At 40.5% G+C, this 115,343-nt stretch carries 109 protein-coding genes and 4 pseudogenes (1 of these 113 running past the window's edge); 26 read left to right on the forward strand and 87 right to left on the reverse strand.

Annotation, left to right across the window (positions count from 1 at the left end; all coding sequences use genetic code 11):
- On the forward strand, positions 1-114 hold a 114-nt coding region (locus tag ES017_RS07695; protein WP_171334972.1), incomplete at its 5' end, for a transposase.
- Here the strand turns inward: ES017_RS07695 and ES017_RS07700 are convergent.
- The 13 genes from ES017_RS07700 to gabT all read right to left on the reverse strand — a co-directional run bounded on the left by ES017_RS07700 (position 91) and on the right by gabT (position 13,134).
- Positions 91-558, reverse strand: coding sequence for a hypothetical protein (locus ES017_RS07700; RefSeq protein ID WP_042536425.1), 468 nt, complete (start codon positions 556-558; stop codon positions 91-93). The two genes, ES017_RS07695 and ES017_RS07700, sit on opposite strands and share 24 nt — an antisense overlap.
- 13 nt (positions 559-571) lie before the next feature.
- Complete coding sequence (locus ES017_RS07705) at positions 572-1,405, reverse strand: 5'-3' exonuclease (RefSeq protein ID WP_171334973.1); 834 nt, start codon at positions 1,403-1,405, stop codon at positions 572-574.
- Between the two features lie 79 nt (positions 1,406-1,484).
- Positions 1,485-1,787, reverse strand: coding sequence for a hypothetical protein (locus ES017_RS07710; protein ID WP_019417792.1), 303 nt, complete (start codon positions 1,785-1,787; stop codon positions 1,485-1,487).
- Between the two features lie 523 nt (positions 1,788-2,310).
- Positions 2,311-2,511 carry a hypothetical protein gene (locus tag ES017_RS07715; protein ID WP_035067565.1) on the reverse strand — a complete coding sequence of 67 codons (201 nt, stop codon included), beginning with the start codon at positions 2,509-2,511 and terminating at the stop codon, positions 2,311-2,313.
- A 5-nt stretch (positions 2,512-2,516) separates the two neighbouring features.
- Positions 2,517-2,819, reverse strand: a complete 303-nt coding sequence (locus ES017_RS07720) for a ferredoxin family protein (RefSeq protein WP_006319754.1) — start codon at positions 2,817-2,819, stop codon at positions 2,517-2,519.
- Positions 2,801-4,096, reverse strand: a complete 1,296-nt coding sequence (locus tag ES017_RS07725) for an FAD-dependent oxidoreductase (protein ID WP_042536178.1) — start codon at positions 4,094-4,096, stop codon at positions 2,801-2,803. Before ES017_RS07725 ends, ES017_RS07720 begins: the two co-directional genes overlap by 19 nt.
- Positions 4,089-5,138, reverse strand: a complete 1,050-nt coding sequence (locus ES017_RS07730) for an electron transfer flavoprotein subunit alpha/FixB family protein (protein WP_042536180.1) — start codon at positions 5,136-5,138, stop codon at positions 4,089-4,091. Before ES017_RS07730 ends, ES017_RS07725 begins: the two co-directional genes overlap by 8 nt.
- 12 nt (positions 5,139-5,150) lie before the next feature.
- Positions 5,151-5,963 (reverse strand): electron transfer flavoprotein subunit beta/FixA family protein, encoded by an 813-nt coding sequence (locus tag ES017_RS07735; protein WP_021095276.1) that lies wholly within the window; start codon positions 5,961-5,963, stop codon positions 5,151-5,153.
- 94 nt (positions 5,964-6,057) lie between these two features.
- Entirely contained in the window at positions 6,058-7,206 is a 1,149-nt protein-coding gene (locus ES017_RS07740; protein ID WP_042895498.1) for a saccharopine dehydrogenase family protein, read from the reverse strand.
- Positions 7,207-7,219: 13 nt separating this feature from the next.
- The gene (locus ES017_RS07745; RefSeq protein ID WP_042536182.1) at positions 7,220-8,695 is read right to left on the reverse strand and encodes an aldehyde dehydrogenase family protein; all 1,476 of its coding nucleotides are present in this window, start codon (positions 8,693-8,695) and stop codon (positions 7,220-7,222) included.
- Entirely contained in the window at positions 8,692-10,317 is a 1,626-nt protein-coding gene (locus ES017_RS07750; RefSeq protein WP_171334974.1) for a thiamine pyrophosphate-binding protein, read from the reverse strand. Before ES017_RS07750 ends, ES017_RS07745 begins: the two co-directional genes overlap by 4 nt.
- A 73-nt stretch (positions 10,318-10,390) precedes the next feature.
- A complete protein-coding gene (locus tag ES017_RS07755) occupies positions 10,391-11,833 on the reverse strand; it encodes an aldehyde dehydrogenase family protein (protein WP_084220377.1) in 1,443 nt (480 codons plus the stop codon).
- Positions 11,833-13,134, reverse strand: coding sequence for a 4-aminobutyrate--2-oxoglutarate transaminase (gabT, locus tag ES017_RS07760; protein ID WP_021095281.1), 1,302 nt, complete (start codon positions 13,132-13,134; stop codon positions 11,833-11,835). Before gabT ends, ES017_RS07755 begins: the two co-directional genes overlap by 1 nt.
- Positions 13,135-13,542: 408 nt before the next feature.
- On the opposite strand from gabT, the gene ES017_RS07765 reads away from it, so the two are divergent.
- A complete protein-coding gene (locus tag ES017_RS07765) occupies positions 13,543-14,700 on the forward strand; it encodes a CaiB/BaiF CoA transferase family protein (protein WP_171334975.1) in 1,158 nt (385 codons plus the stop codon).
- Positions 14,690-15,880: an acyl-CoA dehydrogenase family protein gene (locus ES017_RS07770; protein WP_021095283.1), complete on the forward strand. Its 1,191-nt coding sequence runs from the start codon at positions 14,690-14,692 to the stop codon at positions 15,878-15,880. Before ES017_RS07765 ends, ES017_RS07770 begins: the two co-directional genes overlap by 11 nt.
- Before the next feature lie 20 nt (positions 15,881-15,900).
- Here the strand turns inward: ES017_RS07770 and ES017_RS07775 are convergent, their stop codons facing one another.
- The 4 genes from ES017_RS07775 to gltB all read right to left on the reverse strand — a co-directional run bounded on the left by ES017_RS07775 (position 15,901) and on the right by gltB (position 24,158).
- Positions 15,901-16,227 (reverse strand): DUF3870 domain-containing protein, encoded by a 327-nt coding sequence (locus ES017_RS07775; RefSeq protein ID WP_042536192.1) that lies wholly within the window; start codon positions 16,225-16,227, stop codon positions 15,901-15,903.
- 82 nt (positions 16,228-16,309) lie between these two features.
- Complete coding sequence (ilvD, locus tag ES017_RS07780; RefSeq protein WP_171334976.1) at positions 16,310-17,992, reverse strand: dihydroxy-acid dehydratase; 1,683 nt, start codon at positions 17,990-17,992, stop codon at positions 16,310-16,312.
- A gap of 130 nt (positions 17,993-18,122) precedes the next feature.
- Positions 18,123-19,577, reverse strand: a complete 1,455-nt coding sequence (locus ES017_RS07785) for a glutamate synthase subunit beta (protein WP_019417804.1) — start codon at positions 19,575-19,577, stop codon at positions 18,123-18,125.
- Positions 19,578-19,613: 36 nt separating this feature from the next.
- Complete coding sequence (gene gltB / locus ES017_RS07790; RefSeq protein WP_216367491.1) at positions 19,614-24,158, reverse strand: glutamate synthase large subunit; 4,545 nt, start codon at positions 24,156-24,158, stop codon at positions 19,614-19,616.
- A gap of 119 nt (positions 24,159-24,277) precedes the next feature.
- Here gltB and gltC point away from each other — a divergent pair, with 119 nt between their 5' ends.
- Positions 24,278-25,177 carry a glutamate biosynthesis transcriptional regulator GltC gene (gene gltC, locus ES017_RS07795; protein WP_163152166.1) on the forward strand — a complete coding sequence of 300 codons (900 nt, stop codon included), beginning with the start codon at positions 24,278-24,280 and terminating at the stop codon, positions 25,175-25,177.
- A gap of 34 nt (positions 25,178-25,211) precedes the next feature.
- On the opposite strand, the gene ES017_RS07800 is transcribed toward gltC, so the two are convergent.
- Together ES017_RS07800 and ES017_RS07805 are read right to left on the reverse strand one after the other, a co-directional pair.
- A complete protein-coding gene (locus ES017_RS07800; protein ID WP_171334977.1) occupies positions 25,212-26,573 on the reverse strand; it encodes a methyl-accepting chemotaxis protein in 1,362 nt (453 codons plus the stop codon).
- Between the two features lie 92 nt (positions 26,574-26,665).
- Positions 26,666-27,061: a GtrA family protein gene (locus tag ES017_RS07805; protein ID WP_042536199.1), complete on the reverse strand. Its 396-nt coding sequence runs from the start codon at positions 27,059-27,061 to the stop codon at positions 26,666-26,668.
- A 116-nt stretch (positions 27,062-27,177) separates the two neighbouring features.
- Here ES017_RS07805 and ES017_RS07810 point away from each other — a divergent pair, with 116 nt between their 5' ends.
- Positions 27,178-27,642, forward strand: a complete 465-nt coding sequence (locus tag ES017_RS07810; protein ID WP_021095970.1) for a GyrI-like domain-containing protein — start codon at positions 27,178-27,180, stop codon at positions 27,640-27,642.
- A gap of 52 nt (positions 27,643-27,694) precedes the next feature.
- Here the strand turns inward: ES017_RS07810 and ES017_RS07815 are convergent, their stop codons facing one another.
- From ES017_RS07815 to ES017_RS07840, 6 genes are read right to left on the reverse strand one after another with little or no spacing between them, the layout of a single operon-like run.
- Complete coding sequence (locus tag ES017_RS07815; RefSeq protein ID WP_021095971.1) at positions 27,695-28,618, reverse strand: AEC family transporter; 924 nt, start codon at positions 28,616-28,618, stop codon at positions 27,695-27,697.
- Positions 28,619-28,626: 8 nt separating this feature from the next.
- Positions 28,627-29,328 carry a response regulator gene (locus ES017_RS07820; RefSeq protein ID WP_021095972.1) on the reverse strand — a complete coding sequence of 234 codons (702 nt, stop codon included), beginning with the start codon at positions 29,326-29,328 and terminating at the stop codon, positions 28,627-28,629.
- A gap of 3 nt (positions 29,329-29,331) precedes the next feature.
- Entirely contained in the window at positions 29,332-30,915 is a 1,584-nt protein-coding gene (locus ES017_RS07825; RefSeq protein WP_021095973.1) for an ATP-binding protein, read from the reverse strand.
- A 60-nt stretch (positions 30,916-30,975) separates the two neighbouring features.
- Complete coding sequence (locus ES017_RS07830) at positions 30,976-32,493, reverse strand: tripartite tricarboxylate transporter permease (RefSeq protein ID WP_368737190.1); 1,518 nt, start codon at positions 32,491-32,493, stop codon at positions 30,976-30,978.
- 11 nt (positions 32,494-32,504) lie between these two features.
- Entirely contained in the window at positions 32,505-32,960 is a 456-nt protein-coding gene (locus ES017_RS07835; RefSeq protein ID WP_021095975.1) for a tripartite tricarboxylate transporter TctB family protein, read from the reverse strand.
- Between the two features lie 49 nt (positions 32,961-33,009).
- Complete coding sequence (locus tag ES017_RS07840; RefSeq protein ID WP_021095976.1) at positions 33,010-34,044, reverse strand: tripartite tricarboxylate transporter substrate binding protein; 1,035 nt, start codon at positions 34,042-34,044, stop codon at positions 33,010-33,012.
- Positions 34,045-34,310: 266 nt separating this feature from the next.
- Here ES017_RS07840 and ES017_RS07845 point away from each other — a divergent pair, with 266 nt between their 5' ends.
- A complete protein-coding gene (locus ES017_RS07845) occupies positions 34,311-34,880 on the forward strand; it encodes a Uma2 family endonuclease (RefSeq protein ID WP_021095977.1) in 570 nt (189 codons plus the stop codon).
- A 52-nt stretch (positions 34,881-34,932) separates the two neighbouring features.
- On the opposite strand, the gene ES017_RS07850 is transcribed toward ES017_RS07845, so the two are convergent.
- From ES017_RS07850 to ES017_RS07860, 4 genes and pseudogenes are all read right to left on the reverse strand, one after another.
- Complete coding sequence (locus tag ES017_RS07850) at positions 34,933-36,363, reverse strand: aldehyde dehydrogenase family protein (RefSeq protein ID WP_042536201.1); 1,431 nt, start codon at positions 36,361-36,363, stop codon at positions 34,933-34,935.
- A 156-nt stretch (positions 36,364-36,519) separates the two neighbouring features.
- Entirely contained in the window at positions 36,520-37,659 is a 1,140-nt protein-coding gene (locus tag ES017_RS07855) for an RNA-guided endonuclease InsQ/TnpB family protein (protein WP_021095979.1), read from the reverse strand.
- Positions 37,556-37,780 (reverse strand): annotated as a pseudogene (locus tag ES017_RS16265) (hypothetical protein); the annotation flags it as partial. The pseudogene ES017_RS16265 and the gene ES017_RS07855, both read right to left, overlap by 104 nt.
- Positions 37,781-38,085: 305 nt before the next feature.
- The gene (locus ES017_RS07860; protein ID WP_052481263.1) at positions 38,086-39,495 is read right to left on the reverse strand and encodes a cryptochrome/photolyase family protein; all 1,410 of its coding nucleotides are present in this window, start codon (positions 39,493-39,495) and stop codon (positions 38,086-38,088) included.
- A gap of 70 nt (positions 39,496-39,565) precedes the next feature.
- Here ES017_RS07860 and ES017_RS07865 point away from each other — a divergent pair, with 70 nt between their 5' ends.
- Positions 39,566-41,035, forward strand: coding sequence for a phytoene desaturase family protein (locus ES017_RS07865; protein ID WP_235045466.1), 1,470 nt, complete (start codon positions 39,566-39,568; stop codon positions 41,033-41,035).
- Positions 41,036-41,056: 21 nt separating this feature from the next.
- Here the strand turns inward: ES017_RS07865 and ES017_RS07870 are convergent, their stop codons facing one another.
- Both ES017_RS07870 and asnB read right to left on the reverse strand, forming a co-directional pair.
- Entirely contained in the window at positions 41,057-41,467 is a 411-nt protein-coding gene (locus ES017_RS07870) for a protease complex subunit PrcB family protein (protein WP_021095982.1), read from the reverse strand.
- A gap of 109 nt (positions 41,468-41,576) precedes the next feature.
- Positions 41,577-43,469 carry an asparagine synthase (glutamine-hydrolyzing) gene (gene asnB, locus ES017_RS07875; RefSeq protein ID WP_042536208.1) on the reverse strand — a complete coding sequence of 631 codons (1,893 nt, stop codon included), beginning with the start codon at positions 43,467-43,469 and terminating at the stop codon, positions 41,577-41,579.
- A gap of 231 nt (positions 43,470-43,700) precedes the next feature.
- Between asnB and ES017_RS07880 the strand changes: the two genes are divergently transcribed.
- A complete protein-coding gene (locus ES017_RS07880) occupies positions 43,701-45,230 on the forward strand; it encodes a multicopper oxidase family protein (protein ID WP_021095629.1) in 1,530 nt (509 codons plus the stop codon).
- Positions 45,231-45,294: 64 nt separating this feature from the next.
- Here the strand turns inward: ES017_RS07880 and ES017_RS07885 are convergent, their stop codons facing one another.
- The 18 genes from ES017_RS07885 to ES017_RS07975 all read right to left on the reverse strand — a co-directional run bounded on the left by ES017_RS07885 (position 45,295) and on the right by ES017_RS07975 (position 59,751).
- The gene (locus ES017_RS07885) at positions 45,295-45,633 is read right to left on the reverse strand and encodes a HepT-like ribonuclease domain-containing protein (RefSeq protein WP_021095628.1); all 339 of its coding nucleotides are present in this window, start codon (positions 45,631-45,633) and stop codon (positions 45,295-45,297) included.
- Positions 45,617-45,937 carry a nucleotidyltransferase family protein gene (locus ES017_RS07890; protein ID WP_035063457.1) on the reverse strand — a complete coding sequence of 107 codons (321 nt, stop codon included), beginning with the start codon at positions 45,935-45,937 and terminating at the stop codon, positions 45,617-45,619. Before ES017_RS07890 ends, ES017_RS07885 begins: the two co-directional genes overlap by 17 nt.
- A 122-nt stretch (positions 45,938-46,059) precedes the next feature.
- On the reverse strand, positions 46,060-46,263 hold the full coding sequence (gene copZ / locus ES017_RS07895; RefSeq protein ID WP_035019187.1) for a copper chaperone CopZ: 204 nt from the start codon (positions 46,261-46,263) through the stop codon (positions 46,060-46,062).
- A gap of 18 nt (positions 46,264-46,281) precedes the next feature.
- A complete protein-coding gene (locus ES017_RS07900) occupies positions 46,282-48,669 on the reverse strand; it encodes a heavy metal translocating P-type ATPase (protein ID WP_171334978.1) in 2,388 nt (795 codons plus the stop codon).
- A gap of 13 nt (positions 48,670-48,682) precedes the next feature.
- Positions 48,683-48,994, reverse strand: a complete 312-nt coding sequence (locus ES017_RS07905) for a metal-sensing transcriptional repressor (RefSeq protein ID WP_042535375.1) — start codon at positions 48,992-48,994, stop codon at positions 48,683-48,685.
- A gap of 375 nt (positions 48,995-49,369) precedes the next feature.
- A complete protein-coding gene (locus ES017_RS07910) occupies positions 49,370-49,642 on the reverse strand; it encodes a hypothetical protein (RefSeq protein WP_021095624.1) in 273 nt (90 codons plus the stop codon).
- A 59-nt stretch (positions 49,643-49,701) separates the two neighbouring features.
- Positions 49,702-50,436 (reverse strand): nucleotidyltransferase family protein, encoded by a 735-nt coding sequence (locus ES017_RS07915; protein ID WP_042535377.1) that lies wholly within the window; start codon positions 50,434-50,436, stop codon positions 49,702-49,704.
- 74 nt (positions 50,437-50,510) lie between these two features.
- Complete coding sequence (locus tag ES017_RS07920) at positions 50,511-50,930, reverse strand: hypothetical protein (RefSeq protein WP_035063652.1); 420 nt, start codon at positions 50,928-50,930, stop codon at positions 50,511-50,513.
- An 82-nt stretch (positions 50,931-51,012) separates the two neighbouring features.
- Entirely contained in the window at positions 51,013-51,567 is a 555-nt protein-coding gene (locus ES017_RS07925) for a TVP38/TMEM64 family protein (protein WP_021096079.1), read from the reverse strand.
- Between the two features lie 11 nt (positions 51,568-51,578).
- A complete protein-coding gene (locus ES017_RS07930) occupies positions 51,579-52,250 on the reverse strand; it encodes a response regulator transcription factor (protein WP_042535379.1) in 672 nt (223 codons plus the stop codon).
- 2 nt (positions 52,251-52,252) lie between these two features.
- Positions 52,253-53,629, reverse strand: a complete 1,377-nt coding sequence (locus tag ES017_RS07935) for a sensor histidine kinase (protein WP_171334979.1) — start codon at positions 53,627-53,629, stop codon at positions 52,253-52,255.
- Positions 53,630-54,098: 469 nt separating this feature from the next.
- Complete coding sequence (locus ES017_RS07940) at positions 54,099-54,377, reverse strand: hypothetical protein (RefSeq protein WP_019417827.1); 279 nt, start codon at positions 54,375-54,377, stop codon at positions 54,099-54,101.
- Positions 54,378-54,388: 11 nt separating this feature from the next.
- On the reverse strand, positions 54,389-54,736 hold the full coding sequence (locus ES017_RS07945) for a hypothetical protein (RefSeq protein WP_019417828.1): 348 nt from the start codon (positions 54,734-54,736) through the stop codon (positions 54,389-54,391).
- Between the two features lie 137 nt (positions 54,737-54,873).
- Positions 54,874-55,524 (reverse strand): hypothetical protein, encoded by a 651-nt coding sequence (locus tag ES017_RS07950; protein ID WP_256689398.1) that lies wholly within the window; start codon positions 55,522-55,524, stop codon positions 54,874-54,876.
- A 443-nt stretch (positions 55,525-55,967) separates the two neighbouring features.
- Positions 55,968-56,690 (reverse strand): TspO/MBR family protein, encoded by a 723-nt coding sequence (locus tag ES017_RS07960; protein WP_042535409.1) that lies wholly within the window; start codon positions 56,688-56,690, stop codon positions 55,968-55,970.
- Between the two features lie 100 nt (positions 56,691-56,790).
- Complete coding sequence (locus tag ES017_RS07965; protein ID WP_042535411.1) at positions 56,791-58,284, reverse strand: glycoside hydrolase family 32 protein; 1,494 nt, start codon at positions 58,282-58,284, stop codon at positions 56,791-56,793.
- Positions 58,285-58,306: 22 nt separating this feature from the next.
- Complete coding sequence (locus tag ES017_RS07970) at positions 58,307-58,888, reverse strand: Uma2 family endonuclease (RefSeq protein WP_042535413.1); 582 nt, start codon at positions 58,886-58,888, stop codon at positions 58,307-58,309.
- Positions 58,889-58,899: 11 nt separating this feature from the next.
- Positions 58,900-59,751 carry a hypothetical protein gene (locus ES017_RS07975; RefSeq protein WP_042535415.1) on the reverse strand — a complete coding sequence of 284 codons (852 nt, stop codon included), beginning with the start codon at positions 59,749-59,751 and terminating at the stop codon, positions 58,900-58,902.
- A 110-nt stretch (positions 59,752-59,861) separates the two neighbouring features.
- On the opposite strand from ES017_RS07975, the gene ES017_RS07980 reads away from it, so the two are divergent.
- A complete protein-coding gene (locus ES017_RS07980; protein WP_042535416.1) occupies positions 59,862-60,566 on the forward strand; it encodes a polysaccharide deacetylase family protein in 705 nt (234 codons plus the stop codon).
- 84 nt (positions 60,567-60,650) lie between these two features.
- Complete coding sequence (locus ES017_RS07985) at positions 60,651-61,481, forward strand: aldo/keto reductase (RefSeq protein ID WP_042535418.1); 831 nt, start codon at positions 60,651-60,653, stop codon at positions 61,479-61,481.
- Between the two features lie 11 nt (positions 61,482-61,492).
- Here ES017_RS07985 and ES017_RS07990 read toward each other — a convergent pair whose 3' ends face one another.
- From ES017_RS07990 to ES017_RS08000, 3 genes are read right to left on the reverse strand one after another with little or no spacing between them, the layout of a single operon-like run.
- Positions 61,493-62,605, reverse strand: coding sequence for a GerAB/ArcD/ProY family transporter (locus tag ES017_RS07990; protein ID WP_042535420.1), 1,113 nt, complete (start codon positions 62,603-62,605; stop codon positions 61,493-61,495).
- Positions 62,606-62,622: 17 nt separating this feature from the next.
- Entirely contained in the window at positions 62,623-63,870 is a 1,248-nt protein-coding gene (locus tag ES017_RS07995) for a Ger(x)C family spore germination protein (RefSeq protein WP_216367494.1), read from the reverse strand.
- Positions 63,815-65,455, reverse strand: a complete 1,641-nt coding sequence (locus ES017_RS08000; RefSeq protein WP_042535422.1) for a spore germination protein — start codon at positions 65,453-65,455, stop codon at positions 63,815-63,817. Before ES017_RS08000 ends, ES017_RS07995 begins: the two co-directional genes overlap by 56 nt.
- A gap of 73 nt (positions 65,456-65,528) precedes the next feature.
- Here ES017_RS08000 and ES017_RS08005 point away from each other — a divergent pair, with 73 nt between their 5' ends.
- Positions 65,529-65,774 carry a YczF family membrane protein gene (locus ES017_RS08005; protein ID WP_035063225.1) on the forward strand — a complete coding sequence of 82 codons (246 nt, stop codon included), beginning with the start codon at positions 65,529-65,531 and terminating at the stop codon, positions 65,772-65,774.
- Here ES017_RS08005 and ES017_RS08010 read toward each other — a convergent pair.
- Together ES017_RS08010 and ES017_RS08015 are read right to left on the reverse strand one after the other, a co-directional pair.
- Positions 65,771-66,913 (reverse strand): TIGR04053 family radical SAM/SPASM domain-containing protein, encoded by a 1,143-nt coding sequence (locus tag ES017_RS08010; protein ID WP_171334980.1) that lies wholly within the window; start codon positions 66,911-66,913, stop codon positions 65,771-65,773. The two genes, ES017_RS08005 and ES017_RS08010, sit on opposite strands and share 4 nt — an antisense overlap.
- A 120-nt stretch (positions 66,914-67,033) precedes the next feature.
- Positions 67,034-67,858 (reverse strand): undecaprenyl-diphosphate phosphatase, encoded by an 825-nt coding sequence (locus ES017_RS08015; RefSeq protein ID WP_042535424.1) that lies wholly within the window; start codon positions 67,856-67,858, stop codon positions 67,034-67,036.
- A gap of 204 nt (positions 67,859-68,062) precedes the next feature.
- Here ES017_RS08015 and ES017_RS16120 point away from each other — a divergent pair, with 204 nt between their 5' ends.
- Both ES017_RS16120 and katG read left to right on the forward strand, forming a co-directional pair.
- Positions 68,063-68,194, forward strand: a complete 132-nt coding sequence (locus ES017_RS16120; protein WP_003395753.1) for a hypothetical protein — start codon at positions 68,063-68,065, stop codon at positions 68,192-68,194.
- Between the two features lie 229 nt (positions 68,195-68,423).
- Positions 68,424-70,610 carry a catalase/peroxidase HPI gene (gene katG, locus ES017_RS08020; RefSeq protein WP_042535426.1) on the forward strand — a complete coding sequence of 729 codons (2,187 nt, stop codon included), beginning with the start codon at positions 68,424-68,426 and terminating at the stop codon, positions 70,608-70,610.
- Positions 70,611-70,649: 39 nt separating this feature from the next.
- Here katG and ES017_RS08025 read toward each other — a convergent pair whose 3' ends face one another.
- From ES017_RS08025 to ES017_RS08070, 10 genes are all read right to left on the reverse strand, one after another.
- On the reverse strand, positions 70,650-71,639 hold the full coding sequence (locus ES017_RS08025) for a PD-(D/E)XK nuclease family protein (RefSeq protein WP_042535428.1): 990 nt from the start codon (positions 71,637-71,639) through the stop codon (positions 70,650-70,652).
- A gap of 135 nt (positions 71,640-71,774) precedes the next feature.
- A complete protein-coding gene (locus ES017_RS08030; RefSeq protein ID WP_042535430.1) occupies positions 71,775-72,932 on the reverse strand; it encodes an ImmA/IrrE family metallo-endopeptidase in 1,158 nt (385 codons plus the stop codon).
- 235 nt (positions 72,933-73,167) lie between these two features.
- Positions 73,168-74,616: a M20/M25/M40 family metallo-hydrolase gene (locus tag ES017_RS08035; RefSeq protein ID WP_042535432.1), complete on the reverse strand. Its 1,449-nt coding sequence runs from the start codon at positions 74,614-74,616 to the stop codon at positions 73,168-73,170.
- Between the two features lie 66 nt (positions 74,617-74,682).
- A complete protein-coding gene (locus ES017_RS08040) occupies positions 74,683-75,738 on the reverse strand; it encodes a tetratricopeptide repeat protein (RefSeq protein WP_171334981.1) in 1,056 nt (351 codons plus the stop codon).
- Positions 75,739-75,764: 26 nt separating this feature from the next.
- Positions 75,765-76,421, reverse strand: coding sequence for a 3'-5' exonuclease (locus tag ES017_RS08045; RefSeq protein WP_253263380.1), 657 nt, complete (start codon positions 76,419-76,421; stop codon positions 75,765-75,767).
- A gap of 103 nt (positions 76,422-76,524) precedes the next feature.
- Positions 76,525-76,908 (reverse strand): hypothetical protein, encoded by a 384-nt coding sequence (locus tag ES017_RS08050; RefSeq protein WP_171334982.1) that lies wholly within the window; start codon positions 76,906-76,908, stop codon positions 76,525-76,527.
- Positions 76,909-77,153: 245 nt separating this feature from the next.
- A complete protein-coding gene (locus ES017_RS08055) occupies positions 77,154-77,360 on the reverse strand; it encodes a hypothetical protein (RefSeq protein ID WP_171334983.1) in 207 nt (68 codons plus the stop codon).
- A gap of 109 nt (positions 77,361-77,469) precedes the next feature.
- Positions 77,470-77,991 carry an HNH endonuclease domain-containing protein gene (locus ES017_RS08060; protein WP_253263381.1) on the reverse strand — a complete coding sequence of 174 codons (522 nt, stop codon included), beginning with the start codon at positions 77,989-77,991 and terminating at the stop codon, positions 77,470-77,472.
- Positions 77,992-78,244: 253 nt separating this feature from the next.
- The gene (locus ES017_RS08065; protein ID WP_171334984.1) at positions 78,245-79,360 is read right to left on the reverse strand and encodes an IS4 family transposase; all 1,116 of its coding nucleotides are present in this window, start codon (positions 79,358-79,360) and stop codon (positions 78,245-78,247) included.
- Positions 79,361-79,493: 133 nt separating this feature from the next.
- A complete protein-coding gene (locus ES017_RS08070) occupies positions 79,494-79,877 on the reverse strand; it encodes a hypothetical protein (protein ID WP_216367495.1) in 384 nt (127 codons plus the stop codon).
- Between the two features lie 198 nt (positions 79,878-80,075).
- On the opposite strand from ES017_RS08070, the pseudogene ES017_RS15965 reads away from it, so the two are divergent.
- Positions 80,076-80,460: pseudogene (locus ES017_RS15965) on the forward strand (transposase family protein); the annotation flags it as partial.
- A 91-nt stretch (positions 80,461-80,551) separates the two neighbouring features.
- Here ES017_RS15965 and ES017_RS08075 read toward each other — a convergent pair.
- Positions 80,552-80,836, reverse strand: coding sequence for a hypothetical protein (locus ES017_RS08075; protein ID WP_129000383.1), 285 nt, complete (start codon positions 80,834-80,836; stop codon positions 80,552-80,554).
- Between the two features lie 107 nt (positions 80,837-80,943).
- Here ES017_RS08075 and dndB point away from each other — a divergent pair, with 107 nt between their 5' ends.
- Genes dndB through ES017_RS08100 form a run of 5 tightly spaced genes read left to right on the forward strand, consistent with a single transcriptional unit; the run spans position 80,944 to position 86,967 of the window.
- Complete coding sequence (gene dndB, locus ES017_RS08080) at positions 80,944-82,038, forward strand: DNA sulfur modification protein DndB (protein ID WP_171334985.1); 1,095 nt, start codon at positions 80,944-80,946, stop codon at positions 82,036-82,038.
- 3 nt (positions 82,039-82,041) lie between these two features.
- Positions 82,042-83,424: a DNA phosphorothioation system sulfurtransferase DndC gene (dndC, locus tag ES017_RS08085; RefSeq protein ID WP_171334986.1), complete on the forward strand. Its 1,383-nt coding sequence runs from the start codon at positions 82,042-82,044 to the stop codon at positions 83,422-83,424.
- Entirely contained in the window at positions 83,411-85,432 is a 2,022-nt protein-coding gene (gene dndD, locus ES017_RS08090; RefSeq protein ID WP_171334987.1) for a DNA sulfur modification protein DndD, read from the forward strand. The genes dndC and dndD (ES017_RS08090) overlap by 14 nt, the downstream gene beginning before the upstream one ends.
- Positions 85,433-85,435: 3 nt before the next feature.
- On the forward strand, positions 85,436-85,822 hold the full coding sequence (locus ES017_RS08095; RefSeq protein ID WP_171334988.1) for a DndE family protein: 387 nt from the start codon (positions 85,436-85,438) through the stop codon (positions 85,820-85,822).
- The gene (locus ES017_RS08100) at positions 85,819-86,967 is read left to right on the forward strand and encodes a cysteine desulfurase family protein (RefSeq protein WP_171334989.1); all 1,149 of its coding nucleotides are present in this window, start codon (positions 85,819-85,821) and stop codon (positions 86,965-86,967) included. The genes ES017_RS08095 and ES017_RS08100 overlap by 4 nt, the downstream gene beginning before the upstream one ends.
- Before the next feature lie 126 nt (positions 86,968-87,093).
- Here ES017_RS08100 and ES017_RS08105 read toward each other — a convergent pair whose 3' ends face one another.
- From ES017_RS08105 to ES017_RS08115, 3 genes are read right to left on the reverse strand one after another with little or no spacing between them, the layout of a single operon-like run.
- Positions 87,094-87,468 (reverse strand): hypothetical protein, encoded by a 375-nt coding sequence (locus ES017_RS08105; protein ID WP_171334990.1) that lies wholly within the window; start codon positions 87,466-87,468, stop codon positions 87,094-87,096.
- Positions 87,456-89,477, reverse strand: coding sequence for a DNA sulfur modification protein DndD (gene dndD / locus ES017_RS08110; RefSeq protein WP_171334991.1), 2,022 nt, complete (start codon positions 89,475-89,477; stop codon positions 87,456-87,458). The genes ES017_RS08105 and dndD (ES017_RS08110) overlap by 13 nt, the downstream gene beginning before the upstream one ends.
- 11 nt (positions 89,478-89,488) lie before the next feature.
- The gene (locus ES017_RS08115; RefSeq protein WP_164970116.1) at positions 89,489-89,662 is read right to left on the reverse strand and encodes a DNA modification system-associated small protein; all 174 of its coding nucleotides are present in this window, start codon (positions 89,660-89,662) and stop codon (positions 89,489-89,491) included.
- 90 nt (positions 89,663-89,752) lie between these two features.
- On the opposite strand from ES017_RS08115, the gene ES017_RS08120 reads away from it, so the two are divergent.
- Both ES017_RS08120 and ES017_RS08125 read left to right on the forward strand, forming a co-directional pair.
- The gene (locus ES017_RS08120; protein ID WP_171334992.1) at positions 89,753-92,584 is read left to right on the forward strand and encodes a PD-(D/E)XK nuclease family protein; all 2,832 of its coding nucleotides are present in this window, start codon (positions 89,753-89,755) and stop codon (positions 92,582-92,584) included.
- The gene (locus ES017_RS08125; RefSeq protein WP_171334993.1) at positions 92,571-94,622 is read left to right on the forward strand and encodes a UvrD-helicase domain-containing protein; all 2,052 of its coding nucleotides are present in this window, start codon (positions 92,571-92,573) and stop codon (positions 94,620-94,622) included. The genes ES017_RS08120 and ES017_RS08125 overlap by 14 nt, the downstream gene beginning before the upstream one ends.
- 6 nt (positions 94,623-94,628) lie before the next feature.
- Here ES017_RS08125 and ES017_RS08130 read toward each other — a convergent pair whose 3' ends face one another.
- The 9 genes and pseudogenes from ES017_RS08130 to ES017_RS08170 form a co-directional block, all read right to left on the reverse strand.
- Positions 94,629-95,711 (reverse strand): nuclease-related domain-containing protein, encoded by a 1,083-nt coding sequence (locus tag ES017_RS08130; RefSeq protein ID WP_171334994.1) that lies wholly within the window; start codon positions 95,709-95,711, stop codon positions 94,629-94,631.
- 55 nt (positions 95,712-95,766) lie between these two features.
- A complete protein-coding gene (locus ES017_RS08135) occupies positions 95,767-95,970 on the reverse strand; it encodes a hypothetical protein (protein WP_171334995.1) in 204 nt (67 codons plus the stop codon).
- A gap of 171 nt (positions 95,971-96,141) precedes the next feature.
- The gene (locus tag ES017_RS08140; protein WP_171334996.1) at positions 96,142-96,468 is read right to left on the reverse strand and encodes a nucleoside triphosphate pyrophosphohydrolase; all 327 of its coding nucleotides are present in this window, start codon (positions 96,466-96,468) and stop codon (positions 96,142-96,144) included.
- 320 nt (positions 96,469-96,788) lie between these two features.
- A complete protein-coding gene (locus tag ES017_RS08145) occupies positions 96,789-97,172 on the reverse strand; it encodes a retropepsin-like aspartic protease (RefSeq protein WP_171334997.1) in 384 nt (127 codons plus the stop codon).
- A complete protein-coding gene (locus ES017_RS08150; RefSeq protein WP_042535454.1) occupies positions 97,169-97,429 on the reverse strand; it encodes a hypothetical protein in 261 nt (86 codons plus the stop codon). The genes ES017_RS08145 and ES017_RS08150 overlap by 4 nt, the downstream gene beginning before the upstream one ends.
- 117 nt (positions 97,430-97,546) lie before the next feature.
- The gene (locus tag ES017_RS08155) at positions 97,547-97,816 is read right to left on the reverse strand and encodes a hypothetical protein (protein WP_042535456.1); all 270 of its coding nucleotides are present in this window, start codon (positions 97,814-97,816) and stop codon (positions 97,547-97,549) included.
- Positions 97,817-97,996: 180 nt separating this feature from the next.
- Positions 97,997-99,142, reverse strand: coding sequence for a YecA family protein (locus ES017_RS15770; protein ID WP_042535458.1), 1,146 nt, complete (start codon positions 99,140-99,142; stop codon positions 97,997-97,999).
- A 451-nt stretch (positions 99,143-99,593) separates the two neighbouring features.
- Positions 99,594-99,692: pseudogene (locus ES017_RS08165) on the reverse strand (SDR family NAD(P)-dependent oxidoreductase); the annotation flags it as partial.
- A gap of 105 nt (positions 99,693-99,797) precedes the next feature.
- Positions 99,798-100,234: pseudogene (locus ES017_RS08170) on the reverse strand (cation:proton antiporter domain-containing protein); the annotation flags it as partial.
- Positions 100,235-100,344: 110 nt separating this feature from the next.
- Between ES017_RS08170 and speD the strand changes: the two are divergent.
- Positions 100,345-101,118, forward strand: a complete 774-nt coding sequence (speD, locus tag ES017_RS08175; RefSeq protein WP_042535462.1) for an adenosylmethionine decarboxylase — start codon at positions 100,345-100,347, stop codon at positions 101,116-101,118.
- Here the strand turns inward: speD and bioC are convergent.
- From bioC to ES017_RS08225, 10 genes are all read right to left on the reverse strand, one after another.
- The gene (bioC, locus tag ES017_RS08180; RefSeq protein WP_171334998.1) at positions 101,111-101,878 is read right to left on the reverse strand and encodes a malonyl-ACP O-methyltransferase BioC; all 768 of its coding nucleotides are present in this window, start codon (positions 101,876-101,878) and stop codon (positions 101,111-101,113) included. The genes speD and bioC overlap by 8 nt on opposite strands.
- A complete protein-coding gene (locus ES017_RS08185) occupies positions 101,871-102,551 on the reverse strand; it encodes an alpha/beta fold hydrolase (protein WP_171334999.1) in 681 nt (226 codons plus the stop codon). The genes bioC and ES017_RS08185 overlap by 8 nt, the downstream gene beginning before the upstream one ends.
- On the reverse strand, positions 102,548-103,717 hold the full coding sequence (gene bioF / locus ES017_RS08190) for an 8-amino-7-oxononanoate synthase (RefSeq protein WP_171335000.1): 1,170 nt from the start codon (positions 103,715-103,717) through the stop codon (positions 102,548-102,550). The genes ES017_RS08185 and bioF overlap by 4 nt, the downstream gene beginning before the upstream one ends.
- A gap of 64 nt (positions 103,718-103,781) precedes the next feature.
- Positions 103,782-104,789 carry a FecCD family ABC transporter permease gene (locus ES017_RS08195; protein WP_021094957.1) on the reverse strand — a complete coding sequence of 336 codons (1,008 nt, stop codon included), beginning with the start codon at positions 104,787-104,789 and terminating at the stop codon, positions 103,782-103,784.
- Entirely contained in the window at positions 104,786-105,760 is a 975-nt protein-coding gene (locus ES017_RS08200; RefSeq protein ID WP_035063227.1) for a FecCD family ABC transporter permease, read from the reverse strand. The genes ES017_RS08195 and ES017_RS08200 overlap by 4 nt, the downstream gene beginning before the upstream one ends.
- Before the next feature lie 60 nt (positions 105,761-105,820).
- Complete coding sequence (locus ES017_RS08205) at positions 105,821-106,753, reverse strand: iron-hydroxamate ABC transporter substrate-binding protein (protein WP_412093545.1); 933 nt, start codon at positions 106,751-106,753, stop codon at positions 105,821-105,823.
- A complete protein-coding gene (locus ES017_RS08210; RefSeq protein ID WP_021094960.1) occupies positions 106,689-107,549 on the reverse strand; it encodes an ABC transporter ATP-binding protein in 861 nt (286 codons plus the stop codon). Before ES017_RS08210 ends, ES017_RS08205 begins: the two co-directional genes overlap by 65 nt.
- A gap of 121 nt (positions 107,550-107,670) precedes the next feature.
- Positions 107,671-109,968 (reverse strand): putative bifunctional diguanylate cyclase/phosphodiesterase, encoded by a 2,298-nt coding sequence (locus ES017_RS08215; RefSeq protein WP_021094961.1) that lies wholly within the window; start codon positions 109,966-109,968, stop codon positions 107,671-107,673.
- A 163-nt stretch (positions 109,969-110,131) separates the two neighbouring features.
- Positions 110,132-111,253 (reverse strand): glycerate kinase, encoded by a 1,122-nt coding sequence (locus ES017_RS08220; RefSeq protein ID WP_021094962.1) that lies wholly within the window; start codon positions 111,251-111,253, stop codon positions 110,132-110,134.
- On the reverse strand, positions 111,253-111,681 hold the full coding sequence (locus ES017_RS08225; RefSeq protein ID WP_021094963.1) for a hypothetical protein: 429 nt from the start codon (positions 111,679-111,681) through the stop codon (positions 111,253-111,255). The genes ES017_RS08220 and ES017_RS08225 overlap by 1 nt, the downstream gene beginning before the upstream one ends.
- Positions 111,682-111,799: 118 nt before the next feature.
- Here ES017_RS08225 and ES017_RS08230 point away from each other — a divergent pair, with 118 nt between their 5' ends.
- From ES017_RS08230 to ES017_RS08245, 4 genes are all read left to right on the forward strand, one after another.
- Complete coding sequence (locus ES017_RS08230; RefSeq protein WP_021094964.1) at positions 111,800-113,020, forward strand: aminopeptidase; 1,221 nt, start codon at positions 111,800-111,802, stop codon at positions 113,018-113,020.
- Between the two features lie 71 nt (positions 113,021-113,091).
- Positions 113,092-114,183 carry a diguanylate cyclase gene (locus ES017_RS08235; protein WP_021094965.1) on the forward strand — a complete coding sequence of 364 codons (1,092 nt, stop codon included), beginning with the start codon at positions 113,092-113,094 and terminating at the stop codon, positions 114,181-114,183.
- A 45-nt stretch (positions 114,184-114,228) separates the two neighbouring features.
- Positions 114,229-115,194 (forward strand): hypothetical protein, encoded by a 966-nt coding sequence (locus ES017_RS08240; protein WP_021094966.1) that lies wholly within the window; start codon positions 114,229-114,231, stop codon positions 115,192-115,194.
- 13 nt (positions 115,195-115,207) lie between these two features.
- On the forward strand, positions 115,208-115,343 hold the 5' portion of the coding sequence (locus tag ES017_RS08245; protein WP_021094967.1) for a hypothetical protein. The gene runs 125 nt beyond the window's last position; 136 of the gene's 261 nt are visible here — the first part of the coding sequence; the start codon lies at positions 115,208-115,210; its stop codon lies off the right edge, out of view.

Here is a 115,343-nt window from a genome sequence, read left to right on the forward strand (position 1 = left end):
AAAATGGAAGGAACGAATAACAAGATCAAGCTGATCAAACGTCGGGGATATGGATACAGAAATATCCAGCGTTTTGCATTACGGGTTCGGTTAGAAACGACTAACATACTTTAATGGCAGGTGCAAGTACATCTTTTGGTGATGAACCATTTTATTGTATTCACAATGATACTCGTTACCTTCTAAAATATACATATAGTCACGTTTTTCGAAAATGATAATATGCCATCCTTGTTCAAGGTCAAAGAAAGGTCGATCCATTGTACCGTTTGGAATATCATGTTCATCCCAACCGACTAATAATTGATCTACAAAATCCCACCATGGAAATGAAGTGAGAATTTCATTCTGCTTCGCACTATAGAAAAAAAGATGTTTTCCCCATGTCTTGTTACTTTTAACTGTCACTATGATTTCAAAGTCATCAATGATCGGAAACAACTTCAAATCTAGTGTTTTTAGGGAATTTTCACATACATTTAGCACCTTTTTATTGTTTAACGTCCGACTTTTTCGTCTACAATGGAACAACCCACTTCTTGTTCCTTCTACTAACATGATTTACCCCACCTTACCGAATCGCTTCTAACACTTCCCTAAACCGCTTCCGCTCATCATGCCATTTCGCCTCTTCCAACTCTAATTGAATCGGAATATCACAATGAATGGCTGCAAGTTTGCGCGATAAATGAAGCAAGTCAAGATGTTCTGTTATTTTTTGTTGTTGCGCTTTTGTTAAGTTCGCTAAATTTGCGATGATTCCTTCAATTGATCCATATTGTTGAATGAGTTTAACCGCTTGTTTTTCTCCGATCCCGCGCACACCTGGATAATTGTCGCTTGCATCGCCCATGAGTGCTTTGACATCAATAAGCTGCTGTGGCTGAATCCCTTTTTCTTCAATAAAACGGTCGAGCGTATACGCTTCGTAGTTGCCGATTCCTTTAGCCAATAAGTAAACCGTGACACGCTCGGAAAGAAGCTGAAATAAATCACGATCTCCGGTCATAATCGAAATGCGCATCTCCTCACGATATTGCTTCACAAGCGAGCCGATGCAATCGTCCGCTTCGGCATTCAGTACACCGATATTTGGAATGCCTAGCATCGCGACGACTTCTTTCGCCAAATCAAACTGCGGAATTAATTCATGCGGCGGCTCGCCACGATTCGCCTTATAGTCCGGAAACCATTCGGTGCGAAACGTCGTACTTCCCATATCCCAACAACAGACGACATGCGTCGGTTGAAGCGCATTTGTCGCCGCTTCAATATACTTTACTACCCCATATACCGCATTCGTCGGCACTCCACGGCTATTCATCATCCATCTCGGCGCTGTCGCATAAAACGACCGAAACAATAACGCCATTCCGTCAATCAACAACAAATGTTCTCGTTCCATCACTCGTTATCCTTTCTATGTATCGATGAAACAAGTATAACAAAAAACCACCCCAGATGGGATGGTAGAAATAATGAAGCTAGCCTTCTGCAAATAATCTTCTTCCGATATCATATCCAACTGCTCCGATGTAAATCGGTACGACAAAAGCAACAGACGGATAAAACGGAATGGATACAAGCGTTGCAATGATAAAAACGACTGCCGAATGAAATTTCTTATCGAAAAACAAAAGAACACCTTCTGTCACTATACAAACAAGCAAAATGAGCAACAACGCAAATGGAAAAACAGCCCACGTAAACGACCATGAACTGAATAGTGAAAGCGCTAAGGAAAACAACACAATCGACAGGAAAACTTTTTTGAAAAATAGTTTCATAACTCACTTCCTTTATTATCTGGATAAAAGAAAAAGAGTGGCAAACTCCTACGCTGTTTTGACTGTCCCCTTTTCTTCCAATCTGTGACCGAACGGACAATTTTTCTATCGATTAAGCAATATAATCTCCCTAGCCTCAATGTCTCTGCTTTCTTTACTTTGACTCATAGTCTGAGGAGTGGCAAGAATGACTTTCACAGTTACTTCTTCCGTAAAGTCGTCAACACTTCATTTGTTGCCATCTTCATCACTGAATTTTGTTTGATCTGTGATTCGGACTGTACAAGGATAGCTTATATCCTCTACGTTATTTTTCCTTTTCTTTACTTCATGGGAACAGTCCACGACAAAATAATTTTCTCCAATACTATAAAGCGTCCCTTCAAAAGACTTTGTTCCCGTGCAACCAATCAAGAGTAAACGAAAACAGCAGTTTTAATCATTCGAATGATACTCCTTTGTTTTTATATATACCAATCCCCTTTTTTATAACAAATTGTATATAAAGAAGCAAAAAACCACCCTACGATAAAGGGTGGCTTACATGAGAAGAACCGCGAATCGTTTGTTTTTTTGTTAGTTCTTCATCGACTGTTAATAACGTTTTGTTTTCCCAGCTGACGAAGTAATCTTCCCATAAGACGTGGCAACGATCATCGGTTACTTCTAGCACAATGCCTCTCGTTCCATCCAGATAGACGACGCAGTCTCCGATGTGAAACATAGCGATCACCCTAGACGGAAGACGATGCCATGACCACCGCGTGGATATTCCCACCGAATGTTTTCGTGCGGACAGCCAATGCGACAGCTGCCGCACTCATGACAGCCTTCATAGCCAACATGCATGCGAATATCTTCCCATTTATAAACAGCTGCTGGACAAAAAATGGTACAAATTTTATCGGGACATTTCGTTAAACAAATGTTGTCATCAAGCACGTGAAGATGCGATTTCGTATCCGCATTAAAGCGAACTAAATATTGCTTTTCTTCAATCGTTTGCGCCTTCATCATTTCATCACCTTCCATGCTTTCATCATATCGCGTGCCAGCTTAAACTTTTGTTTCGTTGAGCCAAGATCACGCCAAATTTTTTTCTGTTTTTCCCATTTCGATGCCCCATCCACCGTAAACATTTGGCTTGTTGCGCGGTTGAGCATCGGGATGTATTGCTCAAAATATTGTGGGAACGATTCAAAATGATGGGTCGCATCTTTATATTTTTTCAAGTCTTGCCCGATAAAGCTTTCCATCAGTTTCATTCGGTATTGATCAAGCATGCTTTCCGAAAAGTCTTTTTGCTCTTTTGCCATAATGATTGTTTCTGCCGCTAACCGACCGGACGTCATCGCCATATTGGAACCTTCGCGATGAATCGCATTGACAAGCTGTGCCGCATCCCCAACAACAAGCACCCCGTTGCCTGCCACTTTCGGAATGGAATGATAACCACCTTCTGGAATTAAGTGCGCTAAATATTCGACAGGTTCACTCCCTTGAATGTATGGACGAATCATCGGGTGGTTTTTCACATACTCAAGTAGCTCATACGGCTTGATTTTATGTTTAATTAATCCGGATAAAAGCGTACCGACACCGATGCTAAGCGTATCTTTATTCGTATATAAAAATCCTGTTCCTAAAATCCCCTTTGTCGCATCACCAAAAATCTCAATTGTACAGCCTTGATTGGCTTCAAGATTAAAGCGGTCTTCAATCACGTTTTTATCTAGTTTTAAAATTTCCATCGTCGCTAAAGCGACTTCATCTGGTCGCCATTCGCGATGAAACCCAAGCTGTTTCGCTAAAAGGGAGTTGACACCGTCTGCTAACACGACTACATCGGCATAAATGTCGCCATCTGGTCGGTCTGTGCGGACACCGACGACGCGACCGTTTTCAACGATGCATTCGACCGCTACCGTTTCACAAACGAGCAGTGCTCCTTGTTCGACCGCTTTTTCGGCAAACCATTGGTCAAATTTGGCACGCAATACGGTAAAATTGTTATACGGCTCCCGTCCCCATTCTAATCCTTTGTAACTAAACGTCACCGCCGATTCTTTATCCATCATCATAAATCGCTGCTCGACGATCGGGCGTTCTAGCGGTGCTTCTTTATAAAACTCTGGGATAATGTCTTCCATCATTTTTCGGTACAATACACCGCCCATGACGTTTTTCGCTCCTGGGTATTCGCCGCGCTCTAAAAGTAGCACGTTAACCCCTGCTTTTGCTAGTTCATAGGCACAAGCCGTTCCAGCTGGGCCTGCACCAACAACGATACAATCAAATTTTTCAGGCATGGCGGATCTCCTCCTTTACATCGGCAGCTGCTTTTATCTTCGGAATTTCTTCTTTCAATCGTTCAATTAAAAGCGGGACGATTTCAAACGCATCGCCGACAATACCGTAATGGCATGATTGGAAAATCGGAGCGTTCGGGTCTTTATTAATAGCGATAATGAGATCCGAGTTTTGCATGCCGACGACGTGCTGAATTGCACCAGAAATACCGATCGCAAAATAAATTTTTGGCGTGACGGTTACGCCGGTTTGTCCGACTTGGTGATGATGGTCAATCCATCCTGCCTCCACGACGTCACGGCTCGCCCCAACTGCACCGCCAAGCACTTCTGCCAGCTGATGAATGAGCTGAAACCCTTCTTTGCTCCCCATCCCTTTTCCGCCAGCCACAACAATGTCCGCTTCGTCAATACGCACTTTTTTCGCTGTCTCTCTCACAATCTGTAACACTTTCGTCCGCATTTCTTCTTCGTGTAACTCAATATGCTCCTCAACCACTCGACCTGTACGCGACGGATCTGGCGGTAGCGCTTTCATCACTTTTGGACGAACAGTAGCCATTTGTGGACGATATTTTTTACATAAAATCGTCGCCATAATATTTCCGCCAAACGCTGGGCGGCTCGCTAACAGTAACCCTGTATCTTCTTCAATATCAAGTATTGTCGTATCCGCTGTTAATCCTGTCGGTAAATCAGTTGCGATGGCACTCGCCAAATCTTTTCCAGATGGCGTCGCCCCGTATAAAATGACTTCTGGTTTATGCTTATGGCAACAATCAAGCAAAGCGCGCATGTATGGTTCTGTTCGGTAATGTTCAAAAATTGGATCATCATATACATATACAACGTCTGCACCATATTGAAAAAGTGTTGGGGCAAGTGCTTTTACACCACTACCAATGAAAACTCCTGCGAGCTCTGTTTTACGTTTATCTGCTAGCACCCGTCCTGCTCCTAATAATTCTAACGATACAGGAGCAATTTGCCCGTCTTTCACTTCAATGTATATCCATATCCCCCGATAATCATCGAAATTCATGCGCTACTCCCCCTATGAAAAAAGCTCTTTTTTCTCAAGTATAATAGACAACAGTTCGTTCACTTGCTCTTCTTTTGTTCCTGTTAATATTTTTCCACCTTCTGGCTTCGGTGGTGCCCATACTTTTGATACAATCGTTGGAGATCCTTTCAATCCTAGTTGTTTGCGGTCAACATCTTCTAAGTCGTCTGCAGTCCAAATCGTTGGTTGATATCGTGCGGCTTTAATCATGTTTGGCAATGGTGCGAAGGAGATGTCATTGATGTCTTTTTCGACAGTAAACAAACAAGGTAATTGCGATTTCACCACTTCATAACCATCTTCTAATTTGCGATGAACGATCGCATACCCTTTTTCTTTATTCACTTCAACAACTTTGTTTACACCAGTTAGAGGAGGAATGTTTAAACGACGTGCAATGCCAGGTCCGACTTGCCCCGTATCCCCATCGATCGTCATTTTTCCACAAATGATGAGGTCAATCGGACGATGTTTGGCGATTTTTTCGAGCGCCTTTGTAAGCGCATAGCTTGTAGCGAGCGTATCCGCTCCAGCAAATGCTCGGTCTGAAATCATATACCCTTCATCAGCCCCGAGCTCGATACATTTTTTTATGGCTTTGACTGCTGGTGGAGGACCCATCGTTAAAACAGATACGATTCCACCGTACTTCTTTTTTAAACGAACAGCCTCTTCTACCGCATGCGCATCATACGGGTTTAAAATAGCAGGGGCGCTCGCACGGTCCATCGTATTCGTTTTCGGGTTCATTTTAATAATTTTCGTATCTGGCACTTGCTTAATACAAGCTACAATATGTAGCATATGTTCACCTCCAAACCTAATATATACATATTTTAGCATAATGAATAAATCCTTCGTCATAACAATCAGAAAATTTACTATTTTGTTCACAATTTCAACGAATAGTCGCTCGAATGACGACACCACGACGAACCATTTCTTCAATATAGCGATCTCCTGGAACGATTTGTTCAGGTGGATATGCCCCACGCTTTTGAATCGTTCCGTCGCCAATCATTTGTGCAACGACAGAAACCGTATATGCCGTTGAACGTGCCATCGCTGTAACTTGTTTTTGTCGGTCTTTTTCTGTCACCATTTCGTACTCGTACGTTCTTTCTTTCCCATCTTTTTCACCCGAAACAATTACGCGCAACAAGACGACATCGTCTTTTTCTTTTAAATCTAAAAGCGGCGTAAGCACTTTTAACAATACGTCACGCGGACGTACGATCACTCCGTTGACTTCTACTTCGTAGTCTCGACGCGTGAATTGTAAATCGACAAGAAGCTGAAATTTTTCTGCATGACCAGGATAGCGAATCGTTTTATATTCCAAACATTTTACATGCGGGTAAGAGCGCGGCAACGTCGATGTTCCTCCTGATGTATGGAACGCTTCAAGCGGTCCAAAACGCTCAAAATAAATCGTTTCAACTTCTGATAAAGACGGTACTTGTTGCTTTTGTCCATCACGAATAATTAAGGATGGATCGGTGTAATGATCGAGTAAACCTTCAAGCGAAAAGACGTGATTATATCCAAGTGGCGGTTCTGGCCGAAGAGGAATACCGCCAACATATAATTTAATGGTATGAACGCGATCCAGTTGACTCGCTCCATATCCTGTTAAAATATTAATCATTCCTGGGGCAACACCTAAATCTGGAATTAATGTAACTCCTGCTCGTTTTGCTTGTTCGTGTAAAGCGAGGACACGATCTGTCATATGTCCGATATGCCCACCTAAGTCTACTGCGTGTACACCCGTTTCAATGGCCGCTTTGGCGACAGTTTCGTTAAACGTATAAAAAAGTGCATTGATGGCTACATCATGTCCCCGCATCGCAGCCTGCAGTTCTTGATCATTCGCTGCATCCACTCGCTTCACTTTCACTTTTTCTGATGCCAACGAACGTTGGACGGCTTTTGCTTTTTCCTCATCGACATCCGCAAGTGTTACCGATGATACTGCTTGCTGTTCAACTAAATCACGCACCGCTTCTTTTCCCATTAAACCTGCTCCAAGAACAATGACATTCATCGTCTAACCTCCTTCACACATCAATTTGGGCGCGTTGTAATTTGCCACTATAGTCAACGTAAATACTTTTCCATTCCGTAAATACATCGAGTGCTGCGACACCTGAATCACGATGTCCGTTGCCTGTTCCTTTTGTTCCACCAAAAGGCAAATGAATTTCTGCCCCTGTTGTTCCTGCATTCACATATACAATTCCTGTATCGAAATCACGCATCGCCGTAAACGCTCGATGAATATCTCGTGTAAAAATAGCACTAGAAAGCCCATAATCAACGCTGTTATTCACTTCAATCGCTTCTTCTAAACTGCGAACGGATATAATTGATGTGACCGGACCGAAAATTTCTTCCCGCGCAATCCGCATCATCGGTGTAACGTTTGTGAACAACGTTGGAGCGTAATAAAATCCACCTTTGTATGGCTCATCTTGCAGCATATACCCACCTGCAAGTAACGTTGCCCCTTCATTTTTTCCGATTTGAACGTAATGGTGAATTTTTTGTAACGCATCTTGATTAATGACTGGTCCGACTTTCACTCCTTCCTCTAGTCCGTTTCCAACCGTTAATGTGCTTATCGCTGCGAGTAACCGTTCTTCCACTTGTTTTTTTACATGTTCATGAACGATAACTCGACTGCACGCAGTACAACGCTGGCCTGATGTACCAAAAGCACTCCATATGATGGCTTCTACAGCAAGCGCTATATCTGCATCATCCATGACGATAATGGCATTTTTCCCACCCATTTCAAGCGATACTTTTTTCAAATGACGCCCGCACATTTCCGCAATGCGCCGGCCAACTTCATTGGATCCTGTAAACGAAATGACTTTTACATCACGATGCTCGACAAGCGCTTCACCAACAACAGAACCTCGTCCATGTACAACATTAAATACACCGTTTGGTAAGCCTGCCTCCTCAAATATTTGCGCAAGTTGCTGTGCCATGATCGGTGTTTCTAGCGCTGGTTTCCAAACAACTGCATTGCCGGTAACGATCGCAGGAAATGCCTTCCACGTTGCGATGGCGATTGGAAAGTTCCAAGGGGTGATTAATCCGACGACACCAATCGGCGCACGGACGCTCATTGCGAACTTATTCGGCAACTCCGACGGGGTCGTATCGCCAAATAATCGTCTCCCTTCCCCTGCCATGTAAAACGCCATATCAATTCCTTCTTGTACTTCTCCACGTGCTTCTTCAATCACTTTTCCCATCTCCATCGTTAATAGGCGAGCCATTTGTTCTTTTCGCTCTTGTAGTAACATGCCCACCTTATAAAGCACTTCAGCTCGTTTTGGGGCTGGAACGAGCGCCCATGCTTTTTGGGCTCGTTTTGCCGCCAACACCGCCTGTTCGACATCTTGTTCGTTTGATATCGTCACTTCTCCAATACACTCACCATTCGCAGGATTCACAATCGGCACAAACTGATTGCTGACCGATGACACCCATCGCCCGTCTATATAGTTTAATACTTTCATTGTTTTCCTCCCCTCGCCTGTTCCATTGTTAAAAATGGAGATAATACGTTCGGATCTGTCATGACTTCAATCACGGTTGGCTTATTGTTTTGGAGTGCTGTAGTAAACGCGGATGAAAATTGTTCTCCTGTTTCTACACGCATACTATCAGCTCCGAAGCAACGCGCTATACTTGCAAACGATATATCGCTTAAATCTGTCCCGATAACGCGCTTTGGATAACGAAGCTCTTGATACATGCGAATCGTTCCATACATTTGATTGTTAAACACCACACTAATGACAGGAATGTTGTATCGAACGGCTGTTTCTAGCTCCTGGATCGTCATCATAAACCCGCCATCTCCACTTAATGAAACGACGGGACGATGTGGATTTGCTAATTTTGCACCAATGGCTGCTGGTAATCCGTATCCCATCGCTCCTGATGTTGGCCCAATATATGTATGTTGCTGAAATTGAAAAAATGAATGGAGCCAACTTGCGAAATTGCCCGCATCATTTGTAATGATCGCTTCGGATGGGAGAAGATGTTGAAGGGTGTGGATCATTTCTTCGTTTACATTCCGTTTTATGGACGGAAGTGATGAAACTCGTTCGTATGTTTCCCGCCGTTCTTGTACCCAATCTGTCCATGATGGCTGAAGTTGAATATTTAACAACCGACTTAACGCTTCTTTCGCATCAGAAACAACGCCAATATGTGGAGAATACGTGACACCGATGACATCGTAATCGATGTCGATATGAATAAGTTTTTGCGTCGATAATAACTTATAATCTTGTGTCGTCACTTCTGACAAGCGCGTACCGATGGCTAAAACAACATCTGCTTGTTCCACCGTTTCAATGATCGCTCGTTGTGTCCCTAAACCAAGATGACCAACATAAAGAGGATGATTGTTTGGAAATACATCGTGCCGACGAAAAGAAGACATGACGGGAAGTGACCATTTTTCCGCAAATAAACGAAGGGCATCGATTGCTTTTGACCATATAATTCCTCCGCCCGCAATGACAATCGGTCGCCTCGCTGACTGCAACAACTGCTCAATGCGTTGAATATCCTCCTCGTTCGGTGCTGGTTTTGGAACAATCGTTTTTGAAAACGTCACATGATCGACTTGTTCATGAAGAACATCTTCAGGAAGCGCAACGACAACGGGCCCAGGCCTTCCTGTTTGAGCAATTCGAAACGCCCGTGTCAACAACTCAGGCAATCTTTGTGCATCGTCAATTTCTACTGCCCATTTGGCTATCGGACGAAAACATGCTTCAACATCTATTTCTTGAAAGCCTTCGCGTCCTCGAAACGCCCGTGCAACTTGTCCTAACAATACAACCATTGGCGTCGAATCTTGTCTTGCTGTATGAATACCGATGGCGGCATTTGTTGCTCCTACCCCTCTTGTCGCCATCACCACACCGACTTTTTTGCTCGCTTTCGCATATCCTTCTGCCATAAATGCGGCGCCGCCTTCATGACGAGCAGAAATGAGTTGGATCGTTTTCTCAGAAAAAAGGGCATCAAGAATCGGTAAATAACTTTCCCCTGGTACACAAAAGACATGGGAAACGTCTTCGCTTTTTAAACATTGAACGATCGCCTCCGCTGCATTCACTACAAGCCCTCCTTTCTTTTTGTATCATGTATACACAAATGAAATCGTTTTATGACCCATTCAGTTGCCCCTTTCACATATTTGGATGTGGCCGAATAGAAATCGTTTGATACGCGGTAAAAAATTCGATGGCCGCTTGCCCTTGTTCGCGCGTACCTGAGCTTGATTGCTTCATCCCGCCAAACGGTGCTTGCGGTTCCGCACCGCCTGTCTCGCCGTTCACTTGCACCATTCCCACCTCGATATGTTCAATAAAGTAAAGCGCTTTCGATACATCGTTTGTAAATAGCGACGCGCTTAAGCCATAAATGCTGTCGTTTGCCATTTCAATCGCTTCATCAATGGATGCCGCTTCTACAATCGATAAGACAGGGCCAAATATTTCTTCCGTCGCAATAATGGCGCGATGAGAAACAGAATCAAATACAGTTGGCTCAATATACCAGCCCACATCATCGCTCGCTCCCCCTCCAATAAGCAGCCGTCCTTCTTGTTTTCCAATATGGATATAGCGCTGAACCGTTTCAAATTGTCCTTTCGAGACAACCGGCCCCATCGTCACTTGTTCGTCCATTCCATTTCCAACTCGAATACGTCTCACCTGTTCCATTACATGCGTTCGAAATACATCGATAATCTCTTTCTCAACAAATACGCGACTCGTTGCCGTACAACGTTGCCCCGTTTGTTTCATCGCTCCTTCTACAACGAGTCGTGCCGCAAATTCGATATTTGCATCTTTTAAAACGATAGCTGGATTTTTTCCACCGAGTTCAAGTTGATATTTCGCCCCACGAGCTGCTGCTTTTTTTGCAATTTCACTACCAATCGCATTCGAGCCTGTAAACGTAATCGCATCGACATCTTTATGTTCGACAATGGCATCACCAATCGTGCTTCCACGGCCGACAACAAAGTTTAAAACTCCTGGAGGTAAGCCTGCTTCTGCAAACAATTCAACGATGCGAGCTCCTGTAGCGCTTGCTTCTAGTGCAGGCTTAAATACAACCGTATTTCCATAAACGAGGGCAGGGGCAATTTTCCATATCGGGATAGCTAGCGGAAAATTCCACGGAGCAATGACAGCTACAACCCCGACAGGCACACGTTTTGTAAAAAATAAATTTTTTGCGTCAAATGACGGTAACACTTCCCCTACTTTTCGCAACCCTTCTCCCGCATAATAACGTAAAATAGCTGCGCTACGATATACTTCTCCTTTCGTTTCAACAAAACGCTTCCCCATTTCTTTCGTAGCCAATTCCGCCAATTCATCCGCATATTGCTCAAATAAATGAGCGACTTTTTGCAAATACGCGCCACGCTCTGGGGCAGCCGTTTGCGCCCATTTTTTCTTTGCTTTCACCGCAGCAAACACCGCCTCATTCACATCATGAACAGATGAACCGGCCACGGTCGCAACAAGCTCTTTTTGATCAGCTGGATTGTATCGCTCAATCGTTTCACTTTTCCCTTCAGTCCATTCACCATCAATGTAGTTTTTCACTTCACGCATCATTTCACCACCTTTTGTTGTACTTCTGCTAATAGTTGACGCAAAACGGAAAAACCACGCTCTAGCTGTTCATCGGTCATCACAAGCGGCGGTAAAAAGCGTACAACGTTGCTGTATAATCCAGCGCTTAAAAAGATCGCTCCGCGCTTCCATGCATGGGAAACGATGTATGCTGTTTGTTCTTTCGCTGGCGTTTTTTGCTCGCGATCTGTCACAAGCTCGATCGCGCACATCGCCCCCAGCCCGCGCACATCGCCAACGATGTCAAACTGTTGCTTCATTTCTTGTAAAAGCGTCATCATTTTTTCACCAAGATGACGGGCACGCACAATAAGCTGTTCTTCTTCAATGACATCTAAAACAGCGAGTGCGGCTACACATGCCAATGGACTTCCAGAAAACGTACCACCAAGCTGACCAACTTCAGGGGCATCCATTATTTCACTTCGGCCAACGACTGCACTGATCGGCACACCCGCTCCCATCGACTTCGACAATGTCATTAAATCAGGTGCTACACCGAAGTGTTCCATCGCAAACATACGCCCGGTTCGAGCAAAACCAGTTTGAATTTCATCAGCAATCATCACGATGCCATGCTCGTCGCAAATGCGACGAATCGCCTGCATAAATTTCGCCGATGGAACGACAAATCCACCTTCTCCTTGTACAGGTTCAATAATGATCGCGGCCACATGATCAGGTGCCACTTCCGCAGTAAAAAACTGTTGCAGTGCTGCGATTAACTGTTCATCCACCTCATCTGCCGTTTGCCCGTTTGCCCGATAATAGTATGGATATGGAAATTTATACACCTCTGGAGCGAATGGACCAAATCCTTTTTTATATGGCATCACTTTGCTTGTTAGCGACATCGTTAATAGCGTCCGACCATGATATCCACCTGTAAATGACACAATCGCCGGGCGACCTGTATACTTTCTTGCAATTTTCACGGCGTTTTCCACTGCTTCCGCACCACTATTTAAAAAAATCGTTTTTTTCGGAAAATCACCCGGAGTTAGCTCATTTAATTTTTCTGCTAACAACACGTACGATTCGTAAGGCGTCACGTGAAAACATGGATGAATAAACGCTGCCGCCTGCTGCTGAATGGCAGCGACTACTTTTGGGTGACAATGTCCAACGTTTTGTACACCAATTCCCCCCGCAAAGTCGATATATTCGCGATCATCTATGTCGCGAATGATCGCTCCTTTTGCTTCTTTAATAAAAATTTCCGTCACGTTGTATGGCGCTCTTGCAACCGCTTCTCTTCTTCGTTCCATCCAATTCGACATGATCTCTCCTCCTTCGACAAATAAAAAGCCAGTTTAATCATCGTGATGACACAATGACTAAACTGGCTGGTGCTTATGCGTTGCTCGCCGATCAGACGAGTAAAATAAGCTCCACAGCTTTTACTTATTTGCTTTTATTTTAAGACAATCTTTTTGATTTTGTCAAACTATTTTTAAAATAAAAAATATTTACAAAATAAATGCGTTGTTTTATACTGAAAATAGCTAGCCCCACCAAACAACTGACCGTTTGGCTTCGGGTAGCAACGTAACTTTTTTTGTTAAAGAACTGTTCCGATTCGACCGACTTTCTTTTCGAAAGGCACGCTCGAATCGTTTATGCCAGTTCCTTTCCTGTACGTTGTAGGAGGGGACTGGTTTTTTTATTACGAAAATGGAGGTGAACGAATGGCCGGAGCTTTAGATGGGATTCGAGTAATTGACTTGACGCGCGTTCTCGCTGGCCCATACGCCACAATGATTTTAGGTGATCTCGGGGCAGATGTCATAAAAATCGAAGTACCGGGAGGGTCAGATGATACACGTTTTTGGGGACCACCATTTCAAAACGGGATGAGCGCCTACTATGCAGCGGTCAATCGAAACAAGCGAAGCATAACTGTCAATTTAAAAGATGAAAGCGGAAAAGAAACGATTCGTCAACTTTCGAAAACAGCCGACATTATCATTCACAATTTTAAAACTGGAACGATGGAACGACTTGGGCTTGGGTATGATGATTTGTCCGCCATCAATCCGAAACTCATCTACTGTTCAATTACTGGATTTGGTGAAACAGGGCCGTATCATCATTTAGCTGGCTACGATTATATTATTCAAGCGATGAGCGGCTGGATGAGCATTAACGGGACAGAACAATCCGGACCATTAAAAGTCGGCGTGGCGGTCACAGATATCTTCACAGGTTTGTATGCAGCGATCGCCGTACAAGCAGCACTCATCGCTCGGCAAAAAACAGGAAGCGGACAAAAAATTGATTTAAGTTTATTTGATTGTGCCATTAGTGCGCTTGTAAACGTCGCTTCGAATTATCTCATGTCCGGTGAAGTGCCAAAACCGTTAGGAAACGATCATCCAAACATCGTTCCGTATTCGACATATGAAGCAAGCGATGGTTTGTTTGTTGTTGCCGTCGGAAACGATCGGCAATTTCAAGCACTATGCGAACTGCTAGAAGATCAATCGATTGGTGCAGATGAGCGATTTCGAACAAATGCCGGTAGAGTCGCTCATCGTCATGAACTAAATCGTCGGCTAAACGATGAATTAAAAAAGAAAACGCGCGCGCAATGGCAGAAATTGTTTGAACAAAAAGGCATTCCTTGCGGCCCTGTTCATACGCTCGATCAAGTGTTTCAACATGCACAAACGCACGCACGAAACATGCTCATCCACATGGATCACCCAGATGTTGGAACGTTAAAACTTGTCGGCACACCGTTAAAGTTTTCACACACACCGGTCACATATCGATTTGCTCCACCCCTTGCAGGGGAACATAACGATTTATTTATTAAAGGAGGAAAAAAACTTGATGAACTTTGATTTTACTCCAGAACAAGAAATGTTGCGACAAACGGTAAGAAAATTTGTTGATAAAGAAATTTTACCTCACATAAAAGAATGGGATGAACGAGGCTATTTCGATCCAAACATTTTAAAACGTCTTGCACAATTAAACTTAATGGGCGTATGCATTCCAGAGCAATACGGCGGAATGGGAATGGATTACAATTCACTAGCCATCGTATGTGAAGAGCTTGAGCGTGGAGATACTGCGTTTCGCACAGCCGTTTCTGTCCATATCGGACTTAATAGTTTAACACTACTTCAATGGGGAACAGAAGAACAAAAGCAAAAATATCTCGTGCCACAAGCAAAAGGGGAGAAAATTGGGGCATTCGGACTAACGGAGCCAAACGCTGGTTCAGATGTCGCAGCCATTTCCACAACCGCTGTACGCGATGGAGATGACTACATTTTAAACGGGCAAAAAACGTGGATTTCTCTTTGTGACATTGCCGACCATTTCATCGTTTTTGCTTACACAGATAAATCAAAAAAACATCGCGGTATTTCTGCTTTTATCGTTGAACGGACGATGCCTGGTTTTTCATCACGTGCCATCAAAGGAAAACTTGGCATTCGTGCAGGTAATACAGGTGAGCTGTTTTTCGACAATGTCCGCGTCCCAAAAGAAAATTTACTCGGGGAAGAAGGAGAAGGATTTAAAATTGCGATGTCCGCGCTCGATAACGGACGATTTACCGTTGCTGCTGGGGCGTGCGGCTTAATTATGGCTTGTTTAGAAGCAAGTGTGAAATATTGCCACGAACGAAAAACGTTTGGAAAAGAAATCGGCCGCCATCAACTCGTGCAACAAATGATTGCGAACATGGAAGCAGGGTTGCAAATGAGCCGTTTGCTCGTATATAAAGCAGGATTTTTGAAAAATAAAGGAAGACGAAATACGCGCGAAACGTCATTAGCGAAATGGATGGCATGCGACTTTGCAAATAAGGCGGCTGACGACGCAGTACAAATTCACGGGGCTTACGGCTATTCCAATGAATATCCTGTAGAGCGATATTTACGCAACTCAAAAGCGCCAGTCATTTACGAAGGAACGCGCGAAATTCATACAATTATGCAAGCGGAATACGTGCTTGGCTATCGTCAAGATAAACCGCTCCGAAAAATGCTTCCAGCTTGGGAAGAAAAATAGAAGGTGGCTCGTGTCACCTTCTATTTTTCTGAATGCATCTTTTCTTCTAGTTTACAATATTGTTTATACAAATCTTTTAATGCTGCGCATAACGCTTGATTTGCTTTTCCTAAATACCCTTCATGTAATTGAGCAAGCGGCTCGTCAATCCCATCTTTCAATGAATGTCCTTTTAACAATCGCGCTACATAATCACGGCCGTGTTCTGTTGCTAACGTACAAGAAGCATCCACGATGACACCGTACTTTTTATCTACTTCTGCTGTAATCGTCAACGTATCAAACACGCTTTTTGCCGCCATTCCTGAAGGCAATCGTGCATGACCGGCAATGAATTGCGTATTCATTCCTCTCCCCCCATCACCATGTTACTTCCTATTATAACGGTGGGCTGTGTCAATGCTATGAACAATCTTTCGACAAAATCAATTAAATCTTCATAATTCCACCTGTACTGGCGGACGTGACGAGCTTCGAGTAGCGAGCTAAATATCCTGTTTTCACTTTCGGTTCAAATCCTTTCCAATTTACTTTTCGCTTTTCCCATTCTTCTTCTGGAACATGTACATCAATTGTTCGTTTCACAATATCAATGACAATGTGATCCCCATTTTCCACAAATGCAATCGGGCCTCCTTCAGCTGCTTCCGGTGATACGTGCCCAATCGATAGCCCACGGGAAGCACCGGAGAAACGACCGTCCGTAATGAGCGCTACTTTCGTCCCTAATCCCATCCCGACAATTTGTGATGTAGGTGCCAACATTTCTGGCATACCTGGTCCACCTTTTGGTCCTTCGTAACGAATAATGACGACATGCCCCGGCTGTACTTTCCCTGCCGCAATTCCTTCAAGCGCTTCTTCTTGAGAGTCAAATACGATCGCTGGTCCTTCGTGGCGTGTAATTCCCCCTTGAATGCCACCTGTTTTAATAATTGCACCATCTGGAGCTAAATTGCCGAACAATACAGCCAGTCCGCCTGTTTCTGAATACGGATTGTCAATTGGACGAATGACTTCATAGTTTTTCACTTCACACCCTGCAATGTTTTCACCAAGCGTTTTTCCCGACACCGTCAATGCATCTAAATGAAGCGTACCTTCTTTTTTCGACAATTCATGTAATACAGCAGACACTCCACCAGCTTCATGTAAGTCTTCAATATGCATATCTGATGCTGGAGCGAGTTTTGCTAAATGTGGTACGCGGGCCGCAACTTCATTAATGCGCTCAAGCGGATAATGAATGCCTGCTTCATTCGCGATCGCTAACGTATGTAGCACCGTATTTGTTGAACCACCGAGAGCCATGTCAAGTGCAAACGCGTTATCAATTGCTTTTTCGGTCACGATATCACGCGGTTTAATATCGTGCTCGATTAAATACATTAACTGTTGAGCCGAACGGCGCACAAATTCTTTTCGTGCCGGATCAATGGCTAAAATCGTACCGTTACCCGGCAGAGCTAAACCAAGCGCTTCAGCTAAACAGTTCATCGAATTGGCTGTAAACATCCCTGAGCAAGAACCACATGTCGGACAGCCGTACTGTTCAAGTTCTTGTAACCCTTTTTCGTCAATTTTTCCTGCTTGATACGCCCCCACTCCTTCAAATACAGAAGAGAGCGAAATTTTTTTCCCATCGCTTGTCACACCTGCTTTCATCGGCCCCCCGCTTACAAAAATGGTTGGAATGTTTAAGCGCATCGCAGCCATCATCATACCAGGTGTAATTTTATCGCAGTTTGGAATGCATACCATCCCATCAAACCAATGCGCAGAAATGACAGTTTCAACAGAATCAGCAATGATTTCACGGCTCGGCAACGAATAGCGCATGCCAATATGTCCCATCGCGATGCCGTCATCCACTCCGATCGTATTCATTTCAAACGGTACACCGCCTGCTTCACGAATCGCTTCTTTCACAATTTTCCCAAACTCTTGTAAATGAACATGTCCCGGAATAATATCAATATACGAGTTGACAACCGCAATAAACGGTTTATTGAAATCTTCCTCTTTTACCCCTGCCGCGCGCAATAAACTACGATGTGGCGCACGGTCAAATCCTTTTTTAATCATATCGCTACGCAAAGCAAATCCCTCCATCTTTTCTGAACTTGTTAAACATTGTAACACTTTTTTAAATAAAATGACAATTCCAAAAATAAAACTTCAATTATGCATGAAAAAGGCGTCCATGTAAGGACACCTTCCAAATCCATGTTTTATAATAATATCATGACAAAAAATCATCTACTTCTTTTGCTGCTTCCCGACCTTCATGAATAGCCCAGACGACAAGACTTTGCCCGCGTCTTGCATCGCCTGCGACAAATACCCCTTCGACATTTGTTTTATATTGTGACGCTTTTACTTTTTTGTTTCCTGTTTCTATTCCAAATTGTTGTAAAAGCGATGGCTCTGGTCCTTCAAAACCGATAGCAATCAACACGATGTCACACGGCCATACTTTCTCTGTACCCGGAATTTCTTTAAATACAATACGCCCATGTTCGTCTACTACTTTTTCCATTTGAATCGTATGCAGTTCTTTTACGTTCCCTCTATCATCACCGACGATTTTTTTCGTTTGAATGCAATATTGACGTGGATCCGTACCAAACTTCGCTTCCGCTTCTTCATATGCATAATCAACAGTAAAAATAAGCGGATATTGTGGCCACGGATTATCATTTGCACGGTCAGTCGGCAGTGCGGGGTGTTTTCCGAACTGAACAACGCTTTTACATTGTTGGCGAAGCGCTGTTGCCACACAGTCAGCTCCCGTATCTCCACCACCGATGACGATGACATGTTTATTTTTTGCATCAATAAACGTTTCTTCTTTTTCCCCCGTCAACAACCATTTTGTTGTTCGGGTTAAGTAATCCATCGCAAAATGAACGCCATCTAGTTCACGTCCTTCTATAACAAGATCGCGCTGTTTTTGCGCTCCAATACAAAGAACAACCGCATCATATTGTTTCTGTAACTCATCGACGGAAATATGCTTTCCAACTTCTATATTCGTGATAAACGTAATTCCTTCTTCGCTAAGCAGGCGCACACGCCGTTCGACGACATCTTTTCCAAGTTTCATATTCGGAATGCCGTATGTTAATAATCCCCCTATGCGATCGGCACGCTCGTATACAGTGACAAAATGGCCTGCTTGATTTAATTCGTCTGCACATGCTAAACCCGCTGGCCCTGAGCCGATCACAGCAACTTTTTTTCCCGTTCGCTTGTTCGGAATGCGCGGTTGAACCCAACCTTCTGCGAATGCTTTGTCGATGATTGCTCGCTCAATTCCTTTAATGGCCACCGCCGGATCGGAAATAGCTACGGTGCACGATCCTTCACACGGTGCTGGACAAACACGTCCCGTAAACTCTGGAAAGTTATTCGTTTTTGCTAACCGTTCAAACGCTTCTTTCCAACGTCCACGATATACAAGATCGTTCCATTCTGGAATGAGATTATGAATCGGGCAACCAGATGTTAAACCATTTAGTTCCATTCCCATATGACAAAAAGGAGTACCGCAATCCATACATCGCGCTCCTTGACGTGCTAACGTTTCGTTTGAAAATGGAAACGTATATTCATTCCAATCATGTAAACGGGAAAGCGGATCGCGCTTTTTTTCTTCCTCCCGTACATATTCCATAAATCCCGTTGCTTTCCCCATCGTTCTCCCCCTTTCTTTTTTTACAGAAGCGATCGCTTACTTTGCGACCGCTTCGATCACTTTTTCAGCGACGACACCTTTTTTTGTGGCGACCGTTTCAAACGCTTGAAATACCGCTTCGTCATGCGACAGCCCGCGTTGCTTCATCGTCTCAATTGTTTCAATCATAAGCTTATAATTTTTCGGAATGACTTTGATGATGTCTTTCACAACTCGTTCCCAATTTGCAAGCACATACGTTGCTTTTGGACTTTCTGTATATTCATAATGTTTCATAATCATATGTTGTACATCTCGTATTTCGTTTTCATCTACTAATGACTCAAATAAAACGAGTTCACGGTTCGCTCGTTTTTTCCACGCATCGTCATCAGCAAGTACGTATGCTATACCACCGGACATTCCAGCGGCAAAATTTTTTCCAACAGAGCCGAGGATGACGACACGTCCGCCTGTCATATACTCACAGCCATGATCACCAACACCTTCAACAACGGCAACAACTCCGCTATTACGAACGCAAAAACGTTCCCCAGCTCGACCGCGAATGTACGCTTCACCGCTTGTTGCACCGTAAAAAGCAACGTTTCCAATAATGACTTGATCACTACATGCAAACTCCGCTTCATGCGGTGGCCGAACGATTACTTTTCCACCTGACAGCCCTTTTCCGACATAATCGTTCGCATCTCCGATGAGAGTCATGGTCATTCCTTTTGGTACAAACGCCGCAAAACTTTGACCGGCTGAGCCGTGAACATGTAGCCGGATCGTATCTTCTGGAAGACCTTCTTCTCCGTATCGTTTTGATATTTCACTCCCAGCCATTGCACCGACCGTACGATGAACGTTGCGAATCGGGACATGTAACTGTATCGGTTTTTTATCTTCTAGCGCTTTCTTTACCGCTGGCAAAATCATCGTATGATCAAGCGTTTCGTCGAGACGGTGGGATTGTGGTTTAGAAAACGTTCTCGGTCCATCCACTTGATACAACAAGCGCGATAAATCAAGATGTTTCGCTTTCCAATGTCGTTTCGCCCGCTCGCTTATTTTTAATACATCTACTCGTCCAACCATTTCTTCGATCGTACGGAAACCGAGTTGCGCCATCATCTCACGCACTTCTTGGGCGATAAAATACATGAAATTGACGATATGCTCTGGTTTCCCTGTAAATTTTGCCCGCAACTCCGGATTTTGTGTCGCTACACCAACAGGGCACGTATCTAAATGACAAACGCGCATCATAACACACCCTAAAACGACAAGTGGAGCCGTCGCAAAACCAAATTCTTCAGCACCAAATAACGCGGCCATCACAACATCGCGGCCAGTCATTAATTTTCCGTCTGCTTCTAATACAACGCGATCTCGTAATCCGTTTAACATAAGCGTTTGATGCGTTTCAGCTAAACCGAGCTCCCACGGAACCCCTGCATGTTTAATGCTCGTTTTTGGCGAAGCGCCCGTACCACCGTCATATCCGCTAATGACGATCACATCGGCACCACCTTTAGCCACTCCTGCTGCGATTGTGCCAACTCCAGATTTTGCAACGAGCTTCACACTAATGCGCGCATGACGATTCGCATTTTTTAAGTCATAAATGAGTTGAGCTAAATCTTCAATAGAATAAATGTCATGATGCGGTGGCGGTGAAATAAGTTCCACACCAGGCGTAGATCCACGCACGTTTCCAATCCACGGATATACTTTATTAGAAGGAAGTTGCCCCCCTTCTCCCGGTTTTGCACCTTGCGCCATTTTAATTTGTAACTCATCGGCATGGACTAAATAATGACTTTTTACACCGAACCGTCCCGATGCAACTTGCTTAATTGCACTGCGACGAAAATCACCATTTTCATCTCGTACATAGCGCCGCGGATCTTCTCCACCCTCTCCGCTATTGCTTTTTCCACCGATGCGATTCATCGCAATCGCAAGCGTTTCATGAGCTTCTTCGCTCAATGAACCATATGACATAGCCCCTGTTTTAAATCGGCGTACAATCGCTTCCACAGGTTCTACTTCTTCAATAGGAATCGGTGTGCGCGTTTCGTCAAACGTAAATAAATGACGTAAAAATGTCATTTGCTCTTCGTTTGCCATTTTCGAGTATTGTTTAAACAGTTCGTAGTCATTTTTTCGACATGCCCATTGTAACGTGTGAATCGTTTTCGGATTAAACGCATGATGTTCACCGTTTTTGCGCCATTGCAATTCACTTCCAGAATCTAATGTTTGATCATAAGATGTGTGGAACGCTTGCATATGACGCATTTTTGCTTCTTGAGCAATTTCATCCAAACCGATTCCGCCAATTTGTGATGCTGTTCCTGTAAAATATTGCTCAATCACATTCGCACCAATACCGACCGCTTCAAAAATTTGCGCCCCACGATAGCTTTGTACGGTTGAAATACCCATTTTTGACATCACTTTCACAACGCCATCCGTCGCTGCCTTTTTATATGTTTCTACTGCCTTTTCGTATGTGGAGTGAAGCACTCCTTTTTCGATCGCTTCTCGAATAGTCGCAAATGCTAAATACGGATGAATCGCATCTGCCCCATAACCGATTAACGCGGCAAAATGATGTACTTCACGCACTTCTCCGCTTTCAGCGATTAAGCTTACTTTTGTACGCGTCCCTTTTCGAACAAGATGTTGATGCACTGCGCTGACCGCAAGAAGAACAGGAATAGCTACACGTTGTTCATCTATTGATCGATCAGATAAAATGAGTAATGTCACACCGGAAGCGATGGCTTCATCTGCTGCTTGACATAATTCGTCTAACGCCTCTTTTAAGTTATCTGTAAAAACAGTTGACAACGTGACGCTAGCGAATTCGCGATAAGGACTCATTCGAAGTGCCCGTAATTGTTTGTCGCTAATAATCGGGGACTGCAAACGAATGCGCCGAGCAGCAGACGCATCTAGATTTAACAAATCTCCTTCCTTGCCAAGCAACGTCACTGTTGATGTAACGATATATTCACGAATGGCATCGATCGGCGGATTTGTTACTTGCGCAAATAGTTGTTTAAAATAATTGAATAAGCTTTGTGGCCGGTCGGACAAAACCGCTAACGGTGTGTCATTTCCCATCGCCCCTGTCGGATCTTTTCCATCTGTCGCCATCGGAATGATCGTTTTCTCGACATCTTCATACGTATATCCGAACGCTTTTTGTTTCGTGACGAGATCATCAATTACTTGTTCATCATCGTCAGTTGTAAATTGGTCAATTGAAACGATTTGTTCGTTTACCCATTGACGATACGGACGTTCATTGGCAATTTGCTTTTTCACTTCTTCATCTGATATGATCCGTCCTTGTTCGAAATCAATAAAAAGCATTTTCCCAGGGCTTAATCGTTCTTTATACAAGACGTTTTCTTGTTCAACATCAACAACTCCAACTTCTGATGAAAAAATAATATAGTCATCTTTCGTCACATAATAACGAGCAGGGCGAAGACCGTTCCGATCTAAAATCCCTCCAATTTGTTTTCCGTTCGTAAACACGATCGCTGTCGGACCATCCCACGGCTCCATTAGACAGCTGTAATATTCATAAAACGCCTTCCGATCCTCGTCCATCTCTTCATCCCAATACCACGGTTCAGGAATGAGCATCATCGCCGTTTCAGCGAGCGATTTTCCTGCTAACACAAAAAATTCAAACGCATTATCGAGCATAGATGAATCGCTTCCGTTCGTATCTAAAATCGGAAGCACTTTTTGTAAATCTTCACTAAAAACATGTGACGTAAATTGCTTCTCCCGTGCCATCATCCAATGAATGTTGCCACGCAACGTATTAATTTCTCCATTATGGATTAAATAACGGTTCGGATGCGCCCGCTCCCAACTTGGAAACGTATTTGTACTAAAGCGAGAATGAACGAGCGCAAACGCAGAACGAAATCGCTCATCTTGTAAATCGATATAAAAGGCATCTAGCTGTTCCGGAGTAACTAGTCCTTTGTAAACAATCGTGCGACTTGATAAACTCGCAAAATAATATTCATTGTTTTTTACAACTTTTTCTGCTCGTTTACGAATGACATATAACTTTCGCTCAAAGTGTTGTTCATCTGTCACTTCATCGCTCGCTGCAATAAAAAGCTGGCGAATAAACGGACGACTTTTTTTCGCTAATGTTCCGAGTTTTTCGACATCAACAGGCACATCTCGCCATCCGAGTAACGTTTGTCCTTCTTCATGAACGATATGAGAAATTTGATGCTCTAACATCATTCTTTTTTGCTCGCTATGCTCAAAAAAGAAAATCATCCCAACTCCGTAACGTCCTTTCGGAGGAAGCGAAAATGAACAAACGTCCCGAAAATAATCATCAGGAATTTGCACCATGATTCCAGCCCCGTCACCTGTTTGCGGGTCGCTTCCTTGACCGCCACGATGTTCTAATTGCCGTAGCATATGAAGGCCTTGCTTTACAATATGATGGGACGCTTCACCTTTTAAGTGAGCGTATAACCCGATCCCACATGCATCATGTTCAAACTGCGGACAGTACAATCCTTGCGCTTTTGGTAGTCCTCTCATGTGAATCCCCCATTCCGTCATCATGTATGTATAATTGTAGATTTCAATAATCATACAAACAATATATAATTTAGATAACATTCATCTCATTTTGAGAATGATGGAAAGGAGTAGAAAATATGGAATTAAGACAGCTCGTTTATTTCACGGAAGTTGCGAAACGGGAACATGTATCAGAAGCTGCTGAAGCATTGCATGTTGCACAATCCGCCATCAGTCGCCAAATTGCCAATTTGGAGGATGAGCTTGGGGTCAAACTATTTGAACGAGAAGGAAGAAATGTGAAACTAACACCGATCGGACGGCACTTTTTACAACATATTGAATTAGCACTAAAAGCGATCGATTATGCGAAACAACAAATTGAGGAATATTTAGATCCAGAACGAGGAACGATCAAAATTGGTTTTCCAACAAGTCTCGCTAGCTATACGATGCCGATGGTCATTTCTACGTTTAAACAACAACATCCACACATTTCCTTTCATTTACGCCAAGGGTCGTATAAATTTTTAATCGAGGCGGTGAAAAAGCGAGAAATCGATTTAGCTTTTTTAGGTCCTGTTCCAACAGAAGAAAAAGGTATTCGAGGGGATATTTTATTTACAGAGTCGTTCGCAGCGCTCATTCCGAAAGATCATCCTCTTAGTCAAAAACGAAGCATTGCGCTAAGTGAATTACGACACGAGCCATTCGTCATGTTTCCAGAAGGATTTATTTTGCGAAAAATAGTAGAAGATGCTTGTAAACAAGCAGGCTTTTCTCCAATTATTTCATCGGAAGGGGAAGATTTAGATGCGATCAAAGGGCTCGTTTCAGCAAGTATTGGCGTCACTTTATTACCAGAAAGCACGTTTTATGAGACAACTCCACGCTATACAGTGAAAGTGCCAATCGAACTTCCGCTCGTTCGTCGCAACGTCGGAATTATTTTACCGAATCACGATCTAGCACCATCTGTCAACGTATTTTATCAGTTCGTCAAACAATTTTTCGCTATGTTAGATCGATACCAGTAAGCCAGCTGATGTGCATAGCTGGCCTACTGTATAACTACACAGATAAATCGATACCAACAACCCCAACAACACAACCTTCTTGAACAATTGGTGCTGAAATGGTCAAACACGGCCGTTTTGTCAATGCTGATGTATATACAGAAGAAACGTACACATTGCCTTTACTCGCCTCGACAAACCACTGCCGAGCTTTGGCATTTACAAGACCTGCTGGAGGATTTGAGTAAATAAACGTTCCATCGATTCGATTTGACCAAACTGCCTCGACATTGTCGTTTACGTGTAAAAATTCATTTAAATACGACTCATGTTCACTCGCATCTAAGCGATCAAACGGATAAGAGCGCACAAATGATGTAAGCTTTTCTTTCATTCGTTCAATGACGCGCAAGTCCATAGAGAACGTTCTTTCATGGTCATCTTTTTTCATAATAGATTGTAACTCATTTGATGTTTTTTCAATCGCTTCATTGACTTTTAACATTTGTTCAACATTTTTATGCTGTATATCCATATGTTTGGCTACGTCATGCGCATAGTTTTTATTTTCCGATGCCATCGCTGAAATATATGCAAGCAAAGCTGAAATTTCTTGTACACTCGCTGTCTGCCCTTCAACAGATTGCGCCGATTCGTGCGCCAATGCAGTCATATCATGCAACCGTTCTTTAAACCCAACCATAAGAGATAATACACGGTTCATTTCGCTTGATCCGTTCTCGATTTGCTCATTTTCTACTTCTACCATTCTCATCGTCGAATGAATCCCCGATTGGATAGAAGATAAAATATTTCGCGTTTGTTCTACTGCCACAGATGTTTGATTCGCTAATTTTCCTACTTCATTCGCAACAACTGAAAAGCCTCTACCATGCTCCCCGGCGCGTGCCGATTCAATATTTGCATTCAAGGCTAAAATACCCGTTTTTTGAGAAATTGAAGCAATCGTTGACAAAATGTGGCGAATTTCTTGTGACTGCTTAACTAACAACTCCATCTGACTAAGTAAAGCATAATGACTCGTTCGCAACTCATCCATGTCAAGTTGAAGTTTTTGTAATGAATTCCACGCCACAATGAGCTCATTATAGGACGCTTCACTATACTCATGAATGCGACGGGAAACATCGGAAACTTTTAATGCTGACGACTCGATGACTTTCGTCTTTTCTTCCACTTGTAATGTATAACTTACTGTTTTTTCTAAATGGTCAACAAGTTGGAACGTACTTTGTTGCGTTGCATTAGACGTATGATCAAGTGAACTAGCAGCTAGTTTCATTTGTTCAACAACTGCTTTTAATTGATCAACCGCCACTTCAATTTGACTTAGTATTTCACTCGGTTTCTCTTCTTTCGCTTCTTCCACTTTCAATCTCTTCTTTATCAAAAACATACACACGCCCCCTTATGTTATATTTAATAACATAAATATAACATAAGAAGTAAATAAAACAACTATTTTTTCTTAATATTTCGAAATATGTGTTACTTTTCTTCACAACATACTTTTTCAGAAAACACCCACATGCGACTGCCGAACCAATTGATTGCTATTCCGCCCATTGTCGCTATCGTTTTGTTTAAAGCAATCGGAAACATTTCGCTGAAACGATGTAACATCATGATCGTCACGATGAGAGAACAAAGGTTTACGACAAGAAAGCGAACAAATTGTTTTTTTATCCCTCCTGCTGATCGAAATGTCCACGTTCGATTCCATATATAGCTATTGATCACACCTACGCTATAGCCGAATATTTGCGCCCACATATACGGCACATGAAGTGCTATGAGCGAGAAAAATACCAAAAAATCCACAAGTGTATTACTCATCCCAACAACAATAAAACGAAAGAATGTAACGATGTTATTCAATATCATGCAACACCTTCTGAAAAATTTATAAATGTATATTGGATTTTTATGTTAATATAAAAAGGTGAGAAATTTCAACTCATACAAAAATGTCCATCAATTTAACAAAAGGAGCTAACGAAATGGAGTATAAAATTGAAACCATCCCATTTGAATTAACACTGGTAGGAAAAGGATACCACGTAAAAACAAACGAAGCATTTCAAACGATTCCTTCACTTTGGGCTCATGCCGAGAAGAATGGATTGATGCAACAACTTATTGATTTGTCGTGGGAACAGCCGAAGTGTACACTTGAAGGGCTGTTAGGCGTTTGTGGGAAAGATGCAACAATAACAGATGAGGAGTTTATTTACTTCATGGGGATACGCTATGACGGAGAAGTGTCAAACATGGAACGAATGACGATTTCGCATGATACATGGGCAGTTATTCCAAATATTGACGAAGCGTGGCAGCAATTATATTCACAATGGCTCCCTGCTTCTCAATATAAGCTCGCTAATTTTCCTTGCATCGAATGTTATTATCCGCCAACTCGCCATCCGGAAAATGAATTGTGGGTTCCTGTCATCATGAAGTCATAAAACAAACGTATGCCAAAAGAACCATAAACGGTGGGCTCCCTTGGCATGTGGGTTAAAAATAAACATGCGCTATACCAATGACACTAGCTACTGTCACCGGACTAAGCAAAGTAGATAAAAATACAGCTTGGGCTGCATATTCGGGATGATGATTGTATTCTAACGCATATAACGCTGTATTTCGCGAACAAGGATATGCACTTGCAATAAGCAACGCTTGGGCTGTAATTCCTTTTATATGTAAAATCAAAATGATGAAAAAAGCGATGAAAGGAGAGATAATTAGCCGACTACCAATCGTTATAAACATGAGACGCGGAATACGTTTCATATTCATATAAGCAAGTTGAGCACCTAACGTCAACAAAGCAATCGCTAAAAAAGCATCAGCGACATGCTCAAGCGGCTGCCAAATAAACGAGGGGACAGAAATATGAAAAACTCGGAAAATAACACCAAAAATAAGGGCATAAATAATCGGATTTTTTAAAAATTCACGAGTCATTCTCCCTTTATTTTCACTTGCAGAAATAAACTGAAACAATCCATACGTGTTCGTTAAAAAGTTTTGAAAAATCGTTACAACAATTTGGATCGACAAACCTATCGGCTCTTGGCGAAAAATAAGTTGACTAACCGGGATACCAAAATTACCAGAATTGTTAAGCACGATTGTATTTTGAAACGTTGCCCCTAAACTTCGATCAAGCTTTAGCCATCTTGCCATCATCGCACTAAGCATAATAAGCGTCCCATTTTGTATAACGAGAAAAAAGAGGATGTTCAACAATACATCACTTGTTATGTCGCTCTCATAAATGTTTACAAACCCAACTACCGGAAGCAAAAAAGATGTCGTTATTTTTGACAACGTATTCATATCAAAATGAAACAATCGATGCAAATACGCCCCTGCACCAATCAACAAAAACAGCGGCAAAATGACATCAATCACCATGCGGATAAAAATGTCCAATGGAAGTCCTACCTCCTTTTTAACCGATAAATTCTTTCCGGTCTCCCGACAGTTCCATAGGAAACATCAGCAGTTACAACAGAAACAGAAACGAGGTATTCTAAATATCTCCTCGTAGTCGTCCGGCTTGCACCAATTATTTTTCCGACCTCTTCCGCTGTTACTCCCTCATAATACTGCTTCATTACCGTGAGCACCTTTTCTAACGTCAATCGATGAATTCCTTTTGGAAGTTCCTCATCCGCATCATTTAGTGCGTAGTCTCTCCGAATCAGTTTATCAACTTCCTCTTGACTAATAATCTCTTTCTCATTCATCATTCGCTGTATTTTATCGTGATACTCTTTATATCGAACTAATGTTTCTGTAAATCGTTCTAACATAATCGGTTTAATAATATAGTCAAACACGCCTCCATACATCGCTTGCTTTAGCGAATCAATCTCTCGGGCAGCCGTAATCATAATTACATCCATATTGATAAACTGTTCTCTTATCCATTTTAATAAATTCAGTCCATTCATATCTGGGAAGTAAATATCTAACAAAATTAATTCCGGTTGAAGTACGGTGATCAATTCCTTTCCTTCCTGCTCGTTTGTAGCGATTCCTATCACTTCATACCCTGGAACTCGCTCGACAAATCGCCGATTAATTTCTGCAATTCTCTTATCATCCTCGACAATAAGAACACGAATCGGTTTTGTCATCTCTCATCTCCTCCGCTTTGGAATAACAACGGTAAAAACTGTTCCTTTTCCTTGTTCTGTGTGATACGTAATATGGCCTTGCAACGCAGTTAACGATTTTTGAACTAAATCAAGCCCATAGCCACGGTTCATCCCCGATTTTGTGGAAAATCCTTTATTAAATATTTGGAACTCTAATCCATCTGGAATCCCTGCTCCTGTATCCTCGACCTCAATAATCAAATCCCCACCAAGATCGGTAAAAAATACGGTGACACGCTTTTCTTCTTGATCATTTTCTAATACTGCTTCCATTGCATTATCAATAATATTTCCGATAATCGTCACGAGATGGTCACGATCAATAGTGGATGGGACGTCACGAAAACTACTTTGCCGATCAATATCAAACGTAATTTTTAGTTCGCTTGCTCTGTTAAATTTTCCAATTAACAATCCTCCAATCACAGGATCGGGAATTTCTTTCATAACAAATCGGACAATATCTTGTTGGACATTTGTTTCTTTTGTAATGAGTTCTAGCGCTTCTTCATAAGATTCTAGCTGAATTAATCCAGAAATCACATAAAGTTTATTAGAAAACTCGTGCGTCTGCGCTCGAAGTGCTTCAGCGTAGCTTTTTACTTGGGACAACTCTTTTGCTAATCGGTAGAGTTCAGATTTATTACGAAACGTGGATACCGCCCCGATGACAGAGCCGTTTTTGTCGACAATGGGAATGCGATTAGCAATTACCGTTTGTTCCCCTATTTCCATTTCCACGTCGTATTCTGCTCTTCCCGTTTTCATCACGTCTAGCAGCCGTGAATGAGGAATAATGTGCAAAATATGCTTTCCTAAGACATGTTGTTCAGCTTCGTATCCTAACATCGACATTGCCGTCTTATTAACCATTGTCACAATTCCATCTTGATTAACTGCAATAAGCCCTTCACGAATTGCTTCTAATATCGCTTGTTTTTCTTGGTAAAGGAGCCCGATCTCTTTCGGTTCTAATCCGTGAATCGACTGTTTCACGGTTCGAGCAATAAGTATAGAACCAATCACCCCGAGCAATAGCGCAATAATCGAAAAAAGGAGAATTTTCTCCGTATACGCCCAAACGATTTTTTGTATATCTTCGAGCATAAACCCGACCGAAACAATCCCAATCACTTGACCATTGTCATCAAAAATCGGAGCTTTCCCGCGAATCGCTGGTCCAAGTGAACCAACCGCTTCTGAAATAATGGATTTCCCCTGAAGAACCGCTTCATTATCCCCACCAACCATTTTTTTCCCGATTCTCTCTTCCAATGGATGAGAATAACGAATTCCTTCTTTATTGCCCACCACGACATACTCTGCGCCTGTTTTCCGACGAATCATCTCAGCAAACGGCTGAATTTGTTTATGCGGCTCTTGTTGTTGAAAAGCATCTCTCACTAATGGAACAGCTGCTACACTTTCAGCTACATTCAATGCCCGCAACCCAATCTGTTCTCTTAAAGTGGAGGCTAGCATATGCTGAAAAAGCAGTGATAAAAATACAATGACGACAATAATTAATGAACAAATAATAATAATAAGCTTCGTTTGTAGTTTCATCGTACCACCCTTTAGAAAAAAGAGAAAGACCGACTGCCAAACGCAGTAAGTCTTTCGTTTTTACATATCTTCGTTTACAATGACCGATTTTCCTTTTAATTTCATCAAAAACGGGATAGCAATCCATAAAATCGCGGCGATTAGCAGAACAAATGAAATCGGTTTTTCAATAAATACAAAAAAATCACCGTTCGATGCTGTAAGTGCTCTTCTCATATTATTTTCAATCATCGGCCCTAATACAAGCCCTAATACGAGCGGTGCAAGTGGAAAGTCATGTGCAGCAAGCAAGTAGCCTAATACCCCAAAACCGAGCAACAGAAAAATGTCGAACGTTGTTACTTGGACAGCATACACACCGAAAATAGAAATAGTAATAATAAGTGGCAATAAATATTTAGGTGGTGTTTCAATAATTTTGGCAAATATTTTTACAAGTGGCATATTCAAAGTGAGAAGCATGACGTTTCCGATAAACATACTCGCAATTAATCCCCATGCCACATCTGGATGTTCATCAAAAAGTAAAGGACCAGGTTGAACGTTATACATCATTAATGCTCCCATTAATATCGCTGTCGTTCCCGAACCTGGAATTCCTAACGTTAAAAGAGGGATCATCGCTCCACCTGAAGCAGCGTTATTCGCAGATTCTGGCGCAGCAACCCCAGCGATTGTCCCTTTTCCAAATTTCTCAGGATGTTTACTTATTTTCTTTTCCAACATATAAGAGAAAAAAGAAGCTAACGTAGCTCCAGCCCCAGGCAATATCCCGACTAAAAAGCCAAGAAGGGATCCGCGAGCAATCGGACCGACACTTTCTTTTAATTCTTCTTTTGATGGAATAATTCTCCCAATTTTTGCAATACCACCATTATTTTGCTCGTTATAGAGAATGGCTTTAAACACTTCTCCAAGAGCGAAAAGTCCAACCGCAATGGTTAAAAATTCCAATCCTCCATAAAGAAATGAAATATTATACGTAAACCGTGCTACTCCTGATACACTATCAATCCCGATTGTTGAAAGCAATAATCCAAAGACCGTCATCATCCAAGCTTTCGTCATCGAATTTCCGGCAAGTCCACTGACTGCTGCCAACCCGAGAAGCATTAGCGAAAAATATTCTGCCGGTCCGAACTTTAGCGCTATGTTCGAAAGAGGTTTTGCCAACAATACAAGCGCAATTAGCGAAACTATCCCTGCTACAAACGAACCAATCGCAGCAATGGCTAACGCGGAGCCTGCCCTTCCTTGTTTCGCCATTTGATACCCATCAAGCGCCGTAACAACCGATGACGATTCCCCAGGTGTGTTTAACAAAATAGAAGTCGTGGAGCCTCCATACATAGCCCCATAATATACACCTGCAAGCAAAATAATCGAACTTGTTGCGGCCTGTGCCGGTTCAAACCCAGATGTCATGGAGGCTGTAACAGGAGTTAATAGCGCCACCCCACTCATCGGTCCTATTCCCGGCAAAACACCGACAGCCGTTCCAATCAGTACACCAAAAAAAGCAAAAAATAAATTATGCAACTGCAACGCCGTTTGAAAGCCATCAAGAAGAAATGTCACGCTCGTCCCCCCTACCTCAACCAAGTCGGCCAACTTGGCAGCGTCCCTTGCAACATCTCAACGTATAGTCCATACACTCCTAATGAAAAACAGGTGGCAATAATGATTGATTTCCAGAGCGAACCTCTTTCCATCGTCTGAAATCCGATGATAAGGAAGAGAAACGTAGTTATTACATATCCAATTGGTTCGAGTAATATAGCGTAAAGAATGGCGGAGATGAATATAATCCAAAACTTTTTATATTGTAGCCGTTGTTTTTCCCCACGAATTGATGGATACTGCATCGTTTCGAATAACAATTTAATGCTAAGCAATACAAGAATAAGCCCTAACAAAAACGGAAATACGTTTGGACCAACTACACTTCCATAAGCACTCTTTGAAATTCGTAAACTCTCTATCATAAACAGTACTCCTATTGCTAAAAACGTCAAAGCCGCAATACGATCAAATGTTTTGCTCATCGTCACACCTTCCTTTCGGTTGGGAAAAGAGGGAGAGAATTCTCCCCTTTTATTTATGCATGCCAAGCGACTTCAACATATCGCTAATCAATGCTTCTTGCTCTTGTAAAAACTTCGTAAATTCCTCTGCATTTTTGTAATCTGACTGCCATCCTTGCTTCTCTAGTTCTTGTTTCCACTGGTCACTATCTACCATTTTACGGAATGTTTCTTCCCAAAACTTTTTCGCATCAGCCGACATTTCTTTCGGTCCAAATACTCCCCGCCAAATTGTAAATTCTGCATCGAGGCCAAGTTCTTTCATCGTTGGGACGTCTTTTAAATCTCCGCCAAGACGCTCCGGCGCAGAAACAGCGAGTACTTTTACTTTTCCAGCTTTCACATACTCACCAACCGAGGAAGCATCTGTCGCAATAACATCTGCGTTTCCGCCAAGAAGAGCGGCAATGGCTTCCCCTCCCCCATCGTATGAAACGTATTTGACCTCTCGCGGGTCAATCCCTGATTTATAAATCGGAAGAATCGCCACTAAATGGTCCATTGAGCCTGGTGCCGATCCGCCAGCGATTGTGATAGACTTTGGATCTTTTTTAATTTCATCAAGCAACTGAGATAATGATTGGAATTTGGAGTCCGCTTTGACAACGATCGCGCCAAAATCTTTCGTCAATTGTGCAAGTGGGGTAGTATCTTTATAGCCAAACGGGCTATTTCCTTCTGCTTTTAAGTTGTTAATAATGATCGGCGGAGAATTTACAAATAGCTTATAATCATTTTTTGTATCTTGAGTGGCATACTCGGCCATAAACACTGCTCCGCCACCACCTGGTTTATTTTCCACCGTCATCGTTTGCTTCACTAAATTCGTTTCGCTTAATACTTTTGTAATCGCACGTGCTGTTAAATCCCATCCGCCACCGGCCCCCGAAGGTGCGACAAACACAATTGGTTTTGTCGGATAATCCGATTGCTTTTTAGATGTATTCGTTGCCGTATTCGTTTCTTTTGTTGCCGAATTTCCACAGGCGCTAAGAACTAGCACAACCATCCCAATGACCAACCAACTAACCCATTTTCTCACCATTTTCTTCCCCCTTTGTTTGATAACGTTTACATATTCGAAAGTAATTATAGCAATAATTTTCTGAAAAATAAGTTTTTGAAAATAAAAATAATTTTGTTCATTTTGTGCACGAAATACAAAATTATTTTATAGATTTGTATCTATCCATTATGTGTTTTCCAGATAAAAAAGCAACCGTAAGATTTATGGTTGCTTTTTTCTATAGTTTCTCTATAAAATGTTGTAAACAAACATATATCCATTCAATACAAAAAGAAGGTGAAAATATGAGCAATATCCCTGACTCTGACAAAATGTACTCTTATGATGACTGGAAAACATGGGACGGTCGCTGGGAACTCATAAATGGGAAAGCATACGATATGACACCTGCTCCCTCTTCAGAACATCAATTCGTAGTGGGAGAATTGTATTTTGCTTTACGTCATTTTTTTCAAAATAAACATTGTTATGTTTTTATGGCACCATTTGATGTATTTCTTAGCAAAAATGAAACGTACGAAAATCCCGATAACATTGTCCAACCTGATATCACAGTCATTTGCAATAAAAAACAAATTGTCAAAAAGGGATGTTATGGAGCACCTACACTCGTCGTCGAAGTATTGTCCCCTTCAACCGCTTTAAAAGACTACAATGAAAAATTTTATACTTATCAATACTATCGAATAAGCGAATACTGGATTGTTGATACGGCCAATAAAATGATTCATGTGTACCTTTTACAAGAAGATACGTATCAACGACATGCAACATACGGACAACAACACACGTTGCATTCAGCACAATTTAAAGAATTAAAGATTCCACTATATACTTTATTTGAATGGAACTAAAACGGCTCTTGTTTCAGACGACAAGAGCCAAAATTGTTCGATTGTGCACTCTTTACCGATTTCGGTTGAAAATAATAAGCTTTAACTCTGTCATTTCTTCGATTGCGTATCGAATACCTTCGCGCCCAAATCCGCTTTCTTTTACCCCGCCATATGGCATATGGTCGACACGAAACGTTGGAATGTCATTAATAAGCACCCCGCCGACATGTAGTTTCTCTGCCGCTTCCCATGCCGTATGAACATCGTCTGTATATATGCCTGCTTGCAACCCGTAGCGCGAATCGTTGACAAGCTCAATCGCTTCGTCGACAGATGAAACTTTATTAATCAACACAATCGGCGCAAACACTTCTTGGCATGATACCTTCAATGTTGGCGATGCGTCTAAAATGACTGTCGGCAACAAAATATTTCCTTGTCTCTCCCCACCAATTGCAACGGTAGCGCCTCCTTGTTTCGCTTCCTCGATCCATTGTAACGAACGCTCCACATCTTTTTCAGAAATAAGAGCCGAAACGTCTGTCTTCGGATCAAGCGGGTCACCAACTTTCAACTGCTTCACCGCTGCCACAAACTTTTCGACGAATTCTTTATACCGTTTTTCATGCACATAAATACGTTGCAAGGAAATACACACTTGCCCTTGAAACGAGAAAGCACCGACGACGCATCGCGGAATGATTCGATCAACGTCCACTTGTTCATCAATAATGACGGCTGAGTTTGACCCTAATTCTAGCGTCACACGTTTTAAGCCAGCTTTGTTGCGAATAGCGATTCCTACGTCAGGACTTCCTGTAAATGTGATCATGCGAACACGCGGATCTGTCACAATTTGATCGCCAACTGTTTTTCCGCTGCCTGTCACGACATTAAGTGCCCCTTTTGGCAATCCTGCTCGTTCAAACAACTCCGCGATAAAATACGCAGAAAGCGGCGTTTGGCTCGCAGGCTTCAATACGACCGTATTTCCAGATGCAATCGCAGGGCCTAGCTTATGCGCTACTAAATTCATCGGAAAATTAAACGGGGTAATCGCTCCAATCACTCCAATCGGCTCTCTGACCGTAAAAGCGACACGATGCTCCCCACCTGGCGCAGCATCAAGTGGAATCGTCTCCCCATGAATTCGCTTCGCCTCTTCCGCCGCAAATTTATACGTTTGAATCGTCCGCGCTACTTCCGCTTTGGCGATTGTGATTGGCTTTGCGGCTTCTTTCGCGATGATCGTAGCCGCTTCGTCCGCACGCTGTTGCAATAACGTCACGACTCTCTCTAAAATGGCCGCGCGTTCATGTGCAGGCATCTTCGCCATCGTTCGTCGCGCTTTATCCGCAGCCGCAATCGCCCGCTTCACATCTTGTTCTGTCGCAGTAGGAATGTGTGCCAATACTTCTCCATCATATGGCGCCAAAAGTTGAGTGTACGACTCTGCTTCTACCCATTCTCCGTTAATGTAAAGCTTCTTTTTTTCTATCATTGTTCTCCCGTTACGCAAAACTTACAAAACTCTACAAGAACCTTGTAGACATTTCTGTTTGCTTCCTTGTTCATCGCGCCCGATTTTGCCGAAGCTACTCTCGTTTGTTTGGCGCTCCGAAGGCTTGACTTCCCGTGTAACTCACGGTACAAACAGCTATGCAGGATATGTTGAAAGGTTGATACTTGCATTCCAATCTCTGTCCATTTCCATCCCGCAATGCTCGCATCGAAATACGCGGTCTGATAGCTTTATTTTCGGTTGAATATATCCGCACGAATGACACATCTTTGTTGATGGATACCACCGATCGGCTTCGACAAACTCGATCCCAAACCATTCGCATTTGTGTTTGATTTTTTGTTTCAACGTGTACAACCGTTGTTGTTGAATAGCCTTCGATAGATGGCGGTTTTTCATCATCCCACGAATATTTAAATGCTCCATGACGATCCGAGAAGGCTTGGTTCTCACCAACTCGTTCACCACTTGATTCTCGTAGTCCATGCGTTTATGTTCTAACCGAATTTGTATCTTCTGCATCTTCCTTTCGAGTTTTGCAATGTTGCGTGTTTTGACGTAACGGACTGCACCTCCTTTTTCTTGAATTTTGTTCATTTCATACTTTCTTGAGCATTTGCGCTGCAACCGACGCAAACGCTTTTCTAGTTTTTTGATTTCTTTCGTTCGATTTATGTTTGGGAATACCCGACCGTCCGAACAAACAGCTAAATCTTTTATTCCCACGTCGATTCCTAGCGTATGGCTGTTTAATGCGACAGATGGTTTTGGAACGTCATATCCTACGGACACATACCAATGCACACCGTCAAACGTGATACGAGGGTTGTAATACTTTGTATTCGTTGGAATTTTTCCTCGTTCGGATAGACGTACCCATCCGACTTTTTCGATATACATATGCGTATCACTAAATTTGATTTTTTCTGTGTCTTGGTAGAAAGATGGCTTGCTTCTCTTTTTGCTTTTGAATCTTGGCTTTTTTGTTTTTCCTTTAAAAAAGTCTTTATATGCTTTGCACGCATCTTTAATGGCTTGTTTGGTGATATTGTTGGAATAATCGTATAACCATTGATAATTGGGGTCGTTTTGTTTTAAAGCGGTGAGCTTTTTTCGTAAATCCCCGTCTTTGATGAATTTGCCACCGCTTTTATCATTGTTTTCTTGTTGTTCAAGCGTCCAATTGTACGCCCAACGAGCCACGCCTGCGGATCCAAATAATTTTGTTCGTTGCTTGTTGTTCGGCTCTAACCTCACTTTGATCGACCGAATCATCCTCAAGCCACTCCTTTATCATTTTCTTGGCTCGATTGGCTCTTTTCCCTTGAAGCTTACAACTAAAAACGGTGATAATCTGAACTAAATCTTCGACAAGTTCTTGTTCTTCTGTTTTATCCCAATTTCTTAACGTTTGTTGGCTTGTTCCGATAAGCTTCGCGAATTCGCCAATGCTGTAATATTTCAGTCACCTCTCTACATAAGTAATACCATGAAAATTTATTATTTATGTAGAGATTTTTATAAATAATTACAAAAATTATTTAACTGTCCTCTCCCCCCTTTCTCATCTCCCTCAATCAAAACGGCTCATAACAACGCTGAAGGATATACGCTCTTTATTTCTATTCTTTTTTACAATTTATAATCCTTCACAAGCTTTATGCTTTAACTAAAGCAAAAAAGCCCACTTCATCAAGTAGGCTATAATCGTTCATTCATTTGAAACAACGCAATGGCGCGTTGGCGTTGCAATGAATGGTCTACTGTCGGTGCAGGGTAATCGACTTTTATGTTACTTTTCCATGGCTCATGAATATGTGCCGAAGGGAAAGAAGCAAGTTCTGGTACATATGTGCGAATATATGTGCCGTCTGGGTCAAACTTTTTCGATTGTTCAATCGGGTTAAAGACGCGAAAATACGGTACAGCATCTGTCCCGACAGAAGCAGCCCATTGCCACCCCCCGATATTTGATGCTTCATCGTAATCGATTAACATATGTTGAAAGTATTGTTCGCCCATGCGCCAATCGATCAAATAATCTTTTGTTAAAAACGAGGCAACAACCATGCGCAGACGGTTGTGCATCCATCCTTCCTTTTTCAACTGGCGCATCCCTGCATCAACGAGTGGAAAACCTGTTTTTCCTTCTTTCCAAACTTCAAAGCGTTCATCATCACGCGACCATGGAAGATGACGATACTTTTCAATAAACGCTTCCGTTTTTGTAAACGGAAAATGCGCATAAATCATATGATAAAAATCGCGCCAAGCTAGCTCTTTTATATACGTTTCTATCGCTTCATCATATCCATTTCCAAATTGTTGCGCAACCGCATGAAAAACGGTGCGAATAGAAATCGTCCCAGTTCTTAAATGTGGAGATAAACGACTTGTCCCCGCAACGCCCGGAATATCTCGTTTCCGATGATAATGCGGAAGTGCCGTATCGATAAACTGCTGTAAAACATGTAAAGCGTCTTGTTCGCTCGTATGCTCCCAACGTTTCGTACATGACGCAAGCCACATCGTAAACGCACGCTCGTCATCTTCCGAAAGCGGCGTGATATGTAACATATGAGCACGTAACAAATCGATGTCTATTGAAAGCGGAAAACGCTTCGGGCGTTTTCGCCATGCGCGGTAATATGGTGTATATACTTTATAAGGCGTTCCATCTGCTTTTAGTACTTCAAATGCCCCATGCATATGCGCATCATCATATGTATACACTTCCACCTCATGCTTTTGTAACAACGCCTGAACGTAATCATCCCGCTCTTTTCCACGCCCAACTTCGTCTTGATTAAAAAAAATCGCACGCATATTTGTATGACGAATGAGGCGAGTAAATACTTGATCTGTGTCCCCATACAATACATGCATGTGAATGCCGTATTCACATAATGACTGACGAAAGTGCTCAACTGTTTGAAAAAAGTATTCATGATGATACGTTCGCTCTTTGGCGAAATAAGGGTCAAAATGAAGGAAAAAAAGAAGCTTTCCTTCCCTTTCTTTCGCCCACTGAAGCGCGTGAACGAGCGCTGTATGATCGTGCAATCGAAAATCTCGGCGAAACCAAACAACTGCTGTATGCATACATCTCATCCTTTCAAATATTACGTGTTTTTATTGTACAATATTTGTTTAATAATTGTATAATAAAAAGAAAAAGAAGGTGAACATATTGTACGATGTCATTGTTGTTGGAACAGGATTCGGAGGGATGACCGCAAGCGCGCTGCTTGCGAAAAAAGGATACCGCACACTCACGCTCGAAGCTGCAAGCGAACTCGGTGGATGTGCAGGAAAGTTCGAACGACAGTCGTTTCGTTTTCAAGCAGGCGCTACACTTGGGATGGGATTTGAAGAAGGCGGCGTATTTTCAAAACTATTTCATGAACTCGACATGTCTCCCCCTCCTGTTCATTTATTGGATACGATCATGGACGTACATTTTTCGGAACGAACGATTCGATATTACCAACAAAAAGAACGTTGGTTTGAAGAAATTGCCCGACAGTTTCCAAAAGATAGCGCAGCCATTGTTCGCTTTTTTGAAGAAATGTTTTCTCTGGCGGATGCGATGCTTTCTTTTGTATATAAACGACCGATCGTTCCTCCGAAAACGATTAAACATTTATTTCAAGCGATGCAAAAAGCAGATCGCAAGCTAATAAGCGCCACACCATTTTTGTTTCAATCGATTGCGAAACGACTGCAACATTATGGCATCCGTGACGAAACGTTCATTGCTTTTTTAAACGGCCAACTCGTTGATAGTGTGCAAACAACGATTGAGCGTTGTCCCGCTTTGCTTGGCGCCGTCGCCTTAAGCATATTTCATCGCGGAGCGTTTTACGTTGAGGGAGGGCTTTCAAACGTTGTTCATACGATCGCTGAACGTTATAAACAGCTTGGCGGAGAACTACGGATGCGTGGAAAAGTTGTGTCCATTCGCAAACAGCGTCATTGGCTTGTGACGACAAATCGAAAACAAACATATGAAGCGAAACACGTTGTATTTAACGGCTCTATCCATAGTATTTTCTCCATTTTAGACGATTCAATAAAACGCACATTTTCAATTCGTGAAGAAAAGGAAAAAAAACGCCCAGCTTGGGGAGCATTTACCATTTATATTGGAGCGGACGACGACTTACAGACAGATAGCCTATACCACCAATTTATCGTCGATCGAACAAAACCGATGAGTGAAGGAAATCAATTTTTATTGTCCGCTTCTGCACCGTTCGATCGACAAATGGCGCCTGTAGGAAAACGTTCCATAACGATTTCGACCCATACCGAACCACTTCATTGGTGGAATCGTCATGCGTATGATGAACAGAAAAAGATGCTGACAGAACAAATATTGCAACATGTAAACAAAACATTCCCATTAACGAATATACATGTTCAATTAGTCGGCACACCTGTGACATTTTCTCGCTTTACTCATCGGGCGTTCGGAAAGGTAGGGGGATATATTCCAAACGGTGTCTTCAGTTTATTGTCTACGTATTCACCGCAAACGAATGTCGAAGGGTTATGGCTTTGCGGAGACACGGTGTTTCCTGGCGCAGGCTCGCTCGGTTGCGCATTATCAGGATGGATTGTTGCGGATGGCATTTCAGCAAGCAAATAGCTCTATGCCCAACACATAGAGCTATTTCTTTTTTATTTCGATTGGCACAGATGTTTTTATTTTTATTGCCACTTTCGGATATGTTAACGCTTGAGTAACCATCGCATCCGGCGCTGGTTTTCGCTCTTTATAGGAGACGATCGCCTTCCCTTTTTCGTATCGCACATCAATAACTTCAACCCCATATCCGCCTGTCTTTCTTTCACCAAGATGAATGACAACATACGTGACACCATCTTGTTGAACGGTATACGTTTGAAATTGTTTATGCTGTTTTTCATACAACGCTCTCATGTGCTTTGGAAGCTGTTCTTCTGTAACAACTTCGTATGGGATTTGATCTCCTTCTTTATACGCATATTGTTTCTCTGCTTTCGATACACCACAAGCAGAAAGAAGAAAACTCATCAACATAACGATCCATTTTTTCATTTTCATATTCCCCCCTTTTTTTATATTATTGTATGCATAGAGCGCAATAAACAATGAAGATTTTAAAAAAGAGCCCCTAGGTAAAACAGGAGCTCCGAACATGACTCATTTACACGAACAGTTTTCTTTTTTCTTCTTCATTCATAAAGTGATATTTTTTCTCGACATACACTTGATGCCAAACCATGAAAGTAAGTACGGTCCATATTTTTCGGCTATGATCTGCTTTGTTTTGACGATGTTCCTCTAGCAGACGATACAATACGTCTTTATGGAATAGATAATCTGTTTCACTTTCTTTTATCGTACGTTTCGCCCAGTCATATATTTCATCTTTTAACCAGTGCCGAATGGGAACAGGAAAGCCTAGCTTTTTGCGATGTAAAACATGATCTGGAACAATCCCTTCTGCTGCTTTCCGCAAAATATACTTTGTCGTTTTATTTTTCACTTTCATTTCCGGAGCAATTTTTGCGGCGACTTCAAATACTTTTTTATCGAGGAAAGGAACGCGTAATTCTAAAGAATGTGCCATCGTCATTTTATCTGCCTTCAATAAAATATCGCCTCGCAACCATGTGTGAATATCAATATATTGCATCCGATTGATCGGAGGATATCCTTCTGTTTCATGGTAAAACGGCGCGGTAATGTTTGTGTATGCTATATGTTGATCGTATGCTTTCAGCAACTCCTTTTTTTCCTGTTCACTATACATTTTCGCATTGCCGATATAACGTTTTTCGATTGGGGTAATCCCGCGTTCAATAAAACTTTTTCCCTTTACTCCTTCTGGCAATACTTTTGCGATCATTGCTAAAATGGAGCGTATGAAATTCGGCATTCGTTCAAATATTTGTAAAGATTTTGGTTCGTGATAAATGTTATATCCCCCAAACAATTCATCTGCTCCTTCACCAGAAAGGACAACGGTTACGTATTTCCTCGCTTCTCTTGCTACGAAATAAAGTGGGACCGCAGCCGGATCTGCCAACGGATCGTCCATATGCCATATAATTTTCGGCAATTCCTCCACATATTCGTTTGGAGAAATGATGTAACTAATATTTTCAACCCCCAACTTTTCTGCCGTTTCTTTTGCTACATCAATTTCGTTAAATCCTTCTCTCTCAAATCCGACTGAAAATGTTTTGATATGCGGATGAAATTGTTTCGCAATAGCTACAATGAGCGAAGAATCGATTCCTCCTGACAAAAATGAACCGACCGGAACATCGCTGCGCATATGAATACTTACCGAATCAAACAACACTTGTTGGATTTCTTTGACAAGTTCACTTTCCGATTGATTCGTCGGATGAAATGTAGCCTTCCAATAGCGCTGGATGTTTAATTTCTCTCCTAGTTTTTTCTTCATATAATGTCCAGGTTCTAGCTTGCGAATGTGGGCGGACATCGTCAACGGCTCTGGAACATATTGAAAAGTTAAATAATGTTGCAAAGCTTCATGATTTAGTTCGTCGTGTTCAAGAGCATATAAAATACTTTTCTTTTCGGAAGCGACAAACAGATGATTTTCTTTTTCTACATAAAAAAATGGTTTAATTCCGAACGGGTCACGTGCTGCGAAAATTTCTTTTTCTTGTTTATCCCAAATAACAAATACAAACATGCCACGAAGTTTATTCACTACGTTTTCCTTTTCAATACTATATAAAGCAACGATCACTTCTGTATCAGAATGGGTAGAAAACGTACACCCTTTCTTGATTAATTCGTCACGCAACTCGACGTAGTTGTAAATTTCTCCGTTAAATATAATCCAATATCTTCCATTTTCATAACATAGCGGCTGATGTCCATTTTCAAGATCAATAATGCTTAACCGCCGAAACCCAAAACTGACGTATTCATCAAAAAAATAGCCATGATCATCAGGGCCACGATGAGTGATCAGATCGTTCATATATCGGAACGTTTCTTTCCAGTTACTATTTATCTCTTTCGGGACATCAGAAATATAGCCAACAAAACCACACATCCTACAGTTGCCTCCATCTAGTCGTCATTTTACACATTGGAATGATTGAGGGTGAAGAAACACCTATATTTGCTATTGGATTGAAACAATAAAATGATGAACAAAAACTCTCATTCATACAAAAGACTATACCATAAATTTTGCCCGCTGTCTTGATAAGCTTTTCTCCATACATTTTGCACATTTCTTTTTTATGATGATGTTACGATACAAGTTTATGGAGGGAAAGCGATGAAGAAATTATGGTTAGGAACCGTATTGGTAGGAGTCATTGCGCTGAGTGCAGCTTGCTCTAATTCGATGCAAGGACACGATATGTCCAACATGCATACGAAAAAAGAAACAACTTCCAATAAAGAGAATTTGCCTTTGGCAAATGATACAGAGGCGCTATCCGGAAAAGAGATTCACCTGACGGCAAAGGAAACGTTATTGCAAATCAACGATCAAGTCAAGCTCCCAGTATACACGTATAATGGATCTGTACCAGGAGCGCAAATTCGTGTAAAGCAAGGAGAGCGAGTAAAAATTGTTTTTAAAAATGAATTGCCTGAACCGACCGCTATTCATTGGCACGGCTATCCTGTCCCTAATGATCAAGATGGTGTGCCTGGGGTGACAATGGATGCCATTAAACCAGGAGAAACGTTTACGTACGAATTTACAGCCACTATACCTGGAACGTACTGGTACCATTCGCATCAAAAAAGTGCCGAGCAAGTGGACAAAGGATTATACGGTACATTGATCGTTGAACCAAAAGAAGGAGAACAAGTCGATCGAGATTACACGCTCGTATTAGATGAATGGATGAGCCAACAACAAGCATCAACGACTGAACAATCCAATCATACAAATATGCATCACGGCAATAGCTCAATGATGCACGATATGAGTATGTACGATATTTTCACGATTAACGGAAAAAGCGGTCAAGCGATTGAACCACTGAAAGTGAAAAAAGGCGAAAAAGTGCGGCTTCGCCTCATCAACGCAGGGTACATGTCTCATAAACTCCATTTGCATGGACATTCGTTTAAAATTGTCGCAACAGACGGGCAGCCATTAAACGATCCGCAACCAATCAAAGATGAACTGTTGAATATTGCTCCGGGTGAGCGTTATGATATTGAGTTTATCGCCGATAATCCGGGAGAATGGTTATTAGAATGCCATGGAGATATGAAAGGTACTGATGGCATGAAAGTAAACATTCAATACGAAGGCCAAACAAACAAGACGGACAAAACAAATGCTAAAGAAACACTTCCTATTGTCGATATCACAACGTACGGAAAATACAAAACAGGGCCATTTACGCTAGACCAAACGTACGATGTAGAGTACACAATGGATTTAGGAACGGCTATGGACAAAAATGGGATGGTGTTCACGATCAATGGAAAAACGTATCCTAACACAGCGCCAATCAACGTGAAAAAAGGCGATATTGTCAAAGTAAAACTAGTGAACAGCTCACCGATGGATGTTCATCCAATGCATTTACACGGCCATTTCTTCCAAGTATTAAGCAAAAACGGGAAGCCAGTCACAGGCTCTCCATTGATCAAAGATTCGTTGAATATAAACCCTGGAGAAGAATATGTCGTCGCATTTCAAGCAGACAATCCGGGAAATTGGATGTTCCATTGCCATGACTTACATCACGCTTCAGCAGGAATGGTCACAGAATTAAAATACAAAGACTACAAATCAAGCTATACGCCAGATCCGAACGATACAACGAATAAAGGGGAGTAAGAAAAGGCGCCCTCTCCAAATAAAAAGACTGGAGGGGGCTTTTAACATGCATAACATTTGAAGTTTAATTTTTGTTTAACAACTGTTCAACATGCTGTTTTAGCTCAGGAATCTTATTTCGAACAACATCCCAAACAATTCGGTAATTAATGGAGAAATAACCATGGATCATCATATCCCTCATGCCAGCCATCTTTCTCCATTCGATATGTGGGGATGCCTGTCTAATTTCGTCTGGAATGTTTTTTGCTGCTTCACCGATTACTAATATGTTTTTAATGACCGCATCTGATATTAAATCATTATCTAGAAAGTCATCATAAGAAAGCCCTTGGGTGTACTTCTCAATTTTTTCTGCAGCAGCCAGAATATCTTGTAAAAAAACGCTAGGCTCTCTCTGCATACTTAGCACTCCCTAAAATAGTTGACATTAATGAAGGCTTAATATCATCGATAATGACTAAATCTACTTTTTTTTGAAAATGATCTTCCAAACTAAGTTTTAGGTCCATATAATTATCAAACGTCATCGCATCATCTGTAAATTCTACTAACACATCAATATCACTTGATTCTCTTTGTTCCCCTCGACTGTAAGAACCAAATATCCCAATTCGCTTTACACCATACTTTTTACTCCACATATCTAAATTTTTAGACATTTCATTGAGTATGTGTTGTTTTGATAACAAATGAATCACCTCCATTTTCTCCGTATCTGCTATTTTCATTATAACATCTCGGCTTTTCATTATTCTTCGTGAAAAAGAAAAAACTTTCGCTACTGAAAAAAGGTATTCCTTCGACATAGGAATACCCTTTCTCTTCCTTATTTCACATCATATCCTTGCTCTTCAATCGCTTCTTTTAGTTTTTCTACGCTTACTTTTGTTTCATCATAATCTACATCGACTGTACCTTCTTGCAAATGTACTTCGACGCGGCTGACGCCATCTAACGTTTGAAGTGCATTTGTCACCGCCGCTTTGCAATGTCCGCATGTCATTCCTTGTACTTGTAATGTAATCGTCATCATCTATTCCTCCCTAGTTTATATTTTCACACGCTTCAAACGAAGCGCGTTTGTCACAACAGATACAGAGCTAAATGCCATCGCTGCCCCAGCGATCCACGGTTGTAATAGACCAGCCGCTGCGACTGGAATACCAACGCTATTATAAAATAATGCCCAAAACAAGTTTTGCCGAATGTTGCGCATCGTTTGTCGGCTCAGTTCAATCGCTTTTGGAATATGCAGCAAATCGCCACCAACAAGCGTCACATCCGCCGTCTCGATCGCGACATCTGCGCCTGTGCCAATCGCCATTCCAATATCCGCTTTCGCCAGAGCTGGAGCGTCGTTAATGCCGTCGCCGACCATCGCGACTCGTTTTCCTTGTTTTTGCAAATCCTCAACGATGTTCGCTTTATCTTCTGGCAGCACTTCTGAGTATACGTGTTCAATGCCGACTTGTTTCGCAATTGCTTCGGCTGTTCGTTTATTGTCTCCCGTTACCATGTACACGTCGATTCCCATTTGTTTTAATGTCGCAATGGCTTGTTTCGACGTTTCCTTGATCGTGTCTGCAACGGCAATCATCCCGGCAAGCTGTCCGTCAATAGCAACGAGCATGACCGTTTTTCCTTCATTTTCAAGCTTTATCATTTGTTCCTCATGTTCGGCAATATCGACCGCACGTTCGTTCATTAACTTGCGCGTACCGATGAGCACGTGCTTTTCGTTCACCGTTGCTTCAATTCCATGTCCAACGAGCGCAGAAAAATGCGTCAACGGTTGCGCGACAATTCCGTTTGCTTTTCCATACGCCACAATCGCTTGCGCTAACGGATGTTCCGAAGCGCTCTCGGCGGAAACGGCATAGTCAAGCATATGTTCTTGGAACGACAACACATCTGTCACTTCTGGTTTTCCTTTTGTCACTGTTCCTGTTTTATCAAGTAAGACCGCGTTGATTTTATGCGTTCCTTCTAGGTACTCACCCCCTTTAAAAAGAATGCCATGTTCTGCACCTTTGCCTGTACCGACCATAATCGATGTTGGCGTGGCAAGACCGAGCGCACACGGACACGCAATAACGAGAACGGCAATAGCGACTTCGAGCGCTTTTGGTAAATCGTTTGGCGCAACAAAGAAGTACCATATAATGAATGCAACGACAGCAATCCCGACAACAATTGGGACAAAAATGCCGGAAATCGTATCCGCCATTCGCTGAATCGGTGCTTTCGATCCTTGCGCCTCTTCAACGATTTTAATGATATTGGCAAGTGCAGTATCTTTTCCAACTTTTTCTGCACGAATAGTTAGTACACCATTTGTATTAATCGTTGCCCCGATGACAAAGTCGCCTTCCTTTTTATCCACTGGAATGGATTCCCCCGTAATCATCGATTCGTCAACGGAAGAAGATCCAGCAATGACCGTACCGTCTACTGGAATTTTTTCTCCCGGTTTAACAACGATCGTATCGCCAATCACCACTTCCTCGAGCGGAACTTTTATTTCTTTCCCATGTCGAATGACAGTCGCTTCTTTTGCCTGCAGGCTAAGTAGCTTTGAAATCGCTTCGGTTGTTCGCCCTTTCGCAAGCGCCTCAAAATATTTGCCGACAAGCACAAGCGTAATTAAAACAGCGCTCGTTTCAAAATACAATCTTGGCATATATGCAGGATTCCCAAGCGCCCGAAAAGCTTCGTACAAGCTGTAAAAGTATGCAGCTGATGTTCCAAGCGCCACGAGGACGTCCATGTTCGCGCTCTTGTTTCGTAACGCCCGGTACGCCCCGACATAGAAAGGACCGCCGATGTAGAACTGAACCGGTGTCGCTAAAAGAAGCTGGAACCACGGATTCATCAAGAGATGCGGCATCGGCAAGCCGATATGAAACGGCATATGGGCAACCATCGTATAAAGCAAAGGCAACGATAAAATGATGGAAATAACGAGTTGCCGTTGTTTTTGTTTAAGCCGCTCTTCTTTCCGACCAGCATCGTCTTGTTCCTCGGTGCGAATTTGCCCTTTATACCCAAGCTTTTTAATTTTCTCTAAAATGTCTTCGACAGATGTAACGCCTTCTTTATATTCGACCACCGCACTGTTTGTCGCCAAGTTTACCGTAGCGCTTGTCACACCCTCCAGCCGATGCAACCCTTTTTCAATCCGTGTCGCACATGCTGCGCATGTCATCCCTTCAATATCTAGCGTCACTTTTTCTGTCGCAACGCCATATCCTAACTTTTCAATTTTTGCTTCAATGTCTGCAATGGTATATTTATTCGGGTCGTATTGAACGGTCGCTTTTTCCATCGTTAAATTGACCGTTGCTTCTACACCGTCCATTTTATTCAACACTTTTTCAATGCGGGCAGAACAGGCGGCACATGTCATGCCGGTCACTTTTAGTGTCACCGTTCGCATCCATTTCCCTCCCTTACTTTGAAAATTGCTTAATGACATCCATTAGCTCACGAATGGATTCTTCTCCGCTTCCTTCGCGGATCGCTTTCGACACACAATGGCTGACATGGCGTTCTAACAAGTTCAATCCTACTTTATTTAACGCTGCCGTAATTGCAGAAATTTGCACTAAAATATCGATGCAATACCGATTGTCTTCGACCATCTTTTGCACGCCGCGCACTTGTCCTTCAATCCGTTTTAAGCGATTCACAATTTTTTCAATTTCTTCTTCCGTGCGCGGAACCATTTTTTTATCCATATTGTGATCTTCACAATGACTCATCAAATATCACCTCTTCAATTACATTATACCGGTAATGGGTATATAAAGCAATGGAAGTGTTGACAACATTATTATCGTCAACGTTTTCCCATGGTCTATTCACTTTTGGTAGATTTTTTGTGAAACAAAAATTCCGTAAACAGAGACCTTTCTCAACGAATCGAACTAACGGACAAATAGACTCAACTCTTTGTGGTTCTAGGGCCGGAGCCTCCTCCGAATATTCTAGGCATCCATCCTCGCACCTAGATACACGCCCGAAGTATGCTCAAATGCCTCTCGTCCCTTTTATATCAACGGATGAGAGACATTTGGTTTGCCTAGTCACTGTCGAACTCAAGCATGACAATCAAAACAAAAAGAAAACCACCTCTTTTATAAGGTGGTCTTTGGTTCACGGCGGATATATTTTTCTTTCAGGTTCAAAGCTTTCACAAAAGTTTCAACTGATCTCGTCACAGTAGCAGGTCCGATTGTCCTTTGTGTTCTTCTAAATGTTTGAAGATCTCTTGCACCATATACTCCAATGCTTGCTTCTGGTGTTTTAGAACGAATGTATTTGTAGGCTATTTTAGCCTCTTTTGTTGACGGTAATTCCAGAATAACCGATTTATCATCCGCAGCAGAAATAATATAAACTTTGCTCATTTTTCATTTCCCTCACTTATACGTGAATTATACCCGACTGATACCTAACTTTACTCATTTTAATATTGGTCAACGTCATCAATATCTTCATCGTTTTCATGTAAATATTTGTTTGAAAATGCTTGTTCATAAATATAGTCTACATATGACTTAATTGCAACTTCATCACTATTAGGAAATATTGGAACACTTTCAAGCCACTTACTCAAATCCAACGCATATTGATTTAATTGATCATTATCCATTTTGTATATTTGTTCATGTAAATATTCATTCAATAATGCATGTGTTCTTGTCCAAAATTGAATTTCAATAGGGAAAACATAATTATTTGGTCTTACATAAACGTGAATAGCTTTATACCCATCATCATAGGTTTTCCCTAATGTTTGATCAACAATGTTGCATGCATCTTGTCCATACGGACAACATGTTACAAATTCATGAACTATCTGTTTCAACTCTGTAGTCTCTGCTTTAATAATAAATCGCATTCCTAAAATGTCGTTTGCAATTTTGTAGAGCTGTTTTGTCAATTGATTACGTTCTAATTTCAGCTTTATTGATGCAGGATCCTTGTAACGGTAAGTAAAGTCAATTTCAGGAATATGTTTAATTAATTCAACGATTTTATCTGGATATTCTGCTGTATTTAAATAATAATCTTCTACCTTATTTTTTAGTTCCTCAAAAAGTTCTTCATCAAAACCTTTGTATCTGCGAGAAGTCTTGATTTCCGGTCCATGTTCAATAATTTTTTCTATAATTCCCCAAATTCCTTCATACGGCAACATAAAATTTCCCCTGCCAGATAAAAAATCTTAACTACTAATAGCATAACGTGATTAACGTATGTTGTAAATTATCATTACAGAGAGAGAGTCCTTTTTGCATGAAATTTGCTTTTTCTATCGCGCTTCGCTTGGTGGCTTTGATGTCCCTTCTCATCGTATTCGCTCAACAGATTTCCTACGGCATCATAGTTCTTTTTCGTGACATGCCCGGCTTCATCTGTTTCTTCCTCCCCATAGTTGCCATTGGCATCATGCTTGTTTTTCGTGACGACGTTGCCTTCCATCAAACGAATGGCGTCAAAACAGACCGTTCCTGTGTAGTTTCCGCGGAACATAGCGGATACGTCCACTTTGTCAATCGGCTTAAACGGATGGATCGAAATGGCCGCACGGTTCCAATCTTGCGTACCGATCGGAAAATCAGCCGTATACGTTTGAGTCGTTCCGTCTACAAAATACACTTTCGCGGTAATGGAATAATCGCTTGCACTCACGGTACCGTTGGCTTTGACATCCTATCACGGTCGACTCTCCTTTGTACGATGTTCATAGAAACATTTAGAAAATATATGGAAGTTACCCCTTTTTTTGAGCAATTCTTTTCCAAGTAAACATCAATAAAAAAGCAGATATAAGCGCCAGTATCACTTTCCCTTGCCATGTCCAGTTCATCACTTGATACACCGAATATGCCTCTAACAAAAGTGCTGGAAGCTTTCCAAGCGAGCTGGCGACCAGAAAAAGAAGGAGTGACATGCGCCCAATCGCTGACACAAACGTCACAAGTCCTGACGGAACAAAAGGAAGAAGACGCAAAGATAAAACGAGCGAAAAGGCTTCTACCCCTTCTGCCGCAAGCAAACGTTTGACTTTCGGATAGGAAAACCATTTCGTTTCCGAAAGTTTGCGAAATCCTTTTCGATATAAAACGAAAGAAACAATCGCCCCAACCGCTTCCCCTACAAACGATACAAAAGTGCCTTTCCAAAAACCGAATACCGCCAAGTTAGCCGCAGTGAGAAAGACGCTCGGTACCACGCCTAAAATACTGATCACAATATTGATCGCAATACTGATGAGATAAGCAACGCTTTCATATGTATGAAATAGTGTAATGAGCTTCTCTTCCATTTCTTTTTACCTTATCCCCCCCATTTATATCCTACACCCCAAACGGTCTGCAAAAATTCATCGATTGGAAAACCAGCTTGGCGGAGCTTTTCGCGAATATTTTTCACATGCGAATCAATTGTCCGTTCTTCTGTATTGGCGTTATACCCCCATAATGTCACGATCAGCTGTTCGCGGCTAAATACGCGGTTTGGATTTTTGAGAAAAAGCCCTAACATGGCAAACTCTTTTGGCGTGAGAAAAATATCGTGCCCGACATATTGGGCTTTATGTTGCGCTTCATCCCAAACTAAGCCGTGAAACTCGAGTTTCGTTTGTTTTCCTACAGAACGACGCAATACCGCCTCCATTCTTGCAAGCAATTCGGATTCGTCAAACGGTTTTGTAATATAATCGTCTGCGCCGATTTTTAGTCCTTGGACAACATCTGTCGTCGCATCTCTTGCGGTGACCATAATAATCGGGACGTTTGAAAACTTACGGATTTGTTTGCACGTTTCCCATCCGTCCATCTCTGGCATCATCACATCAAGCAACACAATGTCTACTTCATCATTTTCTAAATAGCGAACAGCGGACTGCCCTGACTCGCATTTCACACAACGATACCCGTTTGGGATTAAATACAGCTCCAATAAATCCAACATTCGTTTTTCGTCATCAACCAGTAAAACGGTATACACCTTCATTCACTCCTCGGCAACGTAATGATCATGCTTGTCCCTTTTCCAAATTGACTTATCGCATGAATCGAACCGCCGTGCGCTTCGACAATTTCTTTGGCAATCGCCAGACCTAACCCTGTACCCCCGCCTGTTCTCGATCTTGATTTATCCACTCGGTAAAACCGTTCAAAAATATGTGGCAAATCTTTTTCAGGGATGCCGATTCCTTCATCAGAAATGATGAGGATGACGTTCTTTTTCTCTGTTTTCACATCAATAGAAACAGTAGAACCTTGATGAGAATATTTTAACGCATTGTCCAAAAGATTCATCATCACTTGTTCAAACCGCTGTTGATCGATATGGACGGTAACGTTTGCATCACAGTGATAGACAAGCGACATATTTTTTGTCTGAAATGCAGGATACATTTTTTCGTATATTTTTTTCAAAAAAAGGCATAGTGGAGTTCGCTCTTTCTTAATTTGAAACGAATGTTGATCCATTTTCGCGAGCTCAAACAAGTCTTTCACTAATTTTTGCATATGCTCTGCTTCTTCATAAATAATGGACAAATATTTCGCTCGTTCCTCTTCAGCAATATTCGGTCTGCGCGCAACGTCCGCATATCCTTTCACATATGTGAGCGGGGTGCGCAGTTCATGCGAAATGCTCGCTAAAAATTCGTTTCGTTCTTTTTTCAAATATTCCAAATCGGTCGCAAGTGTTTGGATCGCTTTTCCGAGTTGCGCTAGCTCGTCCTCCCCTTTCACTTGCAGGCGGACAGAAAAATCCCCCTTGCTTAGTTTCTCGGTCGCTTGTTTCATGCGAATAAGTGGAATCGTAATGACTCTTGATAAGAAAAAAATCGTCAAAATCGTCAAAAAGACGGAAACAATGCCGACAACGAGAAAATGATATTTTAATTTAGCAATCATATTTTGAATAGAAGCCGTCCGCTGAAACATATATACATATCCTTTTATCTTGCCGTCCATCCGAATCGGGCTAGCGGTGGCAATATACGATTCGTTTTTCCAGTTTTTTTGCACCACCATTCCACTATGAGGAATGTGAAGGGTATCAGTATAAGGAATGAGTTTTTTCGCAAACGGCAAAATGTGATCGGAAAAATATAAAATATTCCCTTTCGCATCTGTAATGACGACATCCGTTTCCGCTTCCGACTCCATCATGACGACATGTTCTAACGTCACTTCATCGTAATGACTTTCTAATACCGCTCGATGATTGTTCCCTCTTGCGAGCAATTGTTCAAACTCTTCGTCAACCTTCGCATGAACAAGCGTCACATATAAAGCCACAAATAAAACTGTTTCAATCCCTAACACAAAGACAAAAAATAATAGCCCTAACTTAAATGAAAGCTTTCGCACAAACAATTCCTTCCCTTACTGGCGTTTTTCTTCATTATAGCAGAAAAAATATGGAGAAAATGTGGAGGGACGATATGCACCTGTGGAGTTGTGATAGAGGACTAGCATGATCGCTCCAATATTTGCATCGATTATTTCTATATTTATCCAATACGTTTTTATCGCTGTGTCCTTTTCATCACCGCAAAAAGTTTGATATCCGTGAACTTATGAAGATTGTGTAAATAAAATTCATAAAATTATAAAAATAACACATATGGATCGCATCGTTATTTTTCAACTACTGCGAGGCAAGCCATAGGCTTGCCTCGGTGATCGAAAAAAGTACGTTAAACTCCTCAGTTGTATCTATACTGAAAATACCCGAACTCCAAAATGCGTAAAGTTGTAGCATTCAACATAGGGACATTTTCATCCTTCCGATGATGACGAAAATGTTTCGTCATGGAAGTCTATATAACATCACAAGTTACACTTCATTCTTGCTTCTAAATCTTGCTTCTTTCATTTTTCTCTTTGCATTTCTAAAACCAACTACAATAAGCAACATATATACAATAACAACAATCCCGATACGTAGATAAGGGGGGATGAAATCAAAAAGAGTAGTATAAATAAAGATAAACATTAATAATATAGGAGCAACAACGTAAACAATATGACTAGTATCTTTTTTCTTAACAGCATAAAATAGTTGCCAATAAATAAAGACCACTAGGAAAATTCCGTTTATTTCGTAAGCTCCCACTATAAGCCCTCCTAGTTACCTGCAGCTGAGTACCCTTTTCTAAAACCATTCGCAAATATAACGATATCAGGTATGAATCCCCATATTCCTATCGCTTTGATCGCTCCTTTAGCTGCTCCTTTGATCATCGCTTGTGTTGCTGCCTTTTCAATTCTCCCAGCTGCCAATCTTGTTTCTGCTTGAGATATCTTAGTTCTCACTTCTGCTTCTGCTTCTTTCCAACCATTACGGGCACCTACTGTAGCCGGGCCTGCCTTACTAGCAGTATTAGCAGCACCACTCCAATTAATTCCATAAGAAGCTGCTACATCCTTTAATCCTTGCTTAATTCCTGATTCAATTTTATTCCATGTAGACATTGCTAACCATCCTTTCCACTAGAAACGAAGTGTAGTGATAAGTAATGAATAGCTGTATTCCATAGAATCATTTACCTATATAATAGAAAGCCTTCTTTATCCTTACATATCCCTAAGAAAAATTAAAGCAGTGCCTCTTATATTTTTTCATCAACATGATAGCTATAAAGATTGAGGTACTTCTTACCATATGAGAGCTTTTCTCGCCTTATACGAAAAACACCTTCAGCCAGCTTCCTTCCATTTAACAAATACAAGAAAAATTTATATTCATTCATTTTTTGAACATGCTCTAGGAGCTGATTGTACTCAAGTAAAATAACGTGTGCAAAAGTTCTGTGATAATCCCCTCTCTTTCCAGCTGGTATAACGTCTATATTTCCATATACAAGTTCGCTATTATGTTCGATGATGATGACGACAGGCATATCTCTTTGAATACCATAAAATTCAGAAAAAATACATAGTTCTTGATCATTCATGCTAAAATCACTTATTGGCTGTAATGGAAAAAGCACCCCTTGATGATTTTTTTCCACCCCCATGCATGTTAAACATTTTACTAGGCGAATACCCTTAAAATTCTCATTCATTTTTGCTAATAGGTTGATGTTTATTTCTAGAATTTTTTTATTCATAAAGAAAATACTTACTACATTTTGCCCATTTTCTTCCCCCTTTTCGATTGCATGATTTAAATCAAAAAAACCGTCAGTCGAGTCGATACGACAATAATTTTCCTTGAATTTCACCTCGATCTCTCTTAAAAAAGGTAAATACAATTTCACAGCAAACACACCCAATCGTCGCAATATTCACAATAAAATTTTATCCTCTCCTTTTTTTTTTTGTCAATATGTTACGATGAAAAAAGGTAAAATTTGAGTGATTTATCAAAAATAGAAGAAGGGGGCAATGGGAAGCATGGAAATGCTAGTCACTATGTGTTTCGAAGCAATAGGTGGATCGTTAGATTTTTTGTTGCTCGGTCAGTTTAGTTATCTCACCGCAAAACGAAAATTAAAACATCTGTAAAAAATAGGAATTATTGCACCGCAAAAAACGTTCGATCGAAACACAATAAAACATATGTTAAAAGATCCTAGCATCACTACATATTTATTTTCAAAAACACACTTCAAAAAACTTATTCATGACAAAGACATGGAAAAACAATTTCATGAAGCGATACATAAATATGTATAAATCGCCCATAGGCAAATATGGGCGATTATGTTTTTTCTTTGTATAAAGATGCTGTGCTAATTAATATAACTACCGCCAGTAAAAATGAAACGTACGCAACAAGCGACGCAGTCCCTTGGTTTTTCACCCCGATGCCTACAAACGCCCAAACGAACACAAGTGGATACACGTAATCGCTTTGTCGGCGCATGAAAAGAAGGGCTGAAGCTGTCGCAACAAGTAACATAACGATTGCCCAAAATGCATCAGATAATCCGAATCCGTTCCAACCGTTGTATTTTAAAACAAAGGAAATGTTGGCAATCGTCGCAACACTAATCCAACTTAAATAAATAGAAAATGGCAAAAGGTCAAAAAAACGTGGATTCGTACGTTTGACCGCTTTATATAACCATATCAGCGTCAAAAGAAGAGAAAGCATCACAATAACCGAAAAGAAAAAATATTCATAATGCCACACAACAATCCATAACGCATTCAATATACAGCTAATAACAAAAGGGACGAGCGCTTCGCGATACATAGGCAAGTCGCGGCGTGAAAGAGGAACTTGTCTTAAAATCCAAATTGCCAGTAAGATGTAAACGAGACCCCAAATCGAAAATACATACCCTGCCGGAGTAAATAAGACGTCCGCTTTTCGCGATATTTCCCCTGTCGTCTGACCATTTAACGGAAGCCGCTCAGCAATGATATTCACAATAACCATAACAACGTATGCAATCATATAAATAACAAATCGTCCCATCATCATCCCCCATCTCTTCTTTTCTTATTTATACTATTCCTCTCATGTGGACACGATAACCGTTTGAAACAAAAAGAGACGGCTTTCTGTACCGTCTCCCCTATTCCTCACCCCAAATATCCTTCAATGTCCACGCATCGATAGAAAGGATAGTCACGTCCCCGCCTTCTGTGAACAATTCGATTCCTTGGCTCGTTTCGGATGGATAAATTCTTCCTGTCATCACAAGCTGACCATCGTTAACGAATAACTCGACAGAGGAACGGTCGATGAAGAAATGGAACGTAACCACATCCCCGTGTCTATCTAATACAGCGCGACGAATGCCGCCCTCTCCTTTTCCAGAGCGGTTTCGATCAAACGTCACGATGGAGTCTTTCACATCATAGCGGAAGATCGTTTCTTCGCTTCCATCACCCGAACAACGCACTTTGACACCAAATGCATTTCCTTGAAAATTAGCTAACGAAAAACGGATGAGTAGCTCTAGTCGATCCCCTTTCCATGGAAGTGTATACGTTCCGTCCTCTCCTTTTACTGAAATCGATTCCAACTTCACATGCTCTTCCCGCAATAACTGCAATTCCGGCACCGGCTTCATCAACAGTTTCTCATCATCTGTCAATTCTAAAAGACGCGGAATCGTTAGTGCTCCGGCCCATCCGTGTTGTTGCGTCGGCATTTGCGACTCCCACATGTCCATCCAACCGAACAAAATGCGTTGTCCTTTTTCATCTTCAAACGTTTGCGCAGCGTAAAAATCAAACCCTTTATCGAGTTCTTCAAACGCTCCATGCGCTAGTTTTCCCGTTTCATAGTCAAGTGTACCAACAACATAACCTGTTTGATGAAGGTTTTGAAAACGATCGCCCTCTGGTTCAATCCCTTGTGGTGAAAATAACAAAATATCTTTGCCGTTCAAACGGAAGACATCTGGACACTCCCACATATAGCCTAAGCTACCATCACTTTGCGCAACGATGTTGACATACTCCCAATGGCGCAAATCGTTCGACTTGTATAAAACGACTTTTCCGTTATTCCCCTCTCTTGTCCCAAGCACCATATACCACTCGTCGCCATGCTTCCACACTTTCGGATCGCGAATATGCCCTTGGCAGTCAAACGGCGGCTCGGAAAGTACCGGATTGGTCGGGTCTTTTGCAAAATGAATGCCGTCTTTGCTTGTGGCAATACATTGATATTGTTTCAGTTCCGTTTGTTCTTCATTTAACCATACGTTTCCTGTGTAAATAAGAGTCAGCACTCCTTGATCATTTACCGCGCTTCCTGAAAAACAGCCGCCTTCGTCGTACCATTCGCTCGGCGCAAGTGCAATCGGTACACGCTCCCAATACACAAGGTCTTTACTTTTCACATGCCCCCAATGCATCGGCCCCCACTTTGGGCTGTCTGGATGAAACTGATAAAACACATGGTACTCCCCGTTCCATTGAATGAGCCCGTTCGGGTCGTTCATCCAGTTTACAGGCGCCATAATGTGATATGCTAAGCGATACGTACTGTTCATTTTTTCTTTTGCTTGTTGTACTCGTCTTTCTGCTTCATAAATGTGCTTCGTATGTTTCGACATACATTTTCCCCTTCCTCTTTGTTTATATATTAGAAAATGAAAAAATATCATGTGTAGAGAACTGTATATTTGAAAACAAAGTTGAGACAAAATGATTGTTTTGCGCATCATATACTTCTTCTAGTTGCAAACGATCGTTATGAAGGACATATTTTTCAATCGTCTGATGCTGATAATCAACAATCCAATATTCCTTTACCCCTGCTTTTTCATAGTAATAACGCTTTAATAATCGGTCATTTCTTGCAGTGCTTGGAGAAAGAACTTCGACAACGAGGTCTGGGGCGCCATAACAACGCTTATTGCGCAGTTTCTCTTTCTCACAAACAACTGAGATGTCCGGTAACACCGTGACATTTTCTTTTCCTTTTTGCTCATCTTGGAAAAGAAGCACGACTTGCAAATTGCTTCCAAACACAAAACAAGGGCTACCTTTTAACGCGAATGTGATTTCCCCAATTACATTCGCTACAACCCCCTCATGTTCGTATGAGGCTGGAGCCATGAGCACAGGAACGCCTTCGTACAACTCCATTCGTCGTTCTCCGACAAGCTCAAAAAACTCTGCAAGCGTATACAGCTGTTTTTCTTCACGCTCACTCATCTATCTCACCTTCACTCGTTTCTACTCATCCATTGTTCCATATGATGCACAGCGATGCCAGAAAAGCTTTTTGTTCGTGCGTAGTGCTTTTGAACAATCGCCAATTGCTCGTTCATGTACGTCTCGTCTTCTTCAAAAAACGAAACGTCATCCCCTTCATCAACCTGTCCTGTTTCAACCCCCACAACAATTTGCTTCCCGTATTTTCTAGCTATTTGCATCTCTTTTTTCACGATGTCAATGATGTCTCTTGCTTGATCACGATATGCCATCATTGTCACACCGTCTGTATTCGCAATCACCCATTCCGCTAAATTGCTGTTTCCATACCGTACCCCATCAAACCAAAACGGTATATCCACTTCAAACCGTAGCGATCGTTCTTTCGCAAGCTCACGCGCTCGTTGTAACACCGTTTGATACGAAGTGATTGCCCCATTTTGATTTGTCCGCCACCACGCATGCAAGTACGGCTCAACGTCTAAATGTACACCGTAAAACTTTTCATTCTTCTCGGCAACGCTTTCATATTCGACCAGCCATCGAAATAAGCGTTCCATTCCTTCTCCATTTTCAATCCAATTTGGCGCCCCATCGAGCGCATACACACGAATACCTTTTTCGGTTGCACGCCGAACAAATTGACGATACGTATCAATCGGAATTTCTTCATCGATTTGCACGTATACATCGCTCACTTGTTTTTCTTGTAAAAAAGAGAAAACGCGATCTTCGTCTTTCACAAATAACCATGGGTTCCAAAGCCACGTTGCATGCACGGGCTGTCTTTCTTGTGCAAACAAATATACTCCTCCCACAACAAGTGCGAATAAAAATACGATGATGCCAACAATTTTTTTCATTGATATCCCTTCCCATGACCTAATTATCTTTATTTTACTACGTCTTGTATAGAAAAGAGAATGACAAAACGACTTTTTTCACATGATATATAAAAAAGCGGGGATGAAAAATGAACGTACTTTTCTTATTTTTGTCTTTGTTGCTCATTACGACAACACCTGTTCACCGAATACATGACGATATTGTTTGGAACGTGCCAACTGATGAAAAAATGGTCGCGATTACGTTTGACGACGGGCCAGACATATTATACACTCCTGACATTTTAACGATTTTAAAACAGTATGACGCCAAAGCTACTTTTTTCGTCGTTGGGTTTCGTGCTGAAAAATATCCGGATATCATTAAGCGACAAATGAACGAAGGGCATGAAATTGCAAATCATACGTATAAACATCTTGATTTTCGCGGCAAATCTAAACAAACGATTGAGGAAGAAATAAAAAAAAGCGAAGATGTGCTATATGACATTACCGGAGAACGCCCGACGTTATTTCGTCCCCCACTTGGCTACTACAACAAGCAGATCATAGATATCGCCAAACAACGAGGTTATACTGTCGTCATGTGGTCAAAACATCAAGACACATATGACTGGCAAAACCCTGGGACGAGACGAATTGTCCGCCGTGTCATTGAACATATTCAGCCTGGACAAATTATTTTGTTTCACGATCACGGAAGCGGTAGCCGGAAACAAACTGTCCAAGCATTAAAAGAAATTTTACCGATTTTAAAAGAAAAAGGATATACATTTGTCACTGTCTCGGAACTGTTAAAACATCATCCAAACTATCGTGATTTAAATTTGTAGCCCCTTCCATATGAGCATATGTTTTGCTTTCTCATACAATCCATTTCATAATAAAAGGGAAAAATATTGGAAAGGAGCATAGAGATGAAAAGTTTACAAGATGCCGCAACGTTACATAACGGTGTCCGTATGCCGTGGCTTGGCTTAGGGGTTTATAAAGTGCAAGAAGGCGATGAAGTCATTCGTTCTGTTCGCACAGCGCTTGAAGTAGGATATCGTCATATTGACACGGCTGCGTTTTATGAAAATGAAGAAGGGGTCGGGCGAGCGATTCGCGAGTCGGCCATTCGTCGTGAAGAAGTTTTTGTCACAACAAAAGTATGGAATTCCGATCAAGGATACGAATCAACATTAAAAGCATTTCATACGAGCTTAAAAAAACTCGGCTTTGATTATATTGATTTGTATTTAGTTCATTGGCCTGTCAAAGAAAAATATAAAGAAACGTACAAGGCGCTCGAAAAGTTGTATAAAGATGGCTTTGTGCGCGCCATTGGGGTGAGCAACTTCCAAATTCACCATTTAGAACATATTCTTGCTGATTGCGAAATAAAACCGATGGTCAACCAAGTGGAGTTTCACCCGCGGTTGACGCAAAAAGAGCTTCTTGCATTTTGTAAACAACACCAAATTCAATTAGAAGCGTGGTCACCACTTATGCGCGGTGGCGAGCTGTTGAACGAACCAACGCTTGTCGACATAGCACAAAAATACGGGAAAACACCAGCTCAAGTCATTTTATGTTGGGACTTACAACACGAAGTCGTCACTATTCCAAAGTCTGTCACGCCTCAACGAATTGCTCAAAACGCAAACATTTTTGACTTTACTTTAACAAAAGAAGAAATGGATGCGATTGACGCGCTAAACGAAAACCGCCGCATCGGTCCCGATCCGGATCATTTTGATTTTTAAAAAGGGGCGACCTATCGTCCCTTATTTTCTTTATCTGTTTTTTGCTGCCTCAACACAGCAACTAAAAGAAGAAGAAATGGGATCACAATTTGAAGTGGAATATGCATATAAATTGTAACGATTTGTAGCCCCTCTTTAATATGTTCAGCAAAATTGCTGGCGATTGCAATGGACAAAAGCAAAACAGAAATACCTAGCGGATAAACAAGACGTTGATATTCTTTAATTTGAAATAAATCTGCCGCTCCGATCACTCCTGCATAAAAAAAGACACCGACTTTGAAAAATCCCCCGACAATGAGTGCAATCATAAATAACACATCTAATCGCTCTAAAAAATTTGCTACACGAATTTCCTGAATCGTATTCAACAAGGGAAAAGTGGAACGTGAAACCGTATCTGCCCCCAATACGGCTATATTCATTGCCATGATGATCGCTAAATTGATGCCACTTAAAAACAAAGCAAGAAACCCTGCCTTCATTACTTTTTCTTGTTTTTGCAAGTAAGGAAAAATCATCGTAAAGACAATCATTTCGCCAAATGGAACATATAGTGTTTGTGTAAATACAACATGAAAAATGGGTTCCCATCCTTCTTCTAATATCGGCTGTAAACGACGAAGATCAACTGCTCCTGCAATGATGATTAGTACAAATCCTAATATAAGTATCCAGTAAAGTGAAAAGAAAAATAATTGACTCGCTCGCGCAATGACTTCAATTCCTTTATAAACAGCATACATTACTGTCAACATCATAACAGTATTTAAAATAAACAAAGGGGTTTCAGGATAGGCAAACGTCAATAGAAGCTCGCCGAAATCGCGTAACACTCGAGCCGCAATGTATAAAAAATAAAGTACATATATAAGCCCCAGTACCTTTCCAAAAAAAGAACCAACAATGCGCTGACTATATGATGTAAGAGGTAGTCTTGGGTAATATGTAAAAAGGCGGTAATAAATGAACAGCAATCCTCCTCCTAAAACCATGCCGCATAAAATAGCAAGCCAAACGTCTTGTTTTGCATCTACTCCAAGTGGAATAACCATGGCGCTACCGTGTTCAAATAAAATGGCAAGCATAAACAATTGTCGCGCACTTATACACGCTCGTTCCACTGCATCTCACCGCCTTTTCACTGAATGTATGAGCGAGTTCTCAATCCTGTTCTTCGAATAAATGAATCGACTTTCACATGAAGTTCTGCTTCAGGGAAATATTTGTTATGCCATGTTTTTTTCATTTCTTTCCATTCCTCTGGATACGTTCGATGAACCACTTCTCCAAATCCAAAAATGTCGCTTTTCTTCTTTTGAGCAGCATGTACTGCCTTTCTCACTTCTTTTTTTATCTCTTGTTGTATTTTTTTTTCGAGCTCTATTATTTGCTTTGGATCTGTGAAGTCCATAGAAATAAATGTTTCGCTAATATCTCCCTCTGTTTTAATAACAACTGATATTATCGGATTTCCGTCTTTTAGTTTTGCTTTTACCTTTGCTTGCGCACGCATAACCTTATAGGACAATCCTTCCTTAGATTCGCCCCAATCAATATTTACATTTGTTTGTTTTACTTTATTAAGCACCCACAATACTCCACGAGCCTCTTCATTTTTCATCCAACCAACAAGCTTCCCATTCTTAAAAACAGCTAATTCAGCAGCGCGAAGACGTGCCGAAGGTTCAATGGTACGAACATTATCTTGTTCGGCTCCCTTTTGCCAATCACCGGCAATACGAAAACTACTTATGACCACTTCTTTTCCATCAAGTGAAAAATTTTCTATTATTTCCCTTATGCGAGTATCAACGTTTTCTCCTAACAAACCTTTTGTAAATTGCAATGTTTTAATTATTTGATTTGCAGGAATTTTATCGATCGGTGTAAGTACAGATAATAATTGTTTCGCTGTTTGCTTACGCGCAATAATAATATTCGCTGCAGGTCGAAACTGGGGATTGCGCTCAACAGCATCAAAAATTTGCTGAATCCCTTCTTTCGCAAGCTCCTCCCCAATGACAACAAGGTTTGTATGAGAATAATATGGAATGCGTGATATTTGTTTTGACGCCTTCCGACTTGCCTCCACTAACGTATCGCCAGTTGATGTATATAAGGCAACGGGAAGTCCTGCGCTCCCTCCTCCTCTTTGAGTCGCCCCTGCTACGTTTCCAGGATTGACAATTTGGAATGTCGACATATATTTTCCATCCCTTTTATCTATACCAACTGCGATAATGAATGCTAAGTCTGTCAGCTCTCTTTTGCTCCAACAACCGTAAATAATACACATAAATAACAGGACAAAGATGAGAAAAAGATATCGTTTAATTTGAATCCCCTTCTTTCTCTGCTCGTTGAGGCGGCTTTGGACGTTGCCCATCCTTTTGACGAACCGTGTCTGTATTCATGATTAAGTGAGGTCTCTCTTTTAAACCCCATAACGGAAAACGTATAAATGTATCACCTATATTTTCTAAAATAAGGGGGGCAAGTGGTGCCATGTATGGCACTCCAAATGAACGAAGACTACATAAATGAATAGTCATTAAAATTACGCCAATCAAAATGCCATAAAAACCAAATAGAGCAGCTAATACCATTAGGGCAAAACGAATTAAACGTGCGGAAATAGCAATTGCAAACGACGGCGTCGCAAAGCTAGCAATTGCTGTGATGGACACAACGATAACCATAGCGGACGAAACAAAACCTGCTTCTACAGCAGCTTGTCCGATGACGAGCGCCCCAACAATCGATACAGCCTGTCCAACAGCCCTTGGCAAGCGCACTCCAGCTTCACGCAAAATTTCAAACGTCACCTCCATGAGTAATGCTTCAATAAAAGCTGGAAAAGGAACCGCTTCACGTTGTGCAGCAATTGCAATGACAAGGGAAGTAGGAATCATTTCTTGATGAAATGTCGTCAGTGCAATATACACAGACGGTGCAACAAGGGAAATAAAAAAAACGAGCATACGTAAAAAACGCAACGCTGTCGCAATATCAAAGCGTGCATAATAATCTTCTACAGCTTGGAAAAATTGTATAAATACGGTTGGGACAATAAGGACAAATGGTGTCCCTTCTACAAAAATAGCGATTCTTCCTTCCAACAAATTGGCCGCAACACTATCTGGTCTTTCCGTATGATAAACAGTTGGAAACGTTGTAAATGATTCATCTTCAATCAGTTGTTCAATATATCCAGATTCAAGAACGCCATCTATACAAATGCGTCGCAATCGACTACGCACTTCTTCAACAATTTTGTCATTTGCAATTCCTTTAATATACATGATACGGACATTTGTTTGTGTCACTTCACCTAGTGTAATGGCTTCTACCCACACATGTGGATTTTGAATTCGTCGTCGAACCATAGCAACATTTGTTGCTAACGATTCTGTAAAACCCTCACGTGGCCCTCGAATAGATAGTTGTGTACTCGGCTCTGTAATCGCACGATACTCACCACCTTTTACTGATACACCAATTGCCTCTAGCATCCCATCAATAAATAAAATGACTTCCCCAGACATAAGCGAGGAAAATATGTCGTGCCATTGCTGAATGCGCCGTGCTGTATTAGTTGTAGCTATTTTTTGTTCAATATAGTCTAGACCGCAACTACTTGAAGGAAGTGATAATTGTACACTTATTTCAAGCAATAATTGCTGAACGATATGTTCATCAACCATTCCGCTTACAAAACAAAGTGCAGCAGGAAAATTATCATCCTTTCCAAGTAAAAAACGGCGGATGATGATATCTGCACTATTTCCAGTAATATCTCGAACTTTTTCTATGTTTGTATGTAAATCTTGATCAATCGTTCCGTATATGCCGTTTGGTGCTAATCCCCCATATGCATGCGTATCCTTTTCTTTCTTACCCTTCGATCGTGTCCACATCTTTCCTCCTCCATCCATTGTCTCCTTGATGGTTAGAATAAGCATATAATGCATATATTATGCAAAAGGAATAAACGTAAAAAATGGTCAGATGCTAAATAAAAAGTGCAGCCATGGGGATGAAGTGATGAAAACTATCGTGGTTTGTATCGCTATTTCTATGTTGTTAGGCGGTATAGCGATTAGCATGAATTTATTGCTAGGAATGAGCATTCATCAAGCTTGGTTTGACATTTTCAATCCTTTTCAAGTAATGGAACCAATTGAAGTAGCCGTTTTGTTCTCACTTATCAGTTTATGGATATTTAACACATGCCTTCACCTGTTTCGAAAAACGAAGCAACATAAAAAACCCGAACAGCGTCCGCATTAAGCGAACACCGTTCGGGTTTTTTCTTTTCTCATCCCTAAAGGAACGTATATACAAAACGGTTCACTTTCCATATAATCACCTGTGACTGCATAGGCGCGAGCGCGGGATCCGCCACAAACGTAGCGAAACTCACAAATGCCGCATTTTCCTTTATATAAGTCTGGTTGGCGCAACTGTTTCATCACTTCCGATTCACGATAAATATACGATAACGGTTGCTCGCGTACGTTGCCGCATACGATTGGAAGCAAGCCGCTTGGCATGACATCTCCTGTATGTGAAACGAAAACGAAACCGTTGCCGTCATTGACGCCTTTTGGCGCCCGTTTTAAGCCGTCAATCATTGAAGCATGATCGGTCGTAATCGCATGCTCATAACGAATATCCCCTGCTTCAATTCGTTTTTCGCGCATTTTTTGTTGAATGACAACACGACGATAATGTTGTGCTGCTGTCGTTTTTATATCATACGGTGCCGTTTTACTTAACTCATACAACCAACGGAACACTTGTTCATGTTCCTCCGGGCTAATGCAATCGCCCATTTGTCCACGGCCGGTCGGAACGAGTAAAAAAATATACCACATTACTGCCTTTAACTCTGCAACTAATTTCGCCATTTGTTCTAAATGATCGTAGTTATAGCGCGAAATGACTGTATTAATTTGTAATGGCATATGTAGCTCATTTAAATAACGAATGTTTTCGATCGTTAAATCAAACGAACCCGGTGTACCGCGAAATCGGTCGTGAATGTCAGCGGTCGGTCCGTCTAAACTAAATGCCCAGCGCGACAGTCCAATCTCTTTTGCCTTTTTCATTTTTTCTTTCGTCACATTTGGTGTCGCACTCGGTGTAATCGAAACGCGCATCCCTTTTTTCATCGCATACGATGCAAGATCAAACAAATCTTCGCGCATCATACAGTCGCCACCTGTAAACACAAGCATCGGATTGTTCATCTCATATATGTCGTCGATAAGATGAAGCCCTTCTTCGTGCGTTAACTCACACGGATCTGGGACAGGTTGGGCATCGGCACGACAATGTACACATTTTAACTGGCAAGCTCTTGTCACTTCCCAAATGACGATAAACGGATTTTCGTTATAATCTACCGCACTCGCATGTTCATGCATATGTCATCACCAGCTTTTCGTGTTATTTTTCACATTCATTATAGACTTATTTTTTCATCATGCGTTCGTGCGTTTTTGACGACTTTTTAAACAAAAAAATCTCCACAAAAATCGTGGAGATTACGCAAAATAAACAATATAAATAACTGCCGCGAGCACGATGCGATAAATGGCAAATGGCACAAGGCGAACGCGGTTAATTAAACGCAAGAAAAAGCGAATGGCTAACAATGCAAAAACAAAAGCACTAATAAAACCGACAATGAAAAATGGTAAAGCATCCATCGTAATGTACTGCCAGTTTTTTAACAACGAAATGGCGCTTGCTCCAGCCATAATTGGCACAGCCATAATAAATGTAAAATCAGCGGCAGCGCGATGACTCATTCCGACAAGTACGCCACCTGAAATGGTCGACCCCGAACGAGAAAACCCTGGCCAAAGGGATAAGCATTGGACGAGACCGACAATGAAAGCTTGCTTATACGTTATATCATCTACTGTTTGCGCTACTTTCGTTCGTTTTCCGAAACGGTCTGCTGCGATCATCAACAACGCTCCAAGCATGAGCCCAATGAGCACCGTTTCCGTCGAAAACAAATGTTCATCAATATAGTCTTCAAATAAAACACCCAACACACCAGCAGGTAAAAGACCGATAAAAATGTGCATAAGTGTCAACCGCGGTCCTTTTCTCACTTCGCTTTTTCGTAAATAAAGCAATTCGAAAAATTTATCTTTAAACACTACAACAGCAGCTAAAACGGAACCGAGCTGAATGACGACTTTAAACGTATTTGCCCCATACTTTCCTAAAAAGTCGCTTGACTTTAGCCACATATCATCAACGATAATCATATGACCTGTCGATGAAACAGGCGCAAACTCTGTCACCCCTTCGACTAGCCCTAAAATAAGCGCTTTCATTAACTCGATTATATGCATGTATGTTCATCCTTTCTAAAACGGTAAAATATGTATAATCCCTTCCATTTGCCTACTCTATTGTACTACAAACCTTCCGTTTCTACTACATGTACATAAAAATCATATCATTTTTTAAAATAATTATATAACAGTTGTTGATTTTTTATTTCTGTTATAATACAATATAACTAACAAAAGCAACGTGTGAAAGGAGTTTTGTTTATGGATATGTACACAAAAGCTTACCAAAGATACGTTGAAAAATGTAATGAATTCGGAATCGAGGCGATTGACTTAATCGAATTTATTCGCAACTTAACAACTGAACAAGTGAAACATATGTTGCAACATTAAAGATTGGAGTGAAACGATGAACGGAAATGCGGATGTGAACGTATAGATCCCCCATTTTATTCTGTAAACAGAATAAAATGGGGGGTTTTTATAATTTTTAAATAAAAATATCATTTTTACTTTACTATTAAATATTAATTTAGTATAATTCTAATGTAATCATTATTATCAACCTCAACAAGTGAACAGCATCATATTTCATTTATACGTAGGAAAGGAGAATAAAAGAATGGAAAACAAATGCCCGTTCCATGGAAGTGTGACGAGTCATGCTTCAAACAAAACAACAAACAAAGACTGGTGGCCGAATCAACTAAACTTAAGCATTCTTCATCAACACGACAGAAAAACGAATCCCCATGACGAAACGTTCGATTATGCAGAGGAATTTCAAACACTCGACTATTGGGCGTTAAAAGAAGATTTGCGTAAACTCATGACGACAAGCCAAGATTGGTGGCCTGCCGACTACGGACATTACGGCCCACTGTTTATCCGCATGGCTTGGCATTCTGCAGGGACGTATCGCATTGGCGACGGACGAGGCGGTGCTTCAACGGGTACGCAACGGTTCGCCCCATTAAACAGTTGGCCAGACAATGCGAACTTAGATAAAGCACGTCGCCTGTTGTGGCCGATTAAACAAAAATACGGCAATAAAATTTCGTGGGCAGATTTAATTGTGTTAGCCGGCAACGTGGCGATTGAGTCAATGGGTGGAAAAACGATCGGTTTTGGCGCTGGTCGCGAGGACGTATGGCATCCAGAAGAAGACATTTATTGGGGAGCGGAAAAAGAATGGCTCGCCTCAGAACGCTATACAGGCGATCGCGAATTAGAAAATCCGCTTGCCGCTGTTCAAATGGGGCTGATTTATGTCAACCCAGAAGGTCCTGATGGCAACCCAGATCCGCTTGCGGCGGCACGTGACATTCGCGAGACGTTTAAACGGATGGGAATGAACGACGAAGAAACAGTGGCGCTCATCGCAGGCGGACATACGTTTGGGAAGGCGCATGGGGCTGGTGCTGCGTCGCATGTCGGCCCTGAGCCAGAAGCAGCTCCGATTGAAGCGCAAGGGTTAGGATGGCTTAGCTCGTACGGAAAAGGAAACGGTCGCGATACGATTACAAGCGGTCTGGAAGGCGCTTGGACGCCAACACCTACGCAGTGGGATAACAGCTATTTACAATTGCTTTTTGAATACGAATGGCAGTTGACGAAAAGTCCAGCTGGTGCGTATCAATGGGAAGCGGTGAATATAAAAGAAGAACATTTAGCGCCTGATGTGGAAGATGCCAATGTGAAAGTGCCGCCGATGATGTTGACGACGGACTTAGCGTTACGCTTTGACCCGATATATGAAAAAATTGCTCGTCGCTTTTATGAACATCCAGAAGAATTTGCGGATGCGTTTGCTCGTGCTTGGTTTAAACTCATTCATCGCGACATGGGGCCGAAAACGAGATATCTCGGTCCAGAAGTACCGAAAGAAGATTTCATTTGGCAAGACCCGATTCCAGAAGCAGAGGTTGAATTAACGGATGCGGAAATTGAAGATATCAAAACGGAAATTTTACATTCAGGGTTAACGATTAGCGAACTTGTGAAAACCGCTTGGGCATCCGCTAGCACGTTCCGTAACTCCGATAAGCGTGGCGGAGCGAACGGTGCGCGCATTCGGCTTGCGCCGCAAAAAGATTGGGAAGTAAACGAACCAGAGCGACTTGCGAAAGTGCTTGCCGTTTATGAAGACATTCAACGCGCGCTCCCTAAAAAAGTGAGCATCGCCGATTTAATCGTACTTGGTGGCAGTGCGGCGGTCGAGAAAGCAGCGCGCGATGCTGGCTTTGACGTCCACGTACCGTTTATGCCTGGACGAGGCGATGCTACGGAAGAACAAACGGATGTGGAAAGCTTTGCGGTATTAGAACCGTTCGCGGACGGATTCCGCAATTATGAAAAGAAAAAATATCGCGTCAGCCCTGAGGAATTGCTTGTCGATAAAGCCCAATTGCTCGGCTTAACCGCCCCAGAGATGACGGTATTAGTCGGTGGCTTACGTGTGTTAGGAGCGACGTATCGCGATCTTCCTCACGGTGTATTTACAGATCGCATCGGTGTGCTCACAAACGATTTTTTTGTCAACCTCGTCGATATGAACTATGAATGGGTACCGAAAGAAGACGGCATTTACGACATTCGCGACCGGAAAACGAAGGCTGTTCGTTGGACCGCCACTCGTGTGGACTTAATTTTCGGCTCAAACTCGATCCTTCGCTCATACGCTGAATTTTACGCCCAAGACGACAACAAAGAAAAATTTGTCCGCGACTTTATTCAAGCTTGGGTGAAAGTGATGAACGCTGACCGTTTCGACCTTCGGAAAAAAACAAAAACATCGGTTACGATTTAAAGGAGAAAAAGCAGGTGGACGATCGTCTTCCCTGCTTTTTTATTGTTTAGTACGAACAGCTGTTAATGCATCAAGCAATTTTTCAGCCCGTTTAAGAACATCGATCGTACTTGTCAAATCAAGTATCCCATCTTTGTTTGTTATTATATAGTTTTCTAAAACTGCCACCGTCATATATCTTCCGTTTCCGAATCGACTTGGCTTCTTCACATGTAGTTGAAAATCCCTCGATTTCTCGAGCACTTTCTGGCACCAATTCGTACGAAGATACGCCCTTTTTTCTTTGTCAGCTACTTCAATTTTAACACATAATTTTTCTTGTTCTAGCTGCAGATAGAGCTGACAATCACCTCCGTTTTTCCAATGCCACCAAAATCCATAAAAACCACCTTGCGGGTTAGAAACATAATCCCACTCCCCTAAAATACCCGCGTTTTGAAGTTCACTATAAAACCCTTGCCACGCAAGTCCTTTCCATTCATTTAAAGGAGCTGTTTTGTATTTGTTATAAGCTTCTTCAATCGATAACAGATGTTGATAATAGTCATTGAATATGGAATCTGTGATATTTCGTTTATATCCCTCTTGTAAAATCGCTAACATATCTTTCCGTAAAAACGGCTTGTACCCTGCGGCTTCCACTGTATCGTAATTACTTTGATTTCCTATTTTGTAGTAGATAGGAAGTTGATAATGATACCCTCGCTTTTCTACCGCCGCACGATATCGCGCCAGTTGATTCGTATGATCGCGTGTATATGTTTTATCTTCTATGAGAATGGCATATTTGTGATTTATAACAGCTAATATATCTAAACCATCGACTTGTCTAGTAATGGAAATGTGCTCGATGTTTGGACAAAGCTGTCCGTGCTTTTGAAATATCGCTTCAATAAAACTTTTTCCTATGTCATGCAATGGTGGATTTATCTCAGAAAATTCATGGTTTGCCCAATCGATTAACCAGCATAAAAAAGCATCTTGTGATAGCTCACTTGTGGCGTACGAAAATAAGTTAGGTTTATTCATCGTTTCTTTTCTCCTTTTGACATAACCGATATGTAAACTCATTTCTCATAAATAACGATCCCGTCACGCTCAATTTAGCGAACAGTGACAGGCACTGTTCGATATTCGTATCAATCACAAACTTACGATTAGAGCTCATACAACTCTCCCGCCATCGACATATTCAGCAAACTTATCGAAAGTGGTTCCGGATAGTCCTGTCAATCGATAGGCTTCACGGTAAAGGAGCGCTCCTTCCTTTGCAGCTCGTATCACCGCTTCGGCAAAACGGCGACCAATGCGCATATTTTGAATAGCATAAAAGTTACCCCCACCGTCCGTTTTTGTTTCTTCCTCTTCTTGTCGAAGTCGCTTAACATACGCTTCATAAAACAAAAAGAACTCTTCTTTTGCAATGAGTTTTAAGTCTAGAGCTCTGCGGGCGGCCACAATTTCACTAATTTTAAAATGGCGGGCAATTTGTTTAAAACGATCTTCTGAAGTGCCGACACGCTTCCATAAATGAAACAATTCGTCTTCAGGGGCAAGAAACTCCGCTGCAGCTTCGTTACACATATTTTCAATTTTAATATCAGCAGGTTGAAGATTGGCTAAATCGAACGCAGCGCTCGCCCCATACCAAACATGGGCAAGTTCGTGTGCCAGCGTAAACATTTGCGCTGCCTTCCCATCTCTTCCGTTCACAAATATGAAAGGAGCATAATCATCAATAAGGACAAAGCCGCGAAACTCAGCAACGTCTAATTTTCGATGCGTATTATTGCCGACTATTCCGTTAATGACTACAACAATTCCAATATCTTCAATTTTTTTAATAAGAGTTCGTAAAGCTTCCTGCCAATTCGGTTGCTTCGATGCCCAATCATTTTCTAAACCTAACGTTTTTCTCATATTTCTGGCAACAAGTTTTGGATTCGTTGATAAGTTCGCACGACCTACATAATCCAGAGGTTGGTTGCCTAGTCGAATTAAATAATCGCGCATCCATTGTTGCCGTCTCTCCATCGTTTGAACCGTTTCCAAAAGATTCGGACTCGGTTGCCCGGCTCCTTCATCCTTCACCGTTCGATAATGGGGAATACTCAACTTCTCCTCAGGTGGATTTGAAAGAAAGAAATAACCAAGAGGAATAGAAGTCGCTTTGGCAAGCTTTTCGAGTTGCTTCAGCGTCGGTTGGCTCTCTTGGCTAATCCATTTATCGATATGAGGAAACTGATCTTTCAGCTTATCCAAACGATCCGCACGTTTCATCGCCCATTGCAAGACGCTCGGTTTTACCTCAACCTTCGTCATTATTCCCACCCCCTATTACATATAATATAACACAAATACTGGAAAAGAAAGATGAGTAATTAAAATTAAGCCAACTCACTTTTTTATCTTTTAACATAGCTCCGAGAAAAAATTCCCACTTCAAGAGTTAGCTAATTGCCGATTAGTTTATCAGTCACTAAATTTATTTGTCAAATTTTTTTACAACACCAAAAAAGGACGCCTAAGCGACGTCCTTTTCGCAACGCAAAATCGATCATTCCATCTGCTTCGATTTCACTTTTGACACTCTCTCCACTTTGACAACTTTTCGATCAACACGACGTAAATCATTTCGACCAACATAACATAAATCGTTTCGATCAACACGACGCAAATCACGTAACATTCTTGATAAGTCTCTCGATTGAGTAAGCACCGCTTGAATGAGTTGCACCGTTCCATAACAAGCATCCGTATCTAATCTTTCGTTGTCTGTATGTTCCCACTCGTATCCTGCAGATAAGTTTACGCTTTGAATGCCATGTTCTGCCCAAATTCTCGTATCGCTACTTCCACCAGCCGTACATGTCCAATGAGTCAATCCAATGTCACGAGCTACTTGTTCAAAAAACTGTCCGTAGCGAATATCGCAAAACGGTTGAATGGTGCCACATGATGTGACGATATCACCACTTCCCCGCCGATCAACAACAATCGCTGCATCAACGTCCCATAGAAAATATTCCTCTAGATTCCGCGCTCCAACAAGTCCGCACTCTTCTTCTACGGTAAAAACAAATTTTATCGTTCCGTTAAATGAAGATGTGTCAAGCCATTTCGCCATTTCAAGCAACACCGTCACTCCAGCGCGATCATCCGCCCCTAAAATCCCTTCACTACTCGACCAAATCGCTCCTTGTTTCACAATTGTTCTTCCTGGCGCAAATGCTTCTACCGTATCTAAATGAGCGTTCAACAAAATCGTCGGTCCATGTCCTGTTTTGCATTTCTTTTGTGCAAGCAAGTTTCCGTATTGATCTGTTGTGATGCGATCGACATATGGCGCAAGTTTCTCATATACGGCCGAGCGAATATTATGTTCATTTCCGCTCTCCCCTGAAATGCTAAGCAACTCTTCCAATGTATGCAAAAACAACATTTTCTGGATATATTGTTCTTCTTGTTCTAACCAATCGATTTGTACTTTCCGCATGTTCTCCGCGAGATCAAGAAGTCGTTCTCTGTTCATCCGAAGCGTGACCCGATGAGGATAAGACTGTAATAAATGAGCATTAGCGTGTAGTGCACGGAACAACTGCATGACTTTCTCCATGTTTGTTTGGTTATCAAAATATATACGCGGTAATCCCTCCCCGTGACCATCACAGCAAGAAACGGTACGTAACCCCAAACGATTCAACTCACGAATGATACCGCTCATATACGTATCCAACTCAAACACTTTCGGCTCTTCTAGCCCTAGTGACTCGCTAACTCCGCGCCCCGGAACATCGACTGCTTTCAGCCATTGTTTTTCACTAATCGGCGGACGAGCAATTGTTAATACACCGTCACAGAACGTATAATCGACATTCGCTACGTCCAAACTTGTCAATAAAAACTCGACGTTTTCTTTTCTCTCGTTTGTGCAAATAAACTCATTCGGACTTTTTTCCTCTAAAATAAAACCTTGACGAATAAATAATTGGTTCCATGTTTTCATGGCGTCATCACTCCTTTTCGTTATTTACAAGTTCAATATAAAAAAAGAGCGATGACACACATGTCATCACCATTCATCGTCAAACATAAACGTATAATCACTGCGATACATAATGATATAATCGACAAGACCGTTATAATAGTAGGCCGTTTCTCCTCGACATGAGCATGAGTCGATGATCGTAGACACTCCAATACGTCCTAGCTTTTCCCGAAGACGCTTTACTTTTTGAACGAACGTATTTGTAGGAATGTCCCCATTCCGTCTCGATTGGAAAAATACCTCCGTATCATATTTCGTTGCCGGACGCTCTTTGTTTGTTTCCACTAAAAAATAACAAAGCATTTCCGCAGGATCGCGTGGCAAACATACTTCGCTACCGTGATAAGATACAACATTTTCGCGATCGGAAAAATAAAGAACGACTGTATTTTTAGGAGGATTCATCATCACTTGTTCACATTGTTCTTTTGAACAATACTCTTTTCCACTCGCCGTCCATTTCGTAAATGCTTGCATCGTTAAAATGTTTTCATTTCGCTGCAACCATTCATGCAAAAACGAAAGTTCCGCAGGTTTCTCTTGAGCGCTTATGTAATCAGGAAATTGCGCTACTGATTGATACGTTTTTTCCGCGATAAACAAGGCGCTATTCGCCAAATAAAGATGCGCATAATATAGCTGTCGTTCATTTAAACAAAACTCGCGATTCGAATACGTCTTTTGATATTCAAGCGCTTGTTCAAAATAACGAAGCGCCTCTGTGTAGCGCTGTTCGTTATACGTTAAAAACCCGAGACGATAATAGGCAATCGGATTTTCCGAATCATATCTCAACGCTTTTTGAAACGCTGTTTTCGCCATACGCTCGTCTTTTCTAAGCTGTGTTTTCAAATATGTTCCATAATGAATCAAATAACTCACGAGCTGTTTTTTCACATACTCAAACCCATGTTCCTCTTTTTCCTCTGCTGAACAACGGGATAAGTAACGGACCATTTTCTCATACACATCGACAATTTCATAATAAACCCAATCTTTTGCCTCACCGCTATTTAGCTCTTCAAGAAGTTGTTCTTCGCGGTCGTATAATGTATCTAAGGTTATTTCGGATCGTCTCATGAAATTCTCCTTTCAAAAGAACAAAGTTACGAACCGTTTACGTTTTCTTCCTTTTTCTTCTGCAATCTGCTCGTGCGAACTTGCTCGAAATACCGTGTGAATTCGGACTCTCCTGAATAAGACAAACATAAGTATTCTTTCGCCCGTGTCATGCCGATATACAATAACGATACTTCCCGTTCACGGTCTTCTTCGAGTGCAAATGGCATGTTGTCCACATTGACAATAAACACCGCTTGAAAATCAAGTCCTTTACTACTTTCAATTGTGCTAATTTTAACGGTTTCTTCATCGCGGGAAAATTTTCGCTTTGTTGTTTCATCTTCCGCGAGCCAATAATAAGGGATTTGCTCTTTTTCCAACGTTCGCTTGATGACATCGATGATGCTTTGTTTATGCGTTCGTTTCACTCGATACAAAATAAGCATTTCCGAATACGGCACGTTTCTCTCTTCACGTAACCGTTTCATTTGCTTCGCAACAAATTTCATCTCTTCCCCAAAGTTCGTTTCTTTTACAATTGCCGGCTCCGGCCCTTTCCGCCGCGTACTTTGTGGGGCGATAATTTCCCCTTCGAACTCGCCCAGAACATAGACAACTTTTTTCTTATCATCGCTAACGGATGAAAAAGCTTTCACCACGGAGTAGATGTTGCTCTGTGCCATTGCAGAAATGTTCGACATGCTGCTTCAAACTATAAGCATCGTCAGCCCCAACTCCTACAAAAAACACGTTGTTTCCTTTAACAATATCCACACTTTCAAATAATGAGCAAACATCCAAACTTTACTTATATTCAATGTTCGCTTTTGGAACTGGATCTCCTGTCCACTTGAACTTAATATAGACGTCTTCTCCGGTAAATTGATCCTTAACAACTTTATCTAAACGTCCGCTTGATATTATTTGATAAATTTCATACTTCATGACATTTTCCCATGAAGTGGCCGTGTAGCGGTTATCATAAAGAAATATGTTATCACTATATTTTCTCCAAATTAGAATATCATCACCATACATGTGATATTCGTACGGAAATTCTTTTGTCGGTTTTTTTAGTTTAAATGGCTCATTAGGGAGATCTAATCGTTCTTTTTTTGAAGTCCAAAAGACAAAATACTTTAATTTCGGAGTGGTAATTTTATAAATATCAAAATTTACAATCTTCACACTATCCGCTCCTATCGTTCATGACTGTTTCTTTTCTGTATTCACTTGATATAAAGCAACGATCATAAATACACAGATAATGCTAATTCTCTAGCTTTTTAATCGTGCTGACAACAGAATGACGCGTCAAGATGCAATCTCTATATTACAAAAAAATTCTGTATTTTTATTTTAAACAAAGGTCATGTCCCAAAGTTTTTCCCTTTTCTTTGCCAGGAAACTCTTAAAAAGTCACAGTAAGATATTTATTCCTCATTAAAAAGCTCATATGCATCCACTATTTGTTCAAACGTTCCTTCGTCTCTCACCGGAAATAGCGGTCTTCTTAACGCATGCGCTTGGTAGCACTCGTAATAGATGACGGTGTTAATCGTACCAAGGATGACTTTTTCTTCCGGTTTAACCGACACAGAGTAAATTGGACAACGTAATTTTTCAAAAATTACCGACATACAATTTTCATCCTTTTAAAAAAAATTATGCAATCCCTTTCCCAGGGAAGAGGGATTTGCTTAGAAAGGGATGGCCCCAGAATATTTTTACTACAATTGTCGTTAGTAGCTATATCTTTATATCTGGACTCCATAAGTTATCAAAACCGTTCACAGTCGAGTAGTGATACAAATTTTGTAACTTTTCTGGTACGTACATTTCAAAATTTCTTTCGACTATATCTTCCTTTAGCGTAACAAGTTTCTCATTCCGTTCAATGAGGGCATTCAAAAACGGCGTTTTAGCGACACGGTCTCGTTTTGAAATATTGCAATTACGACATGCTAGCACTAAATTCCACAAATGATCCGCTTGCACAAAGCTCCACGGGATAAAATGATCAACGTGAACAATCGATCGCTTACCTAATGTTTTTCCGCAGTAAAAGCATGTATTCTCTCCAAAAGAAATGAGAATATGATAAAATTCATCGAGTGAGGACCTTTTGGATACGTTCTCTACTTTCGTTAATATATGAACGGTATCTTCTGCTTTATTATATTTTTCTAAAAACAAAGCAAGATGATAATTTGTTAAATATGTAAGCACTCTTTGATACTTCAGCATAAATTGGTATACCTTATCATTCAACTTCATGTACTCTTTCTTCAAATCAAATTCATAAATAACGCCTTGTGAATCTCCATAGAGCGCTCCAATTACGTAACGTTTCGCCTTTATTTTTACCTTTTGTATCACTAGTGTTGCATAAATATTGTCTTAATTTTCAGTTTTATTATTTTTCCTGTTTAGAGCCAAAAAGGTAAATACCCAATCAAAGGTGGCTCCATCCATTTGGAAATTTATTGACAATCAGACCTGTGCGACGACGACAATTTACTTATTAAGGGATAGCTTTTCCTTCAATTTTTCGAAGCCAGATATGCGCTGGTTTCCACAATGCAGCCCTTAAATAACGGCTAATTTGTAAGGTTTTTCGCGTACTATTTGTTTCGATTTGTGCCAGAACATGTAGGCAAAAAACAATAAGTGCAATAAACACTTGATTTTGAATCGCCCATTCACTTTGACCATAGAATTTTTTGATGCTGAGATGTTGTTTGATCCATTTAAAAAACAGTTCAATTGCCCATCGTGATTTGTACATCTCGGAAATTTCTTCGGCGCTTAAATCAAAACGATTTGTGATTAAATGGAGTTCATTTCCTTTTGAATCCATCACTTTTAGAAGGCGAAAGTAATTTTCAGCACGGTTTTGAGTTGTGCCAATCAATACCATTTGATCCGACAAAACACTCGTATCTTCGGGTAGTTTAAAATCATAAACTTCCCGGATAACAGCGTTTTTCCGTAGTCTGGAAAGAAAGAAGTAGCCGTCATCCGTCATACGATCAAAGCGCTCATAGTCTAGATAGCCACAGTCAAACACATACATGCATTCTTTGTCATCCACCATGATTTCAAGCTGTCCACGGTCATGTTCTCTTGCCGTTGTCATCAAAGCTTTTTCAGGATAGGATATCCCCTTTTCCATAAACACAAGGCGCAAATGCAGCTTTACACCAGCCTTTGTTTTGCGAAACTCCGCCCATTTATGATTGGTCAAATTAAGTGGCAATGTGCTTGAATCAATGATTTTTAAAGGCATGACCCGTTTTGTGTAGTGTGTTTTGGCATGAATTTTTGCGACTAAATCAAGAAAAAGCTTTTGAAATAGATCTGGATTTATACCATTTAATCGCCGTGACAACTGTGAAATACTAATAGAATTAAGATCGACCCCTTTTTGCAGTTGGTCATCAAAAAGGCAATCGCTTAGCGCATGGAGACTTTCGATTTCTTCCAATTGCGCAAAAAGCAGTAATTTTAGAAATGACTCTGTCGTTAATTTTTTCGTATAGTAATCTAATTTCATCGTTTTCACCTGTTCTTCAAATAATTGAAGATTTATTGGCGAAAACCATTGTCCAAATGAAGTTTTTCGTGTAATCTTGTCCATGCGTATGTCCTTTTTAGTGGATTTGGATGGGTTACCACCTGACTTATCCATTATAAAGGACTTTTTCTTTGCACAAAATAAAATAAGTGAAGATTCCGAGTCTTTTTAATATTAAAATTTAATTAATGCAACGCTAGTGCTTTTGTATAAGTTCTAGCTGTAGGACCAAAGAAATTTTGTCAAACCGAAAATCACTCGGGATTTCATACTTCTTTTGAAAACCTGTTAACACTTTCTCGATTTCGGAATTCTTCATTGAATGGTTGGCTTGTCTTAAATGATGATGAATAACTAAATTCCAGTAAATTTTTGTGAACGATTCAAACAGACGATCATAACTCAATTCTAGGTTTCCGTTCACGCTATATAAATTTTCAATAAGTGCTTTAATAAGTCCAAACTTATAAGTAGTTGTATTTTTTGATTTAGACGAAAAAAATACATTGAACATTTGCCAAATTTGTTGTTCTGTTAAGTATTGTTCTTTGATTTTCCCAATCTGTAAATCCCAGCCCACCTTAACTCCCCCTCAATCGATAGGGATAACTATAGAACAAAAGCACGTTTGTATTTATACTAAAAACCACCCATGGTACTAGATAAAATCGGGTAAGTATAAACATAACCCTTACCTGTGGGATAAAAGTGTTATTCAACATTTGACAGGAGAATTCCCGCATAAGACGATTTATATTTTGGTTACAGTAGATAAAAAATTCAAAAACAATATACCGCCATTCTCTTTTTTGTTTCTCCCCAACTCTCATCCACTCGAATGTATTTACGACACCGCAATCGTCATTTCGTGACACAAGAAAATACAGTAACCATGGCCGTTCATCTACTAGGAAAACTGTTGGGCTGCTCATTTGAACACGCATCGTATCACTTTGTGACTGGAAATCTGTTCGGTATTCAAACTTTTCTTGAACGTTCAACGTTCCCGATACAATCGCCGTTGTCGATGGCTACGCTACGTGACCGAATGAATTCAACCTGAGATCGGCAAACGTGGACAACACTATACCTATGGGGTCGTAGATAGCATGCCGATCGAGTTGTGTCGTCACGCCAGAATACAACGTGTCCAGTATTTCAGGATTTAAGGTGGCATCCAACGGCATCTTTTTTGATTTATCTACTTGTCACACCAGAGCTAGTTAAGCTCTGGCGTTCAACTAGCTCTATGGGCTAAAACCATACATCACCATCTTCTGGGTCCAGTGGTTCTAACAAATATTCACCATAGAAAAAATCTTCACACCCTTTTTCACAGTAGAACCAAGCAATATCGTCATCTATTCTTACTTTTGCTTGTGCATCACATTCATCACATTTAATATTCTCTTTTTTTATTTTTTCTTCAAGTATATCTATCAAACAATCTTCGCACATCATTTCGATATGGTTTATTCTCAAATCACCAGTTTTAAATAATTCGATACCCTCGCGGTTACAATTTATACACTTTTCCATTTTTGCAGCTCCCTCTATTTCACCAAAAAAGTTGTAATTCAGTGCTATTATATGATAAATTAAGTAATGGTTCAATATTACGTACGTAACAAGAGGGGTTTACATATATGGATTATAATTTCACATACAATTTTCCAGCTGTACGTGGTATTCAGGCAAATCGCGAGTATTATGTTGCTATGTGTCCCCTAAAACTAATACCTAAAATTTTTTTGTTTGATGAAGAAGAAATTCCTCCTGAATTTCGCGCCCAACGTCTGTTAAACAAGCACAGGATACCTGAAATAACTAGGTACATATTGGAAAATCCGAATGATTATGTGTTTTCTTCTATTACTGCCTCTGTAGATGGTGAAATGCATTTTGTTCCATATGAAGATAAAAATAACAAAAATATCGGAAGACTTGTCATTAACATGGATGCCCGATTTCTTATCAACGATGGTCAACACCGTCGAGCAGCTATTGAGGAGGCTATCAACATAAATCCTGATTTAGGAAATGAAACTATTTCTGTAGTCTTCTTTCATGATCAAGGTCTGAGAAGAAGTCAACAGTTATTTGCAGATTTGAACAAGCATGCCGTTACCTCTACAAAATCTATTGGAATTTTGTACGACTGGCGTGATGAATTATCGATCATCACTAAAGAAATTATTCAATCAAATGATTTATTGAGAATATTGACTGATATGGAAAATTCATCATTATCAAAGTTCAGTCCGAAAATCTTTACACTTAGCGCAATCTACACCACCAATAAGCATTTAGTATCCTTGAAAAAAGAATCTAGAATTTCGGAAGATACAAAGAATTTCTTGAAAAGGTTTTGGGATATTTTAACACAAAGTATTAAAGAATGGCAACTTGTATTCAACAAACAAATGACTGCTCACATGTTACGAGCTAACTATCTCTGTTCCTATTCAATTGTACTAGAAGCAATCGGGATGATTGGTTATGAACTTCGCATGAATAACCACAAAAAATGGGGAAATGTAATTAAAAGTCTCGAAAAAATCGATTGGAGTCGATCAAATGATTTTCTTTGGCTTCATCGAGCCTACAATAAAAACGGAAGAATTAACAAAAATAAACATTCAATTAAATTAACGAAAAATCAAATTAAAATCCAACTAGGATTACCATTAACCCAAGAGGAAGAGCAGCTAGAATGTGAATTTCTAAAAAAGGGGTTTTAAGAAATGGCTCTTAATTATTTTTCCAAGTACAAAAAAGAAGATTTATATAAGAACGTTCAAGAAGTCTATAAGTCTGATAACCGTCCATGGGTAATCGGGTTCAGCGGCGGAAAAGATTCTACTGTTGTTGTACAAGTTGTATTCTATGCTTTGTCATTAATGAGCAAAGGGGAGCTGACAAAGCCTGTATACATCATCTCTTCTGATACAATGGTCGAAAATCCAAAAGTATTAAAACATATTAATGAACAGTTATTAAAAATTAAAAAATCAGCAAAAGACTTAGAATTACCTATACACGTAGAAAAAGTTATGCCTGATATAAAAAATACGTTCTGGGTTAACCTTATTGGTAGAGGCTATCCTGCTCCAAGACAAAAATTCCGATGGTGTACAGATCGTTTAAAAATTGATCCAGCAAACGCATTTATTCTCAATAAAGTGTCCGAGTTCGGAGAAACCATTGTAGTTTTGGGTGTACGAAAGTCAGAAAGCGCAACAAGAGCACAAGTAATGAATACTCACAAAATTGAAGGGAAAGTATTACGCAGGCATACTAAACTCCCAAATTCATATGTTTATGCTCCAATTGAAGATTTTTCGTTAGATGATGTTTGGACATATCTCTTACAAGTACCAAATCCATGGGGAGCAGATAACCATGATTTGCTAGCGCTATATCAAGACAGCCAAGGTGAATGTCCTCTCGTTATCGATCAATCAACCCCATCATGTGGAAATAGTCGATTTGGATGTTGGGTATGTACAGTTGTACAAGAGGATAAATCTTTAAAAGGTTTTATTGAGTCGGGTGATGAGTGGTTGATCCCTTTGCTTCGCTTTAGAAATTGGCTTTCTGACAACCGTGATAATGAAGAAAATCGTGAAAAAAAGCGGATGAATGGGGCAGTCTATTTAGTTGGGGATGATGAAAATAAACGTAAAGGCTTAGGTCCATATACACTTGAACACCGTAAAGAAATTCTAAAAAAACTTCTCGAAACAGAAAAGGATTTGCAACACCCAAATCATTCAGAGTATGAACTAATTACTTTAGAAGAACTAAAAGAGATTCGGCGAATCTGGTTCAATAAAGGAGATTGGGAAGACTCTGTCTTAACAATTTATGAAGAAGTATACGGGAAAAAGCCTAAATGGAATATTGAGAAAAATGAATTTATGGAGAGTGAAGACATACAGCTACTAAAACAATTGTGCATTCAAGAAGAAATAGAGTTCGAGTTGATTCAAAAATTGATTAACTTAGAATTCGAACATTATGGTTATAAACATCGACATGGAATTTTAAAAGAGATAAATCGAATTCTCAACGAAGAATGGCTACACTTTGATAAACTAACAGGTGAAAAATATGCGAATCAATAAATTGGTAATTAATAATTTTGGAATATACTACGGACGTAACGAATTTTTATTCGGTAACAAAAATGACAGAAGTAACATTATTTTAATTGGTGGTGAAAATGGATCCGGTAAAACCACTTTTTTGTCTGCTATAAAATTGGCGATCTACGGTCCTTTATTTCTAGGGTACAAATCCATAAACAATAAATATATGGAATATATTAGAGATAAAGTTAATATTTACGCAATAGCGGAAGGTATAAACAAAGCGAGTATTGAGATTGAATTTACTATTCGTAACCACGGCGAACAAGAGTACTATAAAGTTATTAGAGAATGGAAAATAGTTAAAGATTCTTTGAAAGAATATGTTCAAATTTCAAAAAACAACCTCATCCTTAATGAGAGAGAAACGGAGGAGTTTTATCATTTTTTAAGACGTTACTTACCACCAAGTTTGTTTGATTTTTTCTTCTTTGATGGAGAAAAAGTACAACAGTATGTACTAGATTCACAGTTTGAATTAAACTTAAAAGAAGCTTTTATGACCCTTTTTAATCTCGATCTTTTTGACATTCTTAGAGACGATTTATTCAAATACTTAAAACAAGAAAATGTCTTTGCAAATCTAACAGAAGAACAAAGACAATACACACAAATTGAACATGATCTGCGTAATCAAGAAAATGTGATCAACCGATTAGAAAAAAGAATAGCTGAGTTAAAAGAAAAATTAAAAGATACCCACGTGAGAATACAAGAATTAGAACGTGAGTTCTCTAATCATGGTGGCATGATTGCTCGTGAACGCGAAGAGCTCAATAATAAAATTTTTTCAATGGAACAGGAAAAGAAGCAAATATCTGAAAAAATCAGAGAAATTACAGCTTCTCTCCTACCATTTGTCATTACAAAAAAACTTGTTCAGCAAACAATAACTCATCTTGAAAATGAAGAGAGAGTACAAAAATATGAAATGTTGAAAGATGAGCTTGGAAAAGAAGCTCTTCCGCGTCTATTAAAGAGCTTATCTCATAAATTCCACATCACTGACAAAGATGGCAAAGAAGCTTCTTCATCTTTCATGAACGAGATGAGCACTCAGCTATTTAATCTATTAAAACCAGTAGGAATCAATATAGATCGTTTTCAAATGATTCACGGAATGACAAAGGAACAAAAACATGCTATGTATGAATTATTTCAATCAGTCCAACAATTTAATGGAAAAGATATTGATCGTTATTTCTTGAGAATGGAACAACTCACACATGAGATTTATAATGCAAGAAAACAAATTGAACACAGCTTGAAAGATGATGTCTTAAGAGAAATTGTTAGCAGACTTAGTGAAGAAAATCGCCTTCATGAACAAATCAAACACGAAATCGAAAGCAATGAAATTAAACTTGTACAAGCAAAAAAATTCTACAATGATCTTGTTAACCAAAAAGAGAAAGCAGCGAAACGTGTGCATAAAGCACAGAAAGATGGTAACATTTTTGAATTGTGCCAAAAACTTAATATAGTTTTAACAAGATATCAAGAAATTCAGATTAAAAAATATCTTGGGACTGTCGAAACATATTTCTTACAAATGTTTAATTCACTGATGCGGAAAGGACAATTTTTAAATTCGTTTAAAATTGACCCTTATACTTTCGAACTAATTATGCTCAATCACACAAACAGTCCTGTGTTTAAGCATTCTCTTTCTGCAGGAGAAACACAAATCTTTTTTCTATCGCTATTATGGGCGCTATTAAAAGCTTCTAAACAACAAATCCCATTAGTACTGGATACTTTATTTGGGCGCCTCGATCATACCCATAAAGAAAATCTTATAAATAGATATTTACCAATTGCGGGAAACCAAGTGATCATTCTCTCAACAAACACAGAGATAGACGAATATTACTATCAAAAGATTAAGCCATATATTCAACAAGAATTCTTGTTGAGTTTCAATAGAGAAACAAATCAAGTAGAAATTAATCATAATTATTTCTTTCAAAAGGTGAGGAACTAATCTATGCAATTTCGTCTTAAAACATCCAAAGACACAATGGAAATCTTGAAGCAAATGCAAATAAACACAAATTTGACACCAAACATTTTGGCGAGATTATCTATTTCCCTTTCCTTACTATTAGAAAGCCCGATTGAAGAATTTGAATCCGATACAAATGGCTTAGAGTTTAATCGAAATACTCTAACCGGAACCCATGATTTTGCGTATAAAGCAATTATTGCACAGCAACTTGGAAGAGCCATTACTGATGAAGAATATTTTCCTACTCTTATAAAAAAACATTTAGATCGTGGAGCTAAATTACTCGAAAATGAATATAAATATGCAGGAAATTATGAAAAATTTATTAGAAGTTTAGCTAATTTCGAGATGGAGATGGTACGATGATATACTTGGATAATAGTGCCACAACACCAATTGATCCTGAAGTTAGTAAAGCCATGTGGCCTTATTTAAATGAAGAGTATGGAAACCCTTCAAGTAAATACTATACATTAGCAGAAAATGCAAAAAAGGTAGTTGAAGAAGCAAGAGGCCATGTGGCCTCTCTTCTCTCCTGCCAACCTAGTGAAATTATTTTTACAAGTTGTGCGACTGAAAGCAATAATTTTGTTTTAAAGGGAGTCGCTCACTATTACAAAAACAAAGGGAAGCATATTATCACATCTAAAATTGAACATAAATCGATACTTGAAACGTGCAAGTTCTTAGAGAGCGAGGGTTTCGAAATAACATATTTAGATGTTGATCAATACGGCCAGGTGCAGTTGGAAACTCTTAAGGGTGCGATTCGTGAGGATACAATTCTTATTTCAATTATGTGGGGAAATAATGAAATAGGTACTCTTAATAATATCCAGGAACTTGCCAAATACGTAAAACAACAGCACTCACATATATTTTTCCATACTGATGCTACGCAAGTGTTGGGAAAAATAGAAGTTGATTTGTCAAAAGTCCCCGTCGATTTCCTTTCTCTATCTGCGCACAAAATGTATGGACCAAAGGGGATTGGTGCATGCTTTATTCGTAAACGTGAGTTGGGCTTGCGAACAAAAATTACACCTCTTCTGCATGGTGGCAGTCAAGAAGATGGTTATCGTTCTGGTACGTTAAGCGTTCACAACATTGTTGGCCTTGGAAAAGCTGCTGAAATGGCAAGACTTCATTTAAAAGAACATCAGTCTAAACTACTGAAACTTGAAAAGCATCTAGTATCAGCACTAAAAGAAAACTTTCCGAACATAAAATTTAATGGTCATCCAGAACAAAAAATTCCTGGAGTAGTTAATTTCACAATACCTGGAATTAACAACGAACTAATTATTCGCAGTCTGAAAGAAAAATTTGCAATATCTACCGGATCGGCATGTTCTATTAATGAACCTTCTTATGTATTAAATTCGATTGGATTAAATACGTTGGAAGTGAAGAGTTCATTCAGGGTTTCGTTGAATAAATACTTAGATTATAGTAAAGTAAGTGATTTCTGTATCGCTTTTAAAGAAGCTGTTAGAAATTTAATGATTTAGTCATCCAAAACCAATTATATCAGGGAGCTGCATATTATATCTCCTTATTTATTTACTGGTTCATTACATGTATACAACATAAGGGCTACCGACACTTCACTAGGTAGCCCTCAAAGTTGTTAGTTACTACTTTCCATGTTTCTGAACCAGATAAAGAAAATAACTATCCGCGTTTGAGAGCTGGTTCATCTCTTGTTCCATAATTTCAAGCCCTTGCTCAACGCAACTTAAAATTAACTTGTCCAATTTCGTTTCGTCAATTTGTGTCTGGACCTTATCAATAATTAAATGTTTAATTAATAGAACCTCATCCGACTTTGCAATAACACTTATAGGAAACTCGAAATCAGAGTGTTCTCGTTTGACCTCTTGAATCGTCTCTGACTCAGTTAACCCCTTGGCAAAGGCTAGTCTGAGAACCTCTGGACGCTCCATTTCTAATTCAGCCATCACGCTTTCAAGGATTGCATAGCCTTTTTTCGATAATTTTACGCCAGCCATGGATTTGTCACCTTCTCAAAAAAGTACCCTTCTTCTATTTTTGTGTACTTTTCTTGTTCATCAAATGTTAATAAATACGATTTTTCAATAAAAGGAAATAATTCTTCATAGAAATCTTGAGTAATTTCCGTATCAGTTGATAAAATAATCACTTGATCACTTAATTTTGTGAAATAGTGATGTACAAGATTAGATCGATGAATACTGTCAAGACGAGCAAGAGGTGTATCAATAACAAATGGTATTTGCGTCCCCGATACCTTAGTAAGTGCCCAAATCATCGCGAGAGCAATCAGTTGTTTTTCACCCTCAGATCTTGACATCAAATCAATTTCTTTCCCCTCTTGATTATAAATTGTCAACGTGAATTTTTCTGGATGAAATTTTACTTCTCCAAATTCATTTTTCCTAAACATTTGTTCAATGATCGTTTCAACAGCTAATTTTAACTGTTTTGCCTTTAATAACGTGACTTGATCAATGAATTCTTGAGTAGCATTGCGAAGACGAGTAATTAAATCGATTTTTTGCTCAATCGGACCTAGCTCATTTTTTACACGTTCTTTCTCCGTGATTTCTCGTTGAATCCGAGAACGCTCATCACGTAGCTTACGAGTAAGAGAAAATAGTTGTTTTTTCCTTACTCGTAACTCCCCGAGTTTCTGGTTACACACTTTAATTTTCTCATCAATCTCTGTTGTATCAATTTCATCAGGCGCATCCCCTAATTGGGATTGGTATTTACGCAACATTTCTTCAGCTTTTTTCATTTCTTCTATTACCGGCTTTATATCCCTCGACCTAGCCTCGGGATAATTAATGAGCGTTTGGTAATCTTTATTAGATAAATCATGAATCACTTGAATTTTCTCTTTGAGAACATTTCGTTGAATGTTATTTAGCTTCGCCCAAACATCTCTGCCATTCATTTTAATCTGAATTTTTTGTTTTTCTGTTAATGGAGGATCCGTGTCAATTTCTAAAAGCTTGACAATAAAATTGTCATAGTCAATAAACTGTAATTTTTCTCTAAATTTAGCTTCTAGATATTCTTTCTCTCTTTTTATATTTTGCTTCAAAACACGGATTGCAGGAAGTAAAATAAGTTGTTGTAAATCTTTTTCTTTGAATTTTTTGAAAAAATCCTTGTGTTGTTTTAGCTTCTCTTCATACTCCCCAATCCATCTATTCAATTGTTGCTTAGTTGCGCTAGAATGAGAAATCATTTCTCTACGCTTGCGTTGTAAATTTACTTCTTCCTCATTTAAAATTGCTAATTTTTCATCTACCTGCTTTTCTTCACTTTCAAATCGGTCTAATTTTTCATTGATTTCTTCCAAACGATCAAACAAATTTTTAATATCATCATCTTTTACTTGTTTTCTTAAATCGCTTGTTAATTCTCTTGAAATATGATCCAAGTCTTTTAATAATTGATTGTAAAGTTCTAAAGAAACTACTTTTTGAATGGCCCTAATTGTTTCAGACCGTTCTTGTTCTCCTACTAGATCACGGATTTTTTCTGCATCAAAAATGAAAAACTGCGACACATCTATAGGAATGCGCTGATCAATAAAGTCGTAAAAAGCTTGCTCAGTTGTTGCAATCTCCCTAGTTTTTTTTAGGTCACCGTTTAGTTCGTACACACGACGTGTTTCTTTCAATTCACGATGATTAAATGTTACTTCAATAGCGTAGCTTCCTGTCTCATCAGTAAATGCTAACTCAATCGATCCTTCCTTGCCACCTTCAGAAAGATGTTTCTTGTTTACTGCATTTCTCATAAGCTCATCATATTCTTTTTGTTTAAACTTTCTCCGCCCATAAAAACAGATAAAAATAGCATTGATTAGGGATGTTTTTCCATGACCATTTAGACCGCCGATAAGAACAATGTTTTTTTTGTGTATAGAGAAATTATTTTGATTCTTATTTTTATTACGAAAATACATTGTTTGCTCTCCGTAATAAGGTCGATAATTTTTAAATTTAATATATTCAAATATCATGGATTCCCCCCCTATCTTACCCATTTCTCAATTTTGTTTTTGATATCTCTATAAATCCCTCTTCTCGTATCCATATTTCGATCCGCGTATTCTTTCTCTATTTTAAACAATTCTTCAAAATAAAAAGGTTTAAGTTGATATTTTTTACATATCTCTTCTATGATTTTTTCTTCTTCAGCATGCATAATTTTCATCCCTACCTTTAATTGGTGTTGCTTGTTATTACTGTTGTATTATACTATAAAAATCAGAAAATATATATAGGTGGGATTGAATTGGAAATATTATGTTCTCCTAATACCCGAGATATCGAACAATGGATTAAAAAGCATTTTACATTTAATAATCGAAAGAAAATTTTACATATTGTTCCAACACTCATTCTATATCGGAGAAGGTTGCAATTTTATCGATCGGAAAATCGCGGAGAATTTTATAACTTGGAAATCAAAGAAGTTGAGAAAAAACTACGCGAAAAGTATGTAGGATTATATGAAATGGATCGATTTTTACAAGACCTAGTTATGAAAAGTGATCTAACTGTTTTATCTAAGCGCGAATCCTCGATTATTATCGAGCGTATTCTTTCAGAAAACCCTCATACCAATAACTTGGCTTGGAAATTGTCAGTAACAGATCTTTCTGATTGTTTCTTGACACTTTCACAAACTGGGCTGAGCATTGAGCAAATTCGCAAATTAGACTACTCCGACTCGTGGCAATTTATTTGTGATTTATATAAACAATATATAACATTACTGTCAAAAAATAAATTATTAGACTTCGGGAAAGCGACCGTCCAACTAATACAAGAGCACGACTTTAATGACTTTGAAATGCTGTTATTAGATGGGGCATTTTTGCCAATTCTTCCAAAGCACCAAATGCTGATTAATCGTTTTAAGTCTTTAAATAAACCTATTAAATGTTTTCTCCCGGTCGATTTAGACATTGAACAACATCCAGCTTTTGAAGCTATTAAGAAAACATATGGTAGTTTTCTTCCTGTTTCTAGCTGGCAATCCATTAAAGGAGAAAAAATAGAGCTCAATGTTGCTCAGAAACTATCAAAGTCTATCTTCCATTCAAAGATTAAAGATGTTGATGATTATTCTGTACAAATTGTTCGTTTTACCTCTCAGGAAGAAGAACTAGACAGAATAGTTGAACGAGCTGCACAACTGATTCAACAAAAAGCAACAAAGGCACATAAAATCGCTATTATAACACCTAACCCAATGGAATTAAGACCAGTAGTTCGAGAATTATCAGAGATGTACAAGCTTAAAGTAGAGGTTCCAGAGCGTCCTTTAATCCAATTACCACATGGTAGAGCCATCAATAATCTTTTAAAAATTTATACAGATGATCAAATTGAGGCATTAGGGGTAGCACATATTTTCGATATCGAAATATTCGCTGATTTGCTTCATGCAAATTTGTTTAAAGATTTTGAAGACTTAATCAGACCGTTTGAAATACTAAAATCCTTTTTTGAGGACTGCAAATCATTTAGCGAATGGTACAATACACTAGAACAGCTGATCAATGCCAAGTCGCAGCTAACAGAGGAATTTCTTCATCATCCTCTCTACTATGTTACTGAAAAAGAGCTGCTTCGCCTAAAAAAGGCTGTTCAAATCGTCGAAAAAGTTAGCCTAGATCTGATCTCGTGTAGCGAAATGACGTTTCGTGATCATATGCAAGAAATGATTTCTTATATTCAAAATTCGCCATTCATTTCCTGTATTGATCGAGAAATCGAAACACGGCTATTAGCCATTGCAGATGATTTATCATCACATCAACATTTATTAGTGAATCGAAAAGAATTTGCGAAACGGATTCACGCTATCATGACCGACAAAGAATATGAGAAAATGGATAACAAGGATTTGGATAAAATTTTAGTAACAGGCCCAAACAACGTTGAATTTCAAGAATATGACTATATTTTTTTGACACGTTTCACACAGAATATGTACCCTGAAGCAATAAAACATCGCTGGCCAATTAACCTAAGTATAGAACGAAACATTTTAAATCAAATGACAAATCAGAACTTTCCTGATGACACATCATTAGTTTATTATTACCTTGATAGATCTATCTATCATTTTTACGTCGCTCTAAGTGCAGCTAAAAAAAGATTAACCATTTCTTACTCAAAGTTCGAAGATGGCATTGAACTATCTCCATCTCACTATTTGAATGACATCGCTAGTTGTTTTGGAATCGAGGAAGATAGTACCAATAAAAACGAAACAGTCGAAGACTTATTAATACGTGCAGGTCTTTTATTTGAAGGCAGTAAAACAGCTCAGCAATCCAATATCAAAATTAAACCAATAGAGACAAAACCGCTTGGCCAAGATATCGTGATCACAATAGAAGATATAGCTGTTTACAGATTTTGTCCGAGAAGATTTTATTATGAGAAGACACTTTCAGTCGAACATGTTTACAGAACAATATTTCATTTACAAAATTTCGCAATCTCCTATTTATACGAAGAAACTGTAAAAAAATTAGTGGAAAAATTTCAAACGTTATCTGCTGGGAATTTAGATAAAATCGAAAGATCTTTCCCAGATCTAATTCGTGAAGCAGAGTTTAAGATCAGACCATTCTTTCCAATTGGTCAACGTTTTTGGGAAGATGTGAAAATAAGAACTAATGTTCATTTATCAAACTTAATTAAGCGCATCTTATCGCAAACTGATCATAAAAGTGCAAAACTGTCATTGAAAACTCAAAGCCATACTATAAAAATTGATTCTTATACATTTTATGGGGAGAGACAGCTACAAGTTAGATATGGAACTGCTGTTCACTATTATTCAATCAAAAACTTGAGAAAAATATTGTCATTCCACACGAACGATCATCAGGATGAGCAACAACGATTAAAAGAAATTAAAGATGACTACTTTAACTTGCTCAGTAACTTTTGCCGAAAAGAACCTGTTGCTGAAGAATCTTTACGTGACTATGCAAGGAAATTTGCAACAAATCAATTCCCAAAAAATGTAGGTTCTCACTGTAACTATTGTGCTTTCCAAAAGGCTTGCAAAGAAAAGGAGATTCAAAACAATGAGGCTGACTGAAGAGCAACTAACAGTCATTAATGAAACCAGTAGAAAAATTTTAGTTAAGGCTGGTGCAGGTACAGGAAAAACAGAAATTCTCACCCGTCGAATTATACGACTTATTGAGGATGATCCTACCCTATCCATTAGAGATATGGCTATTATTACTTTTACCAACAAGGCCACAGAAGAACTGCAGACTCGTTTGAAAAAACGAATTTATCAAAAGTGGAAAAGCAGTTCTTCTTTTGAGGAAAAGCGACGCTTTCGTTATGAGCTAGAGTCTTTAAATTCTTGTCAAATATCAACTATTCATAAGTTTTGTAGGAGTATCTTAGATGAAATAGGTCCATATTGCAATGATAGTCTGCTCTTTAGTCCTAATTTTTCTGTGAAAACACAATCACACAAACAAGTGATTGAGGAAATTACTGAGGAATGGATTAAACATAAACTAAATCAACAAAAGCCTATTGAACATCTGAATATAATGCCTGTTCACAAATTAAAAGAGATTGTTGCCAAATCATATGAGTTATTACGTACAAAAGGACTAGATATCCCAAGAGTTATTCAACAAACTAAACGTTACGCAAATTTAGAAGACTCTACGCAAAGAAAGTTAAAAATTGAGTTAGTAGAATTAATCGAGCAAGTTCATGATCGGCATGCAAAACATAAATATTATTTTTTAGACACAGATGATCTTCTCGAATATTGTTATAAAATCCTTGCAGAAAATCGAAGTGCATTAAAGTCTGTTCAAAATAAATACAGATACATTTTTATTGATGAATTTCAAGATACGTCGTTATATCAAGCAGAGATGGTTAAATTAATATGTGATGATTCTGAAAATTCACCTTCATTATTTGTTGTTGGCGATTTAAAACAGTCGATCTATGAATTTCGTGGTGCAGACATTGATTCATATTCTCATATAGAAGAATGGATTAAAGAAAATGGGGTTGTTTTAACTTTATCTACTAACTGGCGTTCCGAACCTGATCTCGTCCTTTTCGTAAATCACATATTTAACAATATCAAAGAAGACAACGAACAATATGTTTTTTATCAAGAGCCGCTAAAACCAAGAGAAAACAAGAGTGAAATTGATTTTTCAAAAATGTGTAGCTGGATTTTGTGCGATAAAGAAGATTCCCAAGCAAAAAAAGTAGCTGAATGGATGAAACAAGAATTAAAAAACAGTAACGCTTCAAATTATTGTATATTGTTCAGGAAAAACTTTGAGATGGGGGATTTTATCAGCGAATTTACAAAAAAAGAGATTCCTATACGTGTAGTTGGTAGCGGTGATTTCTTCAACCAAAAAGAAATTGTTGATGCTTTAAAGCTTTTACAATACCTAAGCGCGCCTTTTCTCAAACAATATTCCATCGAAGCAATCGATACGATTTTTATTGATCACGAAGAGAAATTACAAAATCTATACGACAAGATCTATTCTCAGCTAGACATATGGACACCAGCACAAATTTTGGATTTTATTTATAAATTCACAAATATCAAAAATAGCTGCTCTACCCAAACCTATGCAAATTTAATAAAGTTAAAACAAATGGCGCGCAAATTAAATCTTAATGAAAATACCACTTTACAGCAATTTATTGGTTGGCTCTCAGCAATGATTCAGTCAGGTAAGGACGAGCCTCAAGCTGACGTCTCTGAACAAGCTAACTCGAACCAATACGTTACTTTTATGACGATCCATAAAGCAAAAGGATTAGAGTTTCCAATCGTGATTTTACCAAACTTAAATCAAAGTATTAGTCAACAAGCGTTAAAACCAGAGATATTGATACATCGAGATAAACAAACACTGGAATTTTCTTATCAAAAATATTACTCTACATCATCCAATATTCTTTCAAAGGGGTACGAAGAAGCAATTTCTCTCAATCAATACCAAATTTATTCAGAAGAATTGCGTGTCTTATACGTAGCTTTAACTCGGGCGAAAGAAAAATTAATTCTTGTTGGGAGTAAAAATTGTCCTAAAACAAAAGTTTGCTTCCAGAACTGGCTTACAGTTTGAAATCGATTAGCGTTTTGCTAATCGATTTCTTATTTTTTCGGTTAATGACGATTTTTTATTAGCTGTGAGTATAATATTTGTTTTAGATTTTAAAGATTTCTTAATTAGCCAGTTAAATCTTTGATAATTATTATCTCCATCTCTTATAGTGTTAATATCAAGAATAAATAAATAATCAAACATTGAACTACAATTAACGTTTCTTAAGTCTGTAGCATAGACAGAAAATGATTGACTAGGGACTAGAAGAGTTAAATTCTGTAGAGCACTATTAATAAATTGTGCAATTGTTCCCTCCCTTAGAGAACGGTTAATCGGATAAATTATCCCTATTGTTCTTGCTTCTCCTAGACGTATCAAATGATTTGTTTTGTCAATAACGAAATGAAGCTCATCGACATAATGGTCAAATGAGAAAAAGCTAACTTGCGGTTCCGACATATATGCTATGTCATCACTAGAAATATATAAACTGGCTCCTTCACGAACAGTGATAACAGGGTATATACATTGATTGATAATACTCGTCTCTTTTTCTGTCAATCCTTTTGAGATAAATAAATGCTCTGTCAAACAAAAAATTCTGTTTATAAGATTTTCTCCCGTTTCTATATCATGTCTACAAAATATTTGTTCTTTTGGAATGATTCTCTCAATACCTAGCTCCTTGACTTCATCTACTGATAAATTTGGGAATATACAAGCAATAGCTATCGGGATTTTCAATTTCCCTTGATAAATACCACTTTTTTCTAATAGTTCATTTTCTCTCGACAACACAGTAATTAAAGTATTTCTATAGTCTATCGCTTGTTTTATCGGAGATTTAACACTTATAATTCTACCATCTACATCTATTTTCCAAAAATCAGGGTTAATTTCTTTGATAGATTGTTTTGAGTAATCTTTTACTTCTATGATAATAATTCCTTGATATTCATGAAACAAAATAAAATCCGGTTGCTTCCCCTCGATAATTGGTTCGTAGTAAACTGTCCATAAATCATCTAAAATTTGTTCAAAAAGTTTCACCAATTTTTTTTCACCGTATGTGCGTAGCCTAGGGTTTTCTGGAATAATTTTAGCCATAAAACACTCTCTCCTCTGTAATCAATAACAAATCCATTAAACCGTACAGACAGCATTATTCCTCCCAAAAAAACTCATACGTTGCGATTATTTTTCGAAGCGCCCCTTCGTCTTTGATCGGAAACAGTTTTCTTTCTGTACACGTGTGGTAACATTCATGATGTATAACTGTATTAATAATATCAAGAACAACATGGTCTTGCCATTTGAACTTTTCTCTACAAATTGGACAGCGTAAGTTCCCAAGAATCGAAACCATTGACGTTTACCCCCTTGCTTTTTATTTCGAGATTTCTTGCTTCTCTCCACCTCTCCTCTCAAAATACACATGCAACCGATACTCACAAACGACGTTAATATATAAATCGTGGATGAGGTTTCGATATGTTCTTTTAGTTTTCCGATCAAATGACTTTTGACAAACTCGACTTTACTCATCATGTACCTCAATTAAGAAAATTTTTTCCTTAAATCCGCCTCGTTTCTCCGCTTTCGATGCACGAATTGCTTCGACTTGCTCGATCGTTGCCCCATGGCATTCGGCAAGCGCATGAACAATTTCTAACAAATCCGCCAACTCCTCTACAGCCATCACATCATCCGGTGCGTTCATATATTCCTCTAACTCCTCAAACGCTTTTTTTCGCAGTTCATGGCGGTATTCTTCATCGCTTAACGTGCGCGTTGTAAACGTCTTCCCAGCTGCTTCGATGACTTGTGGAATGTTGTCGCGAACAAGTTTATTATAAACAGGCATCAATATCCTCTCCTCTCCTTTTCACCTCTTCTCATTTTACAATATTTCCCGCTCTTTTGGAACAAAAAAACTGCGCTTAACGTGGTTATTTGTACCACTTCAACCGTTCTTTTAGCGCCTCGACGTCGATTGGTGACTCGGAAGTTTGTGGGGTTTCCCATTGCTTTTGATATTGATTAGAAATATACACCTTCTCACCCTCCAACGAAAATAGTTCTACCTTTTCTATCGCTAGAAAGGGTGGAAAAAGATAGATGCCAAAAAAATAAAGCCGTTCACCATTTTTGAACCGCTTTCCTTCCATTCGTTTCATCTCTCCGCTAGCGTACATAAAGAATAAGTTTTTCTAAATCGATGACAGCGCCAATATGCAAAAGACAATCAAGTCCTATAATCGCATCTAGCTCTACTCCGTACTCCATCGCACCAAATTCAATTTCAAAATTTGCTGCTTTCATGGATCCTATCATGATTTCATCTACAATTTTTGCGTAAACAAATTCCGTTCCCCCCACCCCGCTAATTCGATAAATAGAATCGTTTTCTTCTGGAACGATTCCAATTGTTGCTGCTTGATCAGCACATACGATGGTTCCTGTTGAGCCGGTGTCGATTAACGCTCTTTTTAACTCAATCGTTTTATTTTTATGGGTTAACTGCAATGTAGCGAGCAACATCCCTTCTTCGATACGAAGCTCTATCATCCTCGGCGCACTCCCGTCCATGTTCTTTCCATAATATTTGTTTCTTTGCGATTCGTATGAAGAACATACAATTCTCGATGAGGATTTTCCTTATGAAGATGTTTATACTCACTCATTGCTTTCATTGGATCCGAAAACGTTTCAATCGGGATTAATTTGTTTAAAACACGTTCGTTTTTCTCATTTGTATAGGCATCCACCGCCTCAATGAGCACCCAACGATTCGGAAAAGCTTGCCGAATTTCTTCCCACTTCATCGTCTTTCCCCCATTTCTTTTTGCTTTTATCTTAACACAAACAAAGAAAAAACGGATCTTTTTGACAAACCAAGAGTCTGTAGAAATCGTGTGGGGGCGGTGACCTTCTGCCACTCCCTAAACTAAAAACCAAATCGTCACCCAAGTCGCCGCTACGGTGCATACAATAGCAACCGTTTGCCATTTGACTATCTCCCGCTTATTGCCAGAAACAGAAAATATATACTTTCTCATCCCCGCTCCAATCGCTAACGTACCGAATAAAAGCAATGTGAGCCCGAACAAAAAAAGCCCGTTCGGAAAGTGCGTTGCTTCGAAAATTCCAAAAAGAGCCAATCGAAACGAAACATACGTGACTGCCACGACGCCAATCGTATAGAATAACATCACTGCCCATTTTCTCGTCTTCCTTCTGTTTTCATCCCCTTCACGAAAAAAATATCGTACCACCTAGATACAACGATAGGTGCTATCGAGCGACACAGCGACGGGCGGGGCAGCTAGTGCCCCATCCCTTAACGATAAGCCCTGCGTGCAGCTATCCTACGACGCTTGTCGTCGCAACATTTACTTCCCACAACATTTTTTATATTTCTTCCCGCTTCCGCACGGGCACGGGTCGTTTCGCCCTATTTTCTTTTCTTCACGGCGCTGCGGGACGTTTTTATAATTTAAAAGCCGCTGCAATAGCTGGCGGTAATGCTCTTCTTTCTCATACGCAACGCGTTTCCATTCTTCTAATTGTGGATGAGTAAGTCCCATCACGGTATAAAAACTGTACGCTACTTGTTCTACGTCAATGGCTGGAGAAAACTTCCCTTCCTCTAAATAACGTTCAATCTCTGGCAACGCTTCTTCGGAAAGATGATGGCAAAGCGATTCAAAGAAAAAGGCACGGTCTTGGTCGTTTTTAATTTTCGGGAACGCTTCGCGCAACTTCTGCAAAGCAAGCGGCGTTTTAATATTCGCCAACACGTGTGCGGCAAAGATAGACGGGTCTTGCTCTTCCGCATACGGCGCAACGGCATGAGCGACCGCATCCGATTGAAACGCAATCAACGTTCGCTCCACTTCTTGAATTAAAATATCTTCCTCCGTTCTCCTTAACAGACTCGCAACGAACGGAATATACGCATCCAATTTCATCAGACCAATCGCATAAACGGCAAAAATACCTTCGTAGGAAAAATAATCTTGTTGTTCGTTCTTTTTCAACACGTCTTCGATGTATGATTCCATCATCCAGCCTTTTTGCACAAGCGTACGCACCATTTGTTTAGCAGCTGTAAACAAAATGTTATCATAACCTGTTTTGTGCTCTAAGTATGCGATGAACAAGTAGTATTCATCCCAAATGTCCTCTGCTGTTCCATGCAGCATCAGTTCATACATATGCCAGTCGTCTTCTGACAAATACTGCAATAACTCAGACTTATGTTTTGCTGCGATTTCTGGAGCGAATGCGAATAAAAAGTCATCTTTTTTTATTTCCAATAATAGCTGTGCTGCTCGATCACTGAACGTATGGTTTGAAAGATGGCGCAAAATCTCTCTTTCCCGATCCGTCCCTTTATAACGCATCGCTTCTTCTAAAAGACGTTCCGTCCATTCCGCGGGCACGTTCGGATAATCTTCTAGCGCTTGCAAGACAAAACGTTGAATGATGATATCATCACTTAACAAATACGGTTCAATTTTTTGTAAAAAATCCATCTACTCCATTCCTTTCCTACATATAGCTAGTTTTTTCTCTTGCTCATTATCCTTCACTATCCCCTTGTATCCCTAGCACCTGCAAATATTGCCGTAGGCTTTCTTCTACATAGGTTGCTACTAACGCGAGACACCTCCTTCGATTCTTGCCTTTTCTAACGTTTCATCATCGCACAACCGATAGTTGATCGCCTTAATGGCGGCTGGCGGATAACCGTGTTGTCCCGTAAATGTTTTATTCCCCCGTGCGCAGTGGTCGATGCGCGTCTACCTTCACTTTTAACTTATCCACCCGAGCAAACATCACAATTCTGCCATTGTTGTTATTCGCTACAGGACAACCAATTCCTCTTCTTTTAAGCAAAAAGGGGCTGCTTGCCTTTTTTCAAGAAAGGGTCATATATAGAGATATAAGAAAGGGTGTCCCATTACTTTTAGGACACCCTCTTACTTATTTTCGTGCGGTTCGACGGACAAACGGATAAATCGGATCGCGCAATTGGAATTCATACGTGTAGCCATCGACAATTCCTACTACTTTGTCACTGTCATTTGAACCTCTCATGACTAAAGTCACGAGTGTTCTCGGCTAAATTCATAAAAGTGGAATAAGCAATAAAATATCAAATTGTGTAAACAACGGGCGCAAATCTCAATTGACACCAACCATCACGAAAAAAATCGGGGTAAAAAAGCCGTAGCCGAACGAGTCAAGCTTATGAACGAAATCTTGATTTGGAGCCAATAAAGAAACGAGCACCTCGGCAAGAAACGCCCCTAAAATGTTTTCAGCCCCGAGCGTTTCTGATAACGCGACGAGAACGATAATCAACGCAAATACAGCGCGCGTGCCAATTTGAAATCAATTGCTAACCCGCTTAAAAACATTAAAAACAAAAACCCTAACGTCGATAACGTCTCGAGTCACATATCTTGTTCAACAATATTGAACCCCGCCTTCCCGATGATGATCCCTGCAATAATTTCTGCCACCACGACAGGAATCATGCGCAGACGAAAACGATGCAATAAAAGTGGCGTGAGGAAAGCGGCAACGATGACGATAACTAATGATGAAAGCGATGCATGCATCATTCATCCCCCCCTTCCAATCTTTCCACCCATTATATAAGTTTGTGAGCAAAGTTACAATTTTTTCGCATAAACGGGGCAACATAAGAAAAAAGAAAGGAAGATGCATCATGAAACTACACGGATTTAACAACTTAACAAAGTCGCTTAGTTTTAATATGTACGATATTTGTTATACGAAGAGCGCAAGTGAGCGGGAAGCTTACATTGCATACATTGACGAAGTGTATAATGCGGATCGGTTGACGGGCATTTTGCAAAATGTAGCGGATATGATTGGAGCGCATATTTTAAATGTCGCCAAACAAGATTACGTTCCTCAAGGGGCAAGCGTAACGATGCTTATATCGGAAAGCCCGATCGAAGTGCCAAAAGAAGAACCGCCTGTACCACAAGCGGTCGTTTGTGCCCTTGATAAAAGCCATATTACGGTGCATACATATCCTGAATATCATCCGAACGATGGAATTAGCACGTTTCGAGCCGATATTGATGTCGCCACATGCGGGGAAATTTCGCCATTGAAAGCACTCGATTATTTAATTCGCTCGTTTGAGACCGATATTATGATTATCGACTATCGCGTGCGCGGATTTACGCGCGATATTTCCGGGAAAAAGCTATTTATTGATCATGATATCACATCGATTCAAAACTACATTCCTGACGACATTCGCAAACAGTACGATATGATTGATGTGAACGTGTATCAAGAACATATTTTCCATACGAAATGTAAATTGCGCGAGTTTGATTTAGATAGCTATTTGTTTGAACTGTCTAAAGATCAGCTCTCGAAAGAAGAAGTAGACGACATTACACAAAAATTACGCATAGAAATGGATGAAATTTTTTACGGAAAAAACATGACGCTCCCTAACTAATGTCGATCGAAATACAATGGTATGTCGCACGAATACGCCCTTGTTCTGAAAAACGTTGTTCATATTCATGCATCATTGTTTTAAATACAGACGGTCGTTGGCAATAGCGCCCAGACGTACTATTCGTTGCGCCGATGTGGCGAAGCGATAAAAAAAAGTCGCGCACAGAAGGAAAATATTCGACTTCAAACTGTTCGTGGCCACGCGCATGGGCATGCATATGAAGCCATTCACGAAATGTCGGAAACGACGGCCCGATGCGAAGCGGCTCATGAATATGTTGTTTCGCTAGCGCATAAGCAAACGAAGTATGCAGCTCGTAAAACGTTCGGTCGCCAAATGTTGAAAAAAGAAGTTGTCCCCCTTCGTTTCTTCGTTCGGCAAGTTTGGCGATCGTTTGTTTTGGATTTGTGAACCATTGAAACGTGGCATTCGAAATAATTAAATCGTACGTTTCATGCCATGTTACTTCTTCTACATCTGCGCAAAGCCAAGTCACCGGTGCATCCCCTAGTCGTTCTTTTGCGACTTCAATCATGCCCGGGGCGATATCGATGGCGGTGGGCTGTGCATGCGGATAAGCGTCATACAACAATTTTGTCAAATATCCTGTGCCACAGCCGATTTCTAAAATCGTTTTTGGCGGGCGAGAAATGCGTGCCATTAACTCATGCGCCATCTTTTTTTGGACGTTTGCGAACTGATCGTACGTATTTGCTCGTTCGCTAAATCGCTTTTGCATCAATTGTTTATCAATCATTTTTTCCACCGCCTAACCATGTTTGAATGTAATGGGCGCATGCGTTTGGTTGCGTGACGTGCGGCGCGTGCCCGACATTTGGCATAAGCATAAATGTACAATCGTTTGTTCGTTCGTATATATATTGAGCGGCTTGCGGCGGACAAATGCGATCACATTCTCCGTGAATAAGTAATAGGGGAACACGAATGCTTGACAGCTTGTCGCGCACATCTGTGTTGAGTAAATAGTCTAGTCCGAGCAGCAAGTCAGGGGTATGACGATACATATACGGGAACGGCTCTGCCTCTTCCTCGCCCCATAACATATCAATAAATGATTGTATCGTTTTTTCCGGTTGACGTAGCAATTGTCCTTTCATTCGTTCAACCACGCGCGCATGCCAACCGGCATTGTAATGTTCCGTTGTGGTAAATCGGCTCGTTCCCCCGATACATACGAGCGCTTGAACATGTTCATGCGTAGCGAGTTGTAAAGCGACGAGCGATCCGAGCGACCAACCGATCACAAGAGATGGAACGGTTAAGGCTTCTTCTGCTTTCGTTAAAAAATGATGTACATCACGCATATGCTCCCATGCGACGATGGTGACGTGACTTGGCTGGAGCGCATGAATAAGTGGGGCAAACACTTCTCCTTTCATTCCCCAACCCGGCAATAATAGCACGTTCATGCGATCAACTCCATTTCTTTTCCGACTGCACAAATGTGCTCAAGCGCCCAATCGATTTGTTCTTTTGTCATCGTTGCCATGAGCGAAAAACGAATGCGCGCCGTTCCTTCTGGGACCGTTGGTGGACGAATCGCAACGGCGACAATGCCACGCTCGCGCAATCGGGCGCTAAACGCTAGCGCCCGTTCATTGTCGCCAACGATCAGGGGTACGATGTGCGTCGTACTTTCACCTATATGAAACCCCGCCTGTTGAAGACGCGTGCGGAAATGGTCGCTCAACGCACGTAAATGGTAACGCCGCGTTGGCTCTTTTTGTACAACGTCAATCGCAGCATAAATGGTGCCGAGTACGCTTGGAGGTAGCGCTGTTGTAAAAATAAACGGTCTCATCGTGTTAATCAAATAATCGATGAACACGCGCTTTCCAGCGACATAAGCCCCATATGCACCGAGCGCTTTGCTGAATGTTCCCATATGTACGTCTACATGTTGTGCCACTTGACATTCGTGAGCCATTCCTTCTCCGTTTTTTCCATATACACCGCTTGCATGCGCTTCATCGACGACGAGTATCGCTCCGTATGCTTCCTTTAACGAAACGAGTTCACGCAATGGGGCGACGTCGCCGTCCATGCTGAAAATCGTATCGGTAACGATCAGTTTTCGTTTATGTTTGTCTGTCTTTTTTAATAGCGTTTCTAAATGATCGATGTCAGCGTGACGGTAACGTTTGACTTCTGCTCGGCTTAATATGGCGCCATCCACAATGCTTGCATGATTCCATTTGTCGCTGAAAATGACCGCATCTCGTCCTGCTAAAGAAGAAAGAATGCCGACATTTGCTGTGTATCCACTATTGACGATGAGTGCAGCTTCATAGCCTTTCCAACGAATAAGCGCATCTTCCGCCTGTTCGTATAGCGGATGGTTGCCGACAACAAGGCGGGATGCGGTTGCTCCAACGCCGTATTTCCTCGTTGCTTCCATGCTTGCTTGAATTAATCGTTCGTCATGCGCCAGTCCTAAATAGTTGTTTGATGAAAAATTAAATAAATGTTGTCCGTCTATACGTATAAAGCATCTATCGCTTTCTACGTTGACTAACGTTCGTTTTTGCGCTTTTTTCTCAAGTTGTTCAATATGTGCTTGCAACTCCTCCCACAATGCACCTCTCCCCTTTTTTGTAAACCTTATGATAAAAAAAGTTTACAAATATCTTATCACACGTTTATTTCTTTTTCCATAATAAATAAACGAAATAAGGCGCACCGATAAGCGATACGAGCACACCCGCCGGGAGACCATCTGGTTCGATTAAGTTGCGTCCAACGGTATCAGCAAACAGCAACAACGCCCCTCCCATTAGCATCGCAACGGGTAAACTTAATTCGTTGCGCGGCCCAACAAGCGCACGAGCAATGTGTGGCGCCATTAAACCGACGAACGCAATGCCCCCTGTCACAGAAACGGCCGATGCCGCAAGCGCCACTGCTGCAAGCAATAAAACAAGCCGTTCACGATCGAGCGATACGCCGATGCCAATCGCTACCGAATCGCTTAACTGCAATGCATTGAGGCGATGAGCTTTATATAAAACGAACGGAACGAGAATGATAAGCCACGGCAACAATGCGAGAACAAACGCCCAATCGAGCCCCCAAATGCCGCCAGCTAACCATTTGGCAATAAAATCGACTTTCGTCCGATCAGCTCCTGAAATGAGAACGATCATCAAACCTGAAAACGCGGTGGCAAAACCGATTCCAATTAACACGAGACGAATCGGTTGAAGCCCTGTTTTTTTATTGTATGACAACATATAAATGAGGACGGCTGTCAGTAGCGCACTAAAAAAAGCGACGAGCGGAATAATGTAGGCAAATGATTCCGCTTGAATCGGAATAAATAAAAAGAACAAGGCGACTCCCACACCTGCTCCGGCATTTATACCGATGACGCCTGGATCGGCTAAGTCATTGCGCATGACAACTTGTAAAATGGCACCAGACAACGCTAAAGCCATTCCCGCAAGCAACGTGATCGCGATGCGCGGCAAACGAATGGAGAAAAGAACGAATTGTTCTTTAAACGTCCCTTCACCTAAGAGCACCGGGATCAATCGGTCAAAAGATAAAGAAGAATAGCCTGTCCCCATGCTGATAATCGCTGTCATGCAAATGAGCGTAAATAATACGAGCAAAATGATGCGCTGTTTTTTTCGTAGAGGTACGATCACAACACTTTTCCTCCTTTACGAACGATGAAAAGAAAAAACGGAAGCCCCATGACCGCCACAACTGCTACAACAGGCGTTTCATACGGTGCGTGAATCGTTCGGGCAATCGTATCAGCAAACAACATAAATGTCGCCCCACCGATCGCGCTCATCGGCAAAATAAAACGATAATCCGTTCCAACGAACAGACGAACAAGGTGTGGAATCATTAAGCCAACAAACGCTAAATTTCCGACAAGAGCTACAGATGCACCTGCTAAAACGATGACGATGAAAAAAAGAATTGTTTTTACGCGCGTCAGTTGTTGACCGAGCCCGACCGCTACTTCTTCGCTCATACTTAAAATCGTTAATTGACGGCTTTGCCAAAAAGCAATAAGCATCGCCAAACAAATAAATGGCGTAACGATTTGTAACTCATGCCACGTGGTTCCCATCATCCCGCCAGCCGTCCACATCGATACGTCTTTTGACACTTTATATATAAGTCCAATTCCTTCTGCGACGGCGTATAAAAAAGTAGAAATAGCCGCGCCTGCTAAGACGATGCGAAACGGTGAAAATTGTTTCGCGCCAATGCTAAAAACGAGCAACCCTCCAAGCGCAGCCCCGCCAAAACAAGCGAACACCGTTTCGATATAGTTTGCGGAAGGGAAAAAGGCAAACATCATCGCTAAAGCAGCGTTTGCTCCTGCGGTTAGCCCAATGAGTCCAGGATCAGCGAGAGGGTTGCGGGTCATCCCTTGCATCACAGCTCCGGCTACAGCGAGAGCGGCTCCAACAACAGCGGCAGCCGTTTCACGCGGCAGGCGAACTTCGTGAATCATCGTCGCTATTTTGTTTGTCTCTGGCGCTGTCATCGCTAGCCAAACGTCTTTTATTGTCGTATCCGCCGCTCCGATAACAATTGAGCAAACGAATGTCACAAACAATGCAACACATGCGAACAAAAATTTTTTCAGCATACGCATCCTCTCTTTTCCATTCACATAAAGAAAGAGGAATTCGCGACGAACTCCTCTTTAATTATATTACTCACCTAAAAAATGTTTTTTGAAAAACTCAAGCTGATATTCTAATGTAATTGGATCGTTAAAGTAAAATTCTTTTGCATTCGCTTCAAAAACGCGGTTGTTTTTCACAGCTGGAATGTTTTTGTACGTTTCTGTTTCTGTAAATGAAAGATCACCGTCTGCGTTTTTGCTGAAAATGACATAGTCTCCAGCAAATTGTGGAAGCACTTCAAGTGAAATGGCGTAATATCCGTCTTTCAATGCATGTTCTTCCACTGCTTTTGGCATTTTTAATTTCATTTCTTGATATAAAATTTCTGTCCCACGGCCCCAGTTGTTGCCGAATACGTACAATTGCTTGTCGAAGTTTTCAATGACAGAAACGGTTGCATTTTCACCGATTTTTGCACGAATCTCTTCACCAGCTTGTTGCGCACGCTTTTTAAAGTCTTCGATCCACTTTTTCGCTTCTTCTTCTTTATTTAACAATTTACCAATTTCTAAATGTTGCGTTAAGTAATCTACTTTTCCATACGTATACGTCACCGTTGGCGCAATTTCTTTTAGCTTATCTAAGTTTTTATTTGTTGATGCGGCAATAATTAAATCTGGTTCAAGCTCAATAATTTGTTCTAAGCTTTCATCTGTCACTTCTTTTGCGTCTTTTAAATATGGCTCATAACGCGGGTTCATTTTCGCCCAAGAATCTACCCCAACAATCGGGACGTCTAACGCCATCACGCTACCCGCTAAAAACGAAGATAAAACAACGACGCGCTTCGGATTTGTAGGCACTTCGATTGGACCTGTTTCAGATTGATACGTCATCGTTTTTGGTTCGTTTGTTTCTTTTGTCGCTTTCTCTTGTTCTTTTTCTGTTGCTTGATTACCGCACGCACTCAAGATGAGCACGAACAAAAGTAGAATGGACATCATTCGCTTTTTCAACATATTCTGCATCTCCTTTAATTAAATGATATGTGATACACATTGGCTTGTTTGTTCGAGGGTCGCGACCGATTTCCGCGTCAATATGAAACACTTTTCGTAATACGTCAGGCGTCATCACTTGCTCGCACGTTCCCGCCTGAACAATTTTTCCGTCTTTCATCGCAATCATATAATCAGCAAAACGCGCCGCTTGATTTAAATCATGCAACACCATGACGATCGTGCGCTGTTGTTCGCGGTTTAAACGTTGTAACAGTTCGAGCACTTCTAATTGATGCGCCATATCTAAATATGTTGTCGGTTCATCTAAAAAAATAATATCTGTTTCTTGCGCAAGCGCCATCGCGATCCACACCCGCTGTCTTTGACCGCCTGATAGCGAATCAACTGGACGGTGTTTAAATTCGATCGTTCCGGTCACTTCAAGCGCCCAATCAACGACTTCATAATCTCGTTTCGTTAGCCGCCCGAATCCTTTTTGATACGGAAACCGTCCGTACGAAACAAGTTCACCAACCGTTAAACCACCCGGACTTTCTGGCGTTTGCGGTAAAATGGCCATTTTTTGCGCTAACAGTTTCGTATGCTCTTGCAAAATTTGTTTTCCATCTAAAATGACGGCGCCTTCTTTATGACGAATAATGCGTGTCATCGCCTTTAACAACGTCGATTTCCCACAACCGTTTGGTCCGATAATCGTCGTTATTTTTTCATCTGGAATATGTACAGTTAACCGATCAACAATGACGCGTTCTCCATATCCGACAGAAAGCTGCTCTGTATACAATCGCGGCATATATGTTTTCCCCCTCGAACAACAAGTTAACTAATCGATATTGAGAATTAATATCAATACATATTGTAATCTACATGAATTGATTATCATTGTCAATGATTTTCTTTGTAAAAAACCAACTTCATTCGTTTGGAAGTTGGTTTTTCATGTATGTTTTTTCAAAGACGTCTGCTGGAAGTGGTTTACCGAGCACATATCCTTGAATTTCATCGCATTGAAGAGACCGAAGAAGATCTAATTGTTGCAACGTTTCTACCCCTTCAGCAATGACGCGCAGTTTTAAGTTTTTCGCCAGCACAATAATCGCTTTGACGACGGCGACGTCTTCTTTCTCCTCTGTAATGCCATCAATAAACGGTTTTGCAATTTTTAATCGATCGATGGGAAATTTACGTAAGTAACTGAGCGATGAGTAGCCGGTTCCGAAATCGTCAATCGATATGTGCACGCCAAGCTGCTTTAGTTGTTTCAGTTTATCAATCGTATATTGCTCGTTAAATACAGCGACCCCTTCTGTAATTTCTAAGTCGAGTTGATGAGGTGGCAATGGCGTGTTTTGTAACACGGAATAAATATGTTCGACAAAGTTTTCTTTTAAAAATTGTTTCGGGGAAATGTTAACACTCATGCGGAGCGATCGACCGGTTTGTTCGCTCCATTTTTTCATTTTTCGACAAGCTTCTTCTATTACCCACTCACCAATCGAGATAATTTGTCCTGTTTCTTCTGCAATCGGAATAAAAATGGCTGGTGAAATGATGCCGTGTTCTGGATGAATCCAGCGAATGAGCGCTTCCATTCCGATTAATTCCTTCGTTTGCCCATCAAATTGCGGCTGATAAAATAAGGTGAATTGTTTTTTCTCGATGGCTTCGTGAAGGGCCGTTTCAATAATCGTTTTTTGTAAAACGATACGATCCATTTCACCATTGAAAAACTGATATTGATTTTTTCCTTGTTCTTTGGCGCGATACATGGCGATATCGGCATGTTTCATTAACGTGTCACCTGTTTCTCCATCGTACGGATACACTGCTACCCCTACACTAAGCGATACGCGCATATCTAAATGTTGAACAGCAATCGGCTGCTTATTAATCGAGACGATGTTATTGACAAAACAGTGAAGTTCACTAGTATGTTTTAACGGTGTAAAAATAATTGTAAATTCATCGCCTCCTTGTCGTGCGACAATATCCGTCGAACGAACTTTTTCTTTTAGCCATTGCCCAACTTGTACGATGAGAGCATCACCGATTTGATGCCCGAAATAGTCATTAATTTGCTTAAAGCGATCAATGTCGATAAAAATAACGGCAAGGCCATGTTGCTCTTGTTTTGCACGAATCAACGCTCGCTCAAGCTCCGTAACAAATGCACGACGGTTAAAAAGTCCTGTTAAAAAGTCATGATTAGCCGCGTACGCTAACTGTTCATTCATCCGTGTCAACTCTTGCGTGCGTTTCATGACTTTTTGTTCTAAGTCGTTGTTTAATGTTTGTAATTGTTGCACGAGCTGACGGTTTTCTTTTAACGTCATAAATTGACGAATGAAAATGAATATAACCGCAAAAGCAAAACATGACATCACCATTCGGTCACCGAGATAAATAAAAGGCATCCACATCAAAGTAAGAAAACTGATATACGGAAAAAGAACTTTTATAGCAAACGACGGTTCTTCCTTTTGAAATGATAAATCCCCATCTTTTGCATCATAACTTGAAAAACCGATTATGAGTAAACTCATGATCCATAGCGGATCTAACCATGCGCTGTACACATCATTCCATTGCATCATTTGAATGGAATATATCGTATCTGTAAACACAAATAATGCGACACCAACAATGTTCCATAACCAAATTCGACGAACATTTGTTGCAAAAAAGAGAAGTAACAGTAGAAATAACATCACGAGATCAAGGAAAGGATAAGCAACTAAAACAGCGACATATAAGACATTTTCTTCTAAATGAACGATTGGCTGAATGATATATATCCAGCTATATGCCATCGTCACACATGTCACGATGAGCGCATCGAATAACGCTTGCCACATCGCTATTTGTTTTCGTTGTTGCATGATGATATATAGTAATGAAGCAATATACATCAATGAATGAGCAATATAAAATACGTCTGACCAATTCGGAAACGGGGGCTCGGTTTGAAACGACCACTCGTATATGCGATAAACCGCTTCAGCGATCAAGTAACAAATTGCACCGATGGTCATCCATTTCCAAAATATTCGCTCATTCGTTTTTATACGAATCGACGCTCGCCATAGCAAAATGACTGAAAGACATATGCCACCTAATGAAAAGAACGAACGAACAACTACTTCTGTTTGTCCAGATGTACTGAACAATGCGATGTAATAAACGATGACATACATAAAAACAATGACTCGCACCCGCACCCCTCCTTTTTTTCACATCATATGCGCAAGAAAAAGAAACGAATAGGACGACTAGCCTTGTCGTTAAAAATGTGTTATTTCTTTCTTTTTCTTTTTGTTGTTTATTTAGAACAATGTTTAATAAAAATAAATTAAACAAAACTCAAGCGGTTTTCGGCTAGGAAAACCGCTTGAGCATTCGTGCAAGATTGCGTGCTTTCGTATATAACAGTGTAGAGGCGGATTGCATACTTTGTTCTACTGTCATCGGTTTTGTCGCAATCGCATCGCAGCTAACAAAATATTCATACAGTTTTTCAAATCCGTCACCGAGGCTACCAGACAATAAAAAAGCGGGAACGTCATATTGTTTTGCTAATTGCCCAACATAAAACGGCACTTTTCCGTATAACGTTTGTTCGTCGCTTTGTCCTTCGCCAGTAATGACGACGTGGGCATGCTTCACTTTTTGCGGCAGCTGCACCGTTTCACCGACAAGTTTTGCTCCAGAAATCAACGTTCCACCAAGCAATAAAAAAGCAAACCCTAAACCGCCTGCCGCCCCTGCTCCGCGTTCAAGAGCGTATGAATGCCCAATTTGCTGCTCGATTTTTTGCGCATACGTATATAGCCATTTATCTAATGTGCGGACCGTTTCACGATCCGCCCCCTTTTGTGGTCCGAATACGTACGATGCTCCTCGCTCACCATAAAGTGGATTATCGACATCGCAAGCGATAAGAAATTCGCTTTCATATATGCGTCGATCAAGCGATGCCATATGGACATGGGCAATATGTGGCAAAGAAGAAGGCATGGGCGGCAATAACTCCCCTTTTTCATTCGTAAACGTCGCCCCAAGCGCACATAACATCCCGAAACCGCCATCGTTTGTGCTACTTCCACCAAGTCCGATTACAAACCGGCGATACCCGGCATGAAGCGCTGCGGCAATGATTTCACCTACACCATATGTTGTCGTATGAAGCGGATGACGCTTTTCATTCGGAACGAGTGGTAAACCGATCACTTGCGCGACTTCAATAATGACCGTATCTCCAACGACACCGTATGCCGCTTGCCGCGTTTCAAACAGCGGACCGCGAGCCGTTACATATCGAACGGAGCCGTTCATTGCTGAAACGATTGCTTCCATCGTTCCTTCTCCTCCGTCTGCCATCGGAACAGCAATGACAGCCGCTTCTGGATATTCATGTTGAAACGCTTCTTTCATAATCGAGCATACGTTTTTTGCTGATAAGCTTCCTTTAAATGAATCTGGTGCAATGACGACACGCATTATCCAACAACCTTTTTCAATATATTTTTTCCATTTTCACGAACGAAAACGACCGTCATGACCGTTTCGCGTTCACATGAAAACGGCTCGTTCGTGATCATTTGTTCATAATCGCGATAAGGTGAACGATATAAATCAAATAAAAACGTTGTCGCATCTATTGATTCGACAAATATAATTTCAGCAAACCATTCCCCATTTACATACGAAAGTGGTGGGCCGTCTTGTCGTTCAATAGAAATAAGCTTTTTCTCCTCACTGTTTTCACAAAAAGCGACGCCGACATCGTCCCCTGCACAAAAGCCGATGATCGGCTCGTTCGTCGTAAACGTAAGCGTCTCCCCTTTCACTTGCACATCAACTGTTCGTTCATAAGTACAAATAAATAGTCCTTCAATATAAAATAATTGTTGGTCACCACATCCCATAAGTCATTCCCTTTCTCGTTATGTTCCTTTCTTAATCATAATACAGGCGAAAATGTTTTCACAACATCATTCCTTTTGTTAAAATGATAGTATGCTTTACAACCAAGGAGGTTTTATTATGTTACAAAAATATGCGGAATTAGCTGTACGTGTTGGTGTCAACATTCAACCGGGACAAACGTTGTTTATTAACGCTCCGCTTCCGTCTGCCCCGCTTGTACGTGAAATTGCTAAAGAAGCGTACGAAGCTGGTGCGAAACATGTGCATGTCGAGTGGAGCGATGAAGAAATCACGTACATAAAATTTAAACATGCACCCGAAGAAGCGCTTCATGAATATCCGTCTTGGCTTGCCAAAGGACGTGAAGAAGTGGCTGAAAAAGGTGGGGCGTTTTTAAGTATTTATGCACCAAATCCAGATTTATTGAAAGATATTGATCCGGCACGTGTAGCTGCGGCAACAAAAGCGGCAAGCCTTGCGCTACAACATTACCGCAGTCGCTTAATGGCCGATCATAACTGTTGGTCATTAATTGCTGTGCCGACACCTGCGTGGGCGAAAAAAGTATTTCCTCATCTGAGCGAAGAAGAAGCGATCGCAAAATTGTGGGACGTCATCTTCCATGTGACTCGCGTCGACCAAGAGGATCCAATTGCGGCATGGAAAGCGCATAATGAAAAATTAGCTCGCATCGTTGATTATTTAAACAATAAGCAATATAAACAGCTCATTTATGATGGACCAGGAACAAACTTAACAGTTGAACTGCCAGATGGACATATTTGGGCTGGAGGAGCAGCGAAAAGTACAGACGGCACCGTATTTAATCCGAATATGCCAACAGAAGAAGTGTTTACGATGCCACATAAAGACGGAACGAACGGGGTCGTGCGAAATACGAAACCGTTGAACTATGGCGGCAATATTATTGACGGCTTTACGCTTACATTTAAAGATGGAAAAGTCGTTGACTTTACTGCAGAGGTCGGTTATGACACGCTCAAACATTTGCTTGATACTGACGAAGGTGCACGCCGACTAGGAGAAATTGCGCTCGTGCCGCATCAATCTCCCATTTCACAATCGAACCTTGTGTTTTATAATACGTTATTTGACGAAAACGCAGCCTCACATTTAGCGCTCGGAAAAGCGTATCCGACAAACATCGAAGGCGGAACGAATATGCGTACAGAAGAACTGCTTGAGCGTGGAGCGAACGATAGCTTAGTGCATGAAGATTTTATGATCGGTTCTCATGAACTAAACGTTGATGGAGTGACGAAAGACGGCGTTCGTGAGCCGATTATGCGAAACGGCGAGTGGGCCATTTCTATTTAACAATGTTGCGGCGTTTGTCCGCAACATTTTTTTTCGTCCGCATATATTGGCAAAGAGAGGAGGAACGGACGATGTTTAAGCAATTTATTGCGAATAGCGGCATACTTATTGCTGGATTTTATTTGATTAGCAAGTTTTTTCCTTCTAACATTCATCAACAATCCCCTGTTCATATGCGCCTACTTGCTGGGGCTTTTTGCGGTTTATTAAGCATTGTGCTTATGTTTTTTTCTATTCCACTCGGACATGGAGTCATTTCTGACCTACGACACGTGCCACTCGTTGTTGTAAGCTATTACGGTGGTATGCCGAGCGCGCTTGCGGCAGGCATCATCATGGGGACAGGACGTTTTTTGTTCGGCAATCCGTTTGCATCGATCGTTTCTTTTTTTACTTCTCTTGCCATTGCGATCGGTTGCGGATGGATTAGCCAGCGGATGAAACGACATATAACGATCACAACGTTTTGGATGAACGTCTACAGCATGTGCCTCATTTCACTTGCTTTGTTTATTAACATCCCAGATAAACACATATATACGCAAACACTCGTTATTTTTTGGCCTATTTCGATTGTCGCTACATATGTAGCTGCGAATATTTGTAAAGATATTCGCCAATCAAAAGACATGTTGCAACATTATAAACAATGGGCAACGACTGATTTTTTGACCGGGCTTTATAATGTTCGTCAGTTTCATACGTTATTTGGGCAACATCTCGAGCAAGCGAAACAGAAAAACAGCTGTTTATCTCTTATTTTATTTGATATTGATCGCTTTAAATTGATTAACGACACATATGGGCATGATGGCGGGGATGTCATTTTACGTGATCTTGGAGAACTGATCCGCTCGCTCGTTTCGAAAAACGGTATGGCTTTTCGCAATGGCGGGGAAGAATTTTCAATATTGCTTTCAAGCTGTGAACATGAAGCGGTGACATTTGCCGAACATATTCGAACAACGATTGAACGTCATCCGTTTTTCGTGCAACAACAGGCGGTGCATATTACGGTTTCCATCGGCATTTCTGTTTTCCCGACGCTTGCAACAAATGAAGCAGAGCTATTTAAGCAAGCGGATATCGCTTTGTATGAAGCGAAGCAACAAGGACGAAATCGCACCATTGTATATAAAAAGGAGTACTTGCATGAAACGTAAAACTATACGACAATAAAAGTAAAAACAATTAAAGGAGCGAAACAAATGAAACAACGATCGAAGCTACTCATTTGTGCGACGGCTGTCGCTACATTGCTTTCCGCATGTAACGAACAAACGACAGCGCCAGCGAAACAGCCTGTCGAACATAAACAAGAAGCAAAAGAACAAACACCGCCAAATTTAACACCAGTCGAAAGCACAAATCAATCGTTTACGATTTCGTTATTACCAAAATTCAGTTTAGAAGCTGAGGAACCGGGAAAAGATGTCGTGATGCATGAAAGTGAACAAGACCAATGGATGCGTATTGAATTGTTGCCGAAAGAAGCGAAAGATCAAATGGAAACGTACGCAAAAGAACGGGCCATGGCCGTCTCTGAACAAGCCACACCGTTTGAAGGCACAATACCGTTTGAAGATGCGATCGTATATGAAGCGCCTGTCGATAACGATGTCGTTTATATCGTTGGGGTAACGGGAGATGAACCGATGTTTTTAACGGTATTTACGAAAAAAGAAGATAACTGGCTGAATACGTTTATGACGATGGCTAAAACAATTGAACGGAAGGAAACAGAAACGAGCGAACAACCGCAACCATCCTTTTTCACATATAAAAGCAGCAACCAGCCGTTTCAAGCAAATATTTTAAACGGCTATATGGCGGAAGCGATCGAACCTGGGAAAGATATGATTTTTCTCGATGAAGAAAAAGCGTCGATGACTGTTGAACTCATTGATGAAGGAGCGGACTGGTCGCTCATTGCCGAACAAGCAGAACAGTACGTAAAGGCAAGTAGCAAAGACGGAACAGTCGAAAAAATGACGTGGACAAAAGGAACACGTTTAAACGGTGCAGACGTATATAAAAGCGCCATTGAAGATGGCGAAGTATACGTGTTTGTCGTAAAAAATGGAACGCCGATGCGGCTGACGATTTTTGTACAACAAGAAAATGAACTAAATCCGTTTTTACAAATGGCAGAAACGATTGAACGGATTGATTAAGGGAGGGCTTGTTTTGGAGCTATTAGAAGCATATCGATCATTATGGTCAAACCGTTCGTTACCTGTCGGCGAAAACGAGGCGAAAGATGTGCTGCTCGATGCTATTCAGCGCGATTTATTAGATGAAATGACACATCCGCGCTTACGAA

Origin of the sequence: Anoxybacillus sp. EFIL, assembly GCF_013096955.1 — a bacterium.
Classification (GTDB): domain Bacteria; phylum Bacillota; class Bacilli; order Bacillales; family Anoxybacillaceae; genus Anoxybacillus; species Anoxybacillus ayderensis.

Excerpts from the sequence above, each read along its gene's own strand:
- ES017_RS07700 (WP_042536425.1), bottom strand. The coding sequence starts at position 558 with ATGTTAGTAGAAGGAACAAGAAGTGGGTTGTTCCATTGTAGACGAAAA.
- ES017_RS07705 (WP_171334973.1), bottom strand. The coding sequence starts at position 1,405 with ATGGAACGAGAACATTTGTTGTTGATTGACGGAATGGCGTTATTGTTT.
- ES017_RS07710 (WP_019417792.1), bottom strand. The coding sequence starts at position 1,787 with ATGAAACTATTTTTCAAAAAAGTTTTCCTGTCGATTGTGTTGTTTTCC.
- ES017_RS07715 (WP_035067565.1), bottom strand. The coding sequence starts at position 2,511 with ATGTTTCACATCGGAGACTGCGTCGTCTATCTGGATGGAACGAGAGGC.
- ES017_RS07720 (WP_006319754.1), bottom strand. The coding sequence starts at position 2,819 with ATGGAAGGTGATGAAATGATGAAGGCGCAAACGATTGAAGAAAAGCAA.
- ES017_RS07725 (WP_042536178.1), bottom strand. The coding sequence starts at position 4,096 with ATGCCTGAAAAATTTGATTGTATCGTTGTTGGTGCAGGCCCAGCTGGA.
- ES017_RS07730 (WP_042536180.1), bottom strand. The coding sequence starts at position 5,138 with ATGAATTTCGATGATTATCGGGGGATATGGATATACATTGAAGTGAAA.
- ES017_RS07735 (WP_021095276.1), bottom strand. The coding sequence starts at position 5,963 with ATGCTACATATTGTAGCTTGTATTAAGCAAGTGCCAGATACGAAAATT.
- ES017_RS07740 (WP_042895498.1), bottom strand. The coding sequence starts at position 7,206 with ATGAATGTCATTGTTCTTGGAGCAGGTTTAATGGGAAAAGAAGCGGTG.
- ES017_RS07745 (WP_042536182.1), bottom strand. The coding sequence starts at position 8,695 with ATGAAAGTATTAAACTATATAGACGGGCGATGGGTGTCATCGGTCAGC.
- ES017_RS07755 (WP_084220377.1), bottom strand. The coding sequence starts at position 11,833 with ATGCGTGAAGTGAAAAACTACATTGATGGTGAATGGACTGAAGGGAAA.
- gabT (WP_021095281.1), bottom strand. The coding sequence starts at position 13,134 with ATGTCGAATTGGATGGAACGAAGAAGAGAAGCGGTTGCAAGAGCGCCA.
- ES017_RS07765 (WP_171334975.1), top strand. The coding sequence starts at position 13,543 with ATGGCCGGAGCTTTAGATGGGATTCGAGTAATTGACTTGACGCGCGTT.
- ES017_RS07770 (WP_021095283.1), top strand. The coding sequence starts at position 14,690 with ATGAACTTTGATTTTACTCCAGAACAAGAAATGTTGCGACAAACGGTA.
- ES017_RS07775 (WP_042536192.1), bottom strand. The coding sequence starts at position 16,227 with ATGAATACGCAATTCATTGCCGGTCATGCACGATTGCCTTCAGGAATG.
- ilvD (WP_171334976.1), bottom strand. The coding sequence starts at position 17,992 with ATGGAGGGATTTGCTTTGCGTAGCGATATGATTAAAAAAGGATTTGAC.
- ES017_RS07785 (WP_019417804.1), bottom strand. The coding sequence starts at position 19,577 with ATGGGGAAAGCAACGGGATTTATGGAATATGTACGGGAGGAAGAAAAA.
- gltB (WP_216367491.1), bottom strand. The coding sequence starts at position 24,158 with ATGAGAGGACTACCAAAAGCGCAAGGATTGTACTGTCCGCAGTTTGAA.
- gltC (WP_163152166.1), top strand. The coding sequence starts at position 24,278 with ATGGAATTAAGACAGCTCGTTTATTTCACGGAAGTTGCGAAACGGGAA.
- ES017_RS07800 (WP_171334977.1), bottom strand. The coding sequence starts at position 26,573 with ATGTTTTTGATAAAGAAGAGATTGAAAGTGGAAGAAGCGAAAGAAGAG.
- ES017_RS07805 (WP_042536199.1), bottom strand. The coding sequence starts at position 27,061 with ATGATATTGAATAACATCGTTACATTCTTTCGTTTTATTGTTGTTGGG.
- ES017_RS07810 (WP_021095970.1), top strand. The coding sequence starts at position 27,178 with ATGGAGTATAAAATTGAAACCATCCCATTTGAATTAACACTGGTAGGA.
- ES017_RS07820 (WP_021095972.1), bottom strand. The coding sequence starts at position 29,328 with ATGACAAAACCGATTCGTGTTCTTATTGTCGAGGATGATAAGAGAATT.
- ES017_RS07825 (WP_021095973.1), bottom strand. The coding sequence starts at position 30,915 with ATGAAACTACAAACGAAGCTTATTATTATTATTTGTTCATTAATTATT.
- ES017_RS07835 (WP_021095975.1), bottom strand. The coding sequence starts at position 32,960 with ATGAGCAAAACATTTGATCGTATTGCGGCTTTGACGTTTTTAGCAATA.
- ES017_RS07840 (WP_021095976.1), bottom strand. The coding sequence starts at position 34,044 with ATGGTGAGAAAATGGGTTAGTTGGTTGGTCATTGGGATGGTTGTGCTA.
- ES017_RS07845 (WP_021095977.1), top strand. The coding sequence starts at position 34,311 with ATGAGCAATATCCCTGACTCTGACAAAATGTACTCTTATGATGACTGG.
- ES017_RS07850 (WP_042536201.1), bottom strand. The coding sequence starts at position 36,363 with ATGATAGAAAAAAAGAAGCTTTACATTAACGGAGAATGGGTAGAAGCA.
- ES017_RS07855 (WP_021095979.1), bottom strand. The coding sequence starts at position 37,659 with ATGATTCGGTCGATCAAAGTGAGGTTAGAGCCGAACAACAAGCAACGA.
- ES017_RS07860 (WP_052481263.1), bottom strand. The coding sequence starts at position 39,495 with ATGAGATGTATGCATACAGCAGTTGTTTGGTTTCGCCGAGATTTTCGA.
- ES017_RS07870 (WP_021095982.1), bottom strand. The coding sequence starts at position 41,467 with ATGAAAAAATGGATCGTTATGTTGATGAGTTTTCTTCTTTCTGCTTGT.
- asnB (WP_042536208.1), bottom strand. The coding sequence starts at position 43,469 with ATGTGTGGTTTTGTTGGCTATATTTCTGATGTCCCGAAAGAGATAAAT.
- ES017_RS07880 (WP_021095629.1), top strand. The coding sequence starts at position 43,701 with ATGAAGAAATTATGGTTAGGAACCGTATTGGTAGGAGTCATTGCGCTG.
- ES017_RS07885 (WP_021095628.1), bottom strand. The coding sequence starts at position 45,633 with ATGCAGAGAGAGCCTAGCGTTTTTTTACAAGATATTCTGGCTGCTGCA.
- ES017_RS07890 (WP_035063457.1), bottom strand. The coding sequence starts at position 45,937 with ATGGAGGTGATTCATTTGTTATCAAAACAACACATACTCAATGAAATG.
- copZ (WP_035019187.1), bottom strand. The coding sequence starts at position 46,263 with ATGACGATTACATTACAAGTACAAGGAATGACATGCGGACATTGCAAA.
- ES017_RS07900 (WP_171334978.1), bottom strand. The coding sequence starts at position 48,669 with ATGCGAACGGTGACACTAAAAGTGACCGGCATGACATGTGCCGCCTGT.
- ES017_RS07905 (WP_042535375.1), bottom strand. The coding sequence starts at position 48,994 with ATGAGTCATTGTGAAGATCACAATATGGATAAAAAAATGGTTCCGCGC.
- ES017_RS07910 (WP_021095624.1), bottom strand. The coding sequence starts at position 49,642 with ATGAGCAAAGTTTATATTATTTCTGCTGCGGATGATAAATCGGTTATT.
- ES017_RS07915 (WP_042535377.1), bottom strand. The coding sequence starts at position 50,436 with ATGTTGCCGTATGAAGGAATTTGGGGAATTATAGAAAAAATTATTGAA.
- ES017_RS07925 (WP_021096079.1), bottom strand. The coding sequence starts at position 51,567 with ATGGAAGAGAAGCTCATTACACTATTTCATACATATGAAAGCGTTGCT.
- ES017_RS07945 (WP_019417828.1), bottom strand. The coding sequence starts at position 54,736 with ATGTCTACATGGAATAAAATTGAATCAGGAATTAAGCAAGGATTAAAG.
- ES017_RS07960 (WP_042535409.1), bottom strand. The coding sequence starts at position 56,690 with ATGGGACGATTTGTTATTTATATGATTGCATACGTTGTTATGGTTATT.
- ES017_RS07965 (WP_042535411.1), bottom strand. The coding sequence starts at position 58,284 with ATGTCGAAACATACGAAGCACATTTATGAAGCAGAAAGACGAGTACAA.
- ES017_RS07970 (WP_042535413.1), bottom strand. The coding sequence starts at position 58,888 with ATGAGTGAGCGTGAAGAAAAACAGCTGTATACGCTTGCAGAGTTTTTT.
- ES017_RS07975 (WP_042535415.1), bottom strand. The coding sequence starts at position 59,751 with ATGAAAAAAATTGTTGGCATCATCGTATTTTTATTCGCACTTGTTGTG.
- ES017_RS07980 (WP_042535416.1), top strand. The coding sequence starts at position 59,862 with ATGAACGTACTTTTCTTATTTTTGTCTTTGTTGCTCATTACGACAACA.
- ES017_RS07985 (WP_042535418.1), top strand. The coding sequence starts at position 60,651 with ATGAAAAGTTTACAAGATGCCGCAACGTTACATAACGGTGTCCGTATG.
- ES017_RS07995 (WP_216367494.1), bottom strand. The coding sequence starts at position 63,870 with ATGGGCAACGTCCAAAGCCGCCTCAACGAGCAGAGAAAGAAGGGGATT.
- ES017_RS08000 (WP_042535422.1), bottom strand. The coding sequence starts at position 65,455 with ATGCATTATATGCTTATTCTAACCATCAAGGAGACAATGGATGGAGGA.
- ES017_RS08005 (WP_035063225.1), top strand. The coding sequence starts at position 65,529 with ATGAAAACTATCGTGGTTTGTATCGCTATTTCTATGTTGTTAGGCGGT.
- ES017_RS08010 (WP_171334980.1), bottom strand. The coding sequence starts at position 66,913 with ATGCATGAACATGCGAGTGCGGTAGATTATAACGAAAATCCGTTTATC.
- ES017_RS08015 (WP_042535424.1), bottom strand. The coding sequence starts at position 67,858 with ATGCATATAATCGAGTTAATGAAAGCGCTTATTTTAGGGCTAGTCGAA.
- ES017_RS16120 (WP_003395753.1), top strand. The coding sequence starts at position 68,063 with ATGGATATGTACACAAAAGCTTACCAAAGATACGTTGAAAAATGTAAT.
- katG (WP_042535426.1), top strand. The coding sequence starts at position 68,424 with ATGGAAAACAAATGCCCGTTCCATGGAAGTGTGACGAGTCATGCTTCA.
- ES017_RS08025 (WP_042535428.1), bottom strand. The coding sequence starts at position 71,639 with ATGAATAAACCTAACTTATTTTCGTACGCCACAAGTGAGCTATCACAA.
- ES017_RS08030 (WP_042535430.1), bottom strand. The coding sequence starts at position 72,932 with ATGACGAAGGTTGAGGTAAAACCGAGCGTCTTGCAATGGGCGATGAAA.
- ES017_RS08035 (WP_042535432.1), bottom strand. The coding sequence starts at position 74,616 with ATGAAAACATGGAACCAATTATTTATTCGTCAAGGTTTTATTTTAGAG.
- ES017_RS08040 (WP_171334981.1), bottom strand. The coding sequence starts at position 75,738 with ATGAGACGATCCGAAATAACCTTAGATACATTATACGACCGCGAAGAA.
- ES017_RS08045 (WP_253263380.1), bottom strand. The coding sequence starts at position 76,421 with ATGTCGAACATTTCTGCAATGGCACAGAGCAACATCTACTCCGTGGTG.
- ES017_RS08055 (WP_171334983.1), bottom strand. The coding sequence starts at position 77,360 with ATGTCGGTAATTTTTGAAAAATTACGTTGTCCAATTTACTCTGTGTCG.
- ES017_RS08065 (WP_171334984.1), bottom strand. The coding sequence starts at position 79,360 with ATGGACAAGATTACACGAAAAACTTCATTTGGACAATGGTTTTCGCCA.
- ES017_RS08075 (WP_129000383.1), bottom strand. The coding sequence starts at position 80,836 with ATGGAAAAGTGTATAAATTGTAACCGCGAGGGTATCGAATTATTTAAA.
- dndB (WP_171334985.1), top strand. The coding sequence starts at position 80,944 with ATGGATTATAATTTCACATACAATTTTCCAGCTGTACGTGGTATTCAG.
- dndC (WP_171334986.1), top strand. The coding sequence starts at position 82,042 with ATGGCTCTTAATTATTTTTCCAAGTACAAAAAAGAAGATTTATATAAG.
- dndD (WP_171334987.1), top strand. The coding sequence starts at position 83,411 with ATGCGAATCAATAAATTGGTAATTAATAATTTTGGAATATACTACGGA.
- ES017_RS08095 (WP_171334988.1), top strand. The coding sequence starts at position 85,436 with ATGCAATTTCGTCTTAAAACATCCAAAGACACAATGGAAATCTTGAAG.
- ES017_RS08100 (WP_171334989.1), top strand. The coding sequence starts at position 85,819 with ATGATATACTTGGATAATAGTGCCACAACACCAATTGATCCTGAAGTT.
- ES017_RS08105 (WP_171334990.1), bottom strand. The coding sequence starts at position 87,468 with ATGGCTGGCGTAAAATTATCGAAAAAAGGCTATGCAATCCTTGAAAGC.
- dndD (WP_171334991.1), bottom strand. The coding sequence starts at position 89,477 with ATGATATTTGAATATATTAAATTTAAAAATTATCGACCTTATTACGGA.
- ES017_RS08115 (WP_164970116.1), bottom strand. The coding sequence starts at position 89,662 with ATGCATGCTGAAGAAGAAAAAATCATAGAAGAGATATGTAAAAAATAT.
- ES017_RS08125 (WP_171334993.1), top strand. The coding sequence starts at position 92,571 with ATGAGGCTGACTGAAGAGCAACTAACAGTCATTAATGAAACCAGTAGA.
- ES017_RS08130 (WP_171334994.1), bottom strand. The coding sequence starts at position 95,711 with ATGGCTAAAATTATTCCAGAAAACCCTAGGCTACGCACATACGGTGAA.
- ES017_RS08135 (WP_171334995.1), bottom strand. The coding sequence starts at position 95,970 with ATGGTTTCGATTCTTGGGAACTTACGCTGTCCAATTTGTAGAGAAAAG.
- ES017_RS08140 (WP_171334996.1), bottom strand. The coding sequence starts at position 96,468 with ATGCCTGTTTATAATAAACTTGTTCGCGACAACATTCCACAAGTCATC.
- ES017_RS08145 (WP_171334997.1), bottom strand. The coding sequence starts at position 97,172 with ATGATAGAGCTTCGTATCGAAGAAGGGATGTTGCTCGCTACATTGCAG.
- ES017_RS08150 (WP_042535454.1), bottom strand. The coding sequence starts at position 97,429 with ATGAAGTGGGAAGAAATTCGGCAAGCTTTTCCGAATCGTTGGGTGCTC.
- ES017_RS08155 (WP_042535456.1), bottom strand. The coding sequence starts at position 97,816 with ATGTTATTCTATACGATTGGCGTCGTGGCAGTCACGTATGTTTCGTTT.
- ES017_RS15770 (WP_042535458.1), bottom strand. The coding sequence starts at position 99,142 with ATGGATTTTTTACAAAAAATTGAACCGTATTTGTTAAGTGATGATATC.
- speD (WP_042535462.1), top strand. The coding sequence starts at position 100,345 with ATGAAACTACACGGATTTAACAACTTAACAAAGTCGCTTAGTTTTAAT.
- bioC (WP_171334998.1), bottom strand. The coding sequence starts at position 101,878 with ATGATTGATAAACAATTGATGCAAAAGCGATTTAGCGAACGAGCAAAT.
- ES017_RS08185 (WP_171334999.1), bottom strand. The coding sequence starts at position 102,551 with ATGAACGTGCTATTATTGCCGGGTTGGGGAATGAAAGGAGAAGTGTTT.
- ES017_RS08200 (WP_035063227.1), bottom strand. The coding sequence starts at position 105,760 with ATGCGTATGCTGAAAAAATTTTTGTTCGCATGTGTTGCATTGTTTGTG.
- ES017_RS08205 (WP_412093545.1), bottom strand. The coding sequence starts at position 106,753 with ATGTTGAAAAAGCGAATGATGTCCATTCTACTTTTGTTCGTGCTCATC.
- ES017_RS08210 (WP_021094960.1), bottom strand. The coding sequence starts at position 107,549 with ATGCCGCGATTGTATACAGAGCAGCTTTCTGTCGGATATGGAGAACGC.
- ES017_RS08220 (WP_021094962.1), bottom strand. The coding sequence starts at position 111,253 with ATGCGTGTCGTCATTGCACCAGATTCATTTAAAGGAAGCTTATCAGCA.
- ES017_RS08225 (WP_021094963.1), bottom strand. The coding sequence starts at position 111,681 with ATGGGATGTGGTGACCAACAATTATTTTATATTGAAGGACTATTTATT.
- ES017_RS08230 (WP_021094964.1), top strand. The coding sequence starts at position 111,800 with ATGTTACAAAAATATGCGGAATTAGCTGTACGTGTTGGTGTCAACATT.
- ES017_RS08235 (WP_021094965.1), top strand. The coding sequence starts at position 113,092 with ATGTTTAAGCAATTTATTGCGAATAGCGGCATACTTATTGCTGGATTT.
- ES017_RS08240 (WP_021094966.1), top strand. The coding sequence starts at position 114,229 with ATGAAACAACGATCGAAGCTACTCATTTGTGCGACGGCTGTCGCTACA.